This is a genomic window from Sphingomonas sp. Leaf67 (assembly GCF_001421965.1).
Classification (GTDB): domain Bacteria; phylum Pseudomonadota; class Alphaproteobacteria; order Sphingomonadales; family Sphingomonadaceae; genus Sphingomonas.
This window is the reverse complement of sequence record NZ_LMLP01000001.1, coordinates 1016971-1129925: the sequence shown is the minus strand read 5'-3', so window position 1 is coordinate 1129925 and position 112955 is coordinate 1016971. Positions and strand designations below refer to the sequence as shown.

General features: G+C 64.8%; 111 protein-coding genes, 1 tRNA gene and 1 pseudogene (2 of these 113 only partly in view). 76 read left to right on the top strand and 37 right to left on the bottom strand.

Annotated features, from left to right (window positions below):
• The 3 genes in view from ASE90_RS05360 to ASE90_RS05350 are tightly spaced (at most 2 nt apart) and all read left to right on the top strand, a layout consistent with a single transcriptional unit that may run on beyond the window.
• Nucleotides 1-213 carry the 3' end of a hypothetical protein gene (locus tag ASE90_RS05360; RefSeq protein WP_055996882.1) on the top strand. The gene continues 345 nt to the left of window position 1, outside the view, so only the last 213 of its 558 coding nucleotides appear in the window; its start codon lies beyond the left edge, outside the window; the stop codon is at nt 211-213.
• The gene (locus ASE90_RS05355) at nt 210-3422 is read left to right on the top strand and encodes a DEAD/DEAH box helicase (protein WP_055996879.1); all 3213 of its coding nucleotides are present in this window, start codon (nt 210-212) and stop codon (nt 3420-3422) included. Before ASE90_RS05360 ends, ASE90_RS05355 begins: the two co-directional genes overlap by 4 nt.
• A 2-nt stretch (nt 3423-3424) precedes the next feature.
• Complete coding sequence (locus ASE90_RS05350) at nt 3425-6508, top strand: sacsin N-terminal ATP-binding-like domain-containing protein (RefSeq protein ID WP_055996876.1); 3084 nt, start codon at nt 3425-3427, stop codon at nt 6506-6508.
• 233 nt (nt 6509-6741) lie between these two features.
• Here the strand turns inward: ASE90_RS05350 and ASE90_RS05345 are convergent, their stop codons facing one another.
• The 3 genes from ASE90_RS05345 to ASE90_RS05335 are packed head-to-tail and all read right to left on the bottom strand — an operon-like array spanning nt 6742 to nt 8991.
• A complete protein-coding gene (locus ASE90_RS05345; protein WP_055996873.1) occupies nt 6742-8190 on the bottom strand; it encodes a hypothetical protein in 1449 nt (482 codons plus the stop codon).
• Nucleotides 8187-8399: a hypothetical protein gene (locus tag ASE90_RS05340; protein ID WP_055762566.1), complete on the bottom strand. Its 213-nt coding sequence runs from the start codon at nt 8397-8399 to the stop codon at nt 8187-8189. The genes ASE90_RS05345 and ASE90_RS05340 overlap by 4 nt, the downstream gene beginning before the upstream one ends.
• A complete protein-coding gene (locus tag ASE90_RS05335; protein ID WP_055996870.1) occupies nt 8392-8991 on the bottom strand; it encodes a hypothetical protein in 600 nt (199 codons plus the stop codon). The genes ASE90_RS05340 and ASE90_RS05335 overlap by 8 nt, the downstream gene beginning before the upstream one ends.
• A gap of 287 nt (nt 8992-9278) precedes the next feature.
• Between ASE90_RS05335 and ASE90_RS05330 the strand changes: the two genes are divergently transcribed.
• The 17 genes from ASE90_RS05330 to ASE90_RS19530 all read left to right on the top strand — a co-directional run bounded on the left by ASE90_RS05330 (nt 9279) and on the right by ASE90_RS19530 (nt 23201).
• Nucleotides 9279-11048 carry a MobA/MobL family protein gene (locus ASE90_RS05330; RefSeq protein ID WP_055996867.1) on the top strand — a complete coding sequence of 590 codons (1770 nt, stop codon included), beginning with the start codon at nt 9279-9281 and terminating at the stop codon, nt 11046-11048.
• Between the two features lie 355 nt (nt 11049-11403).
• Nucleotides 11404-12147 carry a hypothetical protein gene (locus tag ASE90_RS05325; RefSeq protein ID WP_055996864.1) on the top strand — a complete coding sequence of 248 codons (744 nt, stop codon included), beginning with the start codon at nt 11404-11406 and terminating at the stop codon, nt 12145-12147.
• Between the two features lie 223 nt (nt 12148-12370).
• Nucleotides 12371-12883, top strand: a complete 513-nt coding sequence (locus ASE90_RS05320; protein ID WP_055996860.1) for a hypothetical protein — start codon at nt 12371-12373, stop codon at nt 12881-12883.
• 2 nt (nt 12884-12885) lie between these two features.
• A complete protein-coding gene (locus ASE90_RS05315; RefSeq protein ID WP_055996857.1) occupies nt 12886-13524 on the top strand; it encodes a hypothetical protein in 639 nt (212 codons plus the stop codon).
• Nucleotides 13521-13922, top strand: a complete 402-nt coding sequence (locus ASE90_RS05310) for a hypothetical protein (RefSeq protein WP_055996854.1) — start codon at nt 13521-13523, stop codon at nt 13920-13922. The genes ASE90_RS05315 and ASE90_RS05310 overlap by 4 nt, the downstream gene beginning before the upstream one ends.
• A gap of 13 nt (nt 13923-13935) precedes the next feature.
• Complete coding sequence (locus tag ASE90_RS05305; RefSeq protein ID WP_055996850.1) at nt 13936-14457, top strand: hypothetical protein; 522 nt, start codon at nt 13936-13938, stop codon at nt 14455-14457.
• 134 nt (nt 14458-14591) lie between these two features.
• Nucleotides 14592-15194, top strand: a complete 603-nt coding sequence (locus tag ASE90_RS05300; protein WP_055996847.1) for a hypothetical protein — start codon at nt 14592-14594, stop codon at nt 15192-15194.
• Nucleotides 15195-15273: 79 nt separating this feature from the next.
• Nucleotides 15274-15444: a hypothetical protein gene (locus ASE90_RS19545; RefSeq protein WP_156361425.1), complete on the top strand. Its 171-nt coding sequence runs from the start codon at nt 15274-15276 to the stop codon at nt 15442-15444.
• Between the two features lie 15 nt (nt 15445-15459).
• Nucleotides 15460-17064, top strand: a complete 1605-nt coding sequence (locus tag ASE90_RS05295; protein WP_055996845.1) for a recombinase family protein — start codon at nt 15460-15462, stop codon at nt 17062-17064.
• Nucleotides 17065-17196: 132 nt separating this feature from the next.
• Complete coding sequence (locus tag ASE90_RS05290) at nt 17197-18447, top strand: tyrosine-type recombinase/integrase (protein WP_055996841.1); 1251 nt, start codon at nt 17197-17199, stop codon at nt 18445-18447.
• Nucleotides 18425-19060, top strand: coding sequence for a hypothetical protein (locus ASE90_RS05285; RefSeq protein ID WP_162235047.1), 636 nt, complete (start codon nt 18425-18427; stop codon nt 19058-19060). Before ASE90_RS05290 ends, ASE90_RS05285 begins: the two co-directional genes overlap by 23 nt.
• An 83-nt stretch (nt 19061-19143) precedes the next feature.
• Complete coding sequence (locus ASE90_RS19540) at nt 19144-19314, top strand: helix-turn-helix domain-containing protein (protein ID WP_156361424.1); 171 nt, start codon at nt 19144-19146, stop codon at nt 19312-19314.
• 203 nt (nt 19315-19517) lie between these two features.
• Nucleotides 19518-19709 carry a hypothetical protein gene (locus ASE90_RS05280; RefSeq protein ID WP_055996828.1) on the top strand — a complete coding sequence of 64 codons (192 nt, stop codon included), beginning with the start codon at nt 19518-19520 and terminating at the stop codon, nt 19707-19709.
• A 292-nt stretch (nt 19710-20001) separates the two neighbouring features.
• A complete protein-coding gene (locus ASE90_RS19535; protein WP_156361423.1) occupies nt 20002-20523 on the top strand; it encodes a hypothetical protein in 522 nt (173 codons plus the stop codon).
• Entirely contained in the window at nt 20513-21487 is a 975-nt protein-coding gene (locus tag ASE90_RS05270; RefSeq protein WP_055996825.1) for a CHC2 zinc finger domain-containing protein, read from the top strand. The genes ASE90_RS19535 and ASE90_RS05270 overlap by 11 nt, the downstream gene beginning before the upstream one ends.
• Nucleotides 21484-22758: an AAA family ATPase gene (locus ASE90_RS05265; protein WP_055996822.1), complete on the top strand. Its 1275-nt coding sequence runs from the start codon at nt 21484-21486 to the stop codon at nt 22756-22758. Before ASE90_RS05270 ends, ASE90_RS05265 begins: the two co-directional genes overlap by 4 nt.
• Before the next feature lie 194 nt (nt 22759-22952).
• Nucleotides 22953-23201, top strand: a complete 249-nt coding sequence (locus ASE90_RS19530) for a hypothetical protein (RefSeq protein WP_156361422.1) — start codon at nt 22953-22955, stop codon at nt 23199-23201.
• Between the two features lie 212 nt (nt 23202-23413).
• Here the strand turns inward: ASE90_RS19530 and ASE90_RS20960 are convergent, their stop codons facing one another.
• Nucleotides 23414-23626: a hypothetical protein gene (locus tag ASE90_RS20960; protein ID WP_414888880.1), complete on the bottom strand. Its 213-nt coding sequence runs from the start codon at nt 23624-23626 to the stop codon at nt 23414-23416.
• A gap of 70 nt (nt 23627-23696) precedes the next feature.
• Between ASE90_RS20960 and ASE90_RS20955 the strand changes: the two genes are divergently transcribed.
• On the top strand, nt 23697-23942 hold the full coding sequence (locus tag ASE90_RS20955; RefSeq protein WP_414888878.1) for an HGGxSTG domain-containing protein: 246 nt from the start codon (nt 23697-23699) through the stop codon (nt 23940-23942).
• Nucleotides 23943-24124: 182 nt separating this feature from the next.
• On the opposite strand, the pseudogene ASE90_RS18945 reads toward ASE90_RS20955, so the two are convergent.
• Both ASE90_RS18945 and ASE90_RS19520 read right to left on the bottom strand, forming a co-directional pair.
• A pseudogene (locus tag ASE90_RS18945) lies at nt 24125-24876 on the bottom strand (IS5 family transposase).
• 172 nt (nt 24877-25048) lie between these two features.
• Nucleotides 25049-25405 (bottom strand): hypothetical protein, encoded by a 357-nt coding sequence (locus ASE90_RS19520; RefSeq protein ID WP_162235046.1) that lies wholly within the window; start codon nt 25403-25405, stop codon nt 25049-25051.
• Between the two features lie 651 nt (nt 25406-26056).
• Here ASE90_RS19520 and ASE90_RS05240 point away from each other — a divergent pair.
• The 3 genes from ASE90_RS05240 (at nt 26057) to ASE90_RS05230 (ending at nt 28711) form a co-directional block, all read left to right on the top strand.
• Nucleotides 26057-26893 (top strand): alpha/beta hydrolase, encoded by an 837-nt coding sequence (locus ASE90_RS05240; RefSeq protein ID WP_055996807.1) that lies wholly within the window; start codon nt 26057-26059, stop codon nt 26891-26893.
• A gap of 148 nt (nt 26894-27041) precedes the next feature.
• Nucleotides 27042-28169, top strand: a complete 1128-nt coding sequence (locus ASE90_RS05235) for a glycoside hydrolase family 43 protein (protein WP_055996804.1) — start codon at nt 27042-27044, stop codon at nt 28167-28169.
• Nucleotides 28170-28303: 134 nt separating this feature from the next.
• A complete protein-coding gene (locus tag ASE90_RS05230; protein WP_055996801.1) occupies nt 28304-28711 on the top strand; it encodes a response regulator in 408 nt (135 codons plus the stop codon).
• Here ASE90_RS05230 and ASE90_RS05225 read toward each other — a convergent pair.
• The 3 genes from ASE90_RS05225 to ASE90_RS05220 form a co-directional block, all read right to left on the bottom strand.
• Nucleotides 28708-29469 (bottom strand): ZIP family metal transporter, encoded by a 762-nt coding sequence (locus tag ASE90_RS05225; protein WP_055996798.1) that lies wholly within the window; start codon nt 29467-29469, stop codon nt 28708-28710. The two genes, ASE90_RS05230 and ASE90_RS05225, sit on opposite strands and share 4 nt — an antisense overlap.
• Before the next feature lie 132 nt (nt 29470-29601).
• Complete coding sequence (locus ASE90_RS18940; protein ID WP_235531656.1) at nt 29602-29868, bottom strand: excalibur calcium-binding domain-containing protein; 267 nt, start codon at nt 29866-29868, stop codon at nt 29602-29604.
• Nucleotides 29869-29953: 85 nt separating this feature from the next.
• Nucleotides 29954-30544 carry a hypothetical protein gene (locus ASE90_RS05220; RefSeq protein WP_055996795.1) on the bottom strand — a complete coding sequence of 197 codons (591 nt, stop codon included), beginning with the start codon at nt 30542-30544 and terminating at the stop codon, nt 29954-29956.
• Between the two features lie 438 nt (nt 30545-30982).
• On the opposite strand from ASE90_RS05220, the gene ASE90_RS05215 reads away from it, so the two are divergent.
• From ASE90_RS05215 to ASE90_RS18935, 4 genes are all read left to right on the top strand, one after another.
• Nucleotides 30983-31186: a hypothetical protein gene (locus ASE90_RS05215; protein ID WP_055996792.1), complete on the top strand. Its 204-nt coding sequence runs from the start codon at nt 30983-30985 to the stop codon at nt 31184-31186.
• Nucleotides 31183-31476 (top strand): helix-turn-helix domain-containing protein, encoded by a 294-nt coding sequence (locus ASE90_RS05210; RefSeq protein ID WP_055996789.1) that lies wholly within the window; start codon nt 31183-31185, stop codon nt 31474-31476. The genes ASE90_RS05215 and ASE90_RS05210 overlap by 4 nt, the downstream gene beginning before the upstream one ends.
• Nucleotides 31477-31659: 183 nt before the next feature.
• On the top strand, nt 31660-32355 hold the full coding sequence (locus ASE90_RS05205; RefSeq protein ID WP_235531655.1) for a Crp/Fnr family transcriptional regulator: 696 nt from the start codon (nt 31660-31662) through the stop codon (nt 32353-32355).
• 304 nt (nt 32356-32659) lie between these two features.
• A complete protein-coding gene (locus ASE90_RS18935) occupies nt 32660-33637 on the top strand; it encodes a glucokinase (RefSeq protein ID WP_082449454.1) in 978 nt (325 codons plus the stop codon).
• Nucleotides 33638-33643: 6 nt separating this feature from the next.
• On the opposite strand, the gene ASE90_RS05200 is transcribed toward ASE90_RS18935, so the two are convergent.
• Nucleotides 33644-34294, bottom strand: a complete 651-nt coding sequence (locus ASE90_RS05200) for an SOS response-associated peptidase family protein (protein WP_055996782.1) — start codon at nt 34292-34294, stop codon at nt 33644-33646.
• Between the two features lie 323 nt (nt 34295-34617).
• Here ASE90_RS05200 and ASE90_RS05195 point away from each other — a divergent pair, with 323 nt between their 5' ends.
• From ASE90_RS05195 to ASE90_RS05185, 3 genes are all read left to right on the top strand, one after another.
• Complete coding sequence (locus ASE90_RS05195; RefSeq protein WP_055996779.1) at nt 34618-35043, top strand: LexA family protein; 426 nt, start codon at nt 34618-34620, stop codon at nt 35041-35043.
• Complete coding sequence (locus ASE90_RS05190) at nt 35040-36308, top strand: Y-family DNA polymerase (RefSeq protein ID WP_055996776.1); 1269 nt, start codon at nt 35040-35042, stop codon at nt 36306-36308. Before ASE90_RS05195 ends, ASE90_RS05190 begins: the two co-directional genes overlap by 4 nt.
• A 116-nt stretch (nt 36309-36424) precedes the next feature.
• Nucleotides 36425-37222, top strand: a complete 798-nt coding sequence (locus ASE90_RS05185; protein ID WP_055996773.1) for a hypothetical protein — start codon at nt 36425-36427, stop codon at nt 37220-37222.
• Nucleotides 37223-37429: 207 nt separating this feature from the next.
• Here ASE90_RS05185 and ASE90_RS05180 read toward each other — a convergent pair whose 3' ends face one another.
• A complete protein-coding gene (locus ASE90_RS05180; protein ID WP_055996770.1) occupies nt 37430-37615 on the bottom strand; it encodes a DUF6961 family protein in 186 nt (61 codons plus the stop codon).
• A gap of 620 nt (nt 37616-38235) precedes the next feature.
• On the opposite strand from ASE90_RS05180, the gene ASE90_RS05175 reads away from it, so the two are divergent.
• Genes ASE90_RS05175 through ASE90_RS19515 form a run of 4 tightly spaced genes read left to right on the top strand, consistent with a single transcriptional unit; the run spans nt 38236 to nt 43924 of the window.
• Nucleotides 38236-38574 (top strand): hypothetical protein, encoded by a 339-nt coding sequence (locus ASE90_RS05175; RefSeq protein WP_055996767.1) that lies wholly within the window; start codon nt 38236-38238, stop codon nt 38572-38574.
• Nucleotides 38575-38583: 9 nt separating this feature from the next.
• Complete coding sequence (locus ASE90_RS05170) at nt 38584-39249, top strand: hypothetical protein (RefSeq protein ID WP_055996764.1); 666 nt, start codon at nt 38584-38586, stop codon at nt 39247-39249.
• Entirely contained in the window at nt 39249-40616 is a 1368-nt protein-coding gene (locus ASE90_RS05165) for a hypothetical protein (protein WP_055996762.1), read from the top strand. The genes ASE90_RS05170 and ASE90_RS05165 overlap by 1 nt, the downstream gene beginning before the upstream one ends.
• Nucleotides 40616-43924, top strand: coding sequence for a lytic transglycosylase domain-containing protein (locus ASE90_RS19515; protein ID WP_156361419.1), 3309 nt, complete (start codon nt 40616-40618; stop codon nt 43922-43924). Before ASE90_RS05165 ends, ASE90_RS19515 begins: the two co-directional genes overlap by 1 nt.
• Here the strand turns inward: ASE90_RS19515 and ASE90_RS05150 are convergent.
• Both ASE90_RS05150 and ASE90_RS05145 read right to left on the bottom strand, forming a co-directional pair.
• Complete coding sequence (locus ASE90_RS05150) at nt 43921-44292, bottom strand: J domain-containing protein (protein ID WP_162235044.1); 372 nt, start codon at nt 44290-44292, stop codon at nt 43921-43923. The two genes, ASE90_RS19515 and ASE90_RS05150, sit on opposite strands and share 4 nt — an antisense overlap.
• A 139-nt stretch (nt 44293-44431) precedes the next feature.
• Nucleotides 44432-44671, bottom strand: a complete 240-nt coding sequence (locus tag ASE90_RS05145; RefSeq protein WP_055996750.1) for a helix-turn-helix domain-containing protein — start codon at nt 44669-44671, stop codon at nt 44432-44434.
• A 153-nt stretch (nt 44672-44824) separates the two neighbouring features.
• Between ASE90_RS05145 and ASE90_RS05140 the strand changes: the two genes are divergently transcribed.
• The 12 genes from ASE90_RS05140 to ASE90_RS05095 all read left to right on the top strand — a co-directional run bounded on the left by ASE90_RS05140 (nt 44825) and on the right by ASE90_RS05095 (nt 52861).
• Nucleotides 44825-45094, top strand: a complete 270-nt coding sequence (locus tag ASE90_RS05140) for a hypothetical protein (protein ID WP_055996747.1) — start codon at nt 44825-44827, stop codon at nt 45092-45094.
• Between the two features lie 27 nt (nt 45095-45121).
• A complete protein-coding gene (locus tag ASE90_RS05135) occupies nt 45122-45712 on the top strand; it encodes a hypothetical protein (RefSeq protein ID WP_055996744.1) in 591 nt (196 codons plus the stop codon).
• The gene (locus ASE90_RS05130) at nt 45709-46167 is read left to right on the top strand and encodes a hypothetical protein (RefSeq protein ID WP_156361417.1); all 459 of its coding nucleotides are present in this window, start codon (nt 45709-45711) and stop codon (nt 46165-46167) included. The genes ASE90_RS05135 and ASE90_RS05130 overlap by 4 nt, the downstream gene beginning before the upstream one ends.
• Before the next feature lie 2 nt (nt 46168-46169).
• The gene (locus tag ASE90_RS05125) at nt 46170-46433 is read left to right on the top strand and encodes a hypothetical protein (protein WP_055996740.1); all 264 of its coding nucleotides are present in this window, start codon (nt 46170-46172) and stop codon (nt 46431-46433) included.
• Nucleotides 46434-46436: 3 nt separating this feature from the next.
• On the top strand, nt 46437-46685 hold the full coding sequence (locus ASE90_RS05120; protein WP_055996737.1) for a hypothetical protein: 249 nt from the start codon (nt 46437-46439) through the stop codon (nt 46683-46685).
• On the top strand, nt 46685-46975 hold the full coding sequence (locus ASE90_RS05115; protein WP_055996734.1) for a hypothetical protein: 291 nt from the start codon (nt 46685-46687) through the stop codon (nt 46973-46975). The genes ASE90_RS05120 and ASE90_RS05115 overlap by 1 nt, the downstream gene beginning before the upstream one ends.
• Before the next feature lies 1 nt (nt 46976).
• The gene (locus tag ASE90_RS05110; RefSeq protein WP_055996731.1) at nt 46977-47462 is read left to right on the top strand and encodes a hypothetical protein; all 486 of its coding nucleotides are present in this window, start codon (nt 46977-46979) and stop codon (nt 47460-47462) included.
• Nucleotides 47459-47665, top strand: coding sequence for a hypothetical protein (locus ASE90_RS05105; protein ID WP_055996728.1), 207 nt, complete (start codon nt 47459-47461; stop codon nt 47663-47665). The genes ASE90_RS05110 and ASE90_RS05105 overlap by 4 nt, the downstream gene beginning before the upstream one ends.
• A gap of 166 nt (nt 47666-47831) precedes the next feature.
• Nucleotides 47832-48236 (top strand): hypothetical protein, encoded by a 405-nt coding sequence (locus tag ASE90_RS05100; RefSeq protein WP_235531654.1) that lies wholly within the window; start codon nt 47832-47834, stop codon nt 48234-48236.
• Between the two features lie 119 nt (nt 48237-48355).
• Nucleotides 48356-49459, top strand: a complete 1104-nt coding sequence (locus tag ASE90_RS18925) for an AAA family ATPase (protein WP_156361416.1) — start codon at nt 48356-48358, stop codon at nt 49457-49459.
• 8 nt (nt 49460-49467) lie between these two features.
• Complete coding sequence (locus ASE90_RS18920; RefSeq protein WP_156361415.1) at nt 49468-51741, top strand: S8 family peptidase; 2274 nt, start codon at nt 49468-49470, stop codon at nt 51739-51741.
• A gap of 865 nt (nt 51742-52606) precedes the next feature.
• Nucleotides 52607-52861, top strand: a complete 255-nt coding sequence (locus ASE90_RS05095; protein ID WP_156361414.1) for a helix-turn-helix domain-containing protein — start codon at nt 52607-52609, stop codon at nt 52859-52861.
• A gap of 34 nt (nt 52862-52895) precedes the next feature.
• On the opposite strand, the gene ASE90_RS05090 is transcribed toward ASE90_RS05095, so the two are convergent.
• Nucleotides 52896-54278 carry a methyl-accepting chemotaxis protein gene (locus tag ASE90_RS05090; protein WP_082449446.1) on the bottom strand — a complete coding sequence of 461 codons (1383 nt, stop codon included), beginning with the start codon at nt 54276-54278 and terminating at the stop codon, nt 52896-52898.
• Nucleotides 54279-54454: 176 nt separating this feature from the next.
• On the opposite strand from ASE90_RS05090, the gene ASE90_RS05085 reads away from it, so the two are divergent.
• Nucleotides 54455-55714 carry a cation:proton antiporter gene (locus tag ASE90_RS05085; protein WP_414888871.1) on the top strand — a complete coding sequence of 420 codons (1260 nt, stop codon included), beginning with the start codon at nt 54455-54457 and terminating at the stop codon, nt 55712-55714.
• Between the two features lie 128 nt (nt 55715-55842).
• Here ASE90_RS05085 and ASE90_RS05080 read toward each other — a convergent pair.
• A tRNA-Thr gene (locus ASE90_RS05080) sits at nt 55843-55918 on the bottom strand.
• A gap of 252 nt (nt 55919-56170) precedes the next feature.
• On the opposite strand from ASE90_RS05080, the gene ASE90_RS05075 reads away from it, so the two are divergent.
• A complete protein-coding gene (locus ASE90_RS05075) occupies nt 56171-57199 on the top strand; it encodes a hypothetical protein (protein WP_156361413.1) in 1029 nt (342 codons plus the stop codon).
• Between the two features lie 155 nt (nt 57200-57354).
• Here the strand turns inward: ASE90_RS05075 and ASE90_RS05070 are convergent, their stop codons facing one another.
• Nucleotides 57355-61968: an NAD-glutamate dehydrogenase domain-containing protein gene (locus ASE90_RS05070; protein WP_055996719.1), complete on the bottom strand. Its 4614-nt coding sequence runs from the start codon at nt 61966-61968 to the stop codon at nt 57355-57357.
• A 216-nt stretch (nt 61969-62184) separates the two neighbouring features.
• Here ASE90_RS05070 and ASE90_RS05065 point away from each other — a divergent pair, with 216 nt between their 5' ends.
• The 4 genes from ASE90_RS05065 (at nt 62185) to ASE90_RS05050 (ending at nt 68327) form a co-directional block, all read left to right on the top strand.
• Nucleotides 62185-63810, top strand: a complete 1626-nt coding sequence (locus ASE90_RS05065; RefSeq protein ID WP_055996716.1) for a DUF5597 domain-containing protein — start codon at nt 62185-62187, stop codon at nt 63808-63810.
• Nucleotides 63810-66680, top strand: a complete 2871-nt coding sequence (locus tag ASE90_RS05060) for a TIM-barrel domain-containing protein (RefSeq protein ID WP_055996713.1) — start codon at nt 63810-63812, stop codon at nt 66678-66680. Before ASE90_RS05065 ends, ASE90_RS05060 begins: the two co-directional genes overlap by 1 nt.
• 120 nt (nt 66681-66800) lie before the next feature.
• Complete coding sequence (locus ASE90_RS05055) at nt 66801-67853, top strand: aldose epimerase family protein (RefSeq protein WP_055996710.1); 1053 nt, start codon at nt 66801-66803, stop codon at nt 67851-67853.
• A gap of 90 nt (nt 67854-67943) precedes the next feature.
• Nucleotides 67944-68327, top strand: a complete 384-nt coding sequence (locus ASE90_RS05050; protein WP_055996707.1) for a hypothetical protein — start codon at nt 67944-67946, stop codon at nt 68325-68327.
• A gap of 134 nt (nt 68328-68461) precedes the next feature.
• Here ASE90_RS05050 and ASE90_RS05045 read toward each other — a convergent pair whose 3' ends face one another.
• Nucleotides 68462-69409: a TraB/GumN family protein gene (locus tag ASE90_RS05045; RefSeq protein ID WP_055996704.1), complete on the bottom strand. Its 948-nt coding sequence runs from the start codon at nt 69407-69409 to the stop codon at nt 68462-68464.
• A 147-nt stretch (nt 69410-69556) separates the two neighbouring features.
• On the opposite strand from ASE90_RS05045, the gene ASE90_RS05040 reads away from it, so the two are divergent.
• Nucleotides 69557-72712 carry a DEAD/DEAH box helicase gene (locus ASE90_RS05040; protein WP_082449440.1) on the top strand — a complete coding sequence of 1052 codons (3156 nt, stop codon included), beginning with the start codon at nt 69557-69559 and terminating at the stop codon, nt 72710-72712.
• A gap of 160 nt (nt 72713-72872) precedes the next feature.
• Entirely contained in the window at nt 72873-73673 is an 801-nt protein-coding gene (locus tag ASE90_RS05035; RefSeq protein WP_235531653.1) for an SDR family oxidoreductase, read from the top strand.
• A gap of 48 nt (nt 73674-73721) precedes the next feature.
• Here the strand turns inward: ASE90_RS05035 and ASE90_RS05030 are convergent, their stop codons facing one another.
• On the bottom strand, nt 73722-74009 hold the full coding sequence (locus ASE90_RS05030; protein ID WP_055996701.1) for a 4a-hydroxytetrahydrobiopterin dehydratase: 288 nt from the start codon (nt 74007-74009) through the stop codon (nt 73722-73724).
• Between the two features lie 47 nt (nt 74010-74056).
• Here ASE90_RS05030 and ASE90_RS05025 point away from each other — a divergent pair, with 47 nt between their 5' ends.
• The 3 genes from ASE90_RS05025 to ASE90_RS05015 are packed head-to-tail and all read left to right on the top strand — an operon-like array spanning nt 74057 to nt 75647.
• Nucleotides 74057-74452, top strand: coding sequence for a metallopeptidase family protein (locus tag ASE90_RS05025; RefSeq protein WP_055996698.1), 396 nt, complete (start codon nt 74057-74059; stop codon nt 74450-74452).
• Nucleotides 74449-75015, top strand: coding sequence for a heme ABC exporter ATP-binding protein CcmA (gene ccmA, locus ASE90_RS05020; RefSeq protein WP_055996695.1), 567 nt, complete (start codon nt 74449-74451; stop codon nt 75013-75015). Before ASE90_RS05025 ends, ccmA begins: the two co-directional genes overlap by 4 nt.
• Nucleotides 75012-75647 carry a heme exporter protein CcmB gene (locus tag ASE90_RS05015; RefSeq protein ID WP_055996692.1) on the top strand — a complete coding sequence of 212 codons (636 nt, stop codon included), beginning with the start codon at nt 75012-75014 and terminating at the stop codon, nt 75645-75647. The genes ccmA and ASE90_RS05015 overlap by 4 nt, the downstream gene beginning before the upstream one ends.
• A gap of 26 nt (nt 75648-75673) precedes the next feature.
• Here ASE90_RS05015 and ASE90_RS05010 read toward each other — a convergent pair whose 3' ends face one another.
• From ASE90_RS05010 to coxB, 12 genes are all read right to left on the bottom strand, one after another.
• The gene (locus ASE90_RS05010) at nt 75674-76543 is read right to left on the bottom strand and encodes a class I SAM-dependent methyltransferase (RefSeq protein WP_055996689.1); all 870 of its coding nucleotides are present in this window, start codon (nt 76541-76543) and stop codon (nt 75674-75676) included.
• The gene (thrC, locus tag ASE90_RS05005) at nt 76543-77937 is read right to left on the bottom strand and encodes a threonine synthase (RefSeq protein ID WP_055996686.1); all 1395 of its coding nucleotides are present in this window, start codon (nt 77935-77937) and stop codon (nt 76543-76545) included. Before thrC ends, ASE90_RS05010 begins: the two co-directional genes overlap by 1 nt.
• Nucleotides 77938-77948: 11 nt before the next feature.
• Complete coding sequence (locus ASE90_RS05000) at nt 77949-78557, bottom strand: SURF1 family protein (RefSeq protein ID WP_055996683.1); 609 nt, start codon at nt 78555-78557, stop codon at nt 77949-77951.
• Complete coding sequence (locus tag ASE90_RS04995; RefSeq protein WP_055996679.1) at nt 78554-78937, bottom strand: DUF983 domain-containing protein; 384 nt, start codon at nt 78935-78937, stop codon at nt 78554-78556. Before ASE90_RS04995 ends, ASE90_RS05000 begins: the two co-directional genes overlap by 4 nt.
• Nucleotides 78937-79851: a cytochrome c oxidase subunit 3 gene (locus ASE90_RS04990; protein ID WP_055997369.1), complete on the bottom strand. Its 915-nt coding sequence runs from the start codon at nt 79849-79851 to the stop codon at nt 78937-78939. Before ASE90_RS04990 ends, ASE90_RS04995 begins: the two co-directional genes overlap by 1 nt.
• 52 nt (nt 79852-79903) lie before the next feature.
• Entirely contained in the window at nt 79904-80437 is a 534-nt protein-coding gene (locus ASE90_RS04985; RefSeq protein ID WP_055996676.1) for a cytochrome c oxidase assembly protein, read from the bottom strand.
• Nucleotides 80434-80568 (bottom strand): hypothetical protein, encoded by a 135-nt coding sequence (locus tag ASE90_RS20835; protein ID WP_268795000.1) that lies wholly within the window; start codon nt 80566-80568, stop codon nt 80434-80436. The genes ASE90_RS04985 and ASE90_RS20835 overlap by 4 nt, the downstream gene beginning before the upstream one ends.
• Nucleotides 80565-81464 carry a heme o synthase gene (locus ASE90_RS04980; protein WP_055996673.1) on the bottom strand — a complete coding sequence of 300 codons (900 nt, stop codon included), beginning with the start codon at nt 81462-81464 and terminating at the stop codon, nt 80565-80567. The genes ASE90_RS20835 and ASE90_RS04980 overlap by 4 nt, the downstream gene beginning before the upstream one ends.
• A 228-nt stretch (nt 81465-81692) precedes the next feature.
• The gene (locus ASE90_RS04975; protein ID WP_055996670.1) at nt 81693-83084 is read right to left on the bottom strand and encodes a DUF1501 domain-containing protein; all 1392 of its coding nucleotides are present in this window, start codon (nt 83082-83084) and stop codon (nt 81693-81695) included.
• Complete coding sequence (locus ASE90_RS04970; protein WP_082449436.1) at nt 83081-84850, bottom strand: DUF1800 domain-containing protein; 1770 nt, start codon at nt 84848-84850, stop codon at nt 83081-83083. The genes ASE90_RS04975 and ASE90_RS04970 overlap by 4 nt, the downstream gene beginning before the upstream one ends.
• A 194-nt stretch (nt 84851-85044) precedes the next feature.
• A complete protein-coding gene (gene ctaD, locus ASE90_RS04965) occupies nt 85045-86703 on the bottom strand; it encodes a cytochrome c oxidase subunit I (RefSeq protein WP_055996667.1) in 1659 nt (552 codons plus the stop codon).
• A gap of 1 nt (nt 86704) precedes the next feature.
• Nucleotides 86705-87901: a cytochrome c oxidase subunit II gene (gene coxB, locus ASE90_RS04960; RefSeq protein ID WP_055996664.1), complete on the bottom strand. Its 1197-nt coding sequence runs from the start codon at nt 87899-87901 to the stop codon at nt 86705-86707.
• A 204-nt stretch (nt 87902-88105) separates the two neighbouring features.
• On the opposite strand from coxB, the gene pyrE reads away from it, so the two are divergent.
• The 8 genes from pyrE (at nt 88106) to ASE90_RS04920 (ending at nt 94254) form a co-directional block, all read left to right on the top strand.
• On the top strand, nt 88106-88687 hold the full coding sequence (gene pyrE, locus ASE90_RS04955; protein ID WP_055997364.1) for an orotate phosphoribosyltransferase: 582 nt from the start codon (nt 88106-88108) through the stop codon (nt 88685-88687).
• Nucleotides 88684-89412: a pyridoxine 5'-phosphate synthase gene (locus ASE90_RS04950; protein WP_055996661.1), complete on the top strand. Its 729-nt coding sequence runs from the start codon at nt 88684-88686 to the stop codon at nt 89410-89412. The genes pyrE and ASE90_RS04950 overlap by 4 nt, the downstream gene beginning before the upstream one ends.
• A 154-nt stretch (nt 89413-89566) precedes the next feature.
• On the top strand, nt 89567-89974 hold the full coding sequence (gene acpS / locus ASE90_RS04945; RefSeq protein ID WP_055997361.1) for a holo-ACP synthase: 408 nt from the start codon (nt 89567-89569) through the stop codon (nt 89972-89974).
• An 8-nt stretch (nt 89975-89982) separates the two neighbouring features.
• The gene (gene lepB / locus ASE90_RS04940; protein ID WP_055996658.1) at nt 89983-90936 is read left to right on the top strand and encodes a signal peptidase I; all 954 of its coding nucleotides are present in this window, start codon (nt 89983-89985) and stop codon (nt 90934-90936) included.
• Complete coding sequence (gene maiA, locus ASE90_RS04935) at nt 90933-91583, top strand: maleylacetoacetate isomerase (protein WP_055996655.1); 651 nt, start codon at nt 90933-90935, stop codon at nt 91581-91583. The genes lepB and maiA overlap by 4 nt, the downstream gene beginning before the upstream one ends.
• A 42-nt stretch (nt 91584-91625) precedes the next feature.
• Nucleotides 91626-92540 carry a hypothetical protein gene (locus tag ASE90_RS04930; RefSeq protein ID WP_055996653.1) on the top strand — a complete coding sequence of 305 codons (915 nt, stop codon included), beginning with the start codon at nt 91626-91628 and terminating at the stop codon, nt 92538-92540.
• Nucleotides 92540-93052 (top strand): DUF2141 domain-containing protein, encoded by a 513-nt coding sequence (locus ASE90_RS04925; RefSeq protein ID WP_055997358.1) that lies wholly within the window; start codon nt 92540-92542, stop codon nt 93050-93052. Before ASE90_RS04930 ends, ASE90_RS04925 begins: the two co-directional genes overlap by 1 nt.
• Before the next feature lie 8 nt (nt 93053-93060).
• The gene (locus ASE90_RS04920; protein WP_055996650.1) at nt 93061-94254 is read left to right on the top strand and encodes a glycosyltransferase; all 1194 of its coding nucleotides are present in this window, start codon (nt 93061-93063) and stop codon (nt 94252-94254) included.
• A gap of 132 nt (nt 94255-94386) precedes the next feature.
• Here ASE90_RS04920 and pepN read toward each other — a convergent pair whose 3' ends face one another.
• The gene (gene pepN, locus ASE90_RS04915; RefSeq protein WP_055997354.1) at nt 94387-96975 is read right to left on the bottom strand and encodes an aminopeptidase N; all 2589 of its coding nucleotides are present in this window, start codon (nt 96973-96975) and stop codon (nt 94387-94389) included.
• 97 nt (nt 96976-97072) lie between these two features.
• On the opposite strand from pepN, the gene ASE90_RS04910 reads away from it, so the two are divergent.
• From ASE90_RS04910 to ASE90_RS04900, 3 genes are all read left to right on the top strand, one after another.
• Nucleotides 97073-98743, top strand: a complete 1671-nt coding sequence (locus ASE90_RS04910) for a M28 family metallopeptidase (protein ID WP_082449427.1) — start codon at nt 97073-97075, stop codon at nt 98741-98743.
• Nucleotides 98744-98846: 103 nt separating this feature from the next.
• A complete protein-coding gene (locus tag ASE90_RS04905) occupies nt 98847-100460 on the top strand; it encodes a M28 family metallopeptidase (RefSeq protein WP_055996647.1) in 1614 nt (537 codons plus the stop codon).
• The gene (locus ASE90_RS04900; RefSeq protein WP_055996644.1) at nt 100457-101287 is read left to right on the top strand and encodes a hypothetical protein; all 831 of its coding nucleotides are present in this window, start codon (nt 100457-100459) and stop codon (nt 101285-101287) included. Before ASE90_RS04905 ends, ASE90_RS04900 begins: the two co-directional genes overlap by 4 nt.
• Here the strand turns inward: ASE90_RS04900 and ASE90_RS04895 are convergent.
• The 3 genes from ASE90_RS04895 to ASE90_RS04885 all read right to left on the bottom strand — a co-directional run bounded on the left by ASE90_RS04895 (nt 101197) and on the right by ASE90_RS04885 (nt 105562).
• Nucleotides 101197-102108 carry a DMT family transporter gene (locus tag ASE90_RS04895; protein WP_055996641.1) on the bottom strand — a complete coding sequence of 304 codons (912 nt, stop codon included), beginning with the start codon at nt 102106-102108 and terminating at the stop codon, nt 101197-101199. The two genes, ASE90_RS04900 and ASE90_RS04895, sit on opposite strands and share 91 nt — an antisense overlap.
• Complete coding sequence (locus tag ASE90_RS04890; protein WP_055996639.1) at nt 102105-103106, bottom strand: threonine aldolase family protein; 1002 nt, start codon at nt 103104-103106, stop codon at nt 102105-102107. Before ASE90_RS04890 ends, ASE90_RS04895 begins: the two co-directional genes overlap by 4 nt.
• Before the next feature lie 284 nt (nt 103107-103390).
• Complete coding sequence (locus ASE90_RS04885) at nt 103391-105562, bottom strand: transglycosylase domain-containing protein (protein WP_082449421.1); 2172 nt, start codon at nt 105560-105562, stop codon at nt 103391-103393.
• Nucleotides 105563-105697: 135 nt separating this feature from the next.
• On the opposite strand from ASE90_RS04885, the gene ASE90_RS04880 reads away from it, so the two are divergent.
• Nucleotides 105698-106060, top strand: a complete 363-nt coding sequence (locus ASE90_RS04880) for a hypothetical protein (protein ID WP_055996634.1) — start codon at nt 105698-105700, stop codon at nt 106058-106060.
• Between the two features lie 120 nt (nt 106061-106180).
• On the opposite strand, the gene ASE90_RS04875 is transcribed toward ASE90_RS04880, so the two are convergent.
• Together ASE90_RS04875 and ASE90_RS04870 are read right to left on the bottom strand one after the other, a co-directional pair.
• On the bottom strand, nt 106181-106618 hold the full coding sequence (locus ASE90_RS04875; RefSeq protein WP_156361412.1) for a DUF3291 domain-containing protein: 438 nt from the start codon (nt 106616-106618) through the stop codon (nt 106181-106183).
• Entirely contained in the window at nt 106615-107181 is a 567-nt protein-coding gene (locus ASE90_RS04870; RefSeq protein WP_055996628.1) for an HNH endonuclease, read from the bottom strand. Before ASE90_RS04870 ends, ASE90_RS04875 begins: the two co-directional genes overlap by 4 nt.
• A 56-nt stretch (nt 107182-107237) precedes the next feature.
• Between ASE90_RS04870 and gluQRS the strand changes: the two genes are divergently transcribed.
• Genes gluQRS through ASE90_RS04840 form a run of 6 tightly spaced genes read left to right on the top strand, consistent with a single transcriptional unit; the run spans nt 107238 to nt 112018 of the window.
• The gene (gene gluQRS / locus ASE90_RS04865) at nt 107238-108137 is read left to right on the top strand and encodes a tRNA glutamyl-Q(34) synthetase GluQRS (RefSeq protein WP_055997348.1); all 900 of its coding nucleotides are present in this window, start codon (nt 107238-107240) and stop codon (nt 108135-108137) included.
• A 9-nt stretch (nt 108138-108146) separates the two neighbouring features.
• Nucleotides 108147-108374 carry a twin transmembrane helix small protein gene (locus ASE90_RS04860; protein ID WP_055996626.1) on the top strand — a complete coding sequence of 76 codons (228 nt, stop codon included), beginning with the start codon at nt 108147-108149 and terminating at the stop codon, nt 108372-108374.
• Nucleotides 108375-108378: 4 nt separating this feature from the next.
• Nucleotides 108379-108945 carry a cob(I)yrinic acid a,c-diamide adenosyltransferase gene (locus ASE90_RS04855; protein ID WP_055996622.1) on the top strand — a complete coding sequence of 189 codons (567 nt, stop codon included), beginning with the start codon at nt 108379-108381 and terminating at the stop codon, nt 108943-108945.
• Between the two features lie 9 nt (nt 108946-108954).
• Nucleotides 108955-110211, top strand: coding sequence for an ergothioneine biosynthesis protein EgtB (gene egtB / locus ASE90_RS04850; protein WP_055996619.1), 1257 nt, complete (start codon nt 108955-108957; stop codon nt 110209-110211).
• Nucleotides 110211-111182, top strand: a complete 972-nt coding sequence (gene egtD, locus ASE90_RS04845) for an L-histidine N(alpha)-methyltransferase (RefSeq protein WP_055996616.1) — start codon at nt 110211-110213, stop codon at nt 111180-111182. Before egtB ends, egtD begins: the two co-directional genes overlap by 1 nt.
• Nucleotides 111179-112018 carry an endonuclease/exonuclease/phosphatase family protein gene (locus ASE90_RS04840; protein WP_235531651.1) on the top strand — a complete coding sequence of 280 codons (840 nt, stop codon included), beginning with the start codon at nt 111179-111181 and terminating at the stop codon, nt 112016-112018. Before egtD ends, ASE90_RS04840 begins: the two co-directional genes overlap by 4 nt.
• 80 nt (nt 112019-112098) lie before the next feature.
• Here the strand turns inward: ASE90_RS04840 and ASE90_RS04835 are convergent, their stop codons facing one another.
• Nucleotides 112099-112955 carry the 3' portion of a DUF1176 domain-containing protein gene (locus ASE90_RS04835; protein WP_055996613.1) on the bottom strand. The gene runs 205 nt beyond the window's last position, so the window shows 857 of its 1062 coding nt (coding positions 206-1062); its start codon lies off the right edge, out of view; it ends in the stop codon at nt 112099-112101.

Below are 112955 nucleotides of genomic sequence, written 5' to 3'. Positions count from 1 at the left end.
GTGAACCACGATTTTACCGACCTGCGCGAACGTATGCGCAAGGCGCTCGCCGACGATCGGGATGCCCTCGGCATCTTCGAGCACATCCTCGCGCAGACCAGTCGCAAGGATGTGCGCGCCGAACTCGGCACCGACGAAACGCAATATGACACGGCCCGACGCCGGATGATCCGTACACTGCATGAGCAATTCAACCCTGGATGGACCCTATGACGACGCCCCGCGACCCCGACCAGCTTCTCGCCCTAATCGCCGAAGGCATCCTTGAGGCGAGTGATGACGAGATCGTCGCCGCCGCCCAAGCACACGGTGTCGATGTGACGGCTCTTGAGCGTAAGGTCCGCGAGATCATCTCGACCCGCGTCACCGCTATTCAGGCTGCCCCGCAACCGAATTTTGCGATCGGCGCCACCGTCGCGCTCCGCTCCGATCCCGCCCGGATCGGCGTGATCACCGGCGTCACGCCCAGCAATCGCGAAACCCGGCTCAGCGTATTCATCGATGGGCGTTTAGAGACCTGGTATCTCAGCCAAGTCGTCGCAGCGGATCTCGCGCCTGGGGCGGTGCATGCGACGCTCGACGAGTTCAGCGCGCGGCTCACCGCGCTGCAGCTCTCCGAGCCCAGCATCGCAAACCTTTATTCGCTGCAGGCCGGGCGTATCGACTTCATTCCCTACCAGTTTCGGCCGGTGCTCAAGTTCGTGCGCGCCGATCGCCCGCGCATGCTGGTCGCCGATGAGGTAGGTGTCGGCAAGACGATCGAAGCCGGTCTGCTGCTACGTGAATTGCAGGCGCGCCGCCCGCTGCGCTCGGTCCTCATCGTCTGCTCGAAGGCGCTCGTCGTGGAAGAGAAGTGGCACCGCGAGATGCGCCGCTTCGACGAGGAATTTGTGACCCTAGCCAGCGACGACTTGCGCTACTGTCTCGACCAGACCGATATCGAGGGCGAATGGCCCGACCGCTTCTCGCGCGCCATCCTTCCCTTCTCGCTGGTCAACGACAATCTACTGCAGGGCTTCGGCCAGCGCGGCGGCGGGCGCGGTCCGGGTCTCAGCACGCTCGATACGCCCCCGCGTTTCGATCTGCTGATCGTCGACGAAGCCCATAATGCTCGCAACAGCGACACCAGCCTGCATCAAGGATTGCGGCTGCTAGCCGACAATGCCGAAGCGGTGGTGCTGATCACCGCCACGCCAGTGCAACTGGGCACGGGGGATCTCTTTTCCCTGCTCAATCTTCTCCGCCCCGATCTCGTCATCGATCGGCCGACATTCGAACGCATGGCCGAACCGAACGAGGCGATCAACGCAGCGATCGCGGCCATCCGCGGCGCCTCAGATGGCTGGCAGGCCGCTGCACGCGGCCACTTCCAGGAAGCCGCCGCCACCGACTGGGGTCGCGCTATGCTCGCGCCTTCGCCGGAGTTTCGCAATCTGCTGGCCGCGACGGCAGCGGCGGAGACCGACGATGATCGCGTCCGGCTGATACGCCCGGCAGAAGGTCTGCACAGCTTTGCGTCGATGATCAGCCGCACGCGGCGCCGCGACATCGGCAACTTCACCAGCCGCAAGGCCCGGACCATCGAGGTACCCTTCACGCCCGAACAACGCACCATCCATGATGACCTCCTGTCCCTCCAGCGCGCGATCTACCTGCGGACGCATGGCGCAGGGCCGCTGGGCTTTCTGATGACCACCATCCGTCGCCAGGCCGCGAGCTCTCTCCACGGTCTCCTGCCATTCCTAGAATCGATCCTGTCGCGGCGCCTGACCGACCTTGAACTGGTCGAGATCGGCGGCGATCCGCTTGAGACGGAGACGGCGGTCGACTCGATCCGGGCCGAGATCGCCGCCATCGTCGAGCGCGCGCGGGCGCTGTCGGCGGACGATCCCAAGCTCGCCCGTCTGATCGAAATCATCAGCCAGAAAACCGAGATGCCCAATCGCCGGCTGCTCCTGTTCAGTTCGTTCCGGCACACGCTGGCCTATGTCGAAGCGGCGCTGCGCGCGAACGGCGTTCGCGTCGGGCTCATCCATGGCGGCGTCACGGATGAGGATCGTCGCTCCCTGCGCAAGGCGTTCGCGCTGCCGCCGGAAGATCCTTACGCGATCGACGTGCTGCTGTCCTCAGAAGTTGGCTCGGAAGGTCTCGATTTCCAGTTCTGCGATGCACTGGTCAATTACGATATCCCCTGGAACCCGATGCGCATCGAGCAGCGGATCGGCCGTATCGACCGCTACGGTCAGGCTAGCCAGACCGTCGCGATCTACAATTTCGTGACGCCGGGCACCGTCGACTTCGACATCTTCGACCGCTGCCTGTTGCGGATTGGTGTGTTCGAGCGCGCCATCGGCGGCGGTGAGGCAATCCTGGGCGAGATCGCCGGCGCGCTCCAGGCGGTGGCGGATGACTTCACGCTGACTGACGAGGAACGTGGCGCGCGCCTCCAGCAGCTGGCCGACAATGAAATCCGCCAGGTCATCGAGGCCGATGCGCTCGAGGAACGCGAGGCCGAGCTGTTTGGCGTGCGTATCGAGCGCAACCGGATCGACGACGAAATCGCGCAGGCGTCGAGCCGCTGGTTGGAACCGAGCGCGCTCGAGCGGTTGGTCGGACTGCATCTCGAGCGCGAACTCGAAGTCGGCCGCAACCCGATCAGTGGCCAGGGGCCGGTCAAGAGCCTGCGGCTCTCCGCCGACGCACGGCGCAGGCTGGTCCCGGCACGCGGGCGCGGCACACGCCTCAATCTGGCCGAGCGGGAATGGGAAAGCTGGCTGCGCGGCGATCAGCAGACCCTCGCGCTGACCTTCGACCGCGACACCGCCAACACCGATCGCGGCCTGGCCTTCATCACCCCGGTTCATCCATTGACCCAGGCGGCCGCCCGATCGTTCGCCCGCGACGAAGAGATCCAGGTGACCTTGAAGGTCGCCGATCCGACGCTGCCGGTCGGCGATCACCCGTTCGCCATCTACCAATGGCAGATGCGCGGCTTGCGCGAGGATGCCATGCTAGTCTCGGTCGTAGAGGATCCGATCGTCAGCGCCGCGTTCACCGACATCTTTGCCACAGCGCAGGATGCTGATGATGTCGGCCTGCCTAGCGTCGCCGTGATTGAAGGCCTGGAAGGCTGGCACCACGAACTTTGGACCCGCCGTCGCGCCGCCCATATCGCGGAGGCGGGCGAGATTGCCCGCTTCCGCCGGGATAGCCTCGAAGCCAGCCACAACGCCCGGATCGCCATTCTGGAAGAGCAATTGCGGCTGGTGTCGGAGGATCGCATCCGCCGCATGCGCCTCGGCCAGCTCGCGCGCGCTCGCGCCGATCACACCGAGGCGCTCGACAATCTCGCGGCGGCCGAACGGCGCGCCGACATCCTTCCCCGCCGCGTAGCGGCCGGCATCCTGCGCGTGGAGCATTGATCATGGAGGCAGCTTTCGACATCTGGCTCGACACCCTTCGCGCCAAGCGACAGCGCTGGGTCGACGCCAGCCACGAGAATGATTTCGATCGCGGCATCTGGAACGCGACGGTCGAGAAATATGCCGATCCGAGCCATTTCATCTTCGAGCTGCTGCAAAATGCCGAAGACGCCGGAGCCAGCTGGGTGCGCTTCTCGCTTGATTCCGATCGAATCCAGTTCGAGCATGACGGCCGGCCATTCGATCGTGGCGATATCGAAGGCATCACCGGGATCGGGAACACGACGAAGCTAGACGATGGCCACAAGATCGGCTGCTTCGGTATCGGCTTCAAATCCGTCTACGTGATCACCGAAAGACCCGAGGTCCACTCGCATACCGAGGGCGTACCGCTCGCGTTCGCGATCGAGAATCTGGTGGTGCCGCGCCTCGTCGCTTCCGAGCATCGCGGCCTCACGACCCGGATCGTTCTGCCGCTCAGGCCAGATAAGGCCGAGATCACGCTCGAGCGCGCGCGCGACGGCCTTGCCACGTCCGGACCGCGCTCGCTGCTTTTCCTTCAGAACATCAAGCGTCTGCAGTGGGTCGATGGCGAGCGAACAGGTCACGCAGACGTGAGCGACAACAGCGATGGCATCCGATCGATCCGATCGGTGCTTCCTGATGGCACTCCACACCGTGAGCGCTTTCTCATCCTGTCGCGATCCGTCGAGCAACACGAGCAACGCAAGCAGTACGAGGTGAAGGCGGCCCTCCGCATGAATGATGGCGGCGAGCTCATCCCGGAGGAAGCACCTACCAGACTGATGGTATTCTTCGAAACGCAGGAGATCACCGGCCTGCATTTTCTGATTCACGGGCCGTTCCAGCTCACCGACAACCGCGCCAACATCAAGCTCGACGATGCCTGGAACGCCGAGCTTATCGAAACACTCGGCGCGCTGGTTGCCGATTCGCTCGCGGGATTGCGCGATCGTGGGCTGCTGAAGCGCGGGGTCATGGAGCTGCTTCCCAATGCAGGCGATGAGTTGCCTACGATCTTCGCGCCAATCCGGTCGATCGTCGCGAAACGGTTCACATCCGAAGCCTTGATCGCGTCACATGCCGGGCCGTTCGTAATTGCCAGCGATGCGATCCGCGGGCCGGCCGAATTACGGGAGCTGCTTGGCGACGAGGGCCTTGCGCAATTCGGCGGCCGCGCCGCGAAAAGCTGGATCGTCACCGGCTTACGCAATAGTCGGACAGAGTCGTTTCTCACCATGCTCAAGATCGAGGAATGGGGGCATACCGACTTCTTCAGTGCGTTTCAGCGCGCCTTCGGGCAGAATCATCTCTGGAATCCTGCCGAAATCGAAGCCCGTAAGCTTGCTCTTGCTTGGTTCGATGGCTTGAGCGACGACTACGCCCAGCGCTTCTATCTGGCGCTCGATCCCGCGATGAAAGCTCAGAAGCGGCCGGTCTCCGTCGCCAATCTGTGCTTCGTGCGCATTGAGGGCAGCCGTCGGGGCGCGCCCAATATCGCTTTGTTCCCACCCGCTGATACCGCGCTCGACCCTGAAGCTGGTCAGTGTGACCTGTATCTGGTCAAGAACAGCCTCATCCGCGGGGGCCGCGGACGCGGGAAGGATGTGGAAGCGCTGTTGCGCCGTCTCGGCGTCAAGGACGTTGATGAAAAAGCCTATCTGCAGGCGATCATCCGTACCCAATATGCTGGCGATGGGCCGCGACCCAACCGCGAGCGGCACCTCCAGCACATGCGCAGGTTCATGCGCTGGTGGAAAGGCCACAACGATGTCAGCCTGTTCGCTGGCAAGACGATCGTCCGGGCCGGGCCGAATGCCGATTACCACGACGCCGACACGGTCTATTTCGGCGCGGCCTACCTACAGTCAGCCTTGGACAAGGTCTATGATGGCAGCGTCGAAGGCCGTGATCGGCTCGCGCTCTGGGACGGCTATGACAAGCTCAAGCGCAAGGATCTCGTCGACTTCCTGACGGAATGCGGTGTCGAGGACGGTCTCGCGGTCGTCTATTCCACAATTCCTTACACCCATCCGAATTGGAGCGAATTGCACGGCGGCTTCGGCGCCACGCGACATATGAGTTCGGGCACAAACATCGACCACACTATAGAGGAAATCGATGCCTTGCTGGCGCGAGGTGATCCGGCGATCTCGCGGTTGATCTGGGATGCGGTCAAGCCACACGGCGCCTCGGCGATGGCAGCTCGCTTTTCGCCAAATGCCTCTCGCGCGGCGAATACGGGTCCTTCCTCACTCGCGATCGCGCTTCGCGATGCCGCGTGGGTACCCGCAAAAGACGGAACCATGCGGCGCCCCCGCGCAATCACTGCCGCCGAGCTTGCGGCCGGTTTCAGCCAGGGTGGCAACGAACCGTGGTTGCAGGCGATCGGTTTTGGCGAGGAGCAGCGTAAGCGCAGCGACCAGCATAAGGCACGCCTCAAGGCGGGCGAACTGATCGGCCTCAATGCAGACCTGGTCGAAAAGCTTGAGGGCCTGCCGGCCGATGTCCTCGCAGCGCTGAACGAGGATATCGCGCGCAAGCTCGACGCGCGCGCCTACGAACAAATCGAGTTCCCCGAGCGCGAAACGCGCGACCCCGATCGGCGCGCGGCGCGCGTCGCCGCGCGCGCGCAGCAAGCGCCGGCCAAGACCTATGAAGTCAGGGAGCGCAGCGTCCGCACGAGTAACAATGAGAGCCGAGCGACCGCGCGCAGCTATCTCGAAGACCATTACACAACGCCGCTTGGCGACATGATCTGCCAAGCATGCCAGAAGAAGATGCCCTTCGCGCTGCCGGACGGTTCGCCCTATTTTGAGGCCTCGGAACTGCTCGACGGATTGACGACCGAGCACGCCGAGACCCATCTTGCCATGTGTCCGGTCTGCGCCGCGAAATGGCGCCATGCAAACCCAATGTCCGACCCGGAGCTGCGCGCGCTTATCGCCAGTGCGACGGCTCCCGAAATCGACATCATCCTGGCCGGTGAACCGGTCCGGCTTCGTTTCACGCAGGTCCATCTCGACGACATTCGCACCGTCAGCGGAACAGGGCGTCCAAGCTGATCACCATTCGTATCCTGGAACGGCGGCTCTAGCAGAGCTCAAGATGCATAGCTGACAGTCGCGAATGTTCCCTGTTCAGTCGTTCGGCGACGGCAGCTGTTGATGGAAGCGGACGCTTGCAACGACATCGTTGAACGTCGTGAGTTGGTCGATAGCCGCCGCCACGTCCTCCATGAACGGATGGTCGCTTTCGTCGCCTGCGCACCCGAAAGCGGCCGTGCCGCTCCCCACCATCAGTTGCCAGCGGCGAATCGATGCTCAGGAACAACGTCGAGTAAATAGAAGGAGCGACGACGATCGCTAGTGTTCCCATGGTGATCGGCGGGGCGGCGTGCGCCCATTTCGTACAGGAAATCTGCTGTCTCTTTCTTGTGTTTCCAATTTGCGACCGCTTCGCTCGTTGCCTGTGCCGATATGAATGCGTCGTGGTAGAAGGCGGCTAACTCATCTAGCCGCTCGGTTGCACCGCGAGGAAGTGTCATGTCGCAGTAGCTTGAGAGGCTGCCCCTGAGCAGCGTGAGGCGCTTGCTTTGCCGGTTGGCGATCAGATCATCAACGATAACCGGGATCTCATGCTCGGCCTGAATGAGGCGTCGAACGGCAGTCGCGATAACGGAAACGGGCGATGTGAGATGGTGCCATTTGGCGGGGAAGGTCTTCGGCCCCTTATACTTTACCAGACCATCGGGATACTCTGTCCTGGCCAGATCGGGATGGCGCATCTGGGCGGCGACAGCCCGCATCAACACCGTCACCTGCTTCAGGTCGGGTCCCGCCGGTGATTTCACGTTTGAGCGAAGGCGCCGAAGAATTCGGCCGAACCAGACGTGCTTCGGCCTGGCAAGCAGGGTTTCCGCCGCTGGTGCCGCAAGCTCGACATCCTTATAGCGCCAATCCTGACAGCCGAAGAACGCATCGAGCGTTTCTGCAATGGCGGCGTATCGCTCGGCCTGGCTGTTCGTGGCGCGCTGTGGTGATCGTTCCGCAGATACGTCGCGGAGCACGCCCAGTTTGCCGAGATCGACCGGATTTGCAATGCGGGCGACGACGAGTTGTACGTCGTGGCTGCACCAGATCAGCGCCTGGCGAATAAGGGCCCCACGCACCTTAGTAATATCGGCGGAGACATCGGCCGACTGAATGTAGCGGATGACGGGAGCAAAGCGGCCAGTAATCAACCCGGCATATAGCGTCATGTTTACATCGCGGATGCGCCACAGATCACTGACGTGATGATCGAGCGCGTGACGCGCACGATGCTTTCCAGCCCAGCCCTTGACGATCATGTCATAGTTCACCTCCTCGCCGTTGAGGATCATCAACCGCATCAGCAAGCGCTTCAGCTCTTCCCGAGTGCGCGGGACAAGGCTTGTTGGCAGCAGTTCCTCCTTGGCGTCGAGCAGCCCCGGCGGGAGCTTTCGGATGTCGGAGAGGCCGGGATCGAAGAGGCGGGTGCCGTACTCCGCTTCCTCGATGCCGCCGTTGTAGATGAGGTGGTGCAACTCGGTTACCAGTCCCTTCAGCTGGTACGCATTAAGCTCCAGCTCTTGAAGGATCGCTCGCGGATCGGCGGAATTCGAGATCAGGTGAGACGAGCGTTGCGCGTTCTCCGGCGGCGTCTGGCGCTTCATGGCGGTGAGCTGGCGCCGCTGCTCCGGTCGACTTATGCGTGCGCTCGTCATAACTCCTCCAGCGCCCGACTGATTCGATCCTGCAACGCTGCCCCTTCGATTATCAACGCCGCGTGCATTTTTTTCAAACGCGCGTAGCGATCCAGCCCCAACCCGCTCTTCGCCAAGATTTCCTCGCACTCGCCCAGCGCCTTTTCGAAGGCGGCGCGGTTCCGCTCGAAGCACCCGATCGCTGCCTCCAGATCCTGATCGTCAGTCATGCGCCAAACCCAGCGCAGGCGGCGATGCAGGCTCTTGCCAGTAGGTCGGATTACCGCCGCGCGCGTAAATCCAATCGAAGGCTTCGCCGCGGTTCGCCAGCTCGGGCAGTGCCTCACTAAGGATGTGGGCGAGCGTCGCGATCAGCGCGGCCTGATCGTCGCTGATCTCCTCGCGGCGCCAGCGCGCTTTCGGCCCAGCCTTGCCCGACGCCATGAAGCTGGTGACTGCGGCATCGTACAGCGCCTTGCGGCGACGCCACTGGAGAACTCTGCCCCAACGGCGACACCAGCTATAGCATGCCGGATCGGCGAACACGGCCTTGACGAGGTCGCCGAACATGGGCCCCGCGCCCCTCTCCCGAGCCTGACGGAGCCACGCCAGCATCTGGTCGGGGTGGGCCATCAGTCCAACCAGCGCCGTGTCGTCGACACCCTCCATGCCAACAAGAGTAAGCCCGGCGCCCAGCGCATAGTTGCTTGCATCGGCGGATCGTCCGCGTCCGCGGCGCTTCGTCAGCGCGTGATGCTGACGGCGCAGATCGCTGATCGATGCTTCGTAGATGCGGGTCGCCGCATCGACTTTTGCGGTCATGTCGGCGACATCGCGTCGGCCTGCGTCAAGGTCTAAGGCGCGAGCGGTGCTGTTTTCCACACCTTGGTCGCTGCCCCAATGGGCGGGAGCATGTAGCAACTTAGCCCACCAAAAATGACGGCGCCTCGATCTCGAAAACGGTGGCCTGAGTTGCGTCTTTCACCACCACGAGACGGCAAAAGGTGCGGGAGAGAGAGGGGGTGGTGCGCGATAAAGTGTTTTTCGGGCGCCAGAGGCACCCAGCAAACCGCTTCGCCACCCCCTCTCTCCTGTCCCGGAGAAGGTCATTGAAGGTCGGCTACGCCAAGGTGAAGGAAGGGTCGGATGCGATCCAGCGCGCACTGGCCGATGCGCGCAGCGCTCGTAACCGGGCAACCCGTCAGCGGCGCGAGCAGGACCGCGATGCGGCTGCGGCGGGGCGGCGGCAGAGGTCACGTACCGCCAAGGAGGACCGCGAGCGGGAGCGCGCCGGCAAGCGCCGTATCCGGGTACAAGTTGCCGAGCACGACCGACCGCGCAGAATTGGTACCACGCCGCGGCGGCTGTTCACGCGTCAGGCGATCTTCAGCACGAGCGCGCCGCGTGCGCGCGGCCAAGAGCGTGCAGATGGTCTCAGGTCCATACACTTCTCGCTGGTCGCGCGCGGCTTCCGCTCGACGGCAGGGCGGCGCTGGCGTGCCGGTGAGGCAGGCCGTGCAGCCTTATATACGGTCCGGGAAGACGCACTTGAAGGCGGCGAGGTCGGCTGGTGGTCAAACATTGCTGAGGACCGGGCCGAACTGCTCGCCTTCTGGTGCACGGTCGAAGCGGTGGAAAAGCACGATCGTGCCAATGCCAACGTCTACGTTGTCGAGGTCATCGCGCTGGATGCGACGCTCACCGAGGCTGACCGCCGCGCCGTGGTGACCGACCTCTGCGACGATCTTGCGCGGCGCGGGCTCGCTTTCGTCGTCGGCATGCACCAACCGGACCCGTCGGGCGACCAGCGCAACTTCCATTGCCACCTGATGTACTCCCTACGCCCGGCGGAGCGCCACGCCCCCTATGACTGGAACTTCGCCGTCTCCAAGGTCGGTGACATCAACACACCGGACGGGATTCGGGCGCGTCGGCGACTGGCGGTCGATACGATGAACCGGCAGCTGGTGCTTGCTGGCGGCGACCGCCGCTACACGGCGCTCAGCAACAAGGCGCGCGGGATCGTCGACACGCCACAGCCGAAGTTGGGCAAAAGGGCCGTGTGGGTCAGCCGGCGTTTGGACGCACAGCGAGCGCGAATGAACCGCCTCGATCAGCTTGGCGCTGGGCTTGCCAGCCTCAACGCAAGTTTCTCTCTTTCCGATCGCTTCGTGAGCATCCGAACTTCATTGCGCGCCGCGCTTCAGCGCGCTTCCATACGGGTAAACGCGCCTGACACGACTACGACGGTTAGTGCCGACCCGCTGGAACTGCGGTCAGACCCCGTCCGCCGCGTTATCGCCGACCGGCTCCGCAGGCTGCTGTCATTCGATATCGGATCGTATGATGCCCGGCTGAGTACCATCCAACAGGTGGTGGAGGAACGCGTGGCGGCACTCCCCGCGACCAAATCGAAAATGGTGCCGCTCAAGGCTGAGGGTGCTGGCGACCAATCCATCGATGAAGCCTTGCAATCGGATCAGCTGCCCAGCGCCGGAATGCCGGTTGCCGCGCCGGCGCCAATAGCCCCGATGGTGACAGAAAATCCGAGGGATCGGAGCGACGCGACCGAACGGCATCCGGGTGAGGTGCAGACCAGCGGCGAAACCGATGTCGGCAAGGATCTGACCAGCGACGAACATCCCAGGAAGGATCACGGGATGCTTCAGCTCGCGCTGGTCGCCCGGCTCTTCCACAGCGGGCAATGGGATAGGCGTGATTGGCTTTCCGGCGGCAAGAAGCGGTTCCTGGCGCGAGGGAGCCATGTGGATGCGGAAGAAAACTCGGTCCCGGCAGCGGCGGAAGTCGAAGTCGGAACGTCCGACTGGGATCAAATCTTGCTGGCTAAGTTGCGGGATGATGGCGGGCGCGGCGGCTAGGGCGGAGGCTCACTTCCGAGAACCAGCATTATGACCGAGCCGACCGCATCTTCCCCGACCACGAAGCGCCGCGCCTCCTACGTTCCGCCGATCCTTCGCGACGGGGAAGTACCTGCGCCTAAAACCGCCTGCGCTTCGTGCCCAGCGTCGCTGTGGTACTTCGATCAGCGTCTTCACTGTTTCTGCGGCACGATGAAGACGCTGATCTGGACCTCAGGCAGCGAGGTTCCGCTTTTGCGTTGCGATGGGCGCCAGATCGCCATCGCCCGGCTGCGTTCAGCCGAGGCGGGAAAATGATCCGATCAAATACCGGAAAATCCAGGTGACCTACGGTCCAGACGAAGAAAGATAATGTATGCGCGAGTTCTCAAGTGTCGAGATCGAAAATCGCCTCGAACCTGACATGATCTTGCAAGCTGTCTCAGTTCTTAGAAAAGTCGAGCGTGTTCTCGCAAACGGGGTAGTCACGTATGACGTCCCTAGTCAGCTTCGTGGTCAGTCCGTCGGCATGTACGACTTTCTAACTGAGGTAAAAATCGATTTCGACGCTTCCAGTGTGAGTGTCGAGGTCGACGCCGAACGATTCAGCTGCTGCGAAATGCAGGACTTTCAACCAACCCCTCCACCGCGTAATTTGGACGACCTGACCAAACGCATACCGGCATGGATATCGTACATCACCGTTCCGACCGATCCGCTAATTATCCAATCGCGGGATGCGGCAAGCGAGCAGGCGTTCGACGCGCTGCAGGCCGCAGTAACGGCACGCGACCCGGACTGGTGGCATATCATACTTTATCGCTACTCCTCCTCAATCGTGCGGGCGACCGTTCATGGTACAGGCGATAGTCGCGATTATGCTGTCGCTGACCTCGACCCATCTGAAAAAGCATTCTCGATGTCGGACGCGCTATGCCACGCATTGATCGGCTCGCCGGATTACAGCTGCATATCGGCTGGTGCACGCCAGCGCAGCGATGCTCTCGACATCGTTATGTGGCCGCCCCTGCCTTACATCAGGGATAATAGCCTGTCGGTAATGGGCAAGCTTCGCGCGATCGCGCTCGCTGCCGAGAAGGATTACCGCCTCCTGGATTGATCGGTGATGCCGGCGCCGACGATCGACACGGCTGCAGCTGCACGAGTAGAACTTCCGCTCTGCGTCGCAGCACCAACGGCAGCGCTGAGGCGCTGGAATGAAGGCCGCAGGAGCGGCCGAGGAGGAATGGAGGAGGATCTTCGAGCCTGAAGAGGAGGTGAAACTCCGAAGGGCTTGTCCCGGACCGACCGGCCGGGACCACGCAAGAAGGTTCTTCATCCCCATGTCCATCAACACCGTGACGGGCTTCAGCCCGACGAGCATCGCCGTCGGCCTGCTCCTCGAGGCGCTCGCTGCCGGCGACATCTACGATCAGGTTACGTTGCCCGGCCTGCCCAGCGCCATCCACGTACCGGAACGCGACGCCGTTATCGCCGCGACGACCGCGCCCGCGCCGCTGTTCGGCGGCGAACTGGAGGCCATTGCGACCGAGCAACACCTCGACGTCATCCTGCTTCGGATCGGCGACCTGGAGGATGGACCAGCCAGGATCGCCGTCGACTTCGCACTCGGTTCGCTGCCCTGCGCCGTGTGGGCCGAGTGTGGTTTTTCGCTCTATCAGGACGCGAACGGTACATGGCTGGTGCCCGCCGGCTTCGGCCCGGCGGTGTCGGTCAGTTGGGAGGGCTTCAACCTCGAGATCGTGCCGCCATACGCCGATCTGATCGAGCGCGCCGACGGCATCGCGCGCGCCGCCCGCAGCCTCACTCGCTTCCTCCAGCCGGTGGAGGCGTGAGCGTGGCCAAGCCGTTCCCGATCAACGCCGACGTTCAGCCGAACCCGGCCAACCCGCACTCCTGGCTCCCGCTTCTCGGTCATGCCTCCGGCGAAAGCGGTCCCGGAGGTGTCCGGGTGATGTGGGGCGTCCTGCGGCCTGAATATCGCTCGTTCTCGCCGTCGCTCTCGATGTTCGTTCGCATGAAGCTGGCACCCGCCGCCGGTGCGAATGCCACACCGTGGGCGATCACGACCTATCGGCACGAGGTGCTGCTGCCGGCGTTCGCCAGCGATCATTTGCGCGACCCGCGAACGTTGATCGAGGCCGCCGAGCGCGAGCAGCCAGCCGATGCGAAGGCGCTGGCGGCCTATGTCACGCTGACCTCGTCGCCCGAGCGGCTGCACGCCGCCTGGGAGATCGGGCGGACGCTGGCGAAAAATCTGGTCGATGACCACGACGTCGCCGCGTTGCTGGTCCAGCACGTGCCTTCGTTGGCGGGTGGCAGCGCGCAACCGCACCTTCACCTCGTCATTCCCGGACCGCGTCGGATCACACGCTACGGCATGTTCTCCACTCTCGTCGGCGATCTCGCCGGCGACCGTGGACGCGACCTCGTCCTCACGCTGCTCGCCGGGATTGTCGGGGAAACCAGCGCATGAGCGCACCGCTGCTGCGCACGCTGGACGAGATCGGTCGCCTCGGCCTGACCCACGGACTCGATCCCGCGGCGCTTGCCGCGGCGCTTGGTGTCGAGTCGATCGATGTCGGAAAACTGATCGACACCGGCTGCGTTTCGGACACGCTTCTGATGACGAGCGAGGCCGCGGCGGCCTACCTTCTCGGGATCCTGGTCCGCCTCGAGGTGCGCTGCCACGGCTACAGTGTGGCCATTCGCGCCGCGCTCGATCGCCCAAGCCCCGACCTCGGTGGCCTCTCGATCGCGCGGGCGCTGCTCGCCCGCCCCGACATCGCCGGCCTGGCCGTGATCCACGAAGCCGCCGGTACTTTGCCCGTGCCCCGCGTCCGCATGTGGCGCGTCGCCGGCACCTACAGCTAAAAGGTATCCAACGATGAACGACAGACCTGCCGCCCGGCGGGCGGCGGAGGCGCGCGCGCTCACCGCGACGCTCGCCATCGCCGGGCTCGAGGGCTGGTCGCTGCGCGGCAGCGATATCAGCCTCAACCTGCCCTTTTCGCATTACCTGTACGTCGAAACGGCCGAGTTGCTTCTCGTACCCACCATCTGGCCGTTGCCGGCCGAGATGAAGACGGTGACATCCGGTACGCGCATCGCCCGCAGCGATGCGCTGATCGTCCGCGTCGATCCGTCCGAGCCGTTCAAGGTCGAACTGGCATTCGGCCTGTGGGGCCGCGACGCGACCCGCTGGCTGGCACCGATGGTGCTGTGGCAGCGCAGCGACGTCGGCACCTGGCTGGTGCCGAGCCCTTACTTCCACGGGGTACGTGACGAATGCTTTTCCCTGCGGGGTGGCCGGCTGCGACCCGGCCCCGCGCCGTGGCGCTCGGAAGCCGAGATGCGGGTCGGCTGCATGAACGTCGCCGTCTGGCTGTCGCGGATGCTCTCCATGTGACCGGCCAGCGGGCCGGCTCGACAGGGTCGCGGACAGGCAAAGGAACTTGGAAGCCCGGAAGTGCTGGAGACGGGGGAGGGAAATGAACCCCGAAGCCGCTCTGGCGCGAACACGCCAGCCAAAGGACAGTAAGGATGATCCCGCACACCATCGATCCCGCAACCGAGACCTACTTCTTCAAGATGTCGGCCTTGCGCGGTCACCACATGCTTTTCGTCACCCAAGCCATGGAGACGCAGAACCCCTGCACGCCGCTCTGGGTAGGCGCTTGCCCGGACGAACGGTCGCTGAACGCGTTTGCGCGTTGGCTGGCAGTGCGTCGCGACGAATGGGCTGCTTGGGGACGGCAAGTCGAATCGACCGGCTATGAGGCGTTCGACCGCTACCTGCGCGCCCGGATCGGGGCCGAACCATATGGCGAAGCCGACGCCACAATCGTGCGGATCGCTCAAGGCAGCCGCGAGGTCATCATCGGCCAGTCGGTCAGCGGACCATTCGGATATGGCGAGGAGATGCTCTACCGGCACGTCTTCCGTACGCCCAAGGCACGGAAACGCTTTCTGGCCTGGCTCGACCGGGACGGTAGCCTGTCACGCATGCACGAGCTCGTCGCGCTCGCCTTCCATCGCGGCACCGCCGCACTCGGTGAAGCCCTCGACGAGATCGCCGACCGATCAGGGACCGGCAAACCGAGCGGCGAGCAACGGCGTCAACCGCAATCCCTGCAGGCCGGTTAGGCGGTCTCTTCTGCAAAAGACGCTGTTTTAGCAGGGCTAAGTTGCGTCTCGTCCGGGTCCATCCTGTCATCTCGACAGGATGGACCCACAGCCCATCGATCAACATCCTCAGTCTGCCGGCCGTGTCGATGGCCAGACGGGCTGCTGTGAGCGGATGATCGTCGACCGCTTGATCGCGCCGCCGATCACACCGGCCGAACTTCGCGCCGTGCTCGATGCCCTTCAGGACGAGCTTCGCTATCTGATCTGACACAGAGGAAAGACGGTGACCCGCCTCAAGCCCATTCGCGCCTATGCCTATCTGCGCCTGTCCGTCGACAAGGAAGATGGTACGCCGCAAAGCATTCAGGCGCAGCGCAGTTCCATCCGCGATTATGCGCGCAAGAACGGCATCACCATCATCGAGGAATTTGCCGACGCTGGCTTCAGCGGCCAGAATGACCGTCGCCCCGAGTTCCGCCGGATGGTGGCTCAGGCCACCGCCGACGATCATCCGGTTGATGCGGTACTCATGTTCATGCTGAGCCGCATGGCCCGCAGCGCTCGGCTGTTCTTCGAGGTGACGGGCAAGCTGGAGGATGCGGGCGTCGAGATCATCTCGATCACCGAAAATTTCGGTACCGGCCGGGGCCGGCGCATCGGTCGGGCAATCACTGCGGTCATAAACGAGGAACAGGCGCTCGACGCTGCCATCCTCACCCGCAAGAGCCGCCGCGAGAACGCGCGGCAAGGCTTCTACAACGGTGGGCCGATCCCTTTCGGCTACGAAACCTATGTCGCCCGGACAGACGGCGAGAAGGAGCGCAAGAAGCTGGCGGTCGTCCCCGCCGAGGCCGAAATCGTCAAACGCATATTCGGATGGGCGGACAGCGGTCGTGGCGGCCGCTGGATCGTCAGGGCACTGAACGATGCCGCCTATTCGCTGCGCGGCGCCCGGTTCACCAACGGCAATATCGCAGGCATTCTCGCTAACGAGGCCTACACCGGCACCTACCATGATCGCACCGCCGACGATGACGGCGTCCGACCCGACATCGAAGACGCAATTCCGGTCGCCTGCCCGGCGATCGTCTCCCGCGAGCAATTCGATCGTGTCGCCTCCAACAGGGCAAGCCGGAACCCGCGGGCGATGGCGCCGCATGTAGCAGCAGGTACGACGCTGCTGACCGGCCTTGCCCGATGCGGTGGGGCAGGATGCACGAGCGGTCTCACCATCGCCACCGGCAAGGGTGGTCGCTATGCCTATTACCGCTGCAACGACCGGCTGAACCGGGGCGGCAGCTGTTCGACCCGCCCGATCCGGCGCGAGGAACTCGACGGGATCGTCGTCGATGCGATCGAACGGCGGGTGCTGGCACCGCAGCGCTTGCGCGAGCTACTCGCCGGCGTGCTCGACCTCTCCGCCGAGCGGCACGTCGCCCGCCAAGCCGAACTCCGCCACCTCCGCGCCGAGAAGACGCGAACCGAGACGGCTATGAACAAGCTGCTTATCCTCGTGGAAGACGAGATCATGAGCCCTCGCGACCCGGTATTTGCCGGTCGCATGGCTGAAAACAAGGCGAAGCTCGCCAGCGTCTCCGCGCGGATCGACGTCGTCGAGGTGCAACTCGTCCGAGGCGCGCGGCAGATCGACGAGCATACCGTTGCCAAATTCGGGGAGTTGCTCTCGGCGAAATTGCGCGACAGCGATCCGACCTTGCGGGCCGCGTATCTCAAGCTGTTCGTCGCTGAAGTGCGGGTGTCCGATGACCTGATCGAGATCGCCGGTCCAACGGCCGCGTTAGAAGCCGGTGTCACAACCGGCATGCCCGTCAAAGCTGGATTGCCCAACTTTGACCGGGAGTGGTGCCGCTTACAGGCATCTAACTAACTGTTCGCGGTAGTTCGCCCCCGTTCGCTTTCTCCTCGTAAGTTGAAACAGTTGCGGAACGCCTGTTCCGTCATTGTTCGTTGACGTTCGCTACCAGTCGCGCCAGAGTGAGGGAACGCATAGGGGAGCCATTTGCCGAAACTCACTGCCCTGACCGTCAAGAACGCCAAGCCCGGCCGCCATGCAGATGGCGATGGCTTGTACCTGCTCGTTAAACCGTCGGGTGCCAAGACGTGGTTGTTGCGTGTGCAGGTCGACGGCCGGCGTCGCGACATCGGGCTCGGCACGGTTGATCCGTCGTCCCGTGCGGCGGGGAAGGGGGAAGCGTCCCCGATCGTCATCCCGATCCTGCAGCGGAAGATTCTGACCCTCGCCGAAGCGCGCGATAAGGCAGCGATGCTCCGTGTCGCGGCCAAATCGGGGCTCGACCCGATCGCAGAGCGTGACCGCGAACGGCTCAAAATACCGAAGTTCCGTGATGCTGCAAAAGCGGCGCATCTCGCCCTAAAGTCCGGCTGGTCGGAGAAGGGGGCTGCGACCTTCATCAAGTCGCTCGAGAACCATGCGTTCAAGACGATCGGTGACATTCGCGTCGATGCTATCACCGCGGCGGACATCTCGAACGTGCTGACGCCGATCTGGACGACCAAGGCCGACATGGCGCGGAAGGTGCGGCAACGGATCGGAACGGTGCTGAACTTTGCGCACGGGAAGGGCTGGCGCCTTACCGAAGCACCGGGTCGATCGGTGACCGTAGGGCTACCGCGCCAGCCAAAGGGCGGACACTACCAGGCAATGCCGTATGCCGACGTGCCGGCGTTTGTTGCAGGGTTAGTCGCCCAGCCCGCGACGACCGGCCGATCGGCGTTGTTGTTCCAGATCTATACTGCCGCGCGACCTGGTGAAGTCCGTGGCGCGCGGTGGGGGCAAGTCGATCTCGAGAAGCGCGAGTGGAACCGGCCCGCATCGCTGATGAAGGGTAACGACGCGGCGGCTCACACAGTGACGCTCAATGATGCGGCGGTTGCGCTGCTCCGGCAAATGAAGGGCGATGCTACGCCGAAGCCCGACCAGTTGGTGTTTCAAGGGCAGCGTGGTGGAATGCTCTCCGATATGACGATGAACAAGGTGCTGCGGACTGCGGGCCAGCCGCATGATGCGCACGGCTTTCGCAGCTCGTTTCGCGACTGGGCTGCCGAGAAGATGCCGGCAATACCCGATCCGGTTGCCGAGGCGGCGTTGGCGCACGTCGTGCCTGACAAGGTCGTGCGTGCCTACAAACGGACGACGTTCATAGAGATGCGGCGTAAGCTGCTGAATGGATGGGGCAGTTACATTTGCCGCGCCGGTACCTCAGCGAATGCCCCATCAAATGCAGGATAACCGGCAGGACCCGGAAGTGTGGGCTCGCGACCTGCATCATGATCTTTCTGTATTGGGCGCTAAGTACATGGAAGCGCGCCGGTCGCTCGACGGTGTCACCGACCTCGGTGAGTTACCTCAAACCATCATGGCTGCGTTAGTTCAAAGGGTCTCTGGCGCATTAAATTCGATACCAGCTTTCGAAGGTAATCCCGGAATCGCCGCGCTGCACGACCTTCAGGCAGCTTTGCTGGACCTGCATATCGGGCGGAAGCCTGCGTTGTTCCAGCCTTTGCCAAGCGGGGGCAGCGCTAAAGATTCTCTCGGTCGTCTTCTCGTGAAGAAGTACAGCATTCTGGCGGTAGTAGTGCTCTCGTCTTGCGGATCTTCTGAGCGCGAAGCCCGAGAGTTCGTTGCGCGCGTGCTTTCATCAACGGGGCACGTAGGGCGGAAGGGCGGTAAGATTACCGAAAAGACGCTTTGGGAATGGGACGCCGCTGCCGATGACAAAACCAAAGCTTTTGTGAACCGGCATCGCAGCAAAACGGTCTCCTGCGTCGAGGGCGACCTAAACCGAGCAAAAGAATGGGCTGACGCTTGCCTGCGACAGCCGGGGTTGATGTCGAAAATCTGATTTGGCCCTATCCTAACCGGATAACCGTCGGTTCAATTCCGTAGTCGCCCGCTGGCGTTCGCCAGCATTCTTGGAGGCGACGAATGCAAGCAGTGCTCCATCCCATCAACCAATTTTGCGACGTCTACGGTGTTGGCCGGACAAAGGTTTACGAGCTGATCAACGCCGGTACGCTGGATACCGTTAAGGTCGGTCGCAAGCGCCTGATCGTTGATGCAAGCGCGCGGCGTGCTTTGCTAGGCGAGGTCGCGTGACCGGCCATGGCAACCGCGAATGGGGTCGCCCGTAAACGAGAAAGCCGCCCGGCGCTGACCGAGCGGCTCCCGATGATTTGTCTGCTTGGCGGCGACAATGAAAATGATACCACCGAGCTTCTGCGTAGGCAACGGCTTGTACCGTTTGGCTTGTCGGAAACTCGAGCCAACTTGATTGCTGAACTGGCGTGGGGGGCACTCGCATGACGCCCGTCACAGCCGCAGCATTGGCACTTCTGCGAGCCAACAACCCGCCGATGACCCGCAAGGCCGGTTCGTTCTTGGGGCAGCTCGTCGTCGATCCCACGCCTATGACCGAGAAGCAAGCCGACTGGTTTGCGACGCTGCTGGATCGTGCCGGTCTCCCACCTCTCAACGAATGGGAGGCCGCATGATGTATCCTGACATGGCTGGTTCCAAAGGGGCTGCTGAGACCAGTGCGGACGCCGCACAGGTTATCGACTGCGCACGGATGCAGCGCCTAGTCCTCGGTGCGATCCGCCTCGCCAAGGGCGCCGGACGTACGGCGGAGGAAGTCGCGTCGGTGCTTAACGTCCCGCGAGTCACGGCGCAGCCTCGCACATCGGAATTGAAGGCTAAGGGTCTGATTTTCGACAGTGGCATCCGACGGACCAACCGGAGCAGCGGCAAGCGCGCTGTGGTCTGGGTAGCTCGGGAGTTCCGGCAATGATGCCCGATCCGTCGACCTATGTAATCGTCGAGCAGGTAGCGCATGGGCAATGGCACTGCCTTTGCCCCGATGGCGTGCCTCGTTCCGTTACCAACTACGCCGATGCCATATCCGCGGCGCTCTTTTGGGCGTCACACGGCGGATATGGTGTCGCCTGCACGAACCTCGAAAGAACAACGGTGCTGGTAGCCTTCCCCGACAGATCGCAACGACGTGCCCTTGTCATCCGGCAAGAAAGCCGCACCGAGTGGGTCGTCGTCGTGCGGACATTCTCTGTACGCCCGGGCAAGCGTCCGACGTTCATCCCGCCGGCCGAACACCTTCGCGCGTATGCTGGCGCGCTAGCTGAGGCGCATCGTATCTTTCGTCAGTCGGGATTGCCGGTTCTCATTGAACCGATGGGGGAAGCGGCTCGGTTCCTGTCGCCAAGCGAACAGCGGGCATTCCGCAACAGCTACACCCCCGGAAGGTCTAGCCTCGGTGACATTCTGGATAGGGGGCCGCACTATGATTGCTGAACTGCGCGCGGCCATCGACCGTATCCGCAATGACTTCGCCCTGTCGGCCGTCGCCGAGCGTGCCGGCGTGAAGCTGCACCGGGCCGGGGACGAACTGCGCGGCTTGTGTCCATTCCACACCGAGAAGACGCCTTCGTTCTATATTTTCAACAACCGGTTCATCTGTTTCGGGTGCGGCGCCCAAGGTGATGTGCTGGACTTCGTCCGAAAGGCCACTGGCGTTTCCTTGGTCGAAGCCATTCGGACGCTCGACGCCGGGGCGTTGGGACCGATCGCACCACCCGCGCCGATGAAGCCGCGCAGAGACTGGTCGAAACTGGTCGCTCGCATCTGGAATGCCGCCCAGCCGATCGCCGGCACCCCCGCGGCGCTCTATCTGCGCAACCGCGGCATCGACATGGATCTGCCGGACTGCTTGCGGTTCGCACGGCTGCCACCGCCCACGATCGAAGGGAACGGGCTGCTGGTGGCGAATGGTCCCGACCCGCTGCCGACCTTGGTCGCTGCGGTGACGGCGCCGGACGGATCGCTCGTTGCGATCCAGCGGACCTATCTTACGTCGAACGGGCGCAAGGCAGCGGTGGTCTCTACAGAACAGGATCGTAAGCCGAAGGTGAAATACAGCCTCGGCAACGTCCGTGGCGGCGCGATCCGGTTAGGACCGGCTTCGGCAAGCATCGTCGTAACCGAGGGCTTTGAGGACGGCGCCACGATCGCGCAATCGCTCGGTCGGTCCGTCTGGGTTGCTGCCGGAACGTCAATGTTGCCACACATGCTGTTCCCAGCCGGCGTGCGGGCGGTGGTGATCGGCGCGGACGGCGACGAGCCGGGCAGGGTGGCAGCCGAGAAGGCCGCTACTGCGTATGTCGACCGCGGGCTGTCGGTCCGCATTACGCCGCCCCCTCCGCCGCATAAGGACTGGAACGATTGGCTGCTGGCTCAGCGCAGCGGGGAACTGGCATGAGTCCCGCTGCGGACATGCAGGCGCGCTTCAGGGACACGCCGCCTTTCGAGGCTCCGCCCTTCATGGGGCGTGGTCGCCAGTCTCGCACTACGGCCAACGACGAACCGGTCCGCGTCGTCGCTACGCCGTACGAGTGGTGCGATCCGCGCACGATCAAGCCGCGCGAATGGGTCTACGGACGCTCGATCCAGCGTGGGCATCTTCGTGCTGTGGTCGCGCAGGGTGCGGCCGGCAAGACGATCCTAAGCGTTGCCGAAGCCCTCGCGATGGTGACTGGTCGCAATCTGCTCGGGCAGGACGTGCCCGGCGGACCGAAGCGGGTGTGGCTGTGGAACCTTGAAGACGATCGCGAAGAGCTGTCCCGGATCATTCAGGCGGCGTGCAAGCATTGGGGCATCACCGCTGCGGACATCGGCGGTCGCCTGTTCGTCGACAGTGCGCTGGACGGTGCGATCCTGAAGCTGGCGACGTCTACCGCTGCGGAAGGGCTGGTCATCAACCGGCCACTCGTTGGTGCCCTGACCGACGAACTGCTGGCGCGTGGCGTCGACTATTTCCATGTCGATCCCTTCGTGTCGTCCCACGCGGCGAACGAAAGCGACAACATGGAGATCGACGCAATCGCCAAGGAATGGGCGCTGGTCGGCAAGAACGCGAAGTGCGGTATCGGTCTGGCGCACCACGTTAGCAAGGCCGGGGCGGCAGAGGCGACGGCGCTGTCCGCACGCGGGGCGGTCGCGCTGATCAACGCCTGCCGTTCCGTGCTCGTCTTGAACCGCATGACCGAGGACGAAGCCAAGAAGTACGGCATCGAGCAGGAACGCCGTCGGCGGTATTTCCGGACCTACGATGACAAGAACAACCGCGCGCCGCCGTCGGACGATTCCGACTGGTTCCGCATGGTCAGCGTGTCGCTCGACAACGCCGCACCTGACGACGCGGACACCGGCGGCGACAATATGGGCGTCGTCGTGCCCTGGTCGCCACCGGATGCCTTTGAAGGTGTGACCGTCGATCACCTGCGACGTGTTCAGGCCCTGATCGCAGATGGCGAGTACAAGGACCACCCGACGTCGAAGCCGTGGGCAGGTGAGGCTATTGCCGAAGTCCTTGGGCTGTCGACCGAAAAGGGGGCGGTCGCTGACCGGGCGAAGATCACTGGTATCCTCAAGACGTGGATCGACAATGGCGCGCTGAAACGCGTCCAGAAGCGCGACCCGCAGAAGCGTGAAGACCGGTGGTATGTCGAGGTTGGGGAGGCTCCGCTATGATCCGCCCCGGTCTAATTATTGGGGCGGGCACACCGGGGCAACCGGGGCACTGCCAGGCGCCCCGCCCCGACCGCCCCCCTATAGGGGCGGGGTGGGGCGGGCAGGGCAAAATCGACTGGTGCGATCGGGGCGGGCGAGATGTTCTTGACCGCGCTGACGATCGGGATCCGACGGATGCAGTTTCGATCGGCATCGTGCTGGCGAACGCACTGAACCGGGAACGCGCGTTGACGCCGCGGGAGAGCGAACTGGTGGCAGCGCTGGTAGCTCGTTCAGTCAATCCTCGGCCGCTGCGCCGGTGGACCATGGCGCAGGACACGCAACTTCGCGACTTGATCAATCTGGGGCTTACGGCTGGCGAGATCGGCGTTCACATCGGGCGGACCACGGACGCCATTCACACCCGGATAAAGCGACTGAAGGAAAGAGCGAAAGGCGTATGACGAAGCCGAAAGAGACCGCCGATATTCCGATGCCGGCGGGCAAGTCCGAACGCGAAGCGCTGGCCGAATTGAGGCTTGAGCCCTTTCTGCGTCACGGGTTTCTTGCCAATCACCTCTCCAGCCAGATTGTCACTAGCGACAGCGTCAAATGCAGCTCGGCTGAGGTTGGCGATGCCATGCGGGCAATGGCGGAGCGCATCTCCGCCGGTGATCTAGCGCCGGTGACGAACATGCTTCTGAGCCAGGGGATCATGCTCGACGCAAACGCAACCGAGTTGATGAACCGGGCTTGGCGGAACGCAGGCGAATACCCTGATGCGTTCCGCAGCTACATGGGTCTGGCGATGAAGGCGCAGGCGCAGAGCCGCGCCACCTTGGAAGCGCTGGCAAAAATCCACCAGCCGCGTGAACAGATCGTGCGGCATGTCCATGTCTATGAGGGCGGACAGGCGGTGGTTGCCGAACAATTACACATGCACGGACCGGGGGTAGTGAATGCAGGAAGTGACGATCAATCTCATGCAGCCCGAGCCGGAAGTGCTGGCGAACGCGCCTCGCTGCCTAGCCCGAACCCGCTCGGGGACACCGTGCCAATCGCCGGCAGTCCGGGGGAAGCGCAGGTGCCGGATGCACGGCGGCACCAATCCCGGCGCGCCGCGCGGCAATCGCAACGCGTTAAAGCACGGGCTTCGGACGGCTGAGATGTCAGCGTTGCGGCGAATGCTACGGGACGTTTTTTGAGACTACTTGGTCAGCCCGCTGCCGGCCACGTCGCGTAGGGTAGCCGAAGATGGCCGATCCGGCAGACGTCGGTTACGAGACGCCACCGGCAATGCTGCCTTGCCTCGTTGGCCAGGAATCGTTGAACATCGCCAAAGAATAACGGTGGCAGCGACGCGACGGCCGCTAGGGTCCAGACTCATTCAGAGCCAGAACGCGATGGCGGTTGCAAGCGCAACGCCTGAGAGGAAGTTGGCCGCCAGCTTGTCGTAGCGGGTGGCGACGCGGCGGAAGTCCTTGAGACGGCAGAAGGCGTTTTCGATGAGGTGGCGACCGCGATAGCGGTCCTTGTCGTAGCGGATAGCGCGCTTGCGGTTGCGTCGGCCCGGGATGACCGGAACAGCGCCTCCATCGCGCAGCGAGCGCCGTAGCCTGTCGGCATCGTAGCCTTTGTCGCCGAGCAGGTAGCGCATGCGCCCGGCGCGTTCGAAAAGTGCCGGTGCCGCCTTCACATCGCTGACATTGCCGGCCGTCAGCATCAGCGCGTAGGGGCGCCCGATGACGTCGGTGAGTGCATGGACCTTGGTGGTCCAGCCACCGCGCGAGCGGCCGATCGCTTGCGCCGAGCGCCCCCTTTTGCGCCGAACGCCGCGCGCTGTGCCTTGACGTAGGTGCTGTCGATCGAGGTGCTTTTCGTCATCGCGCCGGTATCCACCAGAGCATCCAGCAGCTTCAGCCAGAAGCCGCGGTGCGACCAGCGGTTGAAACGGTTGTAGATCGTCGTCGACGGACCATAATCGGGCGGACATTCGCACCAGCGGCAACCAGCTTTCAACACGTGCAGGATGCCCGAGATCACCCGGCGGTCATCAACCCGCCGTGCGCCGGGCTGGTTCTTTGGCAAATGCGGCTCGATCGCCGCCCACGCATCATCCGACAACCAGAACAGCGCCATCCCCTACCTCCCTTGATCCACCCCACCGGTGAATCAGGAAAGTCCCAATCCTTCAAGTCGCTGATTGGGTTTGAACCTTAGGAAGACGGTCGGGCAACGATCGTAGCAAATTGATGCTATTGCATCGCTCATAGCTGCGCTCGAATAAGGGAATCTGCCCTTTATTCAGCCGTCATTTCCCGGGCTTCCAATCGACCTCAACGGGTTTTCCGTACTTGGTATTTGCCTGCTTGAACTTCATCAGTTCGAGCCGATCCTGCTCGGCAATTCGCAGACCGGCCGGCGTCGTTGAGTTGGATCCTTCGCAGTAGGCTCGGACGTTTACTAGCTTGTGCCGCGCGGCCACGTAGTTCCTAAACTCCTCTGACGCAGCCCCACCTTTGCCATAGGGGTGAGCAAAGACAGGCGAGAAGTAGATGGCCGGAAAATCTTCAACAACACAATATGTTGCAACCGTACTGACCGGCTGGGCGGAAGCGGAAGCCGCAATGGCGCATATCACCAGTGGTGCAAACGATACTCTTCCCATCTCGCATCCCCCTGAGTCCCTATAGCTGGGTAACAGTTCGCTGAAGCATCATCAACTAGTTGCAGTAGCTGTAAGCCGTACTCTGGCCGGTGAACCGTAAAGAATCTGCGTTTTCGCTGCGGTTACGCTTATGACAATGTTTTCCGAGGTACCCAATTAGTGGCCGCTACCTAGGAAATGGAAAGTTCCTGATGGTAGATGCGGGGGATCTGAACGACTTAAATAGGCGCTCGGCGCATCGCGCCCGCGCAGCCTGTCCTAGGTGACGAGCGCCATGCTGCCCAGCACTCGCCGGTCATCGATCCGGCTTGCCGGGAGTTTTGGATGGTCGGCCCTCGCAGCGATCTTAGCTGGTACGTCCAATCGCCAATAGCCCGCATGGCGACGGCCTGTTCGAACGAGGTAAACCCTTCTTGAACATATCAGATTGAACAGTTCCGGTGTCCGATCACGGTAGGTATCAGCTCAATCGGACAGTTCGGGCGCAGGGTCTAGAGCCTGCCTGAACACTCTACACGAACGGTGACTCTGAACCGTCCTCAACCGACAGACGATCGTTCTGATGCGAGCACGATCGGTGCTGGCCAATAGGGGACCGCGGTCGTACCGAAAAGCCGGCAACGACGACTCTCCCCATATTCTGGATGCAACATGCTCAACGCAAACCAAGCTGTATCGGTCTGGGGCGAGGAACCGCACGAAGGGTTTACGCTGAGCGATAATGCCTGCGAACCAAGCGGTGCTGTCGTTACGAGCGTGAACTACGCGATGCTCCTTCGATACGAACCTGCGCAACCTACCGGCAAAGCCATGCTTGTTTTTTCGGGTGGAGGGTACACCCAGTTGATGGTTGGGCGCGAGGGCATCGCTGTCGCGAAATGGCTGAACGGCCTTGGCTACAGCGCGTTCGTGCTTATCCATACGTTTCCGGACGCTGCCCATGGTCCGAGCGCTGCCCTCGACGACGCGATCGAGGCGATGCGCATGATACGCGCCAATGGCTGGGCGCGGGACGGTCTTGGCGTTGTCGGTTTGTCGTCCGGCGGCCACCTCGCTGCATGCCTTGCAGCCTCCTATCCGGTCGCGTGGCCCGCGCCAGCCTCACGGTTCCCGGACCAGTCCAGCCGACCCGATATTCTGGTGGTGGGCTATGCGCCGATCTCAACCAATGCGAAGGGGCGTACGATCATCGCGGACAAGCCTCCGCTGCCGCCGGTCGAGAAGCAGGCGATGTACGATGCGCTCCAGCCGGACGCGATGATGGTTGGCTCACCGCCACCGACGTTCATCGTGTACTCGGATAGCGACGACGTGGTGCCGGTCGAGAACGCCTATCGGTTACGCGACGCCGTGAAGGCCCACGGCGGAACAGTCGAACTGCATGTGTTCAGCGATGCGCCGCACGGCTTTGCGCTGGATACGCCATCGGGTCCGGTGACGCTCTGGCCGCAGCTTTGTGCTGCCTGGTTGCGGCAGGTTGGCTTCTAGGGCTGGCCCATCTCCGATCGGTTTGCCGAGTTCCTGCGCTTCACAAATGATCACGTGGGAGCCATGCCCTTGCTTGGTGTAACCGTGGGATGTTAGCGTTATCGGAAAGCAGCATAAGCTGCGCGTAAGTTGACGAGAGGATAGCCCGTTGCGTCTTTCACTAAATCTTGCCGCGGCTGTAGCCACCATTGCCATTCTTGCCGGGTGCTCCGCGACGGGGCCGGGACAGAATGAAACGGCGCCGAATGCTGCCACTTCCACCGATCCCGCCGCCGAGCCGCGCAGCCCAGACGGCAAGCGCTACCTCGCACAGCCGTTGGTCAAGGACCTCTTCTTCGCCGATCCATCCGCGCACGTCTTCAACGGCAAGATTTACGTCTATCCCAGCCACGACGTCGATGCAGGCATCCCCGACGACGACCTCGGCAGCCAGTACGCGATGCATGACTATCAGGTGCTGAGCATGGATCGCCCTGGCGGTCCGGTAACCGTTCATCCCGTCGCGCTCGATCTGAAACAGATTCCATGGGCATCTGAAAAGGCGTGGGCGCCGGACGCTGCGTACAAGAACGGCACCTATTACCTGTATTTCCCGGCCAAGGACAAGCAGGGCGTGTTCCGCGTCGGTGTTGCGACCTCCTCCTCACCGGTCGGTCCGTTCAAGGCGGAGCCAAAGCCGATCGAGGGTGCCTACTCAATGGACCCGGCCGTGTTCACCGACGATGACGGGCAGAGCTATTTGTACGTGGGCGGCATCTGGGGCGGTCAGCTCCAGCGCTGGGCAACTGGCAAATATGATCCGAACGCCGGCGATACCGATTTAAAGAAAGACGATCAGCCTGCTTTGTCGGGCAAGGTTGCGCGCTTGTCCCCCGACATGAAGTCGCTTGCCGAACCGCTGCGCGACGCGACCATTCTCGACGAGAAGGGCAAGCCGGTCCTTGGCGGTGATCATGACCGTCGCTTCTTCGAAGGATCGTGGACCTTCAAGCGTGACGGCAAATATTACTACATGTACTCGACCGGCGACACGCACTTCCTGGCTTACGCCATCGGCAACAGCCCATACGGGCCGTTCAAATATACAGGGCGTGTCCTGGAGCCGGTTCAGGGCTGGACCAGCCACGGATCGGTGTTCGAGTTCGACGACAAATGGTATCTGGCGTATCACGACAGCCAGCTGTCGAATAAGAACCACCTGCGTTCGGCCAAGATTACCGAACTGCGGTTCCGTCCGGACGGCACCATCGAAACGCTCAAGCCGATCAAGGACTGAAGCCGTCTCTTCCGGCGCAGGGTGATCGGCAAAGCGCACACCGCGATTTTTCGCCTAGCTTGTCCGAACGTCGCATATTGCTGATTTGTGTCCGGTCAGCGGCAACTCGCTGCGCGACCGGCGGTTGAGGCACAATGGCCCCCTCAACAGTCCCTTTCGCTCTTGTCGTCGACGACGATCCGCTGATCCTGATGGATACGACGGTCATCCTAAAGGATGCAGGCTTTCGCGTTCACGAGGCGATGGACGGTAACGAGGCAACGGCCATCTTGGCGGAACACTGGGAGAGCATCATACTGCTGTTCTCGGACGTAGATATGCCCGGCGATATGAACGGCTTCGATCTTGCCCGCCACGTGGACCACCATTGGCCACACATTGAGATTGTGATTGCCTCCGGCCACGTTCTGCCGGCGGAGGGCGACATGCCCGATCGCGCGACGTTCATCCCAAAGCCGTTTAACAAGCGCACCGTACATGAGCATCTTGCGACAATGCTCCCCGATGAGAAGAAGCCCGAACCGCTAGCGAAGGCGGTTTAGCCACCGCTCTTCGACAGCACGAACGCGCCCAGGAAGCCGCAGACCGCAATCAGTCCCGAGTAGTCATGCGTCGCCTCGGTCGCTTCAGGGATCATCGTATCGACCAGCATCGCGAGGATGGCACCCGCTGCCACAGCGGTAACCCCGGCGATCAGATCCGGGCTGCTGCCGGCAAGGGCGACGTTGCCGATCATGGCCGCAATCGCGGAGGCAACCGCGATGCCACCCCAGACGCCGAAGATGTAGCGGGCGCCATGGCCAGCAGCCTTCATGCCGGCCGCGCTCGATAATCCTTCCGGGACGTTCGACAGGAACACCGCCGCTACCGTCACCATGCTCACTCCGCCGCCGCTGAGCAGGCTTACACCGATCACCACGGACTCTGGGATGCCGTCCAGCAGCGCGCCTATCGCAATGGCGGTCCCTGAGGCAGAACTGGCGTCCGGCTGGCTCTCGTCCGGGTTTGAACCTGAGCGCTTGCGGTGCTTGGCTCCACGTCGCGATACGACGATGTTGGCCAACGTATAGACGGCAGCACCGCCAAGAAAACCGAACGCAGTCGAGTCGAAGCCGCCTTGCTTGAACGCTTCGTCCATTAAGTCGAACGCAACTGCCGAGATCAATACGCCGGCACCAATCGCCATAACCGACGCAATCAACCGCTGCGGGAGACGGACAAAATAAGCGATCAGAGCGCCGATCAGCAGCGCCGAGCCGCCCACCAACCCCCAGAAGCCGGCGGCCCAGATGCCGGTCATGAGATGGGTGGCACCGATTGGATGCAGACAGGGGTTTCGCTCATAACATCTCCGGTACCGGCGTTGGTCGCCAGACCTGCCGTTGACGTTTCGATGTGTAGCACGATTTACAACGGCAAGTCGGACGCGACGCTATTCGCAACCGACCCCATCACCATCACGATCGAGGCGCCTGCTATAGCCGGGATCGCCGGCACGAACGGGCGCTGCGCCGGCCGCTCGTGCCGCTGCACAGTTACGAAAGTTCGTGCTTTCGGATAGATTCCGACGCGTCTCTGCAAGCGGCTGTCGGGTGCTTGATCTATGGCAGTGGTAGCCGGTCCCGCCCTTCCTATCATTGTGGCAGCCAGCGGCGTTCAAACCGCCGGGCGTTGCGAGAAAGCCGAGGAGGTAGACCACAGGCACAAGTGTAGCAGTGTAGGTGATCGGCTTCCTACCTTACGAACCGGTGTGGCTGGCGCAAAGCAACGCCAGCCACACGCGCTCACTTGCTCGAAGTCTGAACTACCATCGGTGCTGGTGCCGTCGTGCCCGTGAAGGCAACCGGTACGTCTTCATCGAGATAGCCAGTGATGTTCGAACCGGCCGGGATGCGGGCACTCGTCCCGGTCATGAAAAAACCGGCGACGGGCACCAAGGCGATTGCACCAACAACACCCGCCGTTCCGGTCACACCCTTATCGTCCATCTGACCAGACAGGCGAAGGCGTCGACCGTTCGTTTCGACGTAAACGAGGCGCGCGCCGATGCGGCCGGATTTGCCCCACATGCCCTTGTTGCGAATGTCAGTAACTTCGCCGACAGCATGGGCACCGACTGGGATAACGGTCACGCCGTTGACCTGCACCGCCTCGGCAACTTCGAGGTTGAACCGCTGGCCGACCTTCAACTTTTTGCCTTCAGTCGTGAGCCCATCGAGCGTGCGAAGGACGACGGACGTTCCCGCGCGCAGAACCGACGCGTCGCCGCGGACGACCACTGCTGTTGCTGGCGCTGCCGGCGCTACGGTAGCGGTCTGAGCATGCGCTGAGGATGCCAGCACGACGCTAGCGGCAAGCAAAAGTGCCTTTTTCATATAGCCCCCAAATTCGATTCGGCCCCCCGGCCGAACTGCGGCAATCGACTACCAGTTCGATGTGACGTCAATAGGTCTGCTGAACGATAGCGCTGATACTCAAGGTCTAGTTCGCAGCGAACGTGACACGTCGCGGTAGGCTCAGCATGCTACTTGCGATCTCGCATAACCGACGCTGGCGACTTGTTGACCGGCGGACGCGTGCAATGGGGTGAACAACGCCCGCCGGCCGCGACCATGCGGCCGCGTCGTCACGATGGCATGCGACTGCGCGAATATCCAAGGAGGTTGTACGTCGCTGCGAACGGGTCGGTCCGTCGTCGTCGTTGCCTGCCGATCGCGCAGGCTGACGATCACGTCGCTTGCGAATCGTTCCCTATCCGTTCTACTTTGCGCTGCCCGATAGCTGGGCGACTCGACATGCCAAGGGAGCTTTCGATGCAGCACGACCTGCGTCTGCGTGCGGCTGCGCGCGCGATCTATGACGCCTGCTATCCGTCCGACGACTGGGCACGGTTCGGGTTCGACGAGGCCGAGCGTTACGGCACCGTTGAGTACCGGCAGGCGGTCGATGCGGCCCAAAGGGCACGGTGCGTTCTGGCTGCACGTGGCGAACAACTGACGCTGGCGGTCCTGCCATGAGGCGGAAGGGCGAACGTCCGTTGCCGGTGTACCTCGACACATGGTCCGACACCCATCCGGTCGCCCGTGCGATCGCTACCGGATCGTGGTGGTTCGACGCGTGGGTCGCGCAGAAGACGACGCCTTATGACGCGCTATCGCGGCTGACTGGAATCCCTCGACCGCGGCTCGATACGATCGCTCGGAAAGATCGCGTGTCGCTGGCCGAACTGGACGCCCTTGCCCGTGCGTGGTCGATCAGTGCGGCTGATCTGCGTGCGTCCGTGCCGCCCGAACTCGTGGTGCCGTGAACACATGCTGGAAGAAAGCGCACGCGAGCCGCGCAGCCTGAGCCCCCCGGCACGATCAGCTCGTCAGCTACTGATCCATTTTAATGCTGGACTGGTTTACGTTGCGTAACGAATTGACCGCTAACGTACATACCGGAGACGACGCGTTAGATGGTATATCCGCTTCATCGCTATCGGTCATTCGTGAATCTGACGCCGGCGGAAGAGCAAGCGTTGCTCGATCTGGGCGATCCCCCAGTCGTTCACCACAAGCGCGAGACGTTCCAGCGTGAAGGAGAGACGGCTCAGGGTTTTTACCTGCACATCTCCGGGTGGATTATTTCGTCGGTTACCCTGCGCACGGGAGATCGCCTTATTCAGAAGGTGCATCTGCCGGGAGATATGCTCGGCACACCTAATGCCGTGCTGTCCACGACCGCAGATAGCTTGACCGCGATCACGGAAGCCACAACCGCATTTGTGCCCTTTGCCCGGTTCGGACAGCTTTTTGTCGACTTGCCGCGCTTGGGAGCGCTGTTCACGGTAGCGATCCAAATGGAGCGTCTGAGACTGCTCGATATGCTGGCCACCTCCCAAAACGCATCGTCAAACGAACGGTTTGCCCAGTTTCTGCTTGATTTACATCAACGGCTCGATGCGATCGGCGCCGTTGATGGGGACGCTTTTCATATCCCACTGACGCAGGAACAGATGGGTGATCTATTGGGCATCACGCCGGTTCACATGAACCGGACGGTCCGAACGTTCGACAAGAACGGCTGGATTGCGCGGCACGATCACCATGTGAAACTACTCGACATTGCGGCGCTGCGGGCGATCTCTCCGCTACCGTTGCGGTGCCCAGCCTTCGAACCGAGTTGGCTTCCGCCACCGCGGTAACTGGCGCCGGCTGGCGGTTCGGCACCGAGGCAATCAAGCAGCCCTATCGCGATATGGAGGTCGCTCGTCGGTGGTCCATGCGTGGGAAGGAATGACCCATCCAGCGGCTGATGTGCGATTGATGGCCTATTATCCCGTGATGCTGTGCAAACCCTGCTCGCCCCGAAGCCTCCACCGTCCAGCAAATACCGTATAAGAACAATGCGAAGATTATCGCCTGATCGTAATTACTTGCGAACTATTCCGGTCTACAGGTGCCTGCCATAATAAGCGGCAAAACGCGTCGCCAATATGGGGGGATCTAATGCACGCGGACAACGCTGTTTTAGGATCGATAGGCCGAAAGCGCGTTTGCTTGGCGTTGTCGACGGTGAATGGTTCGGTTCTGCACGAGACCATTCGGACGTATGATGCGCAGGTGGTAAACGGCGTCTCTGCCGCCCTGACGACCTTTCAGCGCGATCTCGGCATTTCCGCCCTTCCGCGTCGATCGGCGTTCTCGGTTCCGGGGCTTGTTCGGGGAGACGCAATATCGATCACCAAGACTAGCTGGTTCTTGTCCCGGTCCGGCTTGAAGGCAATGCTGGGGGAGCCGCCGCTCGTACTGAACGACTTCGCTGCCGAAGCTTGGGCACTATGCGCGGCAGAAGGGCAAGTTCGCGAAGCGTTCAGTGGTTCGAATGGAAGCCCTGCAAAACGGTCGGGTACCTTCTTGGTGATGGGAATCACGTCGGGGTTGGGCGTCGCCGCAGTCCATCGCAGCGAAACGGGCGTTGTAACTGTGCTGCCAACGGAGGCGGGGCACGGTGCTTTTGCGGCTGCTACACCGGAATTGACCGATCTAGCGGCATCGCTTTCACTTGGACGCCAACCGGTAACGGCGGAGGGATTGGTATCCGCGCCCGGGCTACTGGCTATTTACAACGCGTTGTCGCGGCAGCGGGGTTGCTTGCCCCGTGCTAAATCCCCGGAGGAAATAACCCGATCGATGGCAACCGATCCGATCGCACATGCCGCTTGCGATTTGCTTGCCAAGGCGTTCTGGGCGCAAGCCGGAAGCCTCGTAATGACCCTCGGTGCTTGGGATGGCCTGTTGGTTGCAGGAGCGGTCGCTCATGCGATCCTGCCGTCTTTACGAAAACCTGAAGCGCAGGCGCTGTTCGCAAATTCGATAAAATACCGGCGCGCACTCTCGGATGTCCCAAGATCACTGGTTTCTTACGAGAATGCGGAGCTGGTCGGTTTGGGAGAAGCACTACGGCACCGGTGGGGGCATGCTTGACCGCGGCTATTTTAAGCGGGTCGGAATGTCAGCAGTTTTGCGCGTCGGAAACACCGGCCCCCGAACCGTCATGGCTGTCGCATCATACGGCTGCTGCAACGCGACCACCTCGTCGTAGCTGCCCTGCAACCAAGTATCGCAGTCCTCCGGCCGCAGGATCGTTATCATCGCTTTGGGGTGGATCGGCGCAACCAGTTCGTTCGGATCGCATGTGACCATCGTAAATCCGTTGCCCTCGGCCGCCTGTTGCCAGAACCCGGCTACCGCGAACGTCGGCTGGTCAGTGACCTGAAACCACATCTCTCCCTTCAGAGGGGGCTTCCCGTCGCCAAGGTCGTGCTTGTCTGGCGTCCATTCGCAGAACTCGGTGAGGGGCACCAAACAACGGTTCGCCGGGTCCGCCGCCAGCTTGCGCCACTGAGGCAGCTTGAGGTTGCGGACATTCGTCATCGGCCAAGCCGCCTGACCGCCCAGCACGTCCCACGACATGATGTCCCAGCCGCGCTCGCCATCCTGTTCGCGGATGACATAGGCGCGTCCCTTCGGGCGCAGCTCGTGCGGATTGAAGCGGTTGTCGCGTGGGCGTTCGGGGAACAGCTTTGCGGCTGATCCGAACAGGCCGGCGGGTTCGCCGGCGAATCGAGCACGATTACACATAGCCCGATGCTATCGCCTGAGCAGTTCCAGGCAATCGATCCATTCCGGATATCAACCCTAGTGATGAACGGAACGTACCAAACGGAAAGAGTTATACGATTGCTGGCCTTCGCTGTGAGCGGGACTGGTGAGGGCGGGCCGGGGATCGTCGGAAGGGAATACGTCGATCTCTACCTGCCGTTGTACAGCCTCCAGGCTTTGCCACCCCGCGCCCACACGAGCGGAGCACGGCAACGTATTGGTGACGAGAGTACAGATCGCGTGTTCACAATATGTTCCGTTACGCGCTACATGGATCGCCTTGGTGATTCGGGACAGGCGCTATGGGTACGGTACAGCTTCACGACGTTGCATATGATCTGATCCCCCAATCGCTCCCGTGCTTCCTTGTCCGAACGCCCGCCGGTTTTCCATCGCCCGCACAGGACGACATGGAGGAGCCGATCGATCTCGGCGCGTACCTAGTCGAGCATCCGGCTGCGTCGTACATCATGCGCGTCGAAGGCGGCTCGATGGCTGGCGCGGGTATCAACGACGGTGACCTGATCGTCGTGAACCGGGCGAAGCGTCCTCGCACTGGATCCATCGTCGTGGCACTGGTCCATGGCGACCGGACGTTGAAGCGTTTGAAGCACATGGACGGACGCCACTGGTTGGTCCCAGAGGCCGACGGCTTCCCGCACATTCTGGTAGACGAGTACGTTGAGATCTGGGGCGTCGTAGTCGGCGTCGCCCGGAAGGTGTCGTGACCAACCCGATCGCCCTGATCGACTGCAACAACTATTATGTCAGCTGCGAGCGTGCCTTCGACCATAGTCTGGTCGGCGTGCCGGTGATCGTGCTGTCGAACAATGATGGCTGTGCGATAGCCCGCTCGAGTGAAGCGAAGGCGCTCGGTATCAAGATGGGGGATCCGGCCCACCATCTGCGAGACCTCATTCGGCAGCACGGCATCAAGGTCCGGTCATCGAACTATACCCTTTATGGCGATATGCAGCGACGCGTGTTGGCCGCTGTCGAGCCATTCGTCCGCGACTTCGAGATTTACTCGATCGACGAGATATTCCTCGATCTTGCTGGGTTCGAAAGCCGTGATCTGGTCGCCCACGCTCACGCAATGCGTAGCCAAGTGCAGTTGTGGACGACTATCCCGACATGTGTCGGCATCGCGCCGACCAAGACGCTGGCAAAGCTGGCGAATGCTACCGCCAAGAAGCGACCTGAGTTTGGCGGTGTGGCCGACCTGCGCGACGAGGGCATACGCGAAGCAGTGATGCAGACGTTCCCAGCCGAAGACATATGGGGCGTGGGCGGTGCGACGGCACGCAAGCTGGCCGACCTCGGCATCACCACCGCAGCGACGTTGCGCGACATGCCTCTGAAGCAAGCGCGAGCGATAGGGACGGTCGTGCTCGAGCGGTTGGTCGCAGAATTACAGGGCGTCCCGGCTGGCGCTGTCGAAACGGTCGAGCCGACCCGCAAGGGCATGGCAGTGACGCGATCGTTCGGGACGCCGGTTCACGACTTCCACGGCATGATGGGCGCGCTGTCACAGTACGCCATGCGCGCGGGGGAAAAGCTGCGGCAGCATGGGCTAGTTGCGGGCCGGTTCACTGCATTCTTCCATACGAACAGGCACAAGCCGGACCGGCCGCAATACGCTGGTTCGCGATCAACGACGCTGCACCCGATGACCAGCGACAGTTTTGAACTGATCGCCGCGGCCCGTCGCTGCGCGGAGCGGGCATGGCGGGACGGCTATGCCTATACGAAGGCGGGCGTCCTGCTGGACGACCTTCTGCCGGCTGGCGATCGTCCACACACGCTGTTCGAAGGTGACCGCGCGACCCGCGAACGGTTGATGGCGGCGCTGGACGAAGTGAATGGGAAGTTTGGCCGGTTCACGGCCGTCCCGGCGTCGCAGGGCTTCAAGCGTCAGTGGCGGTTGCGATCAGAGAGCAAATCGCCGGCATGGACGACCGATATTGGCCAGGTACCCACTGTTCGTGCATAGCGCGTGCCAACAAGCAGTCCGATCGAATAATAACGCAAAAGAAATAGTGCTGGAACCGCAATGATGTGTAGCCAATTATGGCTGACCGATCCTAATAATTGCGGAAAGGGTTTAATATGGCATTCAGGAACAACGACGCTGTAGTAACGACTTCTACTATAGCAACTGTAAACGCCAATGGCTCCGCGGACACGTATGCCGCTACCGGCCCTACGGCCTTCGTATTCGCCGAAGGCCCTACCGGGGACGACGCGTTCATCGGCTTCGGAAGTGACGACGTCATTCTGACGACGCGAGCGCTTTTCGATGGGGATAACGACGGATACATCTCCGCCGGCGCGAACGGGATCATCGATATAGATCGCACAAGCGCCGAAAACGCGGGCGAGGATAACGTCGTGATCGCGTCGGAGCTTCCCACATCCAACCCCTTCGAACTCCGCATCCTCGGCAGCAAGGGCGGGCAATTCGCCTACGCAGACGGTGCCACTCGGAAGAACCTGTGGGCGCAGTTTGGCCAAGAAAACGTGCTCGAGGGGACGATTGGCAACGACACAATCAGCGCTGCCGGCGGCCCCCGTGTTATTCTCCACGACAACGGTCTCGGGCTGAACCTAGGTGGCGATACCATCTCAGGCTTTGGGGCGGACGATCTGCTGGTTACCACACGTCAACTCTACGACGGTAACGACGACGGTACGATCGGCTTCGGCCGCAATCGGGTACTGGATACGTCTGGTACCGGCGGGCCAAATGCTTCCGACCCGAGCGACGGCCTCGGTGGTCAACTCAAGTTCGTTGATTCTACCATTCGGTCGGTCGAGTACCTTGGGTCGCAGGAGATCAACGGCGTGACCTATTATTACTATGGTACCAGCGGCTCAACGTTCGTTCCCGGTGGGGACTTAGCTTAAACCCCTGTGAGACCCCGCCGCGCTTAGCGATGGGGTCTCCGGCCCCCGGACGTTCTTTGTGCAGGGCGTATAGAAGGCCGCGTTCCCGTCAGTTCCGAAGCGCTGCTACTCAACGAACCATTCCCCAAATCCCCATGAGCAGTGCCGCAGCCGTCAGGAAGGTCAACACGGCGGCCTCCGCATACAGCAGCCATTCCCGCCATCGCTTCACTGGCGTGTCCCGTCGCTCAGCGCGTCCAGACGGGCAGCCATGTCCATGAAGCGAGCGACGCCCGCTTCGTCGCCAGCGTATGCCAGCGCCGTGATCCGCTCGGCGATCCAGTCGGGTGCGCGGTCGCCGTGCAAGCGGATTGCGAGTAGGGCTTCTGCCCACCGTTCCTCCTCCTTCGTCATGCCGCTGTCGCCCGTGCTGGTTCAACAACGATGCCTGCGCCAGTACCGTTGCCATCGCAGCACCGTGCCGCTCGCCACCATTGCACATGAAACGTCGCCGTTCTTCGGCGATACGCACCAACCACCTGTTCGTCCACGGCCTGCGCTTCCATTCGATACGCAACGCAGCGTCGGTCCGCGAACGAGGATATGCCCCTGTCGCGATCGCCCGTTTTTCTTGCCCAAAAGCTCCACCAGCGTGTCACGCGCGACTTCCGCCGATGCCCTTGGACACGGCTGGTTCGTCCGGCACGTTCCGTCACGCTCTCGTGCTGCGATACCGGCGAGACGTAAGCGCGGTCCTTCGCGACACCAGACCGGCCCGTCGCCATCCCACACGCGGGTAGGTGTGCAATTGAACGGTTTCCCCGCGGGGATAGCGGCGCTGGCAAGCAATACGGCTATGAGCATTGATACGTGGTACGGTGGAAGCGCCGTTTCAGCAACGTTCGCCGTAAGTTCTCCAACTGCCCATAACTGCCCATGCGCTAGGCGGACCATCGTGAGGTACAGTTCGATCTAATTCGCAGGCGGGCGAACACGGTCGGTGTGCCCTGCATCCATCCATAGGAGCAAGGACAATGGGACTGTTCACTCCATTCGCGGAAGTCCTGGCCAGGGTCACGCAGACCCCTCCGGCGCCCACCTATACCCCCATACAGTTCGCGAACGTCGGCGAGGCATTGCTGGCCATTCATCGAGCGCAAGCGATGGGGCCGGGTGTCGCCATCTGCATCGCACAGACGTTCGCCCGCACCGCTGCCGATCGGCTGGGGCTGACCGAAGCCGGGGTATGGGACGCACTGCTGACCGCGCATCCTGATCTGACCGGTGCTTTGTGGTCCGGCTCAATGTGGAATGCGCTCGCCGCCGAACTTTTTGGCAATCTCGGGATCACTGTCGAACCCACCATGCATTGAGGAATTACGATGGGCATTTTTTCGTTTGTGGGGGGTCTGTTCGGCGGCGGCGCACAAAAGAGAGGCGCTACGAAAGCGGCTGCCGCTCAGATAGATGCAGCGAACAAGGGCATCGCTGAACAGGCGCGTCAGTACGATCAGTCGCGTGCCGACTTCATGCCCTACCTCAGCGCCGGGACAGGCGCCCTTAGCCAGATGAGCGGACTGCTCGGGCTGGGTGGCGGCGATCAACAGACCGCGGCCATTGATGCGCTTGAGGCATCGCCGATGTTCGGCTCGCTCGTCCGGAACGGCGAAGAAGCGCTGTTGCAGAATGCGTCCGCGACTGGCGGCATCCGTGGCGGCAACACGCAGCGCGGCCTCGCGGACTTCCGGTCGGACGTGCTGTCGCAGCTCGTTCAGCAGCAGCTTGCCAACCTCAGCGGGCTGGCCGGCATGGGTATGGGCGCAACGGGGTCGGTCGCTCAACTTGGCGCGAACAAGGCGAACGCCACAACCGGTCTATACGACTCGATTGGCGACGCTACAGCGATGAAGCACAATATCCGCGCGGGCGTGAACGCGAACATGTGGAACCAAGCAGGGAAGTTCCTGGACGAGGCGTTCGGTGAGCAGTTGAAGTCGGGTCTGGCAAAGCAAGCTGGAACCCTCGCCAAACTCGGGGGGATGTTCTGATGAGCATGTTCGATTACTCCGCCGTCCAGCGCAACGCCGCGATGCTCATGCCCGAACTGCAAGCTGAAACCCTGCGGCAGCAGTTGGGGGTCGAGCAGCTTCAGTCGGCGAAGCTCGGCAACGTCGCCGCTGAGCAGGAGATGCAGGCTCGGCAGATCGCGGCACAGGACGCACGGCAGCGCGTCGGCCAGCGCGACCTTGCCCTACAGCAATTCCAGACCCGGCCGACGCATCAAGGCGCCCTGTCGTTGATCACGAGTTTCCCTGAGCTCCGTGAACCGATCACAGAAGCTTGGAAGCTGCGAGAGGACGCGCAGAACCAATCGGACCTGCGATTCCTCGGTACCACGCGCGCGCTGCTGATGGGCGGTCGGGTAGACGATGCCATCGCACAGGCCGAGCAACGCATCACGATCGATCGCAAGGCGGGTGACGACGTTTCCGACGATGAAGCGATGGTTAAGCTGATGCGGGAAAATCCGTCCTTGGCAGCGGTGCAGATGACCGGGCTAATCGGTGCGATCGTAGGACCGGAGAAGCTGGCTGATACCGTCGCCAAGCTGAACGAGGATGACCGGGCGGGTGCGCTGTTCCCGGCGCAGCGGCGTCGTGCGGTGGCAGAAGCCAGCAAGGCCGAGACCGAAGCGACCTATGCCCCGCAGATTATCCGGTCCAATTTGCTGAACGACGAGGCGAACCGTCGGAACGTCGACAGCCAGATCACGACCCGAGCAGCGCAGGTCGAGATTGCGCGGGACACCCTCACGACCAACGTCGAACTGAAGTTGCAGGAGATGGAGGCAGCGGGCGCGCGACCGGATCCGGGATCGGTGCAGATCATGAACACTGCCGTCGTGTCTGGTGCATCGAATACGGCACTTGCTCAACAGACCCGCGTCCTTGCCGACGAGTTCAGCGCGTCGCCTGCCCGCGGTGGCGCATTCTCCGACCTGACCGAATTCAGCAAGCGCACGTTCGGCGTGCAGGACGGCGTGTCGACACTCCGCGGTCGATACCAGCAGTTGGTCAACAACGCCGCCATCAAGTCGCTTCCCCCTGGTCCTGCAAGCGACAAGGACATCAAACTTGCGCGCGAGGGCTTCCCCCCGCCAACCGCGCCGAGGGATTACATCGTGTCGTGGTTGAAGGGCATGGCGAAGATGCAGGACATCGCCGCTGCGAACGATAACGCGCGTGCCGAATGGATCGCAGGTAACGGCAATCTCGGAACTGCCAAGCGCGACCTGACGGTCAACGGCGTGCAAATTCCAAGGGGCACGACCTTCGGCGCCTACCAGCAGCAGAGTGCGGCAACGGCGGGGAGGCAACAGCTTCCCCCGCGTTCGTACATGGAGTTTGGTCGCTGATGCCCGCAGCGACGCGCCGCTCGCCTACGTCATTCCGCGACCCGGAATACGACGGTATCGACCGCAACGTCGAGACTCGTCTTGGGCTGCCGACAGGCTTGTTGTCTGGCATTCGGGTTCGCGGGGAACGCAGCAACGCGGATGCCGTCTCATCGGCAGGAGCTCGATCGGTCTATCAAATTATACCTGCCACCCGCGCGGCGGTGATGCGCAAGTATGGCGTCGATGCCTACGCCGGACCGCAGCAAGCGGCTTTGGCTGCCGGATACTTGCTGAAGGAGAGCCTTGAGCGAAATGGCGGCAGCCGAGAAGCAGCGGTTGCTGAATACCATGGCGGGACCGATCGGCGGCAGCATGGCCCGATTACGCGGGCTTATGTCGGTCGAGTAACCGGGCAGGGGGGAAGTGTGGCGCAGGGTGGACAATCGACGTTCGAACGGGTGCAGGCTCGCCGTGAACGGGAACGCGAAGCTGACGCGGGACCCAGCTTGGCCAAGGTGTATATCGCCTATCGCCAAGACCGCATGTCACCCGAACAAGCTGCACAGTTCGAGCATGACGTGAACGCCGGTGCGATCCTTCTGCCGCCCGGTGGAAAATTGAAGCGGACGCCTGCCGCCCCTGTACTGCCGGCCGGAGTGGTCCGCGCCTACAACGACATGAACAGCGGGATGACGGTTCAACAGCGCAAGCAAGTCGACGAGGACTTGCGCGAAGGTATCGCCGCTCTTCCGCGCGGCGCGAAGCTGAATCCTTGGCGGCCAATGACCGCCGGTGAGGAAGCCAAGCGCGGTTTCGGGATCGGTTTGCGCGCGGTTATCGAGGGGACAGGGGACGTTGCCGGACTGGTAATGAACCCGGTCAATTCGCTGTTGAACGCAACTGGCCTACCGCAGCGTCTGACAGGCGGGGCCTTGCCAATGGCAAACGACCCGTCCGTCAACGTCGCGGATATGATGGGACTGTCCAAGCCGCAATTCGCATCCGAAAAGATGGCGTCTGCGGTCGAGCGTGGTGCCGCAGGGGGCTTACTGACTTATGGCGCGGGATCTGCTGGCACGATTGCAAAGCTGCCCGGTGCGGCGGGGACGGTGAGCCGTGCACTTGCTGCTGCACCGATCGGTGATGCCGTATCAGGTGGTCTTAGCGGTGCGTCGGCGGAAGGCGCCCGACAGGCGGGCTATGGTCCTGCGGGGCAGTTGGTAGCAGGCGTTGTTGGTGGCGGGTTGGGCATCGGTGGCGCAATCGTGACCGAACGCGCCGCTGGGCGCTTCCCTAGCCGTCGAGCTGCCGAAATGCCGGCGACAACTCCCCGTGAAGTTGTCTTGGATCGTGCTGGTGAACTGACTGAGGACGGACAGGAACTGGTCGCCCGGCATGGGTTCACGCCCGACGAAATTCGGCAAGCCTATGACGATAGCCCCGTACCGGCAGGCACTTCGCGCGCAGGGGTAGACCGTACTCCCGAGGTAGTGGAAGCCGAGGGCAGGGTACGCACGGCCCTTGAGGACGTGGGCCGTGCCGGCGGCCGCGTTGAGTTGCAGAACGGGGAGACGATCTCTCTCGACGCTAACCGTCCCAGCCGCACCGACCCGGAAGCGTTGGCCGCCGCACAAGCGAAGCTGTACCAGGCGCGCCAGGACTTGGAAGCAGCTCGCGCGGCCGCCGATCGGGCTACCTCAACGGATGCGCCAGTGCCCTCGGCGACTGCGGCTACAGAACAAGCGCCTGTGCCCGTCCGCGATCCTGACGTGGGTGTGTCGCCTGCTGATGCTCCGTCCCCAGTCCGCGGTACGCGGGCAGCTGCTGATCGGACGCGCGAGGCAGAAGCGTTGGGCATTCCCCTCACGCGGGGGCAAGCGACCCAAGACTTCGCGATCCAGGACACGGAGCAGACGCTACGTGCGCAGGCATCTGGCGAGGGCGACAAGGCTCGCACGTTCCTGATGGACCAGGCGGACAGGATCAGGGAAGCCGCCAGCAAGTTCCGCGACGCGTTCGGGTCTGCCGACATGACGCGGGCGGATCGCGGTCGGGTCGTTGTCGACGCCCTGCGCGAGCTTCGGGACCGGGGCAAGGATGGCATCAACACGCTCTATCGCGAAGCGAACGCGATGGGCAGGAACGGGTTGGCACTAGACGTCGAAGGCATTGCCTCGGCCGCGAAGCGTGCGCTGGTCGAGGCAGACGTGCCCGATAGCGTCAAGAACGTCATCCGGCAGGAAATGGCGCGCTACGGCATGATCGGCAAGAACGCCGTCACTGCGGAGGATGGGCTCACGACCGTAACCCTGTCCGATGGACGCAAGGTGCAGTTTTACGGCGATCCTGAACCGCTGACGGTCGGGAATGCAGAGCAATTCCGCAAGGCGATCAGCGCGCAGTATGCCGTCGATGGCCCGCGCAAACTGTCGCAGCCGATCAAGGGGGCGGTGGACGATGCTGTCGAGGCGGCAGTCGAAGCCGCTGCGCGGAGTGGCGTTGACGGACCTGTAGGCGAGAAGCTGCGGCAGGCTCGCCGCGCGGTTGTCGAGCAGAAGGAAACGTTCGCCGCCAAGGACGTGGTGCAGAGGCTGGTCGACTGGAAGAAGGGTACCCGAACCGACAATGTACTGCCGGAACGAGCGGTCAGCGAAGTGCTGTCGGGCGAGGTGAGCAACCTGCGCCGCGTGAAGGCGGTACTGCTGGGGAACTCGACGCCGACGAGCAAAGGGGCGTGGCGTGCCATCCAGGCGGAGGGCATTGGGGGTATCATTGACAAAGCATATACGGCGAACAGCAACCTCGGCAGCGGGCCGGTGGCGACTATCAACGGCGCGAAGTTGAACAGCGCGATCCTGCGCTTCGGCATCCCGAAGTTGAAAATCCTGTTGGATGAAGCCGACTTCGACCGACTGATGAGCCTGCGACGGGTGATCGGCGAGGCGACAATTCCGATCAGCGGCACGACGAACCCGAGTGGGTCGGCATTCAAGCTGATGCGCTTTCTTGCCCCAATGGCAGTCAAGTTCTCGGGCATTCCACTCATCGGGCCCGCGATCGATGTGGCGAGCGGCTTGGTCAAGCAGGCAAAGGCGACGGCGGAAGCGAGCAGGACGTTGGCCGGGATGACCAGCTACGGTGCCGAAGAAGCCGCGCGTGAAACCGCTGGCCGCGCTGCTCGTGGTGCGGCAGCTGCGCGCACAGGAAACGCTAAAGCAGATGAACAGGCCGCTGGCTTCATCGACGCGCTGGTTGATGCGGCACGGGCCGGACGTCTTGCAGCCGCAGTCGTCGCGTCAACGCCTCGGGACAACGACGAACGCTAGCCACCAGCGAGTTTCAGAATGGCGGCGCCTAGAAGCGGAATGCCGAATAGTGCCAGCATAGCGAACCCGAGCCTTACGCCCATCCGAAGCGGCGGCGTCGGCAAATAGTCGATGTGTCCGTTAGACGGGCCCGCGTCCGGCATGGGTGTTGGCCTCAATCCCGAGCCGGTGTCTGGCGCACCGAAGGGGCGTTCAGGTGTGCGGCCCTTCAAGGCCGCATATGCAAGAGTGATTGCTTTGGCTTTTTCGAGGCCGTCCGGACCAGAGTGGTCGGGATGGTACTTCTTCATTAGCGCGCGGTAGGCGGCATCAATCACTTCCGGCTCAGCGTTCTGTTGAATGCCAAGGACGGAATGCGGGTCGAGCATAGTCTCGACCCATAGCATAGCGGCGCGACATCAAGCCATCTTGATCGCGTTACCGGGCATGGATCGTGCGGAAGCGGTTACGCTTGGCATAGATGCCGAACGCGCGGTGAATTCTATCCTTGCGGGTTGATCGCGTCGCTCAGTCCTGCAGCCTTACGCCTTCACCACCCTCGGACGTGTGGCCGCCGGTAGCTATGAGAATAACGCCAGCGGCCAGCAGTGCCTTTTCCAAAGCGATGGCCGATGCGGCGTTGACCGTCTTGCCGTTCTCGAAGCGGTTGACGGTCATCACGCCAACGCCCGCAGCTTCCGCTAGTTCGGCGATTGTCCAACCTAGTAGGGCGCGCGCCGCCCGACATTGACCTACGCTAACCGGCATAAGGCGGTCTTAGCCCGAACGGCAGCGAACTGCCACGGGCTATTGCGGACGCTCGTGAGAAGTGGTACAAAATCTACCAGTGACGGCCGGGAGAGGAGATTGAGCCCTCCAAACCCGGCCTAACCAAACGATCACTAGGAGATCGAAGTGGCTATGAAGACCCTAACGCCCCACGTGCGTCCGGCCAAGACCGTGCGCGCAGTTCCCGCCCTTACCTCGATTGCAACGAAGACCGTCGACATGGCGCGTCAGCACCTGCGCACCGGCAACCCTGACGCCTATGCTCGCCTACTCGCCGGCCAGCACCGCGCGTCCACGGTGCGGCAGAAGGAAGCAATCGAGGCTGTCATCGCTGCCGACGCTTGCCAGCGCTTGTTCACCCGGCATGCCGCCAACGGTTGCCTTGTTGCGCGGGAGGGCTGACACATGCTCGCTACCCGACGTAACCTGATGGCGGCCGTTGCCGTTCTGCCGATCGCCGCGTGTCCGACGCCCGCGACCGCTGCCGCGAATGGGGTATCTGTCAAGCTGGCCGAGTTGATTGATGCGGCACGGGAAACCATGGCCCGTTCCGACAAGCATTACTACGAGGTCGAGATACCGGCGCACGAACGCGCAGAGGCCGCAATTGCCCGCATTCCACATGTGACGGTGCCGGTTAATCGGCCGGATGAAACCTACTGGACGACTGCCGATCCCCATGCGGCGCGGCTAGCCCGCAGCATCCTTGCCGGACACCCGAACCGGGGGCGCGGAAAGCGCGAACCGCTGCGTCGGTTCGTGGCGGCAGATCTGCGCCGCCAGCGTCAGGTCGAGCGCGCCCGTCGTGAAGTCGGGTTGACCGCCGCCACAGCCGCAAGCAACGAATACAGTGACCGCAACGCCGCGGCAGAATGGGACGTCGCCCGGTTCCCCGTTACGTCGTCCGCCGACTTCCATGCCAAGATAGCGTTCATGGTTGAGCGCGACATGTTCGACGGTCTGAACCATTCCGAACAGATGCTGGCAGATGCAGCCCGCCTCGCAGGCGTGGAGGCGTGACCATGGCAAACCTATCCCGCATCGCGACGCTTGCGCAGTTGCGCAGTGACATGTTCGATGACCTGCACATGGTCGCCGAGAAGGGCGCGGACTTCCGTCGTACCGGCGACCTGCGCAGCCATGACGCCGACAAGTTGGAAGGCCGGATCCACGACAACGCCGCCGCACTGGCGCATGTCATGCTCGCCGAGCAGCCGGCCGACGCCCACGACATAGCGTCACTGATGCATTGCATCGCCGACGCTGCCGATGACCTGCGCGACATGACGGGCAGCAAATCGGCGAACATGGTCGAGGCCGCGCGGCTGGCGTCCCTGATTGAAACCGCCGCCGATAATGTCGTCGCCTTCCTCGCGAAGTCGATCGAACCACGGAACGATAGCGAGCGCCGCCGCACGGCCGGCATGGTGCAGAAAGCCGCTCTTATCCCCTTCAACCAGCCGAAGGGGGAATAGCCATGTCGAGCATCACCGAAAGCGCAAAGGCGTGGCTGTCGATCGGGGGCCGCATCTGGATCGGGCCGGACAACCGGCTGGGGTCCATGATTAGCGCGGACCGACTGTTTTCGCTGAAGCTGTCCGATGAGGAAGCGGAACGGCGCATGGCGATCAGCCGGGCTTACAACGTGACGGAGGACGAACACGCCGCGACCGTGGCAACGCTGGTCCGTGAGTACGGCCAGCCGACCGCCAATTGCTTCATCCTCTGGCAGGAGGCTTAAGCCATGGCCTACGCGAACCAACACGCGCTTCACAGCGCCACCACCTCGTTCGATCCGCGCGCATGGCTCTCGGCTTTTGTCGCAATAGGGGGCGGCTACGCCCTCGCGTCCGGTCGGAAGCTCTGGCTCGTGGTGCAGGATTGTCCGGCTGACGATCTGACGCCGGTCATCGCCCAGATCGTCGGCAAGCCCGAACGTGCAGAAGCCATCCGCCTTTTCATCGAAGCCCAACAGCGTGGGGATCTGCACTGATGGACGACAACATCTTGAACCAGCGCGCAGCATTTGAAGCCGCTCACCAGGCTTACACTGACGCTTTCGCACATTTCGAGGCGTTGCCCCTTGGCGACGACCGCGAGAACGCCGCGCTCGATAAGTGGGTCGCCGCCATGGACCATCTAATCGAGAACGTGCCCGCTCCCGATGGCGAGGCGCTTGCGATCAAGATCGAGCTGGCCGCCACCCGGGACATTCCGATGTACGACGAGTGGATCGCGGCGTTCGCTGCGGACGCCCGCCGCCTGACCGAGAGGGATCAGTGACATGACCGACGACAAGCGCAACCTGATGACCGTGTTCGCCGGTACCGATCAGATGGGCAACCGGAAGCGGTTCGAGGCGATGTACCCCACGAGCCCGACGCTCGAAATGTTCGAGAGCGTCCCAGCGTGGGCGTTCGTTCAGGCGGCCAGCGATGATCGCAACGCGCCGTTGATCCGGACGGGGGAGGTCGTGGTCGCGGAACCGGGCGCGTTCCTGCCGACTGATGGCGACCTGTTCGTGATCCAGTACGTGTCGAAACCCCAAGTGCCGTTCGAGCGCGAGCAGCGGACCCGGCAGATCGTTTTCACGCGCCACACCCCTGTTGGTTGGTGGGCATCGTCGTTGCGCCAAGGCGACGACGGCAGCAGCATATTCGTGTCGAACGGCCCGTACCCCGATCCCGTCGTACTGGCCGACAAGATCGTCGGCCGCGTGGTCGGGATCCTTGCAACGTCTTCGGTAGTCAGGCGGATGGCCCGCAAATGACCGCGCTGCTGATCTACCCCGGCCGAGCGGCGGTCCTGCCGATCGAGGCAGTCTTATCGGCGATCCCTCAACTTCCGAGGCCCGCCCTGAACCGACTGGTGGCGCGTATGATCGACTGCCTCGACGAAATAGACGGCGATCCGGACCTCGAACCGGACGCTGACGACGAAGACACCCACGACCAGGAGAAGACCGACGACTAGCCTCGCGGGCCATAGCGCCCCAGTCCGCCGCCCGCCGTTCCCGCTGATCGCTTCCCGATCGGCGGGCGCTGGCCGTACTCACCACTTCCGCGAAAGCCTGGCTCTTTCCGAGCGGTTCGGCGACGGCTGGTGGTTGCCCATCTACCGGCGTGCGTTTCCGTCGCTCATGTCGGCCGTCGCTGTCCGCAATGACGGCTGGGCGCAGCGCGGCGGGATCGACCGGTTGCTGACGCTGGCTTGCGGGCGGACCTACACGGTCGACGAAAAGATCAGGACCGAGGACTGGCCCGACGTCCTGCTCGAACGTTGGTCGGACGAGGCGGCGCGGTCACCAGGGTGGGTGCAGAAGCCGTTGGCGGCGGACTTCATCGCCTATGCCCACGCGCCAGCCGCGACGTGCGTTCTATTGCCCGTACCGGCGTTACAGCGCGCCTGGCGTCAGCATGGCCGACAGTGGATCGGGCTGTACGGTCAGCGTCGCGCTCGCAACGCTGGCTATACGTCGGTCAGTGTGCCTGTGCCACGCGGGGTGTTGATGCAAGCGATCGTCGAGGCGATGTTTGTCTCCTAACTGACACTGACGCACTGCCAACGGATCCTGCCAATGCGACGAGTGGACTAGCTTTGTTCTATGCAACGCCAGCTAGTCCATGCTAAGCCCTGCATCCAAAGAAGTAAGGAGTTATTGTGGTGGACTTGAAAGACACCTTATCGGACGAGCTAGTCCAGGTGTCGCGTTTGGCGCTTACGGGACGGCCCCAAGATGTGCAGGCGCAGATCAGGCAATCGATAGCTAAGCTACGTCGTCGTTCGCCAGAGATTGCCACCCGCCTAGCAGCACTGCTGTCCTCCTTGCCCAGCGCGGCAGCGCCGCTCCGGGAAGCGGGGGCCGGCATGGTTCCGATAGATGCGGACTCGCGTCTCGCGTTGGTACGGCACGAATATCCGGTAGTTGTCGGCGATGACCCCGCACTCGGACCCGATCTGCTTGATCGAATTGACCAGGTTGTCGCTGAACACGGGCAGATTACGGCACTCGAAGCGCAAGGGCTGCCCCCAACGCGGTCACTGTTATTTGTGGGGCCGCCCGGCGTTGGAAAAACAATGTCCGCGAGGTGGCTCGCCGCAAGGCTTGGCCTTCCCCTCATCACATTAGATTTAGCCACCGTGATGAGCAGCTACCTCGGCAAAACAGGATCGAACATCAGATCAGCGCTTGAATACGCCAAAAGCGTGAGTTCGGTCTTACTGCTTGATGAATTTGATGCGATTGCAAAACGCCGTGACGACGACGGAGATATAGGCGAACTCAAGAGGCTAGTTAATGTACTTTTGCAAGAGATCGACGATTGGCCGGCTTCTAGCCTCTTGATTGCAGCGACTAATCACGGCGAACTGCTTGATCCCGCCATATGGCGTCGTTTTGATGACGTGCTAAATTTCGATTTGCCTAGTGTCGATGTTCGGATCCGGATGATTAAGGATTTATTCGACCATCACGACGACGTCGAACCGTGGCTTCCTGTACTTGTGGATGTCTGGAAGGACAAAACGCCGAGCGACATGGCTCGTCAAGTTCGGGCGATGCGTCGTCGTGCTGCTATCCAAGGTGTCGAACTAAGCCGGGCTATGGTCGACGGCGTTGCATCGTCACTACGTGAAGCCTCTACAGAAAATCGCAGGCGTGCTGCGGAAATTCTGTCCAAATTGGGCTTTTCTGACCGGCAGATTAGTAGCGAAATTGGTATCTCTCGGGATACGCTGCGACGTTCGCGTGCAAGCGGAAATAAATAGGAGGATGCGTGGCTAACCCTCAATACCTGATAGGCCAAGGCGAAAAGCTCTCACAAGAGATCGCGCGGCCGCCTCGCGGTATGGGCGACAAAGCGCATCCCTATGAATTTTTCGAAGCGCGACGCCGACTAACTCCTCAATGGAAGGCGGCTGCCGATGCAATTAATTTACAACCCGCTTTGGCACAACCCGGTGGCGAAGCGGTCTTGGAAGTTACGCTACATCCCAGCTACCTAGCAAAAAGCTATTATCCAAACCACTTGATGCGCGAACTTTCGCTGCGTCATCTTGGCAGCAGAGCAACCCATATCATACCCGACAAAGTCGTTTCCTCTAGAGCAGTAGAACAAGGTGCAGCCCAACCCGCCCCTGTTTTGTATGTCGGTGGAGATGCAAAGCAACTAACCCACTTTGCTTCGGAGATTGCGAATTGGGCCCCGCGCCGCGAGGACGTACAAGACGAATTCCGCCAGATCGAGAATGTTGGAATTCCAGGGGATAGCCGCTTAAAACCCCTACGTAGCGCCTTTACTCCTGGAGACGAGGTTCCGCTCGAAGTTGTCCTTCACGCGCCACTCGATGATAGCAACGGCATGATCGTCGCAGGCTTTCGCGAGTACGTAAGGTCGATTGGTCTAGATATTGATCTCCGCCGCGCCCGGCAAGCGGGGGGATTGTGCTTCGTTCCGTTGCGGGCGCCTGTCGAAAAACTACCTGAAGTGCTTCAGTTCTCTTTTCTTCGTGCGCTTCGGGAAGTGGCTCGCATAAACCCTTTCGAACCTGCGCTGCGGATGTCAGGGCCGGCATTCCCAGTAACAATCGGGGCAGAAGCGGCTTTGGCGCCGGATCTGTCCGTTGCGATATTTGATGGCGGCCTCCCCGCCGGCCACGGTTTGGAACGCTGGGTTACGACCTACGATGCTCCGGGCGTAGGGAATGCCTTTGCCGCAGCGCAGAACCATGGCCTACAAGTCACGTCAGCGTTTTTGTTTGGACCATTGCAGCCGGGAACGCCCCATACGCCACCGTTCTCGAACGTAGATCATTGGCGGATCATCGGAGATGATCATAACTCCGATGACTTTGAATTGTTTTCTCTTCTTGACCGTATCGAAGGCGTCCTAACTTCTCGAACGTACGATTTGGTCAATATTAGCGTTGGCCCTGACTGCGCAATCGAAGACGACGATGTGAACGTATGGACGTCCACGCTCGACGCTTTACTATCAAGCGGCGAAACGGTCGCCACAGTAGCCTGCGGTAACAACGGGGAGCGCGATAGCGTAGCACGTTTACACCGGGTTCAACCACCATCTGACGGCGTTAACATGTTGGCCGTTGGAGCGAGCGACAAGATTGGTACCGATTGGCGGCGTGCGCCTTATAGCGCTTGTGGCCCCGGGCGTAGTCCAGGATACATCAAGCCCGACTTCGTAGCGTTCGGCGGGTCACCTGGTGCGCCTTTCTTAGCGCTGACCAGCGGCAGTCCTGCAAGCGCCTGCGGCACTATGGGCACGAGTTTCGCTTCGCCGCTTGCTCTTCGGGGGGGCGCCGGCGTTCGAGCTCAATTCAGTACCCCGCTATGGGCGCCAACAGTAAAGGCGCTCCTGGTCCATGCTGCGGATCCTGGTACGCAGAATCGGTCGGAGGTCGGGTGGGGATTGGTGCCGCATGAACTCGGCGATCTCGTGCTATGCGGCGATGGTGAAGCGCATATTGTTTATCAGCGCCAGATGCCCGAAACGGGCGCCGTTCGGTTTTTCCTACCGATCCCAGCTGGTCTTCCTGGCATGGTAGAGATCAAGGCAACGTTCTGCTTCTACTGCGATGTCGATCCAGAGGACGCATTGAATTACACCCGCGCCGGATTAGATGTTCAGTTCCGTCCCGATACTTTGCGAATTCCGCCCCCTTACATGAAAGACGGAAGGTTGATAACGCCTACTGTCCCCAAGTCTGATTCATTCTTTAGCGCAAAGGACGTTTATACAACGGAGCATATGCGGCGGAGCGATGCGCAAAAATGGGAAACAACGCTGTCTCGCAGCAAGAGTAAACGAGCAACATCTCTTCATCAACCAGCGTTCGATGTAGGCGTTATTTATAGAGAACATGGCCATGATGGACGGCGCCCGGCAAACATGAAGGTGGCGCTAGTAGTGACGGTCCGGAACCGTGGCACAGTCGATTTGTATGATCGTGTTGTCGCGGGCTCGGGCAACCGCCTACAGCCACTTCGGCCTCGCGCGAACGTGCCAATCCCAATCAGATCTCGCGGTTGAAGTCCCCGGCGCTTAAGCGTCGCGGACGTTCGGCCCCCTTTTACCGAGCTCGTAAGCACGGCTGGCGCAAAATGGTCAGAAGGGGGTCGGTATAGATGCAACGCGGCTGAACCGCGCGAGGATATGAAGAGGGTGTCGACGGTACACGGTCGACGCGTCAGTCGATTGCCGCTCGCCAACCGCGATCAATGCGCGAGCGACCTTCCGCCCTTCGGCGGTCAAAGCCCAGCCGGGAGCTGAATCAATTCGTGCCGATCACTGAATTAGATAGCCGGCATCAGTCTCAAACGATCGGAACGAATGCACACCCTACGCAAGCTGCGCGTGCAAATAACGGCGCGAAACTGTCGGTTTTCTCGAGCAAAGACCCGATCCCAATCGACTAACTTTTGATCCCATTCGATCCCAAATTGTAAGGCGCTGTTTCTGCTGCGTTTTAATGGGATCGAATGGGATCGCGCGTCATACGCTCGAACGGCGCAGAGTTTGGCCCGTGGCACATTGTCCCACAGCTAAGCCATTGATCCCAAACGATGTGGCACAACGTGGGACAAAGCGTAACACATTGTGACCCGCAAATGTTTGATGCTAAATCACTAATAACGTTGAAGGTTTCTGACCGTAAGGTTGCGTAGGGTGTGTATGTCGAATGCGCCCAACCTTGCCGGAGCGATTTTGCCCGGGGAGGGGCCAATGAAGCATTCATCTGCTTCCGCCCCAAACCCCTCAGCGGCGATCGGCCGCGGTTGTGACGATACCGGCTCAACTCACACCGATTGTCTCTTGCATCGGAGCACAGCGCAGGACACCATCTCGCTCTCCAAAAGCCGATAGCTCAGGATCGTCGCTGCTTAGGCGATACCTGATGAATAAGACATCTGCGCCAGCCAAAGGCGGGCGTTCTATCACTCCTCTCACCATCTCGGTGAACGACGCTCTAGCTATGCTCGGCATAGGGCGGACGCGCTTTTACGAACTGGTGGCGGCCGGCGAGATCCAAACGATCAAGCTCGGCCGACGTCGTCTTGTGCAAGTCGCTTCCCTACAACGCCTCGCATCCGAAGGGTACGAGCCGCCGCCGCGATACGTGAAGCCAGAGCAGTTTATAATGAACCTTTGAGCGGGTGGCGTCCTCCGGCTGGATCGGAGTGAGGTTATCCCTGATCCTCGTAAGCCAGCTGGAGGACGCCCCAGTGCGCGCCGTTGACGTTGATCGACGCAATGACCTGCTTGAGCAGAACGACCCCGCCGTCTGCCAAAGGGCGACGATAGGCCTTCAGGCAGAACTGCTTGGTGATCTTCACTTGCTGGGCGGTGTCTGGAAAATGGAAGAACAGGCCGGCACGTGAGTGCTCCTCGTTCCATGCTCTTTGACCGCGCCGTTGGGGGAGGGAGCGCTCTGGCATCGCTACCGCGCCGAAACACCGGCGATCGGTAAAGCTCATGCCGAAGAATCCGGGAAACTTCCTCGCGGCTTCCTGGTGCGGGCGGGCCAGCGTCGTGATCAGCGCCATTGCCGGATGGGTGAAGAGCGGTGGATCCGAGCCTTCAACCGGGCTGTAGGTATCACTTAGGATTGAATGCTGGGCCAGACGTCCATCCTCGACCGCCTCGCGCAAGCCTTTGGATACCGCCAGCGCTGCCTCGGTGGCAAAGCGGATGTAAGGCCGGTCCGGCATGTCTGCTCCGCTTTCGGCGAGCATCTGGAGCAGGTCGTTCGTATCGTCGCTTACAGCGGTAAGGCGATGGGAGAGGCGCTGAAGGCCCGAAGCGTTGTCGCTCGACGTTTCGGCAAGGCGGTTGAGCCCGAGCCGAACCTCGTCGACGGCGGAGGCCATCGAAGTGACCTTATCGCTCACGGTTACACTGTTGTGTTGCAGGCCGTCCATGAGGAGGCGGATTTGCGCTACGCGGGCCTTAACGTCCTGCGTTCCATCGTGGGTTGAGCGAGCTTTCGCAACGCCCAGATCAACGCGTGCCAGCATGGCTGCTGCTTGGGAGGTTAGGGCGTCGATTGATGCACTAATTCGCGAGGTTGCCGTCGCTGTTTCTCGCGCCAGCTTCTTCACTTCGCTCGCCACCACGGCGAAGCCCCGTCCGGCATCGCCCGCCCGGGCCGCTTCGATGGTGGCGTTGAGTGCAAGGAGATTTGTCTGTCCGGCAATGTCGTCGATCGTGGCGCTCACCTTGCCGACGTCCTCCAGCGCTGCCGTAAAAGCACCGAGACTTTCGTGGATCAGGCTGACTTGCCCGATCAGATCGAGCACATCACCCATCGCCGTGTCGATCTGAAGCTGCGAGTTTGCCAACAGGCTATTTGCCCCGGTCGTTGCGCTCAGCGACTCCTGCGCGACGACTGACACATTATTCGCGTCCACGACGAGGACGTTCGTTTGTGCTCCGAGATCATCGATCGTGCCGGCTTGCGCGGTGACGCGGGTAGCCAGCTCCGAAATGTCGGCCTGCAAGTCCAGCGTCCTGATGCCAAGCTCGCCCGATCGACGGGCGGCCTCGGCGATCGTGCGATCGAGTTCCACGGCATCTCCTTTCGCATACAGCCATAAGGAATCATGCTTAACGAAGGGCTACCCGATGAAATATCCGATTAGCGGTTGTTCTGCCGGGCTTAGAATGCATTCTGCGGCCAACCTCGTTCGTCAGCCGTTAGCGATGCATGACGGAGAGCCTTTCACCTGATCCCTACATCTTGATCATGACCGGGGCGGGGTTGCTGATCGCGCTGGTCGCATGGTTGCCGTTGGCACTGAAACGGTTGCCGCTGTCCCTGCCGATCGTGTGCATCGGTATCGGAGCCGCGGTCTTTCTGCTTCCGCAGGTGAAGCTGCGCCCGCTGCCGTATCTGTACCCAGAGATAACCGAGCGGTTTGCCGAGTTCGTCGTCATCATCGCGTTGATGGGGGCAGGCCTCAAGATTGATCGTCCATTCGGCTGGCATCGTTGGTCGATCACGTGGCGGCTATTGGCAATCACGATGCCGCTTGGCATTCTGGCGATCACTGGGCTTGGTATGGCGGCGTTGGGCCTACCACTCGCTGTTGCGCTGCTGCTGGCCGCTAGTCTGGCCCCGACCGATCCGGTTCTAGCCTCCGACGTCCAGGTCGGGCCGCCCAAGACGGGTGATGAAGATGAGGTACGCTTCGGACTGACATCGGAAGCCGGGCTCAACGACGGCGCGGCATTCCCGTTCGTCCACCTCGCCATCCTCCTCGCGATAGCCTTACCGGCAGGGAAGCCATGGCTGACAGAATGGCTGACCTATCGCGTTCTGTGGGAGATTGGCGGCGGGATCATAGGTGGCTGGCTCGTCGGCCGGGCCTTTGGGTGGCTGACCTTCCACATCCCTGCTGAAACGAAACTTGCCCGAACCGGAGACGGCTTGATTGCGCTCGCGGCCACGTTCGTTTCCTACGGCGTCACCGAGATTTTCCACGTCTACGGCTTCCTCGCAGTGTTCGTCACGGCACTCACGTTTCGCAGCTCGCATCGCGACCACGAGTTTCAGGACGAGATGCACGCCATCACCGAGCAGATCGAGCGACTCGCGATGATGGTGCTGCTTATCCTGTTCGGTGGCGCGCTGGTAAGCGGACTGCTGACGCCGATTAGCTGGATGGATGGCGCGGTGGCGCTGGTGATCCTGCTGATCGTACGGCCGCTTACCGGCTGGATCGGCCTTCTGGGTTGGTCCGGCGACCAAGGCGAAAAGCTTACCCTATCGTTCTTTGGTATCCGGGGCGTCGGGTCAATCTACTACCTGGCGTATGGGATCAACCATATGCCCGTCGGTGATGCCGCCCATCTGTGGGCCATCGTCGGGCTGATCGTACTGTTCTCGATCCTGCTTCACGGTCTGACTGTTACGCCAATCATGCGGTCGCTAGACGAACGTCGCGGGGTTGATCCTGATGCAAAAGGAGTAGCGCCACCCGGTTTGCAGGGGCCCGCGAGATGATTCGATTGGTCGCTGTTGTTCGCTATCGTTCGCCTCAATTCGACCTAAAATGAGGGAACGAACGGTTGAACCCTACGCACGCGGACATGCGCAAGCAGCTGTAATCACTATCGATTTTGGAATGTAGGTGGTGCCGCTTACAGGACTCGAACCTGTGACCCCCGCATTACGAATGCGATGCTCTACCAACTGAGCTAAAGCGGCCCGGGACGGTGTGCCGTCTGGACGCGGGCGATTAGCAGCGGGGGGCGGGGGTGGCAAGCGGATTTGCATAGGAAAGTGTCGCGTCGCGCTTTACCGGACGTTTACCACGCGTGGTACAAAAGGCGAGCGATCGGGCAGAAGGCCCATGGGGACCAGAATATGGACATTGTGGGTGGGGGTTCGGAGCGGGGGGATGGGGACCGGGAGGGTGTTGGTAGCGAAGTGGTCTCCGTCGGGACCGACGAACGCCGCATGCATGTCCGCGCGTACAATTACTGGGTGTCGCTGCTGCACGGGCGGCCGTGCCCGCTGATCGAGTCGCTGGACCCCGCCGGTATCGCCGATTTCGGGCCGAACAGCGTCCTGCTCGACTTCACCGCAGGGCGCGACGATGCCGAGATCCGGTTCCTGGGCCATGCCCTGCGCGAGGAGAGCGGAACCGATTCGTCGATCGTCCGCATGTCGCAGGTGCCGTCGCGGTCGCTGCTGTCGCGGCTGACCGACCATTATCTGCAGATCATCGCCAACCGCGCGCCGATCGGGTTCGAGGCCGAGTTCGTCGGCCATCGCGGCTTTCCGATGCTGTACCGCGGGATCCTGATGCCGTTCTCGTCGGACGGGGAGGCGATCGACTATCTGTACGGAGTCATCAACTGGAAGGAAGTGGTCGATGCGAGCGTCCAGTCGCAGCTGGCCGCCGAGCTGAGCGAAGCGCGCCGCACCACCACCCCGCGCCGCACCCCCGTCATCGCCACCGCCGCCGCATGGGCGGACGGCCCGAGCGCCCCGATCGAGACCCTGCCGGCCGCCCCCGCCGCGCCGACGCTGTCCGAGCAACTGGTCGCGACGCGGCGCACGATCGAGGCCGGCCCGGCATCGCCCGAAGCGCTGGCCGAGGCGTATGACTTCCTGATCGCCAGCGAACGCGACGCGGGCGGCTATGCCGCGATGCTCGCCGGGGCCGGCCTGACGGTCGATCCGCGTGCGCCGGTCGAGGCGCTGGTCCGGCTGTTGTTCGGTACGCCGCACGAGGGCAATGCCCGCCTGCTCGCCCGCGCGCACCGCGCCGGGGTGGGCGAAGGCGAGTTCGCCGAATGGATCGAGCGGACCGGCGCCCGCCCCGCCGCCGCACCGAACGTGATCGTCCCCGTCGCACCCGGCGACGAACCCTATGTCCTGCTGCTGGCCCGCGCGGTCGATGCCGGGTCGGTCGAGATCATCGGCCGGGTCGCGGCGGATGCGGCGTTCGTCGACGCCGCCGTGCGCGATCTGGGATATTGAGGGCGGTTTCGGTCGGCGGTCGCAGGCGGAGCGTCGGCTGATCCGACGTCGTTGCCGGTGATGCCGGCGCGACCGCCATGGGACCGCCACTGGCCCGATCACCGCCGGACGGCCGGTGGTCGCCATCGACCACCGGCCGCATCATCCTCATCATCCTACCGCGCCAGCAGGACCCGGGCCTGTCCGGCGATCTGGGCCAGCATCGCGGCACTGGCCACCGGGGCCTGCCGCGCGCGGTGGACCAGCGCGGCGAACTGGGCGACGCGGTCGCGGTTTGCCTCCAGCCATTTCTCGACCGCCGCCTGCGGGTCCTTGCCGGCATTGCGGTTGAGGAATTCGAAGCGCAGCTGCTGAAAATCGCGGGCGAGGCCGGCGATCAGCAGCCGCTCCCACGGATCGCCGGTCTGGATGCGTGCGGCCACGGCCTGTGCCCAGTCCAGCCCGAGCGCGAAGCCGAGATGGGTAAAGGCCAGCGTCAGCCGCGTTTCGTCGAGCTTCAACCGCTGGCCGAGATCGGCGAGGCCGACCGCGCCGTCGAGTTCGAACAGGCGTACCACCTGTCCGGCCAGCTCCTGCGGTGCCCCCGCATCCTGCAGGATGCCGGCGATCCGGTCGCGCTGTTGCGCCGCCTCGGCACGCAGCAGCGAGCTGGTCTGCCCGGCAAGGCTCGCCACGCCCTTTTGCAGGTGCGCCACGGCCCGCGCCGGGGGAGTGCCCGCCGGGAAGGCGCGCAGCAGGTCGGCGATCTGCGAGCGGACACCCACCGCGACTTCGTCGAGCAACGCGATGCGGGCACGCTCCGAAATGTCGGCAGCCTCGATCCGGTCGTACAGCTTGTTCGTGTCGAACAGGCGTTCGGCGGCGACGAACATCGCGGCGATGTCGGCCAGTGCTTCGCCCTCTTCCTCCGCCAGTTCGAAGACGTGCAGCACGCCCAGCCGGTTGACGATCCGGTTGGCGAGCTTGGTCGCGACGATTTCCCCGCGCAGCCGGTGATCGAGAATCGCCTGTTTGTGGCGTTCCTGCATCTCGCGCGGGAAGGCGGCGAGCAGGTCGCCGGCCATATCGGCATCGGTCGCGACGGCGGAGTGTTCGATCGCCTCCTGCAACGCCAGCTTCACGCTGGCCAGCAGCACCGCCAGTTCGGGGCGGGTCAGCCCGCGTCCGTCCTGTGCGCGGCGGACATAGTCGTCATTGCCGCTCAACCCCTCGACCACGCGGTCGAGCTTGCCGGCGGCTTCGAGCATTTCGATCACGCGGACATAGCTCGGCACCGCGACCGGCCCGTCATTCTCCATCACCGACAGCGCCAGCGTCTGGAGCCGGTTATCCTCCAGCACCAGATGCGCGACGTCGTCGGTCATCCGCACCAGCAACGCGTTGCGATCGTCCTGCGTCAGGCGTCCTTCGATCACCTCGCGGTTCAGCGCGATCTTGATGTTCACTTCATTGTCCGAACAATCGACGCCGGCCGAATTGTCGATGAAGTCGGTGTTGATCCGCCCGCCATTGGCGCTGAACGCGATGCGCGCCGCCTGCGTCACGCCGAGGTTCGCGCCTTCGCCGATCGCCTTGGCACGCAGGGTCTGCGCATCGACGCGAATCCGGTCGTTGGCGGGATCGCCGACATCGAGATGGCTTTCGGCGCGATCCTTCACATAGGTGCCGATGCCGCCGAACCAGATCAGGTCGACCGGTGCCTTCAGAATGGCAGAGATCAGCGCGCTCGGTTCCATTTCGCGGTCGGTGACGCCCAGCATCGCGCGGACCGCATCGGTCAGCGGGATCGTCTTGGCGGTACGCGGGAACACGCCGCCGCCCGCGGAAATCAGCGACGGATCGTAATCGGCCCAGCTCGACCGCGGCAAGGCGAACAACCGGTCGCGTTCGGTCCAGCTGGCTGCCGCATCGGGTTCGGGGTCGAGGAAGATGTGGCGATGGTCGAACGCCGCCTTCAGCCGGATCGCCTTCGACAGCAACATGCCGTTGCCGAACACGTCGCCCGACATGTCGCCGCAGCCGACCACGTCGATCGACTGCGTCTGCACGTCGACGCCCAGTTCGAGGAAATGGCGCTGCACCGAAATCCACGCGCCCTTGGCGGTGATGCCCATCGCCTTGTGATCGTAGCCGACGCTGCCGCCGCTGGCGAAGGCATCGCCCAGCCAGAAATTGCGTTCGAGCGCCAGCGCGTTGGCGACGTCGCTGAACGTCGCCGTGCCCTTGTCCGCCGCGACGACGAAATAGGGGTCCTCGCCGTCATGGATGGTCACGCCCTGCGGATGGACGACCTTCCCATCGACGATATTGTCGGTGATCGACAGCAGCGAGCGGATGAAGATGCGGTAGCTTTCGGTCCCCTCGGCGATCCATGCATCGCGGTTCGAAGGTGCGGGCAGTTGCTTGGGGTAGAAGCCGCCCTTGGCACCGGTCGGCACGATCACCGCGTTCTTGACGCGCTGCGCCTTCATCAGACCCAGGATTTCGGTGCGGAAATCGTCGCGCCGGTCGGACCAGCGCAGCCCGCCGCGCGCGACCGGTCCGGCGCGCAGGTGGATGCCCTCCACGCGGGGGCTGTACACGAACACCTCGCGCCACGGCAGCGGCTTGGGCAGGCCCGGCACCTTCGCGCTGTCGAGCTTGAACGCCAGCGCCTCTTGCGACGCCGGGGCGAAGGCGTTGGTGCGCAGCGTGGCGGCGACCACGCCGCGATAGCTGCGCAGGATGCGGTCGTCGTCGATCGCCGACACCGCATCGAGGCCGGTTTCGATCGCGGTATCGGCGATGGTGACGCCGGCTTCGCGGTCGGCCCGCGACGGGTCGTGCGCGGCGTTGAACCGCTCGATCAAGGCAGTGGCAACGCCCGGCGCGCGGCGCAGCGCATCGACGGCGGTGGCGAGGCTGTAGCTGAGGCCCGTCTGGCGCAGATACCGGAACCATGCGCGCAGCAGCACGACGGCGGTCGGGGCGATCCCCGCCTCGACGGTCAGGCGGTTGAACGCGTCGTTTTCGGCGCGGTTTTCCAGCACCGCCTCGATCGCGCGTTCGACCACCGGTACATCGAATTTCGGCGCGACGCCCGACGCCAGCTCCACCTCGAAATCATGGATGAAGGTCTTTTCGTCATCCTCGAGCCGGGTCGGCAGTTCCTCGATCACGCGGAAGCCGAAATTCTCGAACACCGGCACCGCATCCGACAGCGGCAGCGCGCCGCCGCGGCGATAGACCTTGATCCGCATCCGTTCGCCGGGGGCGGTGAGGATGCGCACCGACCGCGACGTCGCATCGGTCAGGCCGGCGACGCGGACGATGTCGCGGGCCGCCTCGTCGGGCAGGTTCGAATTGCGGTAGTTGGCGGGAAAGGCGTTGGCGAAGCGCAGCGCCATGCGCGTCGCCCCTTCGGGGGCCAGTTCGGTCAGCGCCCCTTCGACCGCCGGCCGCCAGCCGCGCACCATGCGTTCGATCCGGCGGTCGAGGTCGCCCGCCTCGGGCATCCGTCCATCCTGTCGCAGGTCGAGGACGTAGCGGATCAGTGCCGCCTCGCCATCCTCCATCGCGATCGACCAGTTGAGGATCGACGCATTGGCCGCCTGTGCCAGCATGTCGCCGATCGCGAGCCGCCGCTGCGTCGTCACGTCGTCGCGGCCGAGCCAGACGAAGGCGAACAGATGCCGGCCGAGCGCCGAGCGGATCAGCACGAGGCGCGAGCGGGGCCGGTCGGCGACCGACATGGCGGTCAGCGCCAGTTGTTCGAGCGCGTCGGGGCTGAACGCGGTGGTCAGGTCGTGCGGCAGCGTGGAGAGCGCGTGGCTCAGCGCCTTGCCCGCATGGCCCGACGGGTCGAAGCCGAATTTGGTGCGCAGCGCCGCCAGATTGCGGCGCAGCACAGGCACGTCGGCCGGATCGGCCTGCAACGCGGCGCTGGTCCACAGCCCGCCATGGATCGAAAGGCCGGTCACGGTGTCGCCGTCGACCACCGGGACCAGCACCAGATCAATCGGCGCGCGGCGATGGACGGTCGAGATGCAGTTGGATTTGAGCAGCAGCGGCTGGCGGTTGCCGGCGTCGAACCACTCGATCGCGCGCTGGCGCGATGCGTCGGCGAGGAGCGGCACGTCGAGCCGCGCGCGCGACAGGCCCAGCCGTTCGCCGACCACACCGTCGCGCGACCAGCGTTCATGCGCCAGCTGCGTCAGGTTGCCGGCGACGAACCAGTTCAGCAGCGCCGCATCCTCGGCCGTGTCGGCCTGGGCGGTCAGCCGTGCGGCATCGGCCTGCATCGCCGCCTGCATCGCCCGCCAGTCGGCGACGGCGGCGCGGACATGGTCGAGATTGCGTTCGATCTCGGCGACCAGCGCGTGACGCACGCGGGCATCGGCGCGCTCCATCTCGATATAGATCATCGATTCGCGGCGACCCTCGCCCGCCAGATCGGTCAGCGTGCCCGCCGCGTCGCGGGTGACCGGCGCGACCGGGTGCAGGATCCGGTCGATGGCGATGTCGTACGCGACGATGGTGCTGGCGATCGAATCGACCAGGAAGGGCATGTCGTCGTTGATGACCGCCAGCCGCATCCGCCGCGCCTCGCCCCGGCTCAGCGTCTCCAGCGCGACGCTGACCGTGCCGGGCGACCGGTGGGCCGCGGCCGCTGCCACGAACTGCGCGGCATCGGCGCGGGCGGCGGTGTCCAGACCTTCGATTTCGCCGGGGAGCGCACTGTCGACCAGCAGCGTTTCCAAAGGGCGGGCGAGCTTGGCTTTTGGTGTCATGGCCGGGATATGCGACGCCTTGCCGACCGGCTCAACCCTTGTGGCAGTTGCGAACAAAATGTCGCGATGCGGCAATTATATTACTTGGTCAGTCTCGGCATTTTTGCGTGCCTGCGTTAACCCGGCAATAAAGAAGGTAATTGTCTGATATGTCGTCCCGCGGTAAGGGCGTGACAACGTTGTCGGCACCAAGCCGGGGGCAGGGGGAGAGCAGCGATGCGCGGATGGGCGGCGGCACTGGCTTCATGGGCGCTGGTCGCAGGGGTGGCGGCGTCGGCTGCACCCGGCGACGTGCCGCGGATCGAGCGCCGGGACGGTCGCCATGCGTTGCTGGTCGACGGTGCGCCGTTCCTGATGCTGGGCGTGCAGGCGAATAATTCGAGCAACTATCCCGCCATCCTGCCGCAGGTATGGCCGATGGTCGAACGGCTCCACGCCAATACGCTGGAGATACCGGTCGCGTGGGAGCAGATCGAACCGGTCGAGGGGCAGTTCGATTTCAGCTATCTCGACGCGTTGCTGCCGCAGGCGCGCGAACACGGGGTCAAACTCGTATTGCTGTGGTTCGGCACGTGGAAGAACACCTCGCCGGGCTATGTCCCGGCATGGGTGAAGCGCGACAATGCCCGCTTCCCGCGGATGCGGACCAAGGACGGCAAGACGCATTACGCCTTGTCGCCGCATGGCGAAGCGACGTTCGAGGCCGACCGCAAGGCGTTCGTCGCGCTGATGCGGTATCTGAAGGACCACGACCCCGATCACAGCGTCATCATGGTCCAGCCGGAGAACGAGACCGGCGTGTACCAGCAGACGCGCGACTATTCGCCCGAGGCCAACCGCCTGTTCGCCGGCGACGTGCCCGCCGCACTGGCGAAGCAGACCGGCAAGCGCGGCAACTGGACGCAGGTCTATGGCGACAATGCCGAACCGGCGTTCAACGCATGGTACACCGCGCGCTATATCGACCGGATCGCCGCGGCGGGGAAGGCGGTGTGGAAGCTGCCGATGTACGTCAACGCGGCGGTCGGTGGCCCCTTCGCGCCGCCGGGCAAGTCGGGTGGCGCGAGCGGCGGTCCCGACTGGCAGGTGATCGATGTGTGGAAGGCGGCGGCACCGAACCTCGATGCGGTAGCGCCCGATCTCTATACCCGCGATGCCAAGGACTATCTGAAGTTTCTCGACCATTATGCGCGGCCGGACAATCCGCTGATGGTACCCGAAACCGGCAATGCCGTCGATTTCGCGCGCTTCCTGTGGCCGACCATCGGGCGCGGCGGCATCGGCTGGGCACCGTTCGGCATGGATGGCACCGGATATTACAACTATCCGCTGGGCGCGGTGACGCTGGACGACGCCACGATCGAGGCGTTCGCGAGCAAATACCGGTTCCTGAAACCCATAGCGCGCGGCTGGGCGGCACTGGCGCTGGCGCATCCCGGCTGGGGCACCGCCAAGGGCGCGCCGGATGCCGAACAGGCGAAGGTCATGGGCCGGTGGCGCGTGTCGGCCAAATATGGCGAGTGGCAGTTCGGGTCGATGGATTCGCCATGGCTGAAGGCCGCACCGCCCGCCACCGCCACGCAGCCGGTCGGCGGCATGGCGGTGTTGCAGGTCGCGCCCGACCAGTTCCTCGTCACCGGGACCGATGTGCGGGTGACCGTCGACCTGGCCGACAAGGCCAAGGGCGACACCGCGATGTTCATCAAGGTCGAGGAGGGGACGCTGGCCGATGACGGCAGCTTCGTCGCCCGCCGGGTGATGAACGGCGACCAGACCGATTATGGATTGAACTTTACCGCGCAGCCGATGCTGCTGCGCGTGACGATGGGGACGTATCGCTGATGAAGACGCTTCGCTGGACGCTGTTGTCGCTTGCCCTGTCGGTATCGCTGCCGGCGCTGGCCGCCGAAGTGGCCAAGGTGCCGGGCGGGGTGGTCGTGACCCCCGATGCCGGCCCGGCCAAGCGGGTACGGGTGCTGGTCTATGGTCCCGACCGGTTCCGGGTGACGGCGGTGCCCGATGCCCGCCTCGACACGCCCGACAGCCTGATGGTGACCGCCAAACCCGCCGGCGACTTCACGGTACGCGAGACGCGGGGCATGGTCGTGGTCAAGGCCGCCGGTGGATCGGCCGAGATCGACACCGATGACGGGCAGGTCCGGTTCCGCGATGCCGCGGGCCAGCTGACGCTGGAGGAAGCGCCGCGCGCCGCGTTCGTGCCGCGCAGTGCCGGGGGCGAGCAGTTCGTCTCGATCCGGCAGCAGTTCAACCGCGGCACCGACGAAGGATTCTACGGCCTGGGCCAGCACCAGAACCGGCAGATGAATTACAATGGCGAGGACGTCGAACTCGCCCAGCACAATATGGATATCGGCATCCCGTTCGTCGTATCGACGAAGAATTACGGGGTGTTGTGGGACAATAACGGCATCACCCGCTTCGGCAATCCGCAGCCCTACCGGCTGGTCGGCGACGGGATGAAGGTCATGTCCGGCGGGCAGGCCGGGTGGCAGGCGCAATATTATCTGGGCGACCGGCTGGCCGTCACGCGCAGCGAGCCGACGATCAACTATCAGTTCATCAAGGATCAGGCGAACTGGCCGGCGGAGGCGAAGGCACAGACCGTCGCGGCGACCACCGGACAGAATACCGCCGGCAATGCGGTGCAGACGCAGAAGGTGGTGTGGACCGGCACCGTCGTGCCGACCATGACCGGCGTCCAGAAATTCCGCCTTTATTCGTCGAGCTATGTGAAGGTATTCGTCGACGGCAAGGAAGTGCTCAACCGCTGGCGGCAGAACTGGAACCCGTGGTTCCACAATTTCGACCTGCCGATGACCGCCGGGAAAGCCGCCGAAGTGCGGATCGAGTGGGAGCCGAATGCCGGCTATATCGCGCTGTTCCAGAACGATCCGTTGCCGCAGGCCGACCGCCATTCGCTGTGGTGGTCGTCGGACGTCGCCCATGCGCTCGATTATTATTATGTGGCGGGCAAGAACATGGACGGCGTCATCGCCGGATACCGCGCGCTGACCGGCAAGGCGGCGTTGATGCCGCGCTGGGCCTATGGTTTCTGGCAGAGCCGCCAGCGCTACAACACCCAGGCCGAGGTCGAGGGTGTCGTCGCCGAATATCGCAAGCGCGGCCTGCCGCTCGACAATATCGTGCAGGACTGGTTCTACTGGCCCGAGGACCAGTGGGGCTGCCACTGTTTCGACACCAAGCGTTTCCCCAGGCCGCAGGCGATGGTCGACACCGTCCATGCCCAAAACGCGCGAATCATGATTTCGGTGTGGCCGAAATTCTATCCGAACACCAGGAACGCGCAGGAACTGGCCGCCAAGGGCTATCTGTATCAGGGTAATCTGATCGCGAAGGAACGCGACTGGGTCGGCAAGGGCTATCTGAACACCGATTACGATCCTTATGCGCCCGAAGCGCGCGCGATCTATTTCCGGCAGATGAAGGAGGCGTTGGTCGACAAGGGCTTCGACGCGTGGTGGATGGACGCGACCGAGCCGGACATCCATTCGAACCTGTCGATCGAGCAGCGCATCGACCGGATGGGACCGACCGCGCAGGGGCCGGGCGAAGAATTCTTCAACAGCTATCCGCTGGTCCATGCCGAGGGGGTCGCCGACGGATTGCGCGTCGCCAAGCCCGATGTGCGGCCGTTCATTCTGACCCGGTCGGGCTATGGCGGCATCCAGCGCGCCAGTGCCGCTTTGTGGTCGGGCGACGTCGCATCGCGCTGGGACGATCTGCGCGACCAGATTTCGGCGGGGGTCAATTTGTCGATGTCGGGCATTCCCAACTGGACCCATGATATCGGCGGCTTCGCGGTCGAGGATCGTTATGCCAGCAAGGACCCGGCGCATCTGGCCGAATGGAAGGAACTGAACCTGCGCTGGTTCCAGTTCGGCGCGTTCAGCCCGCTGTTCCGCAGCCATGGCGAGACGCCGTATCGCGAAATCTATGAACTGGGGGCAAGCGATCCGGCGCTGTACGACGCGCTCGCGACCTATGACCGGCTGCGCTATCGCCTGCTGCCGTATATCACGTCGCTGGCGGCGGAGACGTGGCATCGCGACGGGACGATGATGCGCGGGCTGGCGATGGACTTCACCGCCGACCGCAAGAGCTGGGGCGTCGACGACGAATATATGTTCGGATCGGCGTTCCTCGTCGCGCCGGTCACGCAGTTCCGCGCGACCAGCCGGTCGGTGTATCTGCCGGCCGGGGCCGACTGGTACGACTTCACGACCGGTGCCTATGTGAAGGGCGGGCAGACGATCACTGCCGCTGCCCCGATCGCGGTGCTGCCGCTCTATGTCCGTGCGGGATCGATCGTGCCGACGGGTGCGGCGGTGCAGTCGACCGCCGAAAAGCTCGACGCGCCCTATGTGCTGCATGTGTTCACCGGCAAGGACGGGGCGTACACGCTGTTCGAGGATGACGGCCTGAGCGAAGGCTATCGCGAGGGGCAGTCGTCGCAGATTCCGCTGACGTGGAACGAGGCGACGAAGACGCTGACGATCGGCGCGCGCAAGGGCAGCTTTGCGGGCATGACGGCGAAGCGGTCGATGTCGGTGCGCTTCCACACGCCGGGCAAGGCGGTCGCGCCGGACTTCGCCGACAATGCGGCGACGGCGTTCGTCTATGACGGGCGGGCGGTGAGCGTGCCGTTGTCGGGGCGGCCGCAGACGCGATAAACCCCCGTCCTTCCCGCGAAGGCGGGAATCCATATACGCTGTCGCTGCGCAAGGGTCGCATCGTGGGCGGCAATGGATCCCCGCCTGCGCGGGGATGACGGGCGGTTTGGGAGACGGGGTATGATGGACGCGAAACGCATTCCCTTCGGCACGCTGGACGGCGCGCCCGCCGAGGCGATCGAGCTTCGCGCGGGGGCGCTGTCGGCGCGTATCCTGCCGTTCGGGGCGACGCTGCAATCGCTGTGCGTGCCCGATCGTGACGGGGCGGTGGCCGATGTCGTGCTGGGGTTCGACGACGTGCAATCCTATCGCGACCGGCCGTCATGGTTCGGGGTGACGGTCGGCCGCTATGCCAACCGGATCGCGGGCGGGCGGTTCAGCCTCGACGGGCGGACCTACACCCTCGAAACCAACAATGCGCCCAACCATCTGCACGGCGGGTCGGACGGATTCGACCAGCGGCTGTGGGACGTGGCCGAGATCGGCAACGACGACGATGCGGCGTGGGTGCGGCTGACGCTGACCAGCCCCGATGGCGATGCCGGCTATCCGGGGACGTTGCGGGCGGGCGCGACCTATCGCCTGACGTCGCAGGCGCTGACGATCGACTATGATGCGACGAGCGATGCGCCGACGGTCGTCAACCTGACCAACCATGCGTTCTTCGACCTGGGCGGGCGGGGCGAGGCGCTGCGCCATTTGCTGACGATCGAGGCGGATGCGTATCTGCCGGTCGATGCGACCGCGATCCCGACCGGCGAGCAGCGCGGCGTCGCGGGCACGCCGTTCGACTTCCGCACCCCCCATGCGATCGGCGACCGGGTGCGCGACGGGCAGGACGAGCAGATCGCGATCGGGCGCGGCTACGACCATAATTTCATCGTGCGCGGGGACGCGGGTACGTTGCGCGCCGCCGCCGTGCTGACCGATCCGGAATCGGGGCGGGTCATGACGCTGTCGATCACCGCGCCGGGGCTGCAACTCTATTCGGGCAATTTCCTCGGCGGGGCGGAGCCGGGCAAGGACGGGCGGCTGTACCGGCAGGGCGATGCCGTGTGTCTGGAGCCGCAGGCATGGCCCGATACGCCGAACCGGCCGGAATTTCCGTCGGCGCGACTGGACCCGGGCGCGCGGTGGAACAGCGTCATGCGGTTCGCCTTTTCCGCCGCCTGACCGGGCGTGCCACGCCGCGACGGGCGGCCGTTGCGCGGTGCACAACCCTGCTTGACGAAAACGTTTGCGTTTGCGAACGGCTTTAATCCTATGAAGCACCCCCTTCTCCTTGCCGCCACTGCCGCGGCCTTCGCCCTTTCGGCTTGCGGTCAGTCGCAGCCGGAACAGCTCGACACCCGCGCCGCCGATCCGCTGGCCGCCGAAGTCGCCAACCGCGCACCCGTGGAACTGCCGCCGCCCGTCAAGGCGAGCGTGACGTTCCGCTGCAAGGACAACACGCTCGTCTATGTCGACTTCTTCGATGGCGACACGCAGGCGAATTTCCGCAGCAAGCAGGGCGACATGCCCGTCCGCCTGAAGGCCGAGGAAAAGGGCAAGCCGCTGACCGCCGAGGGCGGCTACAGCCTGACCGGTAGCCCGAAGAGCATCACCCTGACCCAGCCGGGCAAGGCGGCGCAGACCTGCAACGCGTGATGTGATTGCCGATGCGGCCGCCTTCCGGGCCGCAACTCGGAAACCGTGCCTGACGGCCGGCGGAGCGATCCGCCGGCCGTTTTCTTTTGGGGGGCTTTTACTCCCCTCCCTTGGCAGGGAGGGGAGCAGCAGCGTCAGTACTTCACCCGCGTCGCGCGCAGCTTGTAGCGCTTGAGCGCGTCCTGCACGCTGCCGGTGCCGGCCAGATGGCCCGCGCCGACCGCGACGAAGACGGTGCCGGGGCGCTTCATCCGTTCCTCGATCCACTTCGCCCAGCGGGCGTTGCGGTCGGTCAGCAGGACGCGGCGCAGTTCGGGGGAGACGGTCATGTCCTCGTTCATCGTCGCGGCGAGCGCGGCGGGATCGCCCTTGGCCCATTGGTCGACCATCTTGTCGATCTGTTCGCCGGCGGTCGGCAGTTCCTTGATCGTTTCGCTCAAGAAAGTGACCTGCGCGGCATCGGACAGGGCGTCGAAGAAGCCGAACTGCTGTTCGAGCGTTTCGAGGCCGGTGACCGGCTTGCCCGCGACCTTCGCCGCCTGCGAGATGGTCTGTTCGGCACCGCTTTGGGGATCATAGCCCTGCTTCTGCAAGGTCACGAGCGTGAGCGTCGAAGCGGCGAACCACGGGTCGAGCTGTTCGAGCGCGCCCGCCGGCAGGCCGGCATCGGCCACCGCCCTGGCATAGGCGTCGCGTTCGGCGGCGGGCAGCTTTTCGCTGAGCTTCGGACCGGTCACGTTGACGGCGGACTTCATCACCGCCGCCTGCGCCTGTTCGGGGGTCGGCATCGGGATTTCGAGCACGACCTCGTTCGATTTGTCGAAGGCAGTCTTCACCGCTTCGTCGAACCACGACAGGCCGGGTTTCAGGACGTGGATCGTCCCGAACAGATAGATGGTCGTGTCCTTGTCCCTGACCACCCACAGCGCCGGATCGGCTTCGCGCGGGGCGGCAGCTTCGGTGTCGGCCGGAGCATCGGCAGCCGGGGCTTCGGCGGCCGGGGCCGGTGCGGTCTGCGCCATGGCGGGCAGGGCGGTCATCAGGCTGAACGCGGCGCCGAAGCGCAGCAGGATCGAGGGCATCGGCGTCTCCAAAGCACCGGCGAACCGGCAGTCCCGCTTGCATAGCAGCGGCCGGCCCCATGCGACAGGCCGCAGGAACGGACGCGGCAGACGCTTCGTTGGGTTTGCATCTCCGCCCGTCTTCAGGGCCTTGCCGGGACCTCCGCTATGCCGAACACCACCGCCGCCCCTGATCGACCCGATGCGAAGGGGGCGGACGCTGCGATCGGACCCGTCGCGGCGCTGCTGGCGGGCGAGGTAGCGACGCGTTCGGTGCTGTTCATCGCGTCCGACGAATTGCGCGCCGGCGCGATCGCGGCAGCGCTGACCGCGATTGCGCCCGATGTGGAGGTGGTCCACCTTCAGTCCAGCGACGCGCTGCCCGGTGACGATGCACCGGCATCGCCCGGCAATGCCGGGGCGCGGGTCGCGGCGCTGCGCCGGTTGCGGCGCGCATCGGTGACCAGTCGCCGCGTCGCGTGCATCACCACGCCGGAAGCGACGGCGGTGCGGGTTGCCGCCCCGGACGATTTCGATGCCGCGCCGCCGGTGCTGCGGATCGGCGATCCGATCGACATGGCGGACTTTGCCGAACGCGCGGTCGAGCTGGGCTATATCGTCGACGACCGGGTCGACGAACCGGGCGAGGTCGCGGTGCGCGGCGGCGTGGTCGACATCTTTCCCGCCGATGCGATCTGCCCGATCCGGGTGACCGTCGAGGATGGCGCGATCCGCACGATCCGCAGCTATGATCCGGTTACGCAGCGCGGCGATGCCGATCTGGGCGAGGTGACGATCGGCCGCGCCGCCGAGCCGGTGACGGCCGAGGGCGTGTCGCTGCTGGATCATCTGCCCGAAGCGGCGGTGGCGATGGACCCGGATGTCGAGCGGCGGCGCGCGCGGTTCCTCGACCTTGCCGAGGATGCGACGCGCCGGCGGCGGCGCGGTGCGGCGGCGCTGGTCGACCGGACGGCATGGGACAAGTTGCTGAAGGGTCGCGACCGGATCGAGGTGCCGGCGGATGCCGCGCCGCCGCCGCGCTTCGTCACCAGCCGGGCACCGACGCGTGCGTTCGGCAAGTTCGCCCGCGAGGTGCTCGATGGTGGACGGCTGGTGCTCGCCGGCAGTCCGCGCGACCTGCGTTTCCTGCGCAAGCGGCTGGCGACGCTGGGCCGGACCGAGCCGGTGACGATCGGGTCGTGGGACGAAGCGGTTCGCGCCGAGCCGGGCAGCGCGATGCTGCTGGTCGCGCCGATCGATCGCGGTTTCGTGGCCGATGGCGTGACGGTGGTGACCGGCGGCGACCTGCTCGGCGGGCGGGCGCGGGGCGACGAGCTGGCGGCGGCAAGCGCCAATCCGTTGTTCGCCGAGGCGGGCGAGTTGCGGGTCGGCGACGTGATCGTTCACGAGGATTTCGGCATCGGCCGCATCGTCGGGCTGGAGCAACTGCCCGGCGAGGAAGCGGGCGACGCCGTCGTGCTGGAATATGCCAAGGGCGCGCGGCGGCTGGTGCCGGTGGCAGAGGCCGACCGCATCTGGCGCTATGGCGCGGACGGTGATGCGGTCACGCTCGATGCGCTCGACGGATCGAGCTGGCAGAAACGGCGCGGCGCGATCGACGCGGCGATTGCCGAGAGCGCGCGCGAACTGGCGGCGATCGCCGCGCAGCGCGATGCGATCGAGGTCGCGGCTGTCGAGGCAGATATCGCCACCTATGAACGCTTCGCCGCCGGCTTTCCGTTCACCGAAACCCCCGATCAGGCGCGCGCCATCGCCGCCGCCCGTGCCGATCTGGCTGCGGGGCGTCCGATGGACCGGCTGGTCATCGGCGATGTCGGCTATGGCAAGACCGAGGTCGCGCTGCGCGCCGCCGCGATCGTCGCGCTGGCGGGGCGACAGGTCGCCATCGCCGCGCCGACCACGGTGCTGGTCCGCCAGCATGTCGAAACCTTTCGCCGCCGGTTCGAGGGGACCGGGATCGAGGTCGCCGGCCTGTCGCGCCTGTCCGATGCGGCGGAGAAGAAGCGGGTCAAGGCGGGCCTTGCCGACGGATCGATCGGCGTCGTGATCGGGACGCAGGCGGTGGCGGGCAAGGATGTCGACTATCGCGATCTGGCACTGGTGGTGATCGACGAGGAACAGCGGTTCGGCACCAAGGACAAGGCGCGCCTGCGCGACATTGCCGACCATGTCATGACGCTGTCGGCGACACCGATCCCGCGCACGCTGCAAAGCGCGTTGATCGGGTTGCAGCAATTGTCGGTCCTTGCCACCCCGCCGGCGCTGCGCCAGCCGATCCGTACCGCGGTGACCGCGTTCGACGAGGTGACGGTCCGCACCGCCTTGCTGCGCGAACGCACGCGTGGTGGGCAGAGCTTCGTCGTGGTGCCGCGGATCGAGGATATCGCGCCGCTGGAGGAACGGCTGCGCAAGATCGCGCCCGAACTGACCCTGACCGTCGCGCATGGCAAGATGCCGGCGGCGGAGATCGACGCGGCGATGGTCGGATTCGCCAATGGCGAGGGCGACGTGCTGCTGGCGACCAACATCATCGAGGCTGGGCTGGACGTGCCGCGCGCCAATACGATGATCGTCCACCATGCCGACCGGTTCGGCCTGTCGCAACTACACCAGTTGCGCGGGCGGGTCGGACGCGGTGGGCGGCGCGGGCAGATCCTGTTGCTGACCGATCCCGAGCATTCGATCGCCGAGGCGACGCTGAAGCGGCTGCGGACGTTGCAGGCGTTCGACCGGCTGGGCGCGGGCTTCGCGATCAGCGCGCGCGACCTCGACCTGCGCGGGGCGGGCGATCTGGTTGGCGAAGCGCAGGCCGGGCACATGAAGCTGATCGGCATCGATCTGTACCAGTATCTGCTCGGTCGTGCGCTGCGCGCGGCACGGGGCGAGGTGGTCGACCGGGTCGTGCCCGAACTGCATCTCGGCATTGCCGGGCGCCTGCCCGAAGAATGGATTCCCGAGACCGAGATGCGGCTGATGCTCTATGGTCGCCTTGCGCGGATCGAGGACGCCGGCACGCTCGACGCGTTCGAGGAGGAGCTGGAGGACCGGTTCGGCACCCTGCCCGAGGAAGCGCGGTTGCTTATCGATCTGGCGCGCATCCGGTTGCTGGCGCAGGCGGCGGCGGTGGCGAAGGTCGATGCCGGCCCGGCGGCGATCGCCCTGACGCCGCAGGGGGGCAGCGACGTGCCCGATGTGGACGGGCTGACCGAAAAGAACGGGCGGTGGATCGTCGCGGCGCGGATCGAGGATGCCGGCGAACGGCTGACCAAGGTGCGCGACGTGCTGGAGACGGTGGCGGCCTGAGAGCCGGTTCGAAAACGCGCGATTGCGCGTTTTGCGGTACCGGCCCGCTCCCCCTCCCGTCCACCCATCGAGTGTATCCTGTGGGTGGTCGGAAGGGGGAGCGGGCCGGTACCGCCTTGAAACTCGCTCTTTTCGCGCGTTTCCAGACCGACCCTGAAAAATGTTGGCATCGTCGCCGTTCCTGTCCGATGCTGCGGAAATGAACGCGATCTTCATCACCGGCGGCGGGTCGGGTATCGGGCGGGCGGTGGCGCAGTTGTTCGCCGGCCGGGGCTGGCGGATCGGGCTGGCGGACGTCAATGCCGCGGGACTGGCGGAGACGGCGGCGTTGTTGCCCGGTGGGGCGGCGACGTTCGTGTTCGATGTGACCGACCGTGCCGCATGGGATGCGCCGCTCGCCCGCTTTGCCGGGGACGGCGGCATTGACGTGCTGTTCAATAACGCCGGCATCGCGTCTGGCGGCGTCTTTGCCGAGATGACGCCCGCCGCGATCGAACGGACGATCGCTGTCAACCTGACCGGGGTCATCCACGGCGCCCATGCCGCGCATTCGTTTCTGAAGGCGAGCGGTGGCTGCCTGCTGAACACCGCGTCGGCAGCGGGGATTTACGGGACGGCGGGCGCTGCGGTCTATTCGGCGACGAAGTTCGGGGTGCATGGGCTGACCGAGGCCCTCGACGGCGAATGGGCGGCGGACGGCATCCGCGTACGCTCGCTGATGCCGGGGTTCATCGACACGCCGCTGCTCGACGCGTCACTGGCCGGGAGCAACCATAATGTCCGCCAGCAGGTCCGCGCGGCGGGGCTGGAGTTTACGCCTCTAGAGGTGGTGGCGCAGGCAGCGTGGGACGCGGTCCATGGCGGGTCGGTTCACACGCCCGTCGGCCCGACCGCGAGGCGGATGCGCTTCGCCGCGCGGTGGATGCCGGGGAAATTACGGCAGCAGATGCGGCGGCGATAGTATCGCACGATTTCCGTCATCCCCGCCTGCACGGGAATGCCGATCTGCCTATTCCACCAGCGCGTCGATCGCCTGCGCCATGTCGATATCGCGGTCCGACAGCCCGCCCGCGTCGTGGGTGGTGAGCAGAATGTCGACGCGGTTATAGACGTTCGACCATTCGGGGTGATGGTCGGCCTTTTCCGCCAGCAGCGCGACCTGCGTCATGAACGCGAACGCTTGGCTGAAATTGTCGAAGGTGAAGCTGCGCACGATCGCGTCCCGCCCGCCATCATGGTCCCAGTCGGGCAGGCCGTCGAGCGCATCGGCGCGTTCGGCTTGGCTCAGCGGTTCCATCGTCGCTCCCTTGTCTCGTGGTGGCGGCAAGGCCTATTGCGTGGACCATGTCCGATCAAGCGCGAACCGCCCCGAGTGCCGCCGAGATGGAAGCGTTGGCGCGTGCCGCGCTGGCGCGCATTCCCGAACCGTTCGCCGGCCATCTGTCCGACATCGTCCTGCTGGTCGAGGAATTTGCCGACGAGGAGACGCTGGCGGCGATGGAGATGGAGCCGTACGAGCTGACCGGCCTGTATCATGGTAGCCCGATCGGCGAAAAATCGATGTTCGACGGGATGCGCCTGCCCGATCGCATCCATCTGTATCGCCAGCCGCTACTCGCCGAATGGTGCGAGACCGGCGTCGATCTGCGCGACCTGATCCGGCATGTCGTGGTGCATGAGGTCGGCCATCATTTCGGCCTGTCCGACGACGACATGCATGCGCTGGAAGATGCGGATTGAGCCTGTTGGCGTTTGACCGGGTCAGCGGGGCGCGGGGACAGCGGGTGCTGTTCGCCGACCTGTCGTTCGATCTGGGCGCAGGCGGCGCGCTGCTGGTGCAGGGGCCGAACGGGGTCGGCAAGTCGACGCTGGTGCGGACCGCCGCCGGGCTGTTGCCGCCGACCGAGGGTGACGTCACGCGCGGCGGGGCGGTGGCGTTGCTGGGGGAGGCGGCGGCGCTCGACCCGCAAGTGCCGCTGGCCAAGGCGCTCGGCTTCTGGGCCGGGCTGGACGGGGCGCGGGATGGGGTGACGGCGGCGCTGGCGGCGATGGGGATCGGGGCGTTGGCGGAGGTGCCGGTGCGGATGCTGTCGACCGGGCAACGGCGGCGCGCGGCGATCGCGCGGGTGATTGCCAGCGGGGCGCCGATCTGGTTGCTCGACGAACCGGCCAACGGATTGGACGCGGCATCGCTCGAACGGCTGGAGGCGGCGATCGCGGCGCGAAGAGCGGACGGCGGCGCGGTGCTGGTGGCCAGCCATGTGCCGGTGGCGTTGCCGGGTGCCGTCGTGGTGACGCTGTGATCGCGCTGATCGTCCGTGAATTGCGGATTGCGTGGAGCGGGGGCGGGCTGCTGTTGCCGGTCGCCTTCTTCCTGCTGGTCGCGACGCTGTTTCCGTTCGCGATCGGGCCGGACGCGGCGCTGCTGGCGCGGATCGGCGGCGGGGTGGCGTGGGCGGCGGCGCTGCTGGCGGCGTTGCTGCCGATCGAGCGGCTGGTCGCGCCCGATGTCGACAGCGGGGTGGTCGATCAACTGGTCGTGCGCGGGTGGAGCGACAGCGGCATCGCGCTGGCCAAGACCATCGGGCACTGGCTGGGCTTTGCGCCGGCGGTGATGCTGGCGGCAGCCCTGTCGGCGGCGCTGCTGGGGATCGATGGCCGCACGCTGGTGATGCTGGAGGCCGGGTTGCTGATCGGGACGCCGGGGCTGGCGGCGTTGAGCGTCGCTACGGCCGCGCTGGTCGCCGGGCTGCGTGGCGGGGGCGCGGTGGCGGGGCTGGTGATGCTGCCGCTGGCGTTGCCGATCGTGATCTTTGGTGCGGGCGGGCTGGAGGGTGGCGCGGGGGCGATGAAGCTGCTGGCGGCGACCAGCCTGTTGCTGTGCGCGGGCGGCCCGGTGGTGGCGGGCGCGGCGATGCGGATCGGGCGGACGTAAAAATCCCCCCCCGTGCCGGGGAGGAGTTAGTCTCTGCGCCACCGTGCGAAAATGGCAGTCGGCAGGGTCAGCCCGCGCGTTTCCTCGCGCACGCCCAGCTCGCCGCATTCGACCCGCCCGCCCAGATCGCCGAGCGACTGGCGCAGCAGTTCGCCGATCGCCAGCGCCGACATCCGCACGGCATAGACGGTGAGGAACAGGAACCGCGACTCGCTGTCGAGCAATTGGCGGCATTCGGCGATCATCGCGGGCAGATGCTCCTCGAGCTTCCACACCTCGCCATTCGGGCCGCGTCCCCATTTGGGCGGATCGAGGATGATGCCGTCATAGCGCCGTCCGCGCCGCACCTCGCGCGCGACGAACTTCGCGGCATCCTCGACCAGCCAGCGGACCGGCTTGTCGGTCATCTCCGACAGCGCGGCATTGGCGCGCGCCTGTTCGACCGATTTCTTCGACGCATCGACATGGACGACGCGCGCGCCGGCCGCCGCCAGCGCCAGCGATCCGACGCCGGTATAGCCGAACAGGTTGAGACATTCGGGATCGTTCGCCCCGTCCAGCTGCCCGCGCATCCAGTCCCAGACCGGGGCCATGTCGGGGAAGAAGCCGAGATGGCGGAACGGCGTGTTGCTCGCCGAAAAGCGCACCTCGCGCCATGTCAGCGGCCAGTCGCGCGGGGGTTGTTTGAGGAACTGCCAGCGGCCACCGCCATCCTCGTCCGAACCGGGCACGAATTCGCCATGCGCGTCCCAATCGGCCAGCGCCGGTGCCCACATCGCCTGCGGTTCGGGCCGGATGAAGCGGAACGGGCCATAGCGTTCGAGCTTGCGACCATGGCCGCAGTCGATCAGCCCGTAATCACCCCATGGTTCGCCGATAAGTGCGATCGGGTCCATTATGCGCGGGGCGTCGCCCGTTCGGCGATCCAGCTGGTTACCGCCTCGAACGTCGCGGGCAGGGTGACATAGCGTTCCTCGCGATCGAACAGGTCGCCGACGCGCGGCGGCAGGGCTGCGCGGGTGCCGATCGCGCGTTCGACCGCGTCGGGGAATTTGGCCGGGTGTGCGGTCGCCAGCGTCACCATCGGCGCGTCGACGCCGCTGTCGAGCGCGGCGGCAAGCGCGATGGCGGTGTGCGGGTCGATGATCTGCGCGGCATGATCGCGTGCCCAGCGCATCGCCCGCGCCATGCCCTCGCCATCGACGCGCGCGCTCTGGAACAGCGATGCCGCACCCTGTTGCTGCGCATTGGTCAGCCGCATCGCACGGCTCGATTCGAACCCGCGCATCTGCTCGCCCAGCGCTACGCCGTCACGCTCGCCCAGATCGTAGAGCAACCGTTCGAAATTCGAGCTGACCTGGATATCCATCGACGGCGTCGCGGTCGGCGTGACCTCTGCGCTGGAATAGTCGCCGTTGGTCAGTGCGCGGTGGAGGATGTCGTTGACGTTGGTGGCGACGATCAGCTTGGCGATCGGCAGCCCCATCTGCGCCGCGACGAATCCGGCGAACACGTCGCCGAAATTGCCGGTCGGGACCGAGAAGGCGATCGCCTTGTCCGGGCCGCCCAGCCGCACGGCGGCGTAGAAATAATAGACGACCTGCGCCATCAACCGCGCCCAGTTGATCGAGTTCACCGCCGACAGGCGGAAGCGACCCGAGAAGCCGGGGTCGTTGAACATCGCCTTGACCAGCGCCTGCGCGGTGTCGAAATCGCCCTCGATCGCGATGTTGTGGACGTTGGGCGACAGCACGGTCGTCATCTGCCGCCGCTGCACGTCGGACACGCGACCGGCGGGGTGCAGCATGAAGATGTCGATATGCGCGCGCCCGGCGACCGCATCGATCGCCGCCGATCCGGTATCGCCGCTGGTCGCGCCGATGATCGTCAGGGGATCGGTCGTGCCGGTCAGGAAGCGTTCGAAGAACAGCCCGAGCAATTGCAGCGCGACGTCCTTGAACGCCAGCGTCGGCCCGTGGAACAGTTCGAGCAACCACTGGTCATGGTCGATCTGTACCAGTGGGGTCACCGCCTTGTGGCTGAACCGGCCATAGGCGGTTTCGCACAGCGCAAGCAGTTCGGATTCCGACATCGCATCGCCGACGAACGGCGCCATCACCTTCGCCGCGGTCTCGGCATAGCTCAGGCCCGCCAGCGCGGCGATCGCTTCATGGGTCAGCGTCGGCCAGGCATCGGGCAAATACAGGCCGCCGTCGCTGGCCAAACCGGCCAGCGTCGCGCCGGCGAAGTCGAGGTCGGGCGCATGGCCCCTGGTGCTGACATACCGCATGGGCTGTGCGGTTAGCGGCTGCGACGGCGAAGTGCCAGCAAGTATATGATGACCGCGGCCAAGGCGAAGGCGAACCACTGGATCGCATAAGCGAGGTGGTTGTCGGGCAGGCTGGCGGGATCGGGACGGCGGCTGGCCTTCAGCCCGGGGGCGGGCGTGTCCGACACGATCATCGGCGCCGGGGGCGCGGCGCGGCCGGTCATCCGGTCGAGCAGCGTCGGCCCGCCCGGTGCGTGGCTGAGCGTGCCGGCCACCGCGCCACCGGACCATAAAGGACGCAGCTTCGGATCGGCGGCAACGCCGAGGTCGACGCGGAACACCTGACCGGTCGGACCGGTGCAGGTTGCGATATGGCGATAGCCCGAGCTGTCATCGACCGCGCGGCCGGCACCCATCGTCCAGTCGCCGACCCGCGCACAGGTGGCGGTCACGCGCGCGAACAACAAATCGTCGGTGATCCGTGCCGGCAAGGGTTGCACCAGCCGGTCGAGATTGGCGCTGGCATGGGCGATCAGCGCCGCCTTTTCGGCGCGGCGCTGCAACTGCCACAGCCCGAGCGCGACCATCGCCGCGACCGCCAGCAGCACGATCAACGTGGAAAGGATCGGCAGGCGTTTCATGGGCGCGGGTCGATCCGGCCTTCGCCAGCGCCGCGCCGATATTCGAGCGCGATTAACATGCCCTTGGCAATGCGCAGGCTGCCGACCACGCCGAGGATGGTCAGCGGCACCCACAGCAGCACATGCACCCACCATGGCGGCCCCGCGGCGAGTTCGAGCCAGATGGCGAGGACGGTGATGATCGTGCCGATGCCGAGGGTCAGGAACGCCGCCGGGCCGTCACCGACGTTGAACGCGTCGAAATCGAGGCCGCAGACCGAACAGCGACCGGCGAAGGCGACGGGACTGCGGAACAGGGTCGGCGCGGCGCAACGTGGACACAGGCCGCGCACGCCGCAGTCGAAGGGCGCAGGGGCACCCGCGCCCGGTTGTCCGGGCATCAGCCGCCGTGGATCGGCGCGCCCCAGCCGCCCCAGACATAGATGACGACGAACAGGAACAGCCACACCACGTCGACGAAGTGCCAATACCACGCCGCCGCTTCGAACCCGAAATGCTGCTTCGGGGTGAAGTCGCCCTTGTAGGCACGGATCAGGTTGACGGCGAGGAAGATGGTGCCGACCAGCACGTGGAAGCCGTGGAACCCGGTCGCCATGTAGAAGGCCGCGCCATAGTTCAGCCCTTTGAACGGCATCGGCGCATGGACATATTCATAGGCCTGGATGCACGAGAACAGCGCGCCGAGCAGGACGGTCAGCCACAGCCCCTTCTTCACGCCGTCATTCTCACCCACGCCGATCGCGCCCCACAGCCCCTTCATCGCGCCACCGCGCTGGTTGTGGATCAGCGCGTGATGCGCCCACGTCACGGTGGTGCCCGACAGCAGCAGGATGAAGGTGTTGAGCAGCGGCAGTTCGAAGGCGTTGAGCACTTCGAGGCCCGCCGGCGGCCATTGCGCGACGACGGCGGTATTGCCCGCCTCGATCAGCGAGACGCCGTCTTCGTGATTATACTGGACCGCGGCGGGGAAGAGCGAGAAGTCGAACCACGACCAGAACCAGCCGACGAAGAACATCACTTCGGACGCGATGAACAGGATCATGCCGTAGCGCAGGTGCAGCTGCACCACCGGCGTATGGTCGCCCGCCTTCGCTTCGCGGATCACGTCGGCCCACCAGAAGCCCATGCAGGACAGGGTTGCGATCAGGCCGGCACCGAACACGAATCCGCCGAGCGCCGCTTCGTTGAGATACATCACGCCGCCCGCCGCCATCATGAAGGCGGCCATCGAACTGGCAAGCGGCCAGATGCTGGGGGGCAGGATGTGAAAATCGTGGTTCTTCGCGCCTGCCATCATCCGTCCCTAAGCTGTTCGCGCCTTTTGCGGAGCGTGTTTGCGCGTGATCCTAGCTGGTCGTCGCGCCCGAATCCACCGGGTAAAATGTGTAGGAGAGGGTGATTGCGCGAATGTCCTTCGCGTCCGGATCGTCATGGATCTTGGGATCGACGAAGAAGATCACCGGCATGCGCACCTTCTCGCCCGGTTGCAGCGTCTGCTGCGTGAAGCAGAAGCACTGGATCTTCGTGAAATATTTGCCCGCCTGGCTCGGCGTCACGTTGAAGGTGGCGGTGCCGGTGACCGGGCGACCCGACACGTTCTTCGCGGTGAAGAACGCCATGTCGCGTGCGCCGATATCGACGGTTTCCGACGCGCGTTCGGGCTTGAACTCCCATCCCAGCGCCGGATTGGTATTGGTGTCGAACCGCACCACGACCTTGTCGCCGATGCCGCCGGGGGCCACCTGCCCACGCTGGGTCGTGCCGTTGAAGCCGGTCGCCTGACAGAACATGCGGTACAGCGGCACGCTGGCGAAACCGACGCCGGTCATTCCGACCACGCCCGCCACCGCCAGCAACGCCACGCGCAGGTTGCGGGTCACGCGCCCAGCCCCGCCTGAATCTTGACGATGGTGATCGCGAACAGCAGCACGACGAACGCGCCGAGCAGCCACGCCATCACCTTGGCCCGTTCGCGCTGCCGGGCGCGGATGCGGTCGTCGTGTTCGCTCATGTCAACATCCACCGGTCGGCGACCAGCGCGCCGAACATCGCGAAAAGATACAGGATCGAGAAGGCGAACAGCCGCTTTTCGGGCTTCATCCTGTCGTCCTGCTGGGTCGAACGCAGCGCGACCTGCACCGCCAGCAACCCGAAGGTCGCGGTCAGCAGGCAGGCGGCGATGCCGTAGATCGCGCCGGTCAGCCCCAGCGGCCACGGTGCGACCGCGACCGCCGCCATCGGAATGGTGTACAGCCCGATCTGGGTCCGCGTCGTCCGCTCGCCCGCCACCACCGGCAGCATCGGCACGCCGGCATTGGCGTAATCGGTCTTCACGAACAGCGCGAGCGCCCAGAAATGCGGCGGCGTCCAGAGGAAGACGAGGCTGAACAGCAGGAACGGCAGCAGCGCGACGTCGCCGGTCGCCGCCGCCCAGCCGATCAGCGGCGGAAACGCGCCCGCCGCCCCGCCGATCACGATGTTCTGCGGCGTCCGGCGTTTGAGCCACACGGTATAGACCAGCACGTAGAACAGGATCGACACGGTCAGGATCGCGGCGGAAGCGAAGTTCACCGCCAGCCCCATCAGCACGACCGAAAAGATGGCGAGGCCGACGCCGAAATGCAGCGCCGATTGCCGGTCCATCCGGCCGGCGGGAAGGGGCCGGCCCTGCGTCCGCTTCATCTTGGCGTCGAGATCGGCCTCGTACCACTGGTTGAGCGCCCCCGCCGCACCTGCGCCGAGTGCGATGCACAGGACGGCGGTGAAGCCAATGACCGGATGGATCGCGACCGGCGCGGCCAGCATCCCGCACAGCCCGGTGAAGACGACCAGCGACATCACGCGTGGCTTGGTAAGAGCGAGGAAATCGCGCCATTCGGCGGGCAGGGTGATCGTCTGCGCGGTCATCGCCGTCGTATAGGCGGTTGTGGGGGCGGGGGAAAGCGGTGTGAGGCCGTCCGACATTCCGCACCTACCAGGAAGGCGAGGAACCGACCTGCATCGGTGTCCGATTCACCACCGGTGCAGGCGTGGGCCCCCGGCCGGCGTGAGGCGGACGATCGAGGCGGCGGGACGCCCGCATCCTGCATGGCGTCCGGTCGCGGCCGAAAGGGCGAAGGTGTCGCTCCGCGGTGATCAGACGAAGCCCTGGCCCCAGCTCGACTTGTCGTAATTGCCGATATTCGGAAGTACGGTCGACATGTCCCCGTCCGACACACCGAACCAGCGCGCCAGCGTCGATGCATATTGATCGACCGACATGGTCGGGATCAGCCGCCCCTGACCGACATCGTCGGTGGTGTTGGTGCCGACCAGCGGCGCGGTGCCGTAGAGCCGCTTGCCCTTGACCGCGCCGCCCATGACGAAGTGCATCGATCCCCAGCCATGGTCGCACCCATTGCCGTTCGACGGCAGCGTCCGCCCGAAATCCGAACCGGTAAAGGTCGTTACCTTGTCTGCGACGCCCAGCGCGGCGGTGGTGTCGTGGAATGCGCGCATCGCGTCGGCCAGTTTGCCGAGCAGGCGCGGCTGGTTCGACGCCAGATTGTCGTGCAGATCGAACCCGCCCATCGACACGAAGAACACCTGGCGCTTCGTCCCCAGATCGCCCGAGATCGCGATCATCCGCGCGACCATCCGCAGCTGGTCGGCAAGGCCGTTGTCGTCGGGGAACAGCGGGAAATTCGCCTCCGGAACGCCGGCCAGACCGTTGGCGAGCTGGACCTGCGTATCCATCGCCCGCTTGTTGATCCGTGCATATTCGCCACCGAACATATGCGGATTGGCGTCGGTCATCATTTGTCGCAGCGTCTGCGCGGCGACGCTCGATCCGTAGAGCGACGTTGCGTTGCGCAACAGCGGGACCGGGCCGCCGGTGCCGACGTTATACTGGATCGCGTTGCGACCCGACAGGAAGACGGCATTGCCCGATGCATTGATGCAGGTGACCGCCGACGTGCCGTTGCCCGACTGGAACAGATCGCCGATCCGGCCGCCCCAGCCCGAGCCGGCCCCTTCGGGGCTCGACGCCTGAAAGAAGCTCTGCTGATCGTTATGGCTGAACAGCTTGGGCGGCAGGCGCACCGACCTGTTCTGATATTGCGCCTTGGTCGTCGGCTGGATCAGCGTGCCGACGTTCATCGCCACCGCCATCCGCCCGGCATCGAACAGCGGGCTGAGCGGGGCCATCGCCGGGGCGAGCGCATAGGCCCGCCCGCCAAGGTCGGCGGTCGGCAGCAGGACGGTGGGCGCCAGCGCCTCGCGCGAGAAGGCAAGCGCGCTGCGCAGCGATGCATATTTGGCGTGGCTGGTCGGGTCGTAGGGGACCAGCGTGTTGAAATGGTCGTTGCCTCCCGCAAGGAAGATACAGACCAGCGCCTTGTAATCGCTGGCGGTGGCCGCCGCCGCCTCGCCGATCGCGCCGAGGCTGGTGACGAACGGAGCCGCGACCCCGGCCACGCCGAACAGGGCGGAGCGTTGCAGGAACGCGCGGCGGGATACGTCGGTCAGGATGGTCGGAGCGTTCATTTCAGCACCAGATAATCGGGCGAGGCAAGGGTCAGCAGGATCGCGACCCCGGTTCGGTTGAGCGTGGCGTTGTTCGCGGTCAGCGGAATGCTGTCGACCGCGGCCCGGATCGACGCGACGGTCGCCGCGCGCAGCTGTCCGGCGGCAAGGATCAGGTTGACCTCGTCGACCAGCTTCGCGCTGTCCGACGCCAGCGCCATCATCGGCGCGTAATCCGCCTTGGTATCGCCGGTGCCGCCGCCGACCAGCGACTGCATGTAATTGATGTAGGCGATGTTGGTCTGTTCGCTCGACATCAGGAATTCGGGTGCGGTCAGCCCGGCCTGCACCATCGCCGTGCCCGGCGGGGTGAAGCCTGGCCGGACGAAGCCGAACACGCTGGCGGCGCGTCCGATGCCCTGCCCCAGCCGGGTGGTGGTGCTGGTCGTGTCGCCGATCGCCCATGCGTCGCTGGGCGAGGTGACGCCGAACGCGCGCGCCCAGTTGGTCAGCCGCAGCACCGGTTCGCGCAGGCGACCGGCGGTGGTGCTGGCCAGCGCGGCGGCCTCGTCGCGGACTTCAGGGTCGAGCAGGATCGCGCGGATCACCGCCTTCATGTCGCCGCGCACGCCGCTGCCGTTATTGGCGAAGGCGGCCGAGACGCGCCCGACATAGGCGGGACTGGGGTTGGAGGTGACCATCCGCTGGATCAGCTGCTTCGACACGAACGGCGCGACGTTGGGATGGCGGAAGATGACGTCGAGCGCCGCGTCGAGCGCGGCCATGCCGCCCCCCGAAACCGTCGCGCCGAGGAAGGTCGCCGATCCGGTTTCGTTGTTCGCCGCGTTCAGGATCAGCGGCTGGCGCATCCGGTCGGGGGTCGTCGTATCGCTGCTGACCAGCTGCAATCCGGTGAAGATGCGGGCCAGCTGCGACACGTCGTCGAGCGTGTAGGTTTCCAGCGCCTGTCCGTTCGACACGCGGACGGTGCCGTCCTGTTCGAGCTGATTTACGCCGAGCGTAAAGAGCTGCATCAGTTCGCGCGCGTAATTCTCGTCGGGCAGGCTGCCGGTCGACGGGTTGCCCTTCTTGCTGTTCACGAATGTCAGGAACATGCCCATCGCCGCGTTCCGGCTGATCGCGCCCAGCAGATCGCGGTAGTTGCCGAACGCGTTGTCGGCCAGCACGTCGGTGTACGCCGCGACCGCCAGCGACCGCCAGCCGATGTTCAGCACGCCCATGCCGACCACCAGATAGTCGAGCAGCGCCACCGTCACCCGCTGACGCAGCGCATCGGGGCCGGCGATCACCTGTCGCCATACGCTGGCGTCATAGCCGCTCTGGACGTTGATCTTGTCCGCTTCGGCATAGCCCTTGGCGACCATCCAGTCCCAGTGGCTGGTTGGGCGGGGGACCGCGAACTGCGCCTCGATCCAGCCGGCGATCCCGGTGTTCAGCACCGAATCGATGCCGGTGCGGGTCGCGCCCATCGTCGCCTGCGCGAGGAAGCGGCTGGCGCTGCGGGCGTTCAGGGCGGCGACGGTCGGGGTCGGTGTCGGCGTGGGGGCGGGCGTCGGCGTGGGACTGGGGCCGGCGACGGTCACCGTGCCGGGGCCAGAGCCGCCTCCGCCGGAATCGCATGCCGCCAGCAAGGCGGCGGCGGCGACAACGCCGTGCTTCGCCGCGAAGCCCGAAGCGGGCGCGGCATCGACGGGCAGCGCCCGCGTCGTCTGTTCAGAAACCGGTGTCCGATCAGCGGTGTCGATGATCGTTTCGTCGCCCAACATGGCAATCCCCTGTACGCTGACGAAGGGGATAGCGGCCTATGGTTGGGGAATGATTAACAGGCGGGTTTTCCTGCGGATTCATGGTTTACCGGCCGTTAACGCGACAGTTGCGCAACCGTATCGAGCCCTGTGAAACCCACAAAAAGACGCCCCGGATCGCTCCGGGGCGTTGCTGTTTTGGGCCAGCCGTCGGGTCAGTCGACCTTGGGCAGGGTTTCGAACTGGTGGAAGGGCGGGGGCGAGGACAGCGTCCATTCCAGCGTCGTCGCGCCGTCGCCCCATGGATTGTCCGCCGCCTTGCGCCCGCCGATCAGCGAGATGACGACGTTGACGAAGAAGAACACCATGCCGATCGCCATGATGCCGTATCCGGCCGAGGCGATGTGGTTGAAGAAGGCATAGGCGTCCGGATAGTCCGGGTAGCGCCGCGGCATGCCCTGCGCGCCAAGGAAGTGCATCGGGAAGAACATGACGTTCACGCCGATGAAGAACACCCAGAAGTGCAGCTTGCCGAGCAGTTCGTTGTACATCTTCCCCGACATCTTCGGGAACCAGTAGTAGAAGCCGGCGAACAGCGCGAACACCGCCCCCAGCGACAACACGTAATGGAAGTGCGCGACGACATAATAGGTGTCGTGCAGGACGTCGTCGACACCGCCATTGGCCAGCACGACGCCGGTCACGCCACCGACCGTGAACATGAAGATGAACCCGATCGCCCACAGCATCGGCGTGGGGAAGCGCAGGCTGCCGCCCCACATCGTCGCGATCCACGAGAAGATCTTGATGCCGGTTGGCACCGCGATGATCATCGTCGCGGCGGTGAAATACATCTTGGTGTTCACGCTCAGGCCGGTCGTGAACATGTGATGCGCCCACACGACGAAGCCGACCGCCCCGATCGCGACCATGGCATAGGCCATGCCGAGATAGCCGAACACCGGCTTGCGGCTGAACGTCGCGACGATGTGGCTGATGATGCCGAAGCCCGGCAGGATCATGATGTAGACTTCGGGGTGGCCGAAGAACCAGAACAGATGCTGGTACAGGATCGGATCGCCGCCGCCGGCCGGATCGAAGAAGGTGGTGCCGAACTTGCGATCGGTCAGCAGCATGGTGATCGCTGCGGCGAGCACCGGCAGCGCCAGCAGCAGCAGGAAGGCGGTGACCAGCACCGACCACACGAACAGCGGCATCTTGTGCAGGGTCATGCCCGGCGCGCGCATGTTGAAGATGGTGGTGATGAAGTTGATCGCCCCCAGGATCGACGACGCACCGGCGAGGTGCAGCGACAGGATCGCCATGTCGACCGACGGCCCCGGTTCGCCATAGGTCGACAGCGGGGCATAGACCGTCCAGCCGGTGCCGGCACCGCCACCGAACATCGTGCTGCCCAGCAGCAGCGCGAAGGCGGGGATGAGCAGCCAGAACGAGATGTTGTTCATGCGCGGGAACGCCATGTCGGGCGCGCCGATCATGATGGGCACGAACCAGTTGCCGAAGCCCCCGATCATCGCCGGCATGACCATGAAGAACACCATGATGAGGCCATGCGCGGTGATCAGCACGTTCCAGAAATGGAGCGCCTGATCGCCTTCATGTCCCGACAGCCATGGCAGCCACTGAATGCCCGGTTCGGCGAGTTCGAGGCGCATCACCCCCGAAATCGCCCCGCCGATGATCCCCGCGACGATCGCGAAGATCAGGTACAGCGTCCCGATATCCTTGTGGTTGGTCGACATGAACCAGCGGGCGAAGAACGCCGGCTTGTGGTCGGCATCGTGGTGATGCGCGTCGTGGCCGTGCCCGTGCGCGTCGAACGCGTGGTGGCCGGAAAGGGCGGAATCGGTCATCTTACTGGTCCACGTTGCCGACGCCGCCGCCGTTGCCGGTGGCGCGCTGGGTGGAGGGAGAGGCGGCTTCGGTCGCGTTGACGACTGGCGTCGACGCGTCGCTGGCGGTGTTGCCGGCTTCCGACGTGGCGTCGGCGGCATCGGCACCCGGCTGCGGGATCACGGCACTGGTGGGGGCGGCGGCCTGCGCGGGGCTGGGCAGCGTGCCGCCCTTGGCGCGGATCCACTGGTTGAACTGCGCGACCGGCACCGCTTCGACCGCGATCGGCATGTACGCATGGCGCGCACCGCACAACTCGCTGCACTGGCCGAAATACAAACCCGGCTTTTCGATCGTGAAGCTGGTTTCGTTCAGCCGTCCCGGTACCGCGTCCAGCTTGATCCAGAAGGCGGGCATCGCCCAGCTATGGATCACGTCGGTCGCAGTGGTGATCAGGCGGATCGGCACACCGACCGGCAGCACGATGCGATTGTCGACCGCGAGCAGGCGGGGGCCGTCGGCATCGGTGCGGAACCGCTGGCCCGGACCGACTTCGCCCCGTTCCTTCAGCATGTTGGCGGTCACCGACACGCCGCCATAATCGGGATATTCATAGGACCAGAACCACTGGTTGCCGATCGCCTTCAGCGTCACCGCATTGTCGGGCGCGGGCTTGAACTGGCGTGCGAGCAGCCCGATCGACGGCACCGCGATCGCGGCGAGGATCAGCACCGGGGCGGCGGTCCAGATGATTTCGATGACGGTGTTGTGCGACGTCTTCGACGGAACCGGGTTCGCCTTTTCGCGGAAACGGAACGCGACATAGCCGAGCAGGAACAGCACCAGCAGCGAGATAATGACGATTACCGGCATCAGGATGTGATTGTGGAACGCTTTCCCCTCGCGCCCATTCGGCGTGACCTGCGTCTGCAGGTCGATCGTGCGGTCGGTCGGCTGGCCGACATGCGGCGTCGCGACCATGCGCGGCGATCCGTCAGCGTTCAGCGTCGGGTCCTGCATCGCGGGCGGCGTCGGGGCCGCGGCGGTCGCCGGCGGCGTCACCTGTCCGGTCAGATTGGCCTCCGCCGATCCCGGCGGCGGGGCCCCTGCCTGCGGCGCGGTCGCTACCGCGCCCGTGCCCGGCGTTACTGCCGCTGGCTGCTGCGCATAGGCGGTTCCCGCCAATGCCGCGGCGGCCGCGTAAACAAACATCCTCATCCCAATGCTTCGCATCGTGTCGTGTCACCCCGTTACAAGTTATGCTGCACGCTTCTTGACCGGCGTGGTCGCATAGGGCGGGCGTTTGGAAACCCTAACCCTCCGGGCTATACGCGGCATGTCGCCCGGCCTCAAGCGATGGTTGCGAACGTACCCGGTGCCGGACTAATGCGGCGCGCGACGGCAACCGGCGGGACGACAACCATGAACGACGACGCGATCCTCGATGAATTCCGGCAGGCGGAAGCGCTGCTGGAGGGACATTTCATCCTGTCGTCGGGCCTGCGCTCGTCCCGCTATCTGCAATGTGCGCGCGTGTTGATGGACCCGCGCCGTGCCGCACGGCTGTGCGACGAACTGGCGGCCCGGTTGCCGGCCGATCTCCGCGAATCGATCGATGTCGTGATCTCGCCGGCGATGGGTGGGGTGATCGTCGGGCATGAGATGGGCCGGTCACTGGGCGTGCCTGCCATGTTCCTCGAACGGCCGACGGGCACCTTCGAACTGCGCCGCGGTTTCCGCATCGATGCCGGCACCCGCGTGCTGATGATGGAGGATGTGGTGACCACCGGCCTGTCGTCACGCGAGGCGATCGCCGCGATCGGGGCGGCGGGCGGCAAGGTCGTGGCGGCGGCGTCGCTGGTCGACCGGTCGAACGGCGGTGCCGATCTGGGCGTGCCGTTCTTCCCGTTGATCCGTCTCGACGTGCCGAGCTACCAACCCGATGCGCTGCCCGCCGATCTGGCGGCGATCCCGGCGATCAAGCCGGGGAGCCGCGCGGCATGAGCGAGCCACTGCGCCTCGGCGTCAACATCGATCACGTCGCGACCGTCCGCAACGCACGCGGCTCGGGCTATCCCGATCCGGTACGCGCCGCGCTGCTGGCGGCCGAGCATGGCGCGGACGGGATCACTGCCCATCTGCGCGAGGATCGCCGCCACATCACCGACGACGATATCGCCCGGCTGTCGGCGGAACTGACCGTACCGCTCAACCTCGAAATGGCGGCGACCGACGAGATGCTGGGCATCGCGCTGCGCCATCGGCCGCACGCCGCCTGCATCGTGCCCGAAAAGCGCGAGGAGCGCACGACCGAGGGCGGGCTGGATGCGGCGGGGCAGCACAACACGCTGGCCCCGATGATGCGCGAACTGGGCGCGGCGCGGATCCGGGTGTCGCTGTTCATCGAACCCGATGCGGAGCAGATCGCCGCGGCGGTGGCGCTCGGCGCACCGGTGGTCGAGTTGCACACCGGCCGCTATGCCGAATTGTCCGGCGATGAACAGGTCGCCGAACTCCGCCGTATCGCCGATGCAGCGGCGCTGGCGGCAAAGAACGGGATCGAGGTTCATGCCGGCCATGGCCTGACCTTCGACAATGTCATTCCGATCGCCGCGATCCCGCAGGTGCGTGAACTCAATATCGGCCATTTCCTGATCGGTGAGGCAATTTTCGGCGGGTTGGGACCGATGGTGCGGCGGATGAAGGACCTGATGGAGACTGCACGGTGAGAGCCGTGCAAATCCTCCCCAAGCGTGCTTGGAGAGGGGGACCGCCGCCGAAGGCGGTGGTGGAGGGGCGGCGCGTAGCGCCGGCTGCGCCGACGCCCCCTCCACCATGCTACGCATGGTTCCCCTCCCCATCGGCGATGGGAAGGATCTGCGCATGATCGTCGGTCTCGGTTCGGACCTCTGCAACATCGACCGCATCCAGTCGTCGCTCGACCGGTTCGGCGATCGCTTCATTCAGCGGGTCTTCACCGACGTCGAACAGGCGAAAGCCACCAGGCGTCCCTTCACCCGCGCCGGTACGCTCGCCAAGCGGTTCGCCGCCAAGGAAGCCTTTTCCAAGGCGGTCGGCACCGGCTTTGCGCAGGGCGTGTTCATGCGCGACATCGGCGTCGTCAACGCCGCGTCGGGCGCGCCGACGCTGGCATTGACCGGTGGCGCGAAAGCGCGGCTTGACGCGATGATGCCGGCGGGCCACGTCGCGAAGGTGCATCTGACGATGACCGACGATCACCCCTGGGCGCAGGCGTTCGTCATCATCGAAGCGGTGCCGGCAACAGAGTAGGACGTTCGATGGCCGATCATCTGGCGCTGGAGAACCAGGGAGTTCCCGCGTCGTCGCCGACCCCGGCGCCCGCCCACCATCATCCGCGCCGCGCGCGGCTCGACTGGAAGGGCGAAGTGCGCGGGCTGTTCTGGCTGTTGCTGGTGGTGCTGGGCTTTCACAGCTTCATCGCCAAGCCTTTCTACATCCCGTCCGAATCGATGCTGCCGGGCTTACGCGTCGGCGATCGGCTGGTGGTGAGCAAATATGCCTATGGTTGGTCGTTCGTGTCGCCGACCATCCCCAATCCGGTGGCGATGTTCCGCGACATCGTCCTGCACCAGCCGCAGGATACGTGGAGCGTCCAGTTGCCGGCATGGCATGGCCGGCTGTGGGGTTCGTTGCCGGAGCGGGGGGATGTGGTCATTGTCAAGCCTCCGGGAAGCAACACCGACCTGATCAAGCGTGTCATCGGCCTGCCGGGCGACCGGCTGGAGGTGGCGGGGGGCGTCGTCTACATCAACGACGTGGCCATTCCGCGCAAGGCGATGGGCGACGCGATGATCCCGGTCGACGCCAATACCCGCTGCGATCCGGACCAGTATCCGGGCGCGTTGGTGCAGACCGACAAGGGGGCGTTCTGCCGCCTGCCGATGTACCGCGAGACGCTGCCGAACGGGCGGCAATATGACACGATCGACTTCCGCTATTCGCAGGGGGACAATTTCGCGCCGATCGTGATCCCGGCCAACCATGTCTTCCTGATGGGCGACAATCGCGACAACAGCGCCGACAGCCGCTTTTCGGAAGCCGAGCGGGGCTTGGGCGGACCGGTACCGTGGGAGAATATCGGCGGACGGGCCGAGTTCATCACCTTCTCGCTCGACGGCACGACCAGCCTGAACCCGGCGACATGGTTCAGTTCGTTCCGGAGCGGCCGCGCGGGTACCTCGCTGGTGCCGGCGAGCGGCGCCGCGCAGTGAGCGACGTGACGCTGTACGACTATTTCCGGTCGTCGGCGGGGTATCGCGTCCGCATTGCGCTCAACCTCAAGCGCGTGGCCCATGACCGGGTGGAGATTTCGCTGGTGCAGGGCGAACAGCGCCGGGCCGAGCATCTGGCGCGCAACCCGCAGGGACTGGTCCCGGCGCTGGCGCTGTCCGACGGCACGGTGCTGACCCAGTCGCTGGCGATGCTCGACTGGCTCGACAGCACCCGTCCCGAACCGCGCCTGTTTCCGTCCGATCCGCTCGCTCGTGCTCAGGCGATGGCGCAGGCGCTGGTGATCGTCGCCGACATCCACCCGATCGACAATCTGCGGGTATTACAGCGGCTCGAAAGCCAGTTCGGGGCCGATGCCGGGGCCAAGGCGGACTGGTATCGCCACTGGATCGCGCTGGGGCTGGATGCGCTGGAGGCGAACGCGCCAACCGACGGCTTTTTCGGAGGCGCTGCGCCGGGCGTGGTCGATTGCTGCCTCGTGCCGCAACTCTATAATGCGCGGCGGTTCGAACTGGACCTGTCGCCATGGCCGAAACTGGTCGCGATCGACGCGCGGGCGGCGCGCTTGCCCGCCTTTGCCGCCGCGCATCCCGACCGGGTGGCCGACCGGGTGGCGCCCGCGGCATGATGCTGGCGAACGCCGGGCCAGGCGCGTAGGACGTCGCGCGACATGGTAAGCGATACCGAGGCCGTACGGGGTGGTCCCGACCTTGCCGGGCTGGAGCCGCTGGAGCGGTTCCGCCCGCGCTGGCCGCGTATGCTCGGTGCGGCGCTGTCGGCGCTGATGATCGTCGGGCTGGCGTGGGAGCTGTTCGACCATGGCTGGGCCGGGGTCGGACTGGCCGCGCCCGATTCGCCGTGGTTCTATGCGTTCTTCGCGCTCGCCTATCTCTCGCCGCCGCTGTTCGACTTCGTCATCTTCCGCGCGCTGTGGCGGTTGCCGTTCGACGGCTTCGGGGCGTTGGTGCGCAAGCGGATCGCGAACGACGTCGTCATCGGCTATTCGGGCGACGTGTTCTTCTATGCATGGGCGCGTGCCCGGCTGAAGATGGTAACGGCGCCGTTCGGCGCGGTGAAGGACGTGACAATCCTGTCGGGGATCGCCGGCAATATCGTGACCGTGGCGATGCTGGCGGTGGCGCTGCCCTTTGCGTTCGAATTGTTCACGCCGCCGCAATTGCGGATGCTGGCATGGTCGGCGGCGGTCGCGGTCGGGATTTCGGGCGTGCTCCTGTTGTTCTCGCGGCGGGTGTTTTCGCTGCCGGCGCGGACGCTAGGCTGGATCTTCGGCGTGCATTGCGCGCGCCTGATCCTCGGGTCGCTCGCCTTCGGCATCGCCAGCTATTTCGCGATGCCGCTGGTATCGATCAAATGGTGGCTGTTCCTTGCCGCCGGGCGTCTCGTGGTGGCACGGCTGCCGCTGTTGCCGAACAAAGACCTTCTTTTCGCCAACTTCGCGATTATGTTCATCGGGCATGGCGAAGCCCTGTCCGACCTCGTCGCGTTCGTCGCGACACTCACCCTGTTTACCCACGCGGTGTTGATGGCGGCATTCGGGCTTCCTGCGCTCGCAAGGAAAGAATGATGCAATTGCCCATGACGCTGCTCGGTGCGGCGTTGCTCGTCGCGACGCCCGCCGCCGCGCAATCGATCGGCAGCGACGCCGCCGCCTGCAACAGCGGCCAGGGGCCGGCGATCCGCGTCAATGTCGTCGGGCTGAAGGACCGTACCGGCCGGCTGAAGCTGGAGCTGTACCCGGCGAACGACGACGATTTCCTGAAGGACGATCGCGACCTGCGTGCCGAGGGCAAGTTCTTTCGCCGGATATGGGCCGACATGCCCGCATCCGGGGCGGTGCAGCTGTGCATCCGCGCGCCTTCGCCCGGCCGCTATGCGCTGCTGTTCACCCATGATCGCGATGGCCGCAACAAGTTCAATTTCATGCGCGATGGTGCGGGGTTTCCGGGCGCGGGGAAGCTCGGGCGCGCTCGGCCGAAACTGGCCCAGGCGATCGTCAACGTGCCGGCGGGCGTGACGACGACGACGGTGCGCGCCCAATATCTGCGCGGACTGGGCGGTTTCGCCCCGCTGGGCTGAACGATCCGATGCGCGTCGTCGACGTCAACGAATTCTATTCGCCCACCGGCGGCGGGGTCCGCACCTATATCGATCACAAGATGACGATCATGGCCGAACTCGGCCACGAACTGATCGTCATCGCCCCCGCTAAGCACAATGCGGTCGAGGAACGTCCCGGCGGCGGTCGCATCCATTGGGTGAAGGCACCGACGCTGGTCCTCGACCCCAATTACGGCATCTTCCTGCGCGGCGGGGCGATCCACGCGCTGCTCGACGAACTGCATCCCGACGTGGTCGAGGCGTCGAGCCCGTGGCGTCCCGCCACCATCGTCGCCGACTGGCCGGGCGATGCGGTAAAGGTCTATTTCGCGCATAACGACAATGTCGGCGCCTATCCGCTGCGCTGGTTCGAACGCATGGCCAGCCGCGAGCGGATCGAGGAGGCGTTCATGTGGTGGACGCGCTATATGGCGCGGTATCTGGCGAAGATGGATGCGTTCGTCACCAACGGTCCGGCGCTGGAAAAGCGGCATGCCGCGCGCGGGCTGACGGTCCATGCGTCGATGCCGCTCGGCATCCAGCGCGGCTTCTTCTCGCCCGAACATCGCGACGAACAACTGCGTGCGTCGCTGCTCGAACAGCTGGGGCTGCCGCCCGAGGGTCATTTGCTGCTCGGGCTGGGGCGGCACCATGCCGAGAAACGCTGGCCGATGATCTTCGATGCGGTCGAGATGGCGGGCGAGCATCTGCCGGTGGGCATGATCCAGATCGGCAGCGGCGTGCATACCCGCCGGCTGGAGCACCGGTTGCGCAACAGCCCGCATATCAGGCTGTTCCGGCCGGTGTACGACCGGGTGCGGCTTGCGCGGATCATGGCCAGTTGCGATGCGCTGATCCACGGATCGGATGCCGAACCGTTCGGGCTGGTCGGGCTGGAAGGGTTGGCTTCGGGCCTGCCGCTGATCGTGCCCGACGAGGGCGGCTGCGCGGAGATCGCCGAGCCGGGCTTTGCCGAAACCTATGCCGCGCGCGATCCCCGATCGGCGGCGGACGCGATCGCGCGGCTGTTCGCGCGCGACTATGATGTGGTCAAGGCGGCGGCGAACGAAGCGGCGGCGCGGGTCAGGACCGATCGCGACCATACGATCGACCTGATGCGGTATTATGAAGGGCTGGTAGCAGAGAAGGCACAGCGTTTCCCGGCGTGGTTCGCGCGATAATTCATCCCCGGCACGGGGAGGGGGACCATGCACAGCATGGTGGAGGGGGGCATCCACAAGCGGTTCGCTGCCGGCGATCCCCCTCCACCATCCGCTTGCGCGGACGGTCCCCCTCCCCGTGCCGGGGAGGATTTAGGTCAGGCTCTTCCCCGCCTGTTCCAGCATATCCTTCGACAGCCCCGGCATCGACAGGATCCGTTCCAGTTCCGCGCGCATCAATACGCCGCGTGCACGGTCGAACCGCCGCCAGCGGGCGAGCGGTGGCAGCATCTTCGCCGCCGTCTGCGGATTGATCCGGTCGAGTGCGATCAACTGGTCGGCAAGGAAGCGGTAGCCGGCGCCATCGGCCCGGTGGAACGCCTTCTGATTCATGCTGAACGCGCCGATCAACGCGCGGGCGCGATTGGGATTGGTCAGCGTGAAGTCGCGGTGGCCGGCAAGGTCAGCGACCTGTTCGAACGCGTCGGCGCGCGTCGACAGCGCCTGCGTCGTGAACCATTTGTCGAGCACCAGCGCGTTGTCGCGATAGCGGTTGTAGAAGATGTCGAGCGCGGCGACGCGGCTGTCCGAGTCCGAGTTGACCAGCGTCATCAACGCGCCCTGCCGGTCGGTCATGTTGTCGGCCTGCCGGAACTGGGCAAAGGCGAGATCGTCGGCATCGCCCGCCCCCGATGCCGCGATATAGCCCAGCGAAACCGTGCGCAGCCGGCGCTTGCCCTTGGCATCGGGCGTATAGTCGAACGCTTCCGCCTCGGTCCCGGCATAGGCCGCACGCCACTCGGTCAGCAGCGCGCGGCCGATATCGGCGCGAAGCGCCTCGCGCGCGGTGAAGATCGCGTCGGGATCTACCACCCCCATCTGATCGCCGACGAAGCTGTCGGAGGGGAGCAATACCGCCTCTGCGACGAATGCCCGGTCGAGCCGGTCGTCGGCCAGCGTGTTGCCGACCGCCTCGATCACCGCCGCATGGTCGCCGTGCCCGCTGGCGACCGAAGCGACCAGCGTGTCGAGCATCAACTGCTGCATCGCTTCGTAGCGGGCGAAGGGGTCGTCGTCCTGCGCGCTGAGGAACGCGAGGTCGGCCGACCCGCGATCGGTCTCGACGATGACCGGTGCCGAAAAGCCGCGATTGATCGACAGGACCGGGCGTTCGGTCACGGTTTCGAAGGTGATCGATCCCTGTTCCTCGTCGAGGATGAAGAGATGCTCGTCGCTGAGCGCGCGGCCCGTCTCCGCCCCGAACAGGCGAACGCGCAACGGCAGCACCATCGGCAGCTTGGTCGGCTGCCCCGGCGTCGGCGGCACGGTCTGGGTCAGCGACAGCGTCGCCCGCCCGCCGCCGGCTTCGTGCGCCAGCGTCGCGACGACGCGCGGGGTGCCGGCCTGTTCGTACCAGCGGCGGAACCGGGTCAGGTCGACGCCCGACGCGTCCTCCATCGCCACCACGAAATCCTCGCAGGTCGCCGCCGTCCCGTCATGGCGGCTGAAATACAGGTCGGTGCCGGCCCGGAACGCGGTCTCGCCGAGGATCGTCGCGATCATGCGGACGACCTCCGCCCCCTTGTTATAGATGGTGGCGGTGTAGAAGTTGCTGATTTCCTGATAGGCGTCCGGCCGGATCGGATGGGCGAGCGGACCGGCGTCCTCGGGGAACTGCGATGCGCGCAGCGACCGGACATCCTCGATCCGCTTGACCGCCGCCGACCCCTGATCGGCGGAAAATTGCTGGTCGCGCAGGACGGTGAAGCCCTCCTTCAACGACAGCTGGAACCAGTCGCGGCAGGTGACGCGGTTGCCCGACCAGTTGTGGAAATATTCATGGGCGACGACGGCGGCGATGCCGTCATAGTCGTAATCGGTCGCGGTGTCGGGGTCGGCGAGGATGTAGCGGCTGTTGAAGATGTTCAGCCCCTTGTTCTCCATGGCGCCGAAATTGAAATCGTCGACCGCGACGATATTGAACACGTCCAGATCATATTCGCGGCCGTACACGCGCTCGTCCCATGCCATCGACGTCTCGAGCGCGCGCATCGCATGGTCGGTCTTGGCCAGATCGGGTGCGCGGACCCAGATGCCGATTTCCACCTCGCGCCCCGACGCGGTCACGAACTGTGCGCGATTGGCGACCAGATCGCCGGCGACCAGCGCGAAGAGATAGCAGGGCTTGGGGAAGGGATCGGACCATTCGGCCCAGTGGCGTCCATCGTCCAGATCGCCCGCCGCCATCGGATCGCCATTGGCGAGCAAGACCGGAAACCGTGCCTTGTCCGCGGTCAGCTTCACCCGGTAGCGGCTGAGGATGTCGGGGCGGTCGGGGAAGAAGGTGATGCGGCGAAAGCCCTCCGCCTCGCACTGGGTGCACAGATTGCCGCCCGATGCATAGAGGCCCATCAGCTGGGTATTGGCCTGCGGTTCGAGCGCGACCTCGGTCGTGATTTCGTGCGCGTCGCCGGGCAGATCGAGGACCAGCGCGCCGTCCTCCAGCCGCCAGTCGTTACGCGGCGTGCCGTCGACCGCGACCGACAGCGGCGTCAGCCCGTCGCCGTCGAGGCGCAGCGGGCCGGTGCCGTTCCGTTCGACCGACAGCGTGGCGCGCACGCGCGTGCTGCGGGGATCGAGATCGAATTCCAGCGCGATCGAGGGGACCTGCCATTCGGGCGAACGATAGTCGCCGCGACGGATGATCGGCGGGGCCATCGGAGTACGCGTCGCATCGACCATCATCTTCTCACCCGTTTCAATCGCGTTCGTGCCGTCGTTGCGTGGGGTCACGGCATTGGCTACGCCTGTATCTATGATCGCTTGTCGAAGGATTCCAATGTTCCGTCCAGCCTTGTTGCTCGGTCTCCTCATCAGCACCGCCGGAATTGCGCAGGATGCGCCGATCGCGCCGGCTCCCGCCCCCACTGCCGCCGAGCTGACGGCGCGTAACGCAGCGGTGAACGCCGAGCTGCCGGCGGCACAGGCAGCGATGAAGGCGCATGTCATGTTCCTGGCGAGCGACGCGATGCGCGGGCGCGATGCCGGGTCGCCGGAATATGCCATTGCCGCCAATTATGTCGCTTCGCAATTCTATGCGGCCGGGCTGCGTCCGGCGGGCGATGACGGCAGCTATCTGCAGAACGTGCCGCTGATCCGCATGAACGCCGCCGACAAGGGGCAGGTCAGCCTGAACGGCCAGGCGCTGACCTTTGGCGAGGAATATCTGCCGGGCATCAATCCGCAGGCACCGGAATCGATGACCGAGGGCAAGGTCGTCTATGTCGGGTACGGCATCGTCCGGCCGGGTCGCGACGATTATGCCGGCGTCGATGTGCGCGGCAAGATCGTGGCGGTGGTGCGCGGCGCGCCGCAAGGCCTCGACAGCGAGGAATCGGCGCATTTCGGCGGCATCGCGACCAAGGCGGCGATCGCCAGGGCCAAGGGCGCGGTCGCGGTGATCTCGCTCCAGACGCCCGAGGCGGCACAACGTTCGCCGCTGTCGAAGAGCGCGGCGGGCTATGACAGCCCGAGCGTCAGCTGGGCCGCACCCGATGGCGTCGGCCATGTGATGGGCGGCGGCGTGCCGACCATCGCCACCCTCGGCGCGGCGGGCGCGGAGAAGCTGTTCGCCGGATCGGGGACGAGCTGGGCCGGGGCGGCGGCTGCGCTGTCGGGCAAGGGCAAGTTCCGTGCGGTCGCGCTGAAGCCGACCATGGCCGTGACGATCAAGACCGCGATCACGCCGCTGCCCAGCTACAATGTCGCCGGCATCCTGCCGGGCAGCGACCGTTCGGTCGCGGCCGAAACCGTGGTATTGTCGGCGCATCTCGACCATGTCGGCGTCGGCAGCCCCAATGCGAAGGGCGACACGATCTATAACGGCGCGATGGACAATGCGGTCGGCATCGCCTCGCTGATAGAGGAGGCCAAGCGTTTCAAGGCGGCGGGCAAGCCGCCGCGCCGCTCGATCCTGTTCCTCGCGGTTACCGCCGAGGAGAAGGGGCTGGTCGGCTCCGATTACTTCGCCAACCACCCGACGATCGACAAGGCGCGCATCGTCGCCGATGTCAATCTCGACATGCCGATCATCACCTACAAGTTCACCGACGTGATCGCGTTCGGTGCGGCGCGATCGACGCTGGGCGATATCGTCAAGCGGGCAGCGGCGCAGGCGGGGGCCAGCTTTTCGCCCGATCCGATGCCCGAAATGGCGCTGTTCGTGCGTTCCGACCATTACCGCTTCGTGCAGCAGGGGGTGCCGTCGGTGTTCCTGTGGCCGGGCACGTCGGGGCCGGGCAAGGCGGCGGTCGATGCGTTCTTCGCCAACAACTACCACAAGCCGTCCGACGAAGTGGTGCAGGGGCCGCCGATCGACTGGCAATCGGGCGAACGCTTCATCAACGTGAATTACCAGATCGCCCGCGACATCGCCGACGCCCCCGCGCGCCCGGCGTGGAACAAGGGCGATTTCTTCGGGACGCTCTATAACGGGTATGGCGCGAAATAGGCGTTCGCCGTTCTTCGTCATCCCGGCGCAGACCGACGTTCGCGGACCCCCGGATCCCGGGCTGCGCCGGGATGACGACTATCTTTGAATGACAAGGACACCGATGCGCCTCTTTCCGCTCGCACTGTTGCTGGCTTCCACCGGCGCGCTCGCCCAGACCGCGCCGCTGACTCCGGACGAGGCGGCGATGCGGGCGCATGTCGCGTTCCTCGCCGCCGACGACATGAAGGGGCGCGAACCCGGTACGCCCGAATATGACCGCGCCGCCGCCTATGTCGCGCAGCAGATGCGTGCCGCCGGATTGCAGCCCGGCGGCGACGATGGCAGTTATCTGCAACGCGTGCCGCTGATCTCGGCGGTACCGGCGGGCAAGGGGCGGCTGACGGCGGCGGGGCGGCCGGCGCTGACCTTCGGCACCGATTATCTCACCTCGACCAGCTTTCTCGAACCCGATCTGCGCCGGTCGGGCGAAGTGGTGTTCGTCGGGCAGGGGGTGACCGACGCGGCGAACGGCATCGACGATTATGCCGGGCTGGACGTGCGCGGCAAGATCGTCGCCTATCTCTATGGCGCGCCGCCGAAGCTGCCGAGCGAGATCCGCGCGCATCTGGGCAGCGGCGATACCAAGCGTGCGAACGCGGCCGCGCATGGCGCGATCGGCGTGATTCAGATCGAGACCGACGAACAGTCGAAACGCTATCCGTTCAGCTATCTGATGTCGCTGTATCGCAGCCCGCGCATGACGTGGGTCGGGAAGGACGGGCGCGCGCAGGTTGCCGGTAGCGCCGCGCCGTCGATCGGGTGGCTGAGTACGTCGGGTGCGGCCAAGCTGTTCGCCGGGTCGGCGATCGATTGGCCGGCGGTGTTGAAGGCGGAGGCGGCGGGTACGCCCGTTCCACGCGGACCGACGGGCGTGCAGGTGACGACGCGTCAGCGTTCGACGACCAAACGCTTCGACAGCAGCAATGTTATCGGCGTCCTGCCGGGCAGCGATCCCGCCTTGCGTGGTCAATATGTCGCGTTGTCGGCACATCTCGACCATATCGGCGTGTCGACCGATCCGACACTGCCCAAGGGCGCCGACGTCATCAACAATGGCGCGATGGACAATGGCGTGGGCACTGCGGCGATGATCGAGGTCGCGAAACAGTTCGCCGCCGATCCGCGCAAACCGCGCCGCAGCCTGATCTTCGTCAGCGTGACGGCGGAGGAAGCGGGGCTGATCGGCAGCGAATATTTCGCCTTGAACCCGACCGTTCCCAAGGGGACGATCGTCGCCGACGTCAATCTCGACATGCCGATCCTGTCCTATCGCTTTCAGGACATGGTCGCGATCGGGGCGGACCATTCGACCGTCGCGCAGGCCGTGGCGCGCGCGGCAGGCAAGCGCGGCATCGCGCTGAGCCCCGATCCCGAGCCGGAAGAGGCGATCTTCGTCCGGTCGGACCATTACAGCTTCGTCAAGGCAGGCGTGCCGTCGGTGTCGCTCGACACCGGCTGGGCTGGCCCCGGCAAAGCGGCGGTCGCCGATTTCCTTGAACATCGGTATCACCAACCGGGCGACGACATGCGCCAGAAGTTCGACTGGACGGCGGGGCGGGTGTTCGTCGCGATCAACCACGATATCGCGCTCGATCTGGCCGATGCCGATGACCGGCCGCGCTGGAACAAGGGCGATTATTTCGGGCTGTTATACGACGGTTACGGGGCGAAATGAGCCGCCTGCTGATCTTTGGGTTGGGCTATACGTCCCGCGCAGTCGCCGCGCATCTGGAGCCGCGGGGGTGGCGGGTGGTCGGGACGACGCGGGACGGGCGGGATGACAGCATCGCCTTTGCCGACCGCGACCGGGTACGGTTCGAGGCGGAACAGGCCACCGCGATCCTGTCCAGCGTGCCGCCCGACGGCGATGGCGATCCGGTGCTGGAACGCTATCGTGACGTGCTGACCGGCCGAACGCTGGCTTATCTGTCGTCGACCGGGGTGTATGGCGATGCCGATGGCGGCTGGGTCGACGAAAGCACGCCGATCGCCGGGCGTCGGGCCAACCGCAATCTGGCCGATGCGGCGTGGCTGGCGCTGGGGGCGCGGGTGTTTCGGTTGCCCGGAATCTATGGGCCGGGACGGTCGCCGCTCGAACGGGTGGCGGCGGGGGAGGCGCATCGGGTCGAGCAGCCGGGGCAGGTGTTCAGCCGGGTGCATGTTGCGGATGTTGCCAAAGGTGTCACGTACGGACTGTCCGCACCGGCCGGGTCGTATAATTTATCCGATGATCTGCCAGCTTCGCAGAATGATGTTGTCGAATATGCGGCGCACTTGCTGGGGCTGGAGCCGCCTCCGTTCGTCGCGCTGGAGACGCTGAGTCCAATGGCGCGCGCCTTTTATGGCGAGAACCGGCGGGTGGCGAACGGCAAGGCCAGACGGGTGCTGGGCTGGCGGCCCGATTTTCCCGATTACCGGTTTGGCCTGCGCGCCTTGAGCGCCACCACCAGCCCGGCCATCGCGAGCAGCGCCCCGGCCCCGGCGAGCGGCGACCAGCGATAATTTTCGAACAACGTTGACAACAGCATCGCGATCACCGGCACGACGACGCCGTTATACGCCGCCTTGGCCGGGCCGATCGTGCGGATCAGCCCGAAATACAGGGTGAAGGCGACCGCCGACGCGACGATGCCGAGATAGAGCAGCCCGCCAACATAGGACCAGCGCCAGTCGAACACCGGCGCGCCGACGGTAAGGGCCGCATAGGTCGCATCGATCGTCGCGCCGATCAGCATCGCCAGCCCGAGCAACGGGACCATCGGATAGGCCTTGGCGGTCGGGGTCGCCTGCATGACGTTGGCGACCGAGGCGGAGAAGACGCCGGCCAGCGCGATGGTGAGGCCGATCAGCACCGCCGCACCGTTTTCGGGATGTTCGCGCGCCTCATGGACGAACAGCAGCGCGACACCGGCCAGCGCGATCGCCGATCCGACCAGCAATTGCCGCCCCATCCGCTGACCCAGAAAGATGCGGGCGAGAATCGAATTGGGCACGATCAGCAGCGCGTACATCAGCGCGACCAGCCCCGACGTGACATATTGTTCGGCGCGGTAGACGAAATTGAAGTTGAGGCAGAATTGCGCGAGACCGAGGCCGGCGGCGAACAGAAGGCCGCGCCGGTCGACCGCGATGCGGTCACCGCGCCGCCATGCCCAGAGCAGCATGACCGTGCCGGCGATCAGGAAGCGATAGGTCACCGACCACGACGCGGGCACCACGCCCAGTTGATCGCGGATCACGATCCACGTCGATCCCCAGATCAGGGTGACGATGCCGAACGGGACCAGCACCGCCGGCGTGGCCGAACGGGGTGCGTCGGTCATAGCGCGGCGATCGCGTCGGCAAGCGGCCGGACGGTCGCCGCATCCTGATCCCATGCGACGACCAGCCGTGCCTGTCCGACACCCCAGTCGTAGAAATCGAACCCTTGCGCGCGCAGGTCGGCAGCTTCGTCGGCGGTCAGGTGCAGGAACACCTCGTTCGCCTCGACCGCATGGACCAGCCGGTCGCCCGCCGCCCGTGCCAGCATCGCCGCACCGGCATTGGCGGCGCGGGCGTTGTGCAGCCAGACTTCGCCGTCGAGCATCGCCAGCAACTGCGCGGCGAGAAATCGCCCCTTCGACGCGAGCAGCCCGGCGCGCTTGCGGCGATAGCGTGCGACCCGGGCCAGTTCGGGGCGGAAGAAGACCAGCGCCTCGGCCGACATGCCGCCATTCTTGATGAAGCCGAACGACAGGGCATCGACGCCCGCTTGCCACGTCACCTCGGCGGGCGTGCAGCCGAGATGGGCGACGGCATTGGCAAAGCGCGCGCCGTCCATGTGCAGGCCAAGGCCGCGCGCGCGGGCGACGGCGCCGATCGCGGCGACTTCCTGCGGCGTGTAGACGCGACCGGCCTCGGTCGCCTGGGTGATCGAGATCGCGTGCGGCTGCACCTGATGCACGTCGTCGCGGACCGTCGCCAAATATGCCTCGATGGTGTCGGGCGCGAGCTTTGCGCCGTCGCCACCCAGCAGCATCAGCTTCGCCCCATGGGTGTAGAATTCGGGGGCGCCGCCTTCGTCATTCTGGATATGCGCTTCGTGGTGACAGACGATGCCGCCATGCGGCGGGCACATCGCGGTCAGCGCGAGGCAGTTGGCGGCGGTGCCCGATGGCACCCACAACACTGCGACTTCGCAGCCGAACAGTTCGCCGAACCGCGTGTCGAGCCGCTTGCTGAGCGCATCGCCGTCATAGGCGGTATCCTGTCCGTTGGCGGCGACGATCGCGTCGAGCACGGCGAGGCAGGCGGGGGCGGCGTTGTCGGAAAAGAAGCGCATGGCAATGCCTTGGCGGCGTGGGGGGCGGGGGTCAACCGGGGTGGAAGGGTCCCGCGCATCTCCTTTCGTCATCCCGGCGAAGGCCGGGATCCAACGTTCCGCAAGCGCCGAAGCCATCGGTCATGCGGCACAGTGGATCCCGGCCTGCGCCGGGATGACGAAAAGGGAGGACGGTCCCCCTCTTCGTCACTCCCGCGGAGGCGGGAGTCCATAAACGCTGACCTTGATGATGGAAGCGCCGGCGTTGCGTGTATGGGGCCCCGCCTGCGCGGGGACGACGAACCCTATTGCTCGTCCTCTTCCGGCGGCCGGCGATCCTCTGGCGGGACCGGTTCTTCCTCGCGGCGGCGGCGGTCGTTGGGGCCGAAGCGGACCTGGCCGTCGGGGTCGACCGATACGTCGAAGCCGGGGCCTTCGACCCGCATCGGCCCTTCGTCGGGGATGCCGAGCACGTCCTGCACCGCGTCGATCGCATTGTCGATCGGTTCGGGTTCGGGGGCCGCCACCGGCACCGGATCGCGCAGGTTCAGCGCCTGTCGCATGAAATCGCGCCAGATGCGCGCGGGCAGGCCACCGCCCGCCAGCCCCGGATTGGTGCTGTTGTCGTCATTGCCGAGCCATACGCCCGCGACGATGCCGCCGGCATAGCCGACGAACAGCGCGTCGCGATTGTCCTGCGTCGTGCCGGTCTTGCCGAACGCCTCGACCGGCAGGTTGGCTGCGATGCCGGTGCCCGACCGGATCGACGCGGCGAGCAAGGTGCGCATCCCCTCCAGCTCCTCGCGCGACAGCGTCTTGCGGGTCGAGCGCAGCCGGTCGAGCCAGGTCGGTTCGTCCTGTTGCGCGAGGCCACGCGGAATGACCGGCGCTTCGCCGGCGGCGATCGCGGCATAGGCGCTGGTCAGTTCGAGCAGCGAGACGGTCGAGGTGCCGAGCGCGATCGAGGCTTCGTTGGCGATCGGTGTCGAGATGCCGAGGTCGCGGGCGGCACGGATCACGTTCTTGACGCCGACTTCCTTGGTCAGGCGCGCGGCGGCGACGTTGCTCGACCGCTGGAACGCGCGTTCGAGGGTGATCGCGCCGAGATAGCGGCCATCGCTGTTCTTGGGACTCCATTCGCCGATCGTGACCGGTTCGTCGAGCACCTGGCTCTGCGGGGTCAGGCCCGATCGCATGGCGGCAAGATAGACGAACAGCTTGAAGGTCGATCCCGGCTGACGCCGCGCCTGTACCGCGCGGTTGAACGGGCTGGCGCGATAATCCTTGCCGCCGACCATCGCGATCACGCGGCCGTCGGGCCGCATCGCGACGATCGCGACCTGGGTCTGGCGCAGACCGGCGTTGCGGACGGCGCGTTCGGCGGCGCGCTGCATCCGGACTTCGAGCGTGGTCGCGACCTTGCGGTCGGCACCGATGCCGCCCGCCCGGTCGCGCGCCTGCGGCAGCACCCAGTCGGCGAAATAGGTGCCCGATGGCAGCGTGCTGTTGTCGGTGACGCGCAGGATGGCGGGTTTGACGCGGCGCGCTTCGGACGGGGTCAGATAGCCGGCATCCTCCATCGCGCCGACCACGACCGCCTGCCGGGCGCGCGCACCCTTCAGATTGCCGGTGGGGGCAAGGCGCGAGGGTGCCTTGACCAGCCCGGCCAGCATCGCCGCCTGTCCGACGGTCAGATCCTTGGGCGCGCGGCTGAAATAATGGCGCGCGGCGGCGTCGAGGCCGTACGCATTGTCGCCGAAATAGGCGTTGGACAGATAGCGCGAGAGAATCTCGTCCTTGGTCAGCCATGCCTCCAGCCAGAAGGCGATCAGCACCTCGCGCAGCTTGCGCGCCGCCGTCCGGTCCGAATCGAGGAACGCGTTCTTGGCGAGCTGTTGCGTGATCGTGCTCGCGCCCTGTCGCACGCCGCCGGCCTGGGTATTGGTCCACATCGCGCGGACGATGCCGCGCGGGTCGATGCCCCAATGGGTGCGGAAGCGGCGGTCCTCGATCGCCATGAACGCTTCGGCGACATGCGCAGGCAACTTGGTCGCGTCGACCGGCTTGCCGATATTCGCGCCGCGCTCGGCGATCGGGGTCCCTTCGGCCGACAGCAGCGTGATCGACGGCGGGGCGGGCGGTTCGAGCGATTTCGACAGCGGCGCGGTGAACGCCAGCCACGCGATGGCGATGACCAGCAGGACGATGAGGATGCCGAAGCCGCGCATGACCCAGCGCAGCCACCAGCGAAGCGGGCGACCGCGGCGGGCGGTCTGCGGTGCGTCGGGGCCGGGCGGCGGGGGTGGCGGCGGACCACCCGCGCCGGGAAAGCTGCTATCATAGTCCGCCAGCGCATCGTCGAACGCAGCCAGCCGCCGCCGCCGTTCCAGTGCGTCCCCCGACAAGGGGGTCGTCAGGCGCCCGATCCGGCTGGGATCGATCGGGCCGGAGGGCGGGGACGGGGGATCGTAAGCCATGATACCGGCCGTGTATTACCGGTCTGATACAGCCGGGGCAAGCCGGATACGGTGGGGCGAGGGTGCGCTGTGCACCATTGCCGGAACCGCCGGGGCCTCCGCGCGCTAGGTGCCGGACAGCCAAGGAGAAACGGCGTGGACGACGATCGCATCTGGAATTTCGAGGAAAGCCTGTGGACCGCCGACGCTGCGCATTACGAGGAATCGATCGACGACGAATGCCTGATGGTGCTGCCGACGCCGCCGTTCGTCTTTACCGGCAAGCAGGCGATCGAGGCGGTCAAGGACACGCCGCGCTGGGAACAGGTGTCGCTGACCGAGCGGCAGGTCGCCCGGCCGCAGGAAGGGCTGATCGTCGTCGCGTACAAGGCGGAGGCGCATAAGGGCGGCGAGGCGTATCTGGCCTATTGCACGTCAACCTATCGCTGGATCGAACATGGCGTCTGGACCGTGGTCCAGCACCAGCAGACGCCGCCGCTGACGTCGAAGGGCGAGTAGGTCGCAGCCGTCGTCATTCCCGCGAAGGCGGGAATCCATAGCCGCTGCCGTTCGTGTTTCGATCGCTGCCGTTGCGCCTATGGGTCCCCGCCTGCGCGGGGATGACGACGGCGGTTGGTTTCATCGGTTTCGCTTCGGCGTCAGCCGCATCCCGCCTGTCGTTCGAGGTATGTCGAACGTCATCGGATCATGCCCTTCTGCCGGGTGGTGCACCTTCGACACGCGGCCTTCGTCCCGCATGCGGCGATCGGCCTCGTGCCAGTCGGGCAACGCGTCGTCGTCCTGCGTCCAATGGGCGATGCTGGCTTGATCGCACCAGCGCATCAGCTTCGGCATGGCGCGGCGATGCGCGCCCGAGGTCATGTAGGCGCGCATCGCCGCCGCATCGTCCCATGCGGTCATCGTCCAATAGGCGCGATCACGATCGGCGAGCAGCGCGCCGCCCCGATAGCCCGCCGCCCGCTTGACCTGCCGCATCGACAGCCATGTATCGATCAGGAACGCCGGCAGAAACCGCGCGGCGCGGATGCGCAGCCGGGTGATGCTGATGAAGGTCACGCGTCGAGCTCGACATCCCAATAGAGCCAGTCGTGCCATGTTTCGTGCAGATGGCCGGGTGGAAAGCGGCGGCCCTGTTCCTGCAACTGCCAGCTGGTCGGTCGGGTCGGCCGGACATGCAGCGGCATCGCCGCCTGTTTCGGAGTGCGCCCGCCCTTGCGCAGGTTGCACGGCGCGCAGGCAGTGGCGACGTTCTCCCACGTCGTCCGGCCGCCCTGTGCGCGGGGAATCACATGGTCGAAGGTGAGGTCATGCGTCGCGCCACAATATTGGCAGCTGAACCGGTCGCGTAGGAACAGGTTGAAGCGGGTGAAGGCCGGAAATTCGGACGGCTTCACATATTGTTTGAGCGCGATGACCGACGGCAATTTGATGCGCGCGGTCGGGCTGCACACTTCGCGGTCATATTGGGCGACGATGTCGACCCGGTCGAGAAACACGGCCTTTACCGCAGTCTGCCATGGCCAGACGCTGAGCGGATAATAGCTCAACGGCGTATAGTCCGCGTTGAGCACCAGCGCGGGACAGCCATCGGGATGGCGGAGGCGATCGGGATGGTACATGAAGTCCCCCTCGCGTAAACGTCGTCGCCGATATGATCGGCAACGATGACGGGCACATGACAGCACGGGGCAATGCCGAAAGTCAAACGGGCAGGGTCGTCACCCGCTTTGCGCCGAGTCCCACCGGGGCACTCCATGCCGGCCATGCACTGGCCGCGATCGAATCGCACGATCGCGCGCGCCGGGATGGCGGGCGGTGGCTGCTGCGGATCGAGGATATCGATGGCGGGCGCAGCCGGCCCGAGCATGTTGCGGGGATATTGGCCGATCTCGAATGGCTCGGGCTGCATTGCGACGGGGAGGTGGTGTTCCAGTCGGCGCGGATGGCGCTGTACCGCGCCGCGCTCGACCGGTTGCGGGCGCGTAAGCTGGTCTATCCCTGTTTCTGCACCCGCGCCGATATCGCGCGCGAAGTCGCGGCGAGCGCGTCGGCACCGCATGGGGTCGATGGCGTCGTCTATCCGGGGACGTGCCGGGCGATCCCTGCGGACGTCGCGGCGGCGCGGCTGGCCCAGCCGCATGCGTGGCGGATCGACACGACGCGGGCGGTTGCGCTGGCCGGGCCGCTCGACTGGGTCGATGAGCTTGCCGGGCGGGTCGTCGCCGATCCGCTGGCACAGGGCGACGTGGTGCTGGCGCGCAAGGACGCCGGGACCAGCTATCATCTGGCGGTCACGATCGACGATGCCGCGCAGGGCGTGACGCATGTCGTGCGTGGCATCGACCTGTTTGCGGCGACGCATGTCCACCGGCTGTTGCAGGCGCTGCTCGATCTGCCGGTGCCGGTGTGGCGGCACCATATGCTGCTGCTGGGTCCCGACGGGCAGCGGCTGGCCAAGCGCAACGGGGCGCCGACGCTGGCGGCGCTGCGTGAAGGCGGCATCGACGGGCGGGCGCTGGCCGACGATCTGCGCGAAGGGCGACTTCCCACTGGATTCGCGCTGGCGAATGCTTAGCTTGGACACATGAACACCTTTCTGGTCCTGTTGCTGATCGCGGCAATGATCGCGGTCGTCGTCGCGCTGATCCGCGGCATCGTGTCGTTCCTTGCCGAAGGAACCGCCACCGCGCGGGGCGAAGGGCCGAGCGAACAGGCGCTGAAATCGAACAAGATGATGCAGGCGCGGGTGTTGTTTCAGGCGATCGCAATTCTCATCGTCGTCGTCCTGCTGTTCCTGTCCGGGCGCACCTGACGCCGTGGTCAAGCTGAACAGGATCTACACCCGCACCGGCGATGCCGGGACCACCGGGCTGGTCGACGGATCGCGCGTTGCCAAGGACGCGGCGGTGATGCAGGCGATCGGCGATGTCGACGAGGCCAATTCGGCGATCGGCGTCGCGGCGGTCGCGCTGGGGGCCGGCGCGGAAGGCGCGCTGTTGCGCAGGGTGCAGAATGACCTGTTCGATTTCGGTGCGGACCTTGCCACGCCGCCGGGCATCGCCGGGGCGCTGCGCATCGTGCCGGGGCAGGTGACCGCACTGGAGGAAGCGATCGACCGGATGAACGCCGATCTGTCGCCGCTGACCAGCTTCATCCTGCCCGGCGGGACGGCGGCGGGCGCGGCGCTGCATCTGGCGCGGGCGATCGTCCGGCGGGCCGAACGAGCGGTGGTCACCGCTTCGTACGGAGCGGACCTAAACCATAATTTATTGTCTTATATCAATCGCTTGTCGGATTTTCTGTTCGTGTATGCCCGATGGGTGAACCAAAGCGGAGGCGGGGACGTTTTGTGGGTGCCAGGCGGGGATCACCAGCCGGCATAGGAGCTTTCGATGCGAGCGACACCGGTCAACCTGCCCGACCCGGCGCTCCTATCCCGATATGCCAAAGTCCGTGCGCTTACCGACGCGCTGACCGCGCCACTGTCCGACGCCGATGCGACCGTGCAGTCGATGGACGACGCGTCCCCCGCCAAATGGCACCTGGCGCACACCACATGGTTCTTCGAAACCTTTGTCCTGCGCGATCACGTGCCGGAATACACGCTGCACGACGAACGCTTCCCGTTCCTCTTCAATAGTTATTACGAAGCCGAGGGTCGGCGTCATGCGCGCGGACGGCGCGGCATGGTGACGCGCCCCAGCCTCGACGAAGTACGCGCCTATCGCGCGGCGGTCGATGCCGCACTGCTGACGGCGCTGCCCGATCTGCCCGACGAAGCGCAGCAACTGGTGGCGCTCGGCTGCAACCATGAAGAGCAGCATCAGGAATTGCTGCTGACCGATATCCTGCATCATTTCAGCGAAAACCCGCTGGAGCCGGCGATGTTCGCGCCCGAGCCGAAGCGCCCGGTGGCGATGCCGGCGCCGACCGGCTGGATCGAGCATGGCGGCGGCATCGCACAGGTCGGTCATGACGGCAGCGGGTTCGCGTTCGATTGCGAAGGGCCGCGCCACGACGTGCTGCTGCATGCCCATGCGATTGCCGACCGCACCGTCACCAATGGCGAATGGGCGGCGTTCATCGCCGATGGCGGCTATGTCGATGCACGGCTTTGGCTGGCCGATGGCTGGGCGTGGGTGCAGGCCAACCGGATCGAGGCACCGCTATATTGGGAGCGCAAGGGCGAGGTCTGGACCCGCTTTGGCCTCGACGGACGGCGCGCGATCGATCCGGCCGCGCCGGTTACGCATGTCAGCTTCTTTGAGGCCGACGCCTATGCGACGTGGGCCGGGGCACGACTGCCGACCGAGTTCGAATGGGAGGCGGCCGCCGCCGCTCATGACCCGGCGGGCGGCAACCAGCTGGACCATGCCCATGCCGTCGAACCGCGCCCGTCGACCGGCGGACCGGCCTTTTTCGGGGACGTGTGGCAATGGACCGGCAGCGCCTATCGCCCCTATCCGCGCTTTCGCACGGTCGAGGGCGCGGTCGGCGAATATAACGGCAAGTTCATGAGCGGGCAGTTCGTGTTGCGCGGGAGCTCGTGCGCCACGCCGCGTGGTCATGCGCGCGCCTCCTACCGCAATTTCTTCTACCCTCACCAGCGCTGGCAATTTACCGGCGTCCGGCTCGCAAAGGACCTGTGATGCTGCGTAGCGACGATGTGCCGATGGCGACCCGTGCCGATCCCGCCTTTCGTGCCGACGTACTGGCCGGGCTGACGCTCGGGCAAAAGGCGATTCCGGCGCGCTGGTTCTATGACCGCAAGGGGTCGGAACTGTTCGAGGACATTACCGCGCTGCCCGAATATTATCCGACGCGCGCGGAAACGGCGATCCTGAAGACGATCTGCCCTGAACTGGTCGGGGCGGTCGGCGAAGGCGTGGCGGTGGTCGAATTCGGATCGGGTTCGTCGGTCAAGACGCCGATCGTGCTCAACTGCATCGAACCCGCCGCCTATGTCCCGATCGATATTTCGGGCGATTTCCTGCGATCGTCGTCGGCGGTGCTTGCCAGCCAATTCCCCGGATTGCCGGTGCTGCCGGTCGAGGCCGATTTCATGCATCCAGTGCCGCTTCCCGCCGAGGTCGCGGACATGCCGAAGCTGGGATTCTTTCCGGGATCGACGATCGGCAATATGGAGCCGCTCGCCGCCGGCACGTTGCTGCGGGCGATGCGCGACTGGCTGGGCGAGGGGGCGATGCTGTTGATCGGCATCGACCGGATCAAGGACCAGAGCACGCTGGTCGCCGCCTATGACGACGCGGCGGGGGTGACGGCGGCGTTCAACCTGAACCTGCTCGACCGGATCAACCGCGAGCTGGCGGGGACGATCCCGGTCAAGGCGTTCGCGCACGAAGCCCGCTGGAACGACGATGCCGCCCGGATCGAGATGCATCTGCGCGCGACGCGCGACGTGTCCTTCACGGTCGATGGCCGTTCGTTCGCGATGCAGGCGGGCGAGACGATCCATACCGAGAACAGCCATAAATATGGCGACCGCGACGCCCGGCTTTTGCTACGCAGCGGCGGATGGGCTCCGGTACAACAATGGTGTGGCGACGGCACGTTCTGCGTGATCCTCGCCGAGGCAAGGGCAATGCCGATCGCGCCGTGATCCGCACGGTGATCCGCATCGTTGCGGCATTGCTGGCGATGCTGACGGTCGTCGCGCCGGCAACGGCCCGCGACCTGACGGTCATGAGCCTCAACATCCGGTTGCCGTCCCCCGACGACGGCGCGAACCGGTGGGAATTGCGCCGCGACCTGACCGCCGCGACGATCCGCCGCGCCGACCCGGACGTGATCGGGACGCAGGAACTGTTCGAACGGCAGGGGGACGATATCGTCGCGCGCCTGCCGCGCTATCGCTGGATCGGGGTCGGGCGCAGCGGCGCCGGAAGCCCCGATGACGAGCATATGGGCATCTTCTATCGCGCCGACCGGTTGCAGTTGGAACGCTGGGGCAATTTCTGGCTGTCCGATACGCCCGGAGTGCCGGGCAGCATCAGTTGGGGCCACCCGCTGCCGCGTATGGTGACATGGGCGGTGTTTCGCGAGAAGGACGGCACACGCTTCGCGATGTTCAACACGCATCTGCCCTATCGTGCCGAGGATGAGGCAGCGCGCGAGAAGGGCGCGGCGTTGCTGGCGGCGCAAATCCCGGCGATCGCCGGGGATTTGCCGGTGGTGGTGACCGGCGACTTCAACACCGTGCCCGACACCCCGACCTATCGCCGGATGGCGCAGGCGTTGCGCGATGCGTGGGTCGCGGCACCGGTACGGACCGGTCCCGAGGCGACGTTCCATGGCTTTACCGGCAAGCCCGATCGCCGCATCGACTGGATTTTCACGCGGGGGTTCGCGGTGAAGCGGGCGACGACGATCGATACGCGGCGGGGTGACGTGTTTCCGTCGGATCATTATCCGGTGGTGGTGACGTTGGTGCGGTAGGGGCTTCCGTTCGGGCCAGTTCACCCTCACCCTTCCGCGGGTGCGCCGCTCCCTCCTGTCTCAGCAGGAAAGGGTGTTCGTTAACGGATCAGCCGCGCGGTCCAGGTGCGGATATAGTCGATATTGCCACGGCATTGCTCCATCTCGCGCTGTTCGATCAGGCGGAAGCGGCTGCCGTCCCATGCGTAACGCTGCTTGACGCCACAGTCGCCGAGACCGCGCGCGAGCGCGTCGGCGGTGAGGATGCCGTCGGCAAAGACGGCATTGAAGACCAGCGACTGTTCGTCGGGCGCGTCGCCGGCCGGCGGCGCATCGAAGGTCGCCGGGACCGATGCCCCGCGCGTCACCACGGACAGCGCCGACAGCACGTTATAGGCACCGACCGTGCAGGGCACGATCGCCAGCGTCTGCCCGTCGCCGAGCGGCCTGGTCGTCGCGTCGGGCAGGTCGTCGGTATCGCACTTCGCCGCCGCCCGCATTTGCGTGACCAGCAACGGGTCGAGCAATGCCGCTTCGCCCCGGATCACCGGCGCGCGGACGCCTGGGAACGCGGGGGCGGGGCGGGTATCGGGACGGGGCCCCCTCGCGACCAGTGCGCCGGTGGTGCCGTCGCGCCCCTGTTGCGCGTCGATCCAGCGCAGGGCGGCGGCGGCCCCCTTCAGCGGGAGCGTGGCGAGCGCCCGGTCGGCGGCGTCGATAATGGTGACCGTGCCGCCATTCGCCAGTTTGCGGGCGAGGGCCAGGGCGGGTTCACCGGTCAGTTCGGTCGTATCGTCGTGCGCCGTCCCGCCGCGCGCGACTGCTTCTCCATCGACTTGGGCGGTGAGCGGCAAAGCGGGGGCTTCGCCGCGCAGGCGGATTGTGACGGTGCCATCGGGGCCGGCGGCGCGCTCGATCGACAGCGTCAGGGCCGGAGGGGCGCTGTCGTCGGGGACCA

What these genes read in the sequence shown, in the direction of transcription:
- ASE90_RS05355 (WP_055996879.1), top strand. Translation starts at nt 210, where the DNA reads ATGACGACGCCCCGCGACCCCGACCAGCTTCTCGCCCTAATCGCCGAA.
- ASE90_RS05350 (WP_055996876.1), top strand. Translation starts at nt 3,425, where the DNA reads ATGGAGGCAGCTTTCGACATCTGGCTCGACACCCTTCGCGCCAAGCGA.
- ASE90_RS05345 (WP_055996873.1), bottom strand. Translation starts at nt 8,190, where the DNA reads ATGACGAGCGCACGCATAAGTCGACCGGAGCAGCGGCGCCAGCTCACC.
- ASE90_RS05340 (WP_055762566.1), bottom strand. Translation starts at nt 8,399, where the DNA reads ATGACTGACGATCAGGATCTGGAGGCAGCGATCGGGTGCTTCGAGCGG.
- ASE90_RS05335 (WP_055996870.1), bottom strand. Translation starts at nt 8,991, where the DNA reads ATGACCGCAAAAGTCGATGCGGCGACCCGCATCTACGAAGCATCGATC.
- ASE90_RS05325 (WP_055996864.1), top strand. Translation starts at nt 11,404, where the DNA reads ATGCGCGAGTTCTCAAGTGTCGAGATCGAAAATCGCCTCGAACCTGAC.
- ASE90_RS05320 (WP_055996860.1), top strand. Translation starts at nt 12,371, where the DNA reads ATGTCCATCAACACCGTGACGGGCTTCAGCCCGACGAGCATCGCCGTC.
- ASE90_RS05310 (WP_055996854.1), top strand. Translation starts at nt 13,521, where the DNA reads ATGAGCGCACCGCTGCTGCGCACGCTGGACGAGATCGGTCGCCTCGGC.
- ASE90_RS05305 (WP_055996850.1), top strand. Translation starts at nt 13,936, where the DNA reads ATGAACGACAGACCTGCCGCCCGGCGGGCGGCGGAGGCGCGCGCGCTC.
- ASE90_RS05300 (WP_055996847.1), top strand. Translation starts at nt 14,592, where the DNA reads ATGATCCCGCACACCATCGATCCCGCAACCGAGACCTACTTCTTCAAG.
- ASE90_RS19545 (WP_156361425.1), top strand. Translation starts at nt 15,274, where the DNA reads ATGGACCCACAGCCCATCGATCAACATCCTCAGTCTGCCGGCCGTGTC.
- ASE90_RS05285 (WP_162235047.1), top strand. Translation starts at nt 18,425, where the DNA reads ATGCCCCATCAAATGCAGGATAACCGGCAGGACCCGGAAGTGTGGGCT.
- ASE90_RS19540 (WP_156361424.1), top strand. Translation starts at nt 19,144, where the DNA reads ATGCAAGCAGTGCTCCATCCCATCAACCAATTTTGCGACGTCTACGGT.
- ASE90_RS05280 (WP_055996828.1), top strand. Translation starts at nt 19,518, where the DNA reads ATGACGCCCGTCACAGCCGCAGCATTGGCACTTCTGCGAGCCAACAAC.
- ASE90_RS19535 (WP_156361423.1), top strand. Translation starts at nt 20,002, where the DNA reads ATGATGCCCGATCCGTCGACCTATGTAATCGTCGAGCAGGTAGCGCAT.
- ASE90_RS05270 (WP_055996825.1), top strand. Translation starts at nt 20,513, where the DNA reads ATGATTGCTGAACTGCGCGCGGCCATCGACCGTATCCGCAATGACTTC.
- ASE90_RS05265 (WP_055996822.1), top strand. Translation starts at nt 21,484, where the DNA reads ATGAGTCCCGCTGCGGACATGCAGGCGCGCTTCAGGGACACGCCGCCT.
- ASE90_RS20960 (WP_414888880.1), bottom strand. Translation starts at nt 23,626, where the DNA reads ATGCCGCACGATCTGTTCACGCGGCTGGTGGATTTTTGCCAGCGCTTC.
- ASE90_RS20955 (WP_414888878.1), top strand. Translation starts at nt 23,697, where the DNA reads ATGCAGGAAGTGACGATCAATCTCATGCAGCCCGAGCCGGAAGTGCTG.
- ASE90_RS19520 (WP_162235046.1), bottom strand. Translation starts at nt 25,405, where the DNA reads ATGGGAAGAGTATCGTTTGCACCACTGGTGATATGCGCCATTGCGGCT.
- ASE90_RS05240 (WP_055996807.1), top strand. Translation starts at nt 26,057, where the DNA reads ATGCTCAACGCAAACCAAGCTGTATCGGTCTGGGGCGAGGAACCGCAC.
- ASE90_RS05230 (WP_055996801.1), top strand. Translation starts at nt 28,304, where the DNA reads ATGGCCCCCTCAACAGTCCCTTTCGCTCTTGTCGTCGACGACGATCCG.
- ASE90_RS05225 (WP_055996798.1), bottom strand. Translation starts at nt 29,469, where the DNA reads ATGACCGGCATCTGGGCCGCCGGCTTCTGGGGGTTGGTGGGCGGCTCG.
- ASE90_RS05220 (WP_055996795.1), bottom strand. Translation starts at nt 30,544, where the DNA reads ATGAAAAAGGCACTTTTGCTTGCCGCTAGCGTCGTGCTGGCATCCTCA.
- ASE90_RS05215 (WP_055996792.1), top strand. Translation starts at nt 30,983, where the DNA reads ATGCAGCACGACCTGCGTCTGCGTGCGGCTGCGCGCGCGATCTATGAC.
- ASE90_RS05210 (WP_055996789.1), top strand. Translation starts at nt 31,183, where the DNA reads ATGAGGCGGAAGGGCGAACGTCCGTTGCCGGTGTACCTCGACACATGG.
- ASE90_RS18935 (WP_082449454.1), top strand. Translation starts at nt 32,660, where the DNA reads ATGCACGCGGACAACGCTGTTTTAGGATCGATAGGCCGAAAGCGCGTT.
- ASE90_RS05200 (WP_055996782.1), bottom strand. Translation starts at nt 34,294, where the DNA reads ATGTGTAATCGTGCTCGATTCGCCGGCGAACCCGCCGGCCTGTTCGGA.
- ASE90_RS05195 (WP_055996779.1), top strand. Translation starts at nt 34,618, where the DNA reads ATGGGTACGGTACAGCTTCACGACGTTGCATATGATCTGATCCCCCAA.
- ASE90_RS05185 (WP_055996773.1), top strand. Translation starts at nt 36,425, where the DNA reads ATGGCATTCAGGAACAACGACGCTGTAGTAACGACTTCTACTATAGCA.
- ASE90_RS05180 (WP_055996770.1), bottom strand. Translation starts at nt 37,615, where the DNA reads ATGACGAAGGAGGAGGAACGGTGGGCAGAAGCCCTACTCGCAATCCGC.
- ASE90_RS05175 (WP_055996767.1), top strand. Translation starts at nt 38,236, where the DNA reads ATGGGACTGTTCACTCCATTCGCGGAAGTCCTGGCCAGGGTCACGCAG.
- ASE90_RS05170 (WP_055996764.1), top strand. Translation starts at nt 38,584, where the DNA reads ATGGGCATTTTTTCGTTTGTGGGGGGTCTGTTCGGCGGCGGCGCACAA.
- ASE90_RS05165 (WP_055996762.1), top strand. Translation starts at nt 39,249, where the DNA reads ATGAGCATGTTCGATTACTCCGCCGTCCAGCGCAACGCCGCGATGCTC.
- ASE90_RS19515 (WP_156361419.1), top strand. Translation starts at nt 40,616, where the DNA reads ATGCCCGCAGCGACGCGCCGCTCGCCTACGTCATTCCGCGACCCGGAA.
- ASE90_RS05150 (WP_162235044.1), bottom strand. Translation starts at nt 44,292, where the DNA reads ATGCTCGACCCGCATTCCGTCCTTGGCATTCAACAGAACGCTGAGCCG.
- ASE90_RS05145 (WP_055996750.1), bottom strand. Translation starts at nt 44,671, where the DNA reads ATGCCGGTTAGCGTAGGTCAATGTCGGGCGGCGCGCGCCCTACTAGGT.
- ASE90_RS05140 (WP_055996747.1), top strand. Translation starts at nt 44,825, where the DNA reads ATGAAGACCCTAACGCCCCACGTGCGTCCGGCCAAGACCGTGCGCGCA.
- ASE90_RS05135 (WP_055996744.1), top strand. Translation starts at nt 45,122, where the DNA reads ATGGCGGCCGTTGCCGTTCTGCCGATCGCCGCGTGTCCGACGCCCGCG.
- ASE90_RS05125 (WP_055996740.1), top strand. Translation starts at nt 46,170, where the DNA reads ATGTCGAGCATCACCGAAAGCGCAAAGGCGTGGCTGTCGATCGGGGGC.
- ASE90_RS05120 (WP_055996737.1), top strand. Translation starts at nt 46,437, where the DNA reads ATGGCCTACGCGAACCAACACGCGCTTCACAGCGCCACCACCTCGTTC.
- ASE90_RS05115 (WP_055996734.1), top strand. Translation starts at nt 46,685, where the DNA reads ATGGACGACAACATCTTGAACCAGCGCGCAGCATTTGAAGCCGCTCAC.
- ASE90_RS05110 (WP_055996731.1), top strand. Translation starts at nt 46,977, where the DNA reads ATGACCGACGACAAGCGCAACCTGATGACCGTGTTCGCCGGTACCGAT.
- ASE90_RS05105 (WP_055996728.1), top strand. Translation starts at nt 47,459, where the DNA reads ATGACCGCGCTGCTGATCTACCCCGGCCGAGCGGCGGTCCTGCCGATC.
- ASE90_RS05100 (WP_235531654.1), top strand. Translation starts at nt 47,832, where the DNA reads ATGTCGGCCGTCGCTGTCCGCAATGACGGCTGGGCGCAGCGCGGCGGG.
- ASE90_RS05095 (WP_156361414.1), top strand. Translation starts at nt 52,607, where the DNA reads ATGAATAAGACATCTGCGCCAGCCAAAGGCGGGCGTTCTATCACTCCT.
- ASE90_RS05085 (WP_414888871.1), top strand. Translation starts at nt 54,455, where the DNA reads ATGACCGGGGCGGGGTTGCTGATCGCGCTGGTCGCATGGTTGCCGTTG.
- ASE90_RS05075 (WP_156361413.1), top strand. Translation starts at nt 56,171, where the DNA reads ATGCATGTCCGCGCGTACAATTACTGGGTGTCGCTGCTGCACGGGCGG.
- ASE90_RS05070 (WP_055996719.1), bottom strand. Translation starts at nt 61,968, where the DNA reads ATGACACCAAAAGCCAAGCTCGCCCGCCCTTTGGAAACGCTGCTGGTC.
- ASE90_RS05065 (WP_055996716.1), top strand. Translation starts at nt 62,185, where the DNA reads ATGCGCGGATGGGCGGCGGCACTGGCTTCATGGGCGCTGGTCGCAGGG.
- ASE90_RS05060 (WP_055996713.1), top strand. Translation starts at nt 63,810, where the DNA reads ATGAAGACGCTTCGCTGGACGCTGTTGTCGCTTGCCCTGTCGGTATCG.
- ASE90_RS05055 (WP_055996710.1), top strand. Translation starts at nt 66,801, where the DNA reads ATGATGGACGCGAAACGCATTCCCTTCGGCACGCTGGACGGCGCGCCC.
- ASE90_RS05050 (WP_055996707.1), top strand. Translation starts at nt 67,944, where the DNA reads ATGAAGCACCCCCTTCTCCTTGCCGCCACTGCCGCGGCCTTCGCCCTT.
- ASE90_RS05045 (WP_055996704.1), bottom strand. Translation starts at nt 69,409, where the DNA reads ATGCCCTCGATCCTGCTGCGCTTCGGCGCCGCGTTCAGCCTGATGACC.
- ASE90_RS05040 (WP_082449440.1), top strand. Translation starts at nt 69,557, where the DNA reads ATGCCGAACACCACCGCCGCCCCTGATCGACCCGATGCGAAGGGGGCG.
- ASE90_RS05035 (WP_235531653.1), top strand. Translation starts at nt 72,873, where the DNA reads ATGTTGGCATCGTCGCCGTTCCTGTCCGATGCTGCGGAAATGAACGCG.
- ASE90_RS05030 (WP_055996701.1), bottom strand. Translation starts at nt 74,009, where the DNA reads ATGGAACCGCTGAGCCAAGCCGAACGCGCCGATGCGCTCGACGGCCTG.
- ASE90_RS05025 (WP_055996698.1), top strand. Translation starts at nt 74,057, where the DNA reads ATGTCCGATCAAGCGCGAACCGCCCCGAGTGCCGCCGAGATGGAAGCG.
- ASE90_RS05010 (WP_055996689.1), bottom strand. Translation starts at nt 76,543, where the DNA reads ATGGACCCGATCGCACTTATCGGCGAACCATGGGGTGATTACGGGCTG.
- thrC (WP_055996686.1), bottom strand. Translation starts at nt 77,937, where the DNA reads ATGCGGTATGTCAGCACCAGGGGCCATGCGCCCGACCTCGACTTCGCC.
- ASE90_RS05000 (WP_055996683.1), bottom strand. Translation starts at nt 78,557, where the DNA reads ATGAAACGCCTGCCGATCCTTTCCACGTTGATCGTGCTGCTGGCGGTC.
- ASE90_RS04995 (WP_055996679.1), bottom strand. Translation starts at nt 78,937, where the DNA reads ATGCCCGGACAACCGGGCGCGGGTGCCCCTGCGCCCTTCGACTGCGGC.
- ASE90_RS04990 (WP_055997369.1), bottom strand. Translation starts at nt 79,851, where the DNA reads ATGGCAGGCGCGAAGAACCACGATTTTCACATCCTGCCCCCCAGCATC.
- ASE90_RS20835 (WP_268795000.1), bottom strand. Translation starts at nt 80,568, where the DNA reads ATGAGCGAACACGACGACCGCATCCGCGCCCGGCAGCGCGAACGGGCC.
- ASE90_RS04980 (WP_055996673.1), bottom strand. Translation starts at nt 81,464, where the DNA reads ATGACCGCGCAGACGATCACCCTGCCCGCCGAATGGCGCGATTTCCTC.
- ASE90_RS04975 (WP_055996670.1), bottom strand. Translation starts at nt 83,084, where the DNA reads ATGAACGCTCCGACCATCCTGACCGACGTATCCCGCCGCGCGTTCCTG.
- ASE90_RS04970 (WP_082449436.1), bottom strand. Translation starts at nt 84,850, where the DNA reads ATGTTGGGCGACGAAACGATCATCGACACCGCTGATCGGACACCGGTT.
- ctaD (WP_055996667.1), bottom strand. Translation starts at nt 86,703, where the DNA reads ATGACCGATTCCGCCCTTTCCGGCCACCACGCGTTCGACGCGCACGGG.
- coxB (WP_055996664.1), bottom strand. Translation starts at nt 87,901, where the DNA reads ATGAGGATGTTTGTTTACGCGGCCGCCGCGGCATTGGCGGGAACCGCC.
- pyrE (WP_055997364.1), top strand. Translation starts at nt 88,106, where the DNA reads ATGAACGACGACGCGATCCTCGATGAATTCCGGCAGGCGGAAGCGCTG.
- ASE90_RS04950 (WP_055996661.1), top strand. Translation starts at nt 88,684, where the DNA reads ATGAGCGAGCCACTGCGCCTCGGCGTCAACATCGATCACGTCGCGACC.
- acpS (WP_055997361.1), top strand. Translation starts at nt 89,567, where the DNA reads ATGATCGTCGGTCTCGGTTCGGACCTCTGCAACATCGACCGCATCCAG.
- lepB (WP_055996658.1), top strand. Translation starts at nt 89,983, where the DNA reads ATGGCCGATCATCTGGCGCTGGAGAACCAGGGAGTTCCCGCGTCGTCG.
- ASE90_RS04930 (WP_055996653.1), top strand. Translation starts at nt 91,626, where the DNA reads ATGGTAAGCGATACCGAGGCCGTACGGGGTGGTCCCGACCTTGCCGGG.
- ASE90_RS04925 (WP_055997358.1), top strand. Translation starts at nt 92,540, where the DNA reads ATGCAATTGCCCATGACGCTGCTCGGTGCGGCGTTGCTCGTCGCGACG.
- ASE90_RS04920 (WP_055996650.1), top strand. Translation starts at nt 93,061, where the DNA reads ATGCGCGTCGTCGACGTCAACGAATTCTATTCGCCCACCGGCGGCGGG.
- pepN (WP_055997354.1), bottom strand. Translation starts at nt 96,975, where the DNA reads ATGGTCGATGCGACGCGTACTCCGATGGCCCCGCCGATCATCCGTCGC.
- ASE90_RS04910 (WP_082449427.1), top strand. Translation starts at nt 97,073, where the DNA reads ATGTTCCGTCCAGCCTTGTTGCTCGGTCTCCTCATCAGCACCGCCGGA.
- ASE90_RS04905 (WP_055996647.1), top strand. Translation starts at nt 98,847, where the DNA reads ATGCGCCTCTTTCCGCTCGCACTGTTGCTGGCTTCCACCGGCGCGCTC.
- ASE90_RS04900 (WP_055996644.1), top strand. Translation starts at nt 100,457, where the DNA reads ATGAGCCGCCTGCTGATCTTTGGGTTGGGCTATACGTCCCGCGCAGTC.
- ASE90_RS04895 (WP_055996641.1), bottom strand. Translation starts at nt 102,108, where the DNA reads ATGACCGACGCACCCCGTTCGGCCACGCCGGCGGTGCTGGTCCCGTTC.
- ASE90_RS04890 (WP_055996639.1), bottom strand. Translation starts at nt 103,106, where the DNA reads ATGCGCTTCTTTTCCGACAACGCCGCCCCCGCCTGCCTCGCCGTGCTC.
- ASE90_RS04885 (WP_082449421.1), bottom strand. Translation starts at nt 105,562, where the DNA reads ATGGCTTACGATCCCCCGTCCCCGCCCTCCGGCCCGATCGATCCCAGC.
- ASE90_RS04870 (WP_055996628.1), bottom strand. Translation starts at nt 107,181, where the DNA reads ATGTACCATCCCGATCGCCTCCGCCATCCCGATGGCTGTCCCGCGCTG.
- gluQRS (WP_055997348.1), top strand. Translation starts at nt 107,238, where the DNA reads ATGACAGCACGGGGCAATGCCGAAAGTCAAACGGGCAGGGTCGTCACC.
- ASE90_RS04860 (WP_055996626.1), top strand. Translation starts at nt 108,147, where the DNA reads ATGAACACCTTTCTGGTCCTGTTGCTGATCGCGGCAATGATCGCGGTC.
- egtB (WP_055996619.1), top strand. Translation starts at nt 108,955, where the DNA reads ATGCGAGCGACACCGGTCAACCTGCCCGACCCGGCGCTCCTATCCCGA.
- egtD (WP_055996616.1), top strand. Translation starts at nt 110,211, where the DNA reads ATGCTGCGTAGCGACGATGTGCCGATGGCGACCCGTGCCGATCCCGCC.